Origin of the sequence: Ruegeria halocynthiae (assembly GCF_000743705.1) — a bacterium.
Lineage (GTDB): Bacteria > Pseudomonadota > Alphaproteobacteria > Rhodobacterales > Rhodobacteraceae > Ruegeria > Ruegeria halocynthiae_B.
Map to the genome: position 1 here is coordinate 341204 of NZ_JQEZ01000002.1, position 111973 is coordinate 453176.

Consider the following 111973-nt stretch of genomic DNA (forward strand, 5'->3'; position numbering starts at 1 on the left):
ACGGTTTCCTATCTGATTCAAGACCCCGACAGCCTCGCCTGCGCGATCGTCGACAGCGTTTTGGATTTCGACCATGCCTCGGGCCGGACAAGCACCGCCTCGGCAGATCGGATTGTGGATTACGTCCGCGCCAACGATCTGAAGGTCGCGTGGATATTGGAAAGCCACGTTCACGCCGACCATTTGTCGGCGGCCCCCTACCTGCAACAGCAACTGGGCGGCAGGATCGGAATTGGCGAACAGATCATCGCCATTCAGGAAACTTTCGGCAAGATTTTCAACGAAGGCACCGAATTTCAGCGCGACGGCAGTCAGTTTGATGCGCTGTTTCAGGAAAGAGACAGTTTTCACGTCGGGCAGATGCGCGGCGACGTTCTGCACACGCCGGGGCACACTCCGGCTTGTCTGACCTACGTGATCGGCGATGCCGCCTTTGTTGGTGACACGTTGTTCATGCCCGATTTCGGCACGGCGCGCTGCGATTTTCCCGGCGGCTCGTCCGAGATGCTGTTTAACTCGATCCAGAAAATCCTGTCTTTACCGGATCAGACCCGCATCTTTGTGGGGCATGATTACAAGGCACCTGGCCGCGACGAATACGCCTGGGAGACAACAGTGGGGGAACAAAAAGCCCTGAACGTTCATATTGGCCAGGGGCGACCCATCGAAGAGTTCGTCGAAATGCGCGATGCGCGGGATGCGACACTGGCGATGCCGCGCCTGATCCTGCCCTCGTTGCAGGTGAACATGCGCGCCGGGCAGATGCCGCCGGCAGACGAAAAAGGCGACGTGTTCCTGAAGATCCCGGTGAACAAGCTTTGACGCCCCGCAATCAGGTCAACAAAGGATAATCAATGCAGACTGAATGGGTGTGGGGCCTTGCCGGCGGCCTGCTGATCGGACTGGGTGCTGCGGTTTACCTGCTTGGAAACGGGCGCATCATGGGCGCCAGCGGCATTCTTGGCGGGATGGTCGACAAAAGCGAGCGCAGCTTTGAACGGTTAAGTTTTCTGGTGGGGCTGATTGCGATGCCGCTGTTGCTTCGCCCCCTGCTTTCGCCGACCCCGGAGACGAATCTGACGGGCAATTTCACCGTCGTGATTATTGCCGGGGTGCTGGTGGGCTTGGGCACGCGCATCGCTAACGGGTGCACATCGGGCCACGGGGTTTGCGGAATATCGCGGTTTTCCCTGCGCGGCATTATCGCCACCATCATCTACATCACCGCCGGAGGGGTCACGCTGGCCTTGATGCGCCATATCTGGGGGCTGATCTGATGCGTGCCCTACTGTCTTTGCTAGCGGGGGCCCTGTTTGGGGCCGGGCTGTTGATCTCGGGTATGACGGACACAACAAAAGTTCAGGGCTGGCTGGACGTATTCGGGGCGTGGGATCCAACGCTGGCATTTGTGATGGGTGGCGCAATCCTGCCGATGCTGGTCGCCTGGCGCTTAACCTCCGGTCGCACGCCTATTGCGGGCGGGCAGTTCCCGACAAAAGCCGCGCCGGAATTGGATCGCCGCCTGATACTCGGGTCCGTGTCGTTCGGAATGGGCTGGGGGTTGGCCGGGTTGTGCCCTGGACCTGCCATAGCCTCGGTCACATACGGCGGGTTTGGCGGCGTTGTGTTTCTGTTGGCGATGATCGCGGGAATGTGCGCGGCCCCTGCCCTAGGGGCGCAACTGGACAGAGCCGCAAAGGCAGCCTAAGCAATTGCCATGGAGATTCGACCAATAACCCCCCGCTACGCCGTCTCGCCCCAAATCACGGTCGAGGATGTTCCAGCTATCGCCAAAGCCGGTTTTGTGAAGGTCATCTGCAACCGCCCCAACACCGAAGTGACCGAAGACATGCAATCAGATGCGATCGGTCAGGCCGTGCGTGCCGCGGGGATGGAATACGAAGTTCTCGAACTGACACATCAGACCATGACGCCCGAGAATGTCGCCCTACAGCGGGGCTTGGCGGAAAGCTGCGGCGGGCCTGTTCTGGCGTATTGTGCGTCAGGCACACGCTGTTCGGTTGTCTGGGCGTTGGGCCAGTGCGATCAGATGAGCACGGACGACATATTGGACGCCACGACAAATGCGGGCTACGCGTTGGACAACCTACGCCCGACGCTGGATCAAATCCGAAAAACCACCAGCTAATTGACCAGGAACTACCCTATACTGCCCGGATCGCCATCTTCTTGCGTCAAACCAGCCAGTTGCGAGATTTCGGCAACCATCTGATCGGAATCCGCGAAATTCAGGGCTGTCTCGACGTCGATCGTCACGGCCGGGTCAAGTGCTCCACTCCCTTGCGGCAAATCCGCCATATTGGAAATCTCGGGCATTTCATTTCGCGAAAGTTCTGAGCCGGCTTCCAGAAAATCATACCTTCCGGCGGTGCCGGGTTCAACGAGCAAGGCATTTTCGTTCAGCCGAACCGCGCGCATCCCACCGCATTGCCCCAGACGCCCAACCGCAGCCCGGTTGCGGTCTATCGTCAGGATCTCGGCACGATCCAGTCTTGATCCTGTCAGGGGCAACACACTGCCGACCTCAAGCCCGGACAGTGCGGTCAGCGGCAGCGACATCCGGCAGATCACTGTATTCAGATCGGCCCGTAACACGCCCGAAGCATGTTCCAGATTTGGCCCGATCTCTTCCAGAGGTGGTTCGCTTTCGCCGACCTCCTCAGGCAGGTCCGGTAACAGGACTGATATCTGCCCCTGCCGCAGGCCACCGCCCAGTTCCACGGTCAATTCCATAACGCGATAGGTGTCTTTTGTCATCGCAAGAGACAGGGATCGCAGATCGGGCAAACGCGATGTGAACTCATACCCGGACAGGCTGACCTGATCACCCGGCGCCTCAACCAGCTTTGCCGCGCGCGTCAATGCGTCTTCGACCAAAGGCGCGACCATTGCGGCGTCGGTATCCGTGAACGCCCGAGGGGATGGCGCATCCGACGTCACCCCGCCGATGGTCTGCATTTGAACGATTGACGAGACCGACACCAGATCCAGGCAAATCGCCGATGACAGCCCATCGCTGTTGAAAAACTGTAACAACAGCCAGTCTTTGCCGACAGCGTCGCCCCAATCCTCTGGCAATCTGCCTGACTGTTTTGCGCCTATGACGGATAGGGGCAATTGCAATAGATCCCCCGCAGCACGTGCAAATGCCAACCGCAGCGCGCGCAAAACCGAACGCGGCTTGCCACCCGATTCTTCATGCCCCGCTGTAAGCTTGCGGGCCCAAACTGTGCTGACAGGTTGTGCCATGCCTTAAACCGCTATCCGTTCCTGTATCTGATATCCGGTCTAACCCGGCGCAGGTTACGAATGTCTTTATTTTCGCGTCACTGTGCGGCCTGCCGATACGCAAGCGGCAGCCGAACGCGGAACGCGGCGCCGCCCTGCCCCGGCAGATAGCTGATCTCGCCGCCCAGGCGCTGCATGATCTCACGGCAGATCGCCAGCCCCAGCCCTGCACCACCTGCCTTGTCACCGCTGACGCGGGCAAATTTCTCGAACACCATGGATTGGGCCTCGGGCGGGATGCCGCTGCCATTGTCGGCAAAATCAATCACAATCTGGCCACCTACATCATGGGCGGAAATCGTCAGCTCTGGCTCTGGCGCGTCACAATATTTCTGTGCATTCGAAATCAGGTTGATAAACACCTGCCCCAACCGATCCAGATCCGTATGCAAGGGAATACGTTCCGACACTTTTGACCGCCGGACAGTCAATGACTGGCTGGTGCCCGCCAACGCGCTTGAGACCGCCCGGTCCAGAACCGAACGCAGCGTGTCGCCTCCCATATTCAGGCTGACCTGACCGCTTTCCAGCACACTCAGGTCCAACAGGTCATCCAGCAACCGCGTCAGGCGCAGGGCCTCGTCATGGATGATGGCGGCATAACGTGTCTGCTCCTCACCACTCAGCCCTTCGGTGTCGCGCATAATCTCGGAAAACGCGCGGATCGAGGTCATAGGCGTGCGCAGTTCATGACTGACCTGGCTCAGGAAGCTGTCTTTTTGCGCAGAAATCTGGGTCAGCTTGGTGTTGGCCTCGCGAAGTTGCCGCGCGGTGCGGCTCAGCTCGGCTGATTTAACCTCTAACTGACTGGAATACTCCAGCATCTGCGCGGATTCATCCGCCACCGCCAGCAGATCTTCGACCGAAACGGATGATCCGCCGACAATCTGACCGATCATCGCATGGGCCGTGGCCGCACCGACCGAGCCGCTTAATTCCCGTTCAAGACGTTCCAGAAACGCAGGTGTCGGCTCTGGCAGGCTGGTCCGTCCGCCCTGTTGTTCGACCTCGGCCTGAAAGAACTCTTGCGCGGGGCCTGCGCCCAGAATGCGCTGCGTCATGATCATCAGGTCTTCGCTTTGCGCCACGGACCCGGACCAACCGCGCGGCGCGACGGAGTGGTCAAAGACATTGACGAATTGCGCGCCCTGCAATCGCTCCAGCGGGCTGGGAAAGCTCAGCAGCGAGGCGGTGCAAAATGCCAGCGTATTCAGGGATAGTGACCACATGACCGAATGTACCATCGGGTCCATCCCCTCGATCCCGAACAGGGCCTGCGGACGTACCCAGCCCAGACCGAACGGCCCGTTTTGCAGGATCGACTCGGGCATTATCGCCCCACCCATGCCCGGCAGCAGCAGGGTGTATATCCACAACAGGAATCCGACCGTCAGCCCAACCAAGGCCCCCGTTCGCGTGGCCCCGCGCCAGAACAGGCCGCCCACCAAGGCCGGCAGAATCTGTGAGATTCCGGCAAAGGCCACAAGCCCGATCGACGCCAATGCCGCCCCGCCACCGGACAGGCGATAATAAAAGAACCCGAACCCCATGATCACCGCGATAGACACCCGACGTGCGACCAGCACGACATGACGGACGTCACCGGACACCGAACCAGAGCCACCCTGCGTGCTTAACCAGATCGGCATCACCAAATGGTTCGACACCATTGTCGACAAGGCCATCGCCGTGACGATGACCATGGACGTGGCAGAGGAAAACCCGCCGATAAAGGACAGCATCGCCAACCAGTCGTTGCCCTGCGACAGCGGCACAGTCAGAACGAACAAATCCGGGTTCGACCCTTCGGGCAACAAGTCCAGACCGACAACTGCGATTGGAACCACAAACAGGCTCATCAGCAAAAGATACAGCGGGAACGCCCAGGCGGCCGTCCTCAGGTGCCCTTCGTCAGCGTTTTCAACCACCATGACCTGAAACATGCGCGGCAGGCAGATAAAGGCTGCGGCCGACAGAAAGATGAAAGTTGTCCAACGCCCCGCGTCCACATTCCACTGACCGATTTCAGAGGCGTCGATACGGTCCATCATCGGGCCAATGCCACCGGCGACCCCCCAGACGACGAAAACACCAACAGCAAGCAAAGCAAACAGCTTGACCACCGACTCCAGCGCGATGGCGGTCACGACGCCATGGTGGCGCTCGTTTGCATCAAGGTTTCGGGTGCCGAACAGGATCGCAAAAACCGCAAGGCCCGCCGCCACCCAGAACACGCTTGAACCCTCGCGGTAGAGGCCGGACGGGTCCGCCTCGGCAAAGATGGAAAACGACAGGGTGATGGATTGCAGTTGCAGCGCGATATAGGGGGTTCCGCCCAGCACAGCGAGAATTGTCACACAAATCGCCAGTGTATTGGATTTGCCATAGCGGGCTGAAATCAGGTCGGCGATGGATGTCACCCGCTGGCTGCGCCCCACCCGCACCAGTTTGCGCAGGCCCCACCACCAGCTGACCATCACCAGCGTTGGCCCCAGATAGATCGTCACGAATTCCAACCCCGACCGGGCGGCATTCCCCACGGCACCATAAAACGTCCAGGCTGTGCAGTAGATCGACAAAGAAAGCGTGTAGATCAACGGAGACCGCAACCACGCCCCCCGCCCCGCCGCAGCCATCCGATCAGCAGCAAAGGCAACGCCGAACAACAACACGACATACCCAAGACAAACCAGGATCAGGACGTTCAGCGTTGCCATTGATCCGTATCCGAATCCGTTTCGTCACTTGCAGCCATGCGTCTGGCGGCAAACCCGAAAATCAGGCTGGCGACAATCAAAGCGGCCCAACACGCAAAGATGTAAAAGATTGCCGATGACAGCGGAACGCCCTTTTCGCTGGACCCGCCCGGCCACAGCAGGGGAATTGCGATCAGCGCGGCACCCAGAATCGGCAACAGGCGGGCGGCGTCGGTCAACCTGCGGCGGCGGTAACTCTGTCGCTCCAGAAACAGCGAAGGCCGGGTGCCTGACGGCTGACGGTCTTCGCCCGTGGTCATGACCGTGTTGCCTGCGCGTGCAGATCACGCACCGCCGTAAGCACCTCGGCGTTTGAAAACGGCTTGGTCATAAAGCGGCTGACCCCGGCGTTTTCAGCCATTTCGCGGTCACGGGACTGGCCGCGGGCCGTCAGCATCAACACAGGCAAGCCCTGCATGTCCTCCAACTCGCGCAGATCACGCAGAATTTCCATGCCACTTTTGCCCGGCAGCATGACGTCCAAAATGACCAGATCAGGATTCGCGCCCTGAATCACCTGCAATGCGTCCGAACCTTCGGCATGGGTTTCGACCTGCCAGCCCTCGCGCGTCAGCAGGAACCGAATGGCCTCGGCTATGTTCGGCTCATCCTCGATTAACAGAACCTTACGGCTCATGATTTTATGTCCTCCCCGTGACGGGTTTTTCATCCGCCTACCCGTCAGCGCCAGCTTACGCGCACTGTCAGGAAACTGTCAAAAACCTTCGCTTAGAATCGACGGTTCGCGCCGCGACTCGCAATCGTTGTTGGGACAGACACGGCAACTCGGCCCGACCTTGGCAACCGCCTGTTTTTCCTGCATCGTTTCTTCTGCCGCCCGGACAAGCATGACCGAGCGGTAAGCCGGTCCGTCGTCATACCCAGAAACCGATTGAGGCCACGCGTAAGCAAAACAGTCAAACACCGCCGCCGTCCTTCCAAGCTGTATGATGCGCTTGCGAATGGGCACCAACGGCCGGTTCAATGCCTGGAACATCGGCCACAGCGGGCAAGCCTCGCCAAAGCGCGGCAGGGCGAAACCGGGAACCGATTTATTGAACAGGATACTGCCCGAGGCGTCGCACACCACCAACCCCGCTGGCCGCGTCAGATACCCCTCAGGCAAGGTCGCAAGCCGCCGGAGCACCGTCGCGATATCCACGGAAAATTCTGCCGCCAACCGCAGCGGGTCCGGCTCTACCCCCTCCAGTGCTGCCTTGACTGCGTCCAGCGGCATGGCTGCTGCATCCGCCGCGTAGATGTCCAGAAAGTCGCGGGTCAGCGTTCTTGCGGCGGCCGAATCCAGCGTGCTCAGATCAACATCCGCGCTGGGTCCACCGGCTTCGATCTCGGGGAAATGGTGGGCGTGCCGGTCAAAGAATGCCTCGACATCCTCAAGAGGCACACCGCGACGATCATCAGCGGTATCTGAATCATCCAGATACGCCACCAGCGATTTGGAACTGTCGGCCAACCGTTCGGCATCCTGATGCAGGTTGCGGTGAAAACGGTCCTGCCACTCGGGTTCAATCTCGTGCGTTTCCGCCAAAATCGCGGCGGTCGAACGAATCGCCGCTGCCGTCGACAGAACCTCGTGCATCGAGGCCGCCAGATGCGGGTCATGGGTCAACCTGTCCGACAGGGTCTCGATCGTGCGTTCCAGCGAAACAACCCGCCGGTGCATCTGGGCCAGAACGCCAGCCCACCCGGGAAACCGGCTTGCGAATTCCTCCAACCCATCGACTTCGGCCTGTTGGCCAACGGCATCCGCCGCAGCCTCACGCAGGGCCGAGATCAGCGTGGCTTCGATACCCTGCGTCAGAACCGAAGGTTCGACCGTCAGCGCAGCCGCGATGTTCACCAGCAACTTGCCCCCGATGCGGCGGCGATTATGTTCGATCAAATTCAGATAAGACGCCGAAATGCCGACACGGCGGGCCAGTTCAGCCTGCCGCAGCCCCGCGATCTGACGCCGTTCCCGAATGCGACTGCCTGTCAGCGTATCGCGCATCATGCCCTTCCTTCGATCGGGGCGCACCCCATTTTCAAAATTATTTTCTGAACTCTTTATATTTATTTACCGGTTGTGGGGCAATTTTCACATCACATTTACATTCTTGACACGCCCGACCTATGGTTTTCGCAGGTGTGCATTCCGGGTCGTATTTCGAATTTCATCCGCCCCCTTCTATTTTGCCCTAAATCCCGTCACGATGAAGGGATGAGCGATCCAGCTTTTGAATACGCCCCAATCGGACTTGTCGAATTGGAAAACCGGGTCATCCGGCGCTGCAACCTGCAGTTCGCGCGCACCTTTGGCGGGGAAGAGGCGGAGTATTGCAACATGCCGCTGCTGCACCTGTATCCTTCGGTCGCGGACTGGGAAAGGATTGGCGTGCGCAGCCTGCAAGTCATGCGCGATACTGGCTATTACACGGACGAGCGCGTCATGCGGCGGCGCGATGGCGATTTGTTCTGGTGCCGTGCGCGCGGGCGTTCGCTGACCCCGGACGACCCGTTTCGCCATGGCATCTGGAGCTTTTCCGACATCTCCGAAGAACGCCCCCTGGTCGAGCTGACGACGCGCGAACGCGAGGTGGCCATCATGTCCTGCCGCGGCCTTTCGGCCAAGGAAATAGGCGTGGAACTGGGCCTGAGTTATCGCACAATCGAAGCCTACCGCGCACGCCTATTAGAGAAATTCGGCGCCCGCAAACTCCCCGAATTGGTGGCGAAACTTTCAGGAATGCCCCTGTAGGCTCTTTTCCCCCTCGGGGACTTGGGTAAAACCCCCATCTGACAAGCCGAGACTGCGCTTTTCATGACCGGGCGCATGGCTTATAACGCTGCGTAATCAGACCAAAGCCCGCGTGACACAGACGGGCCAAAGGGGAACCGTCGAGGACACTCATGACAGACACCAAACACGAAGCGGATGTGGCATTCATCAAGGCATTGGCCGAGTTGCTGCGCGAAAACGACCTGACCGAATTGCAGGTCAAACGTGAATACGGCGAGGAAGACAGCCTGAACGTGCGCGTCAGCCGCAAGATTCCGGTCGCTCCCGCTGCGGTTCAGGTTGCCGCTCCTGTTGCGGCCCCGATTGCCGCCGCTGCCCCTGCTGCCGCCGAAGCGCCCGCAGCTGCCGAGGATCCGGCCAGCCATCCTGGTGCCGTAACCTCACCCATGGTTGGTACCGTTTACATGCAGCCCGAACCGGGCGCGCCCTCGTTCATTTCCGTCGGTGCATCGGTCTCAGAAGGCGACACGCTTTTGATCGTCGAGGCGATGAAGACCATGAACCACATCCATGCGCCCAAATCGGGCACGATCAAGCGTGTTCTGGTTGGCGACGGTGACGCCGTGGAATTCGGCACCCCTCTGGTCATTGTTGAGTAAGGCAGGCCCATGTTCGACAAGATCCTGATTGCCAACCGAGGCGAGATCGCCCTGCGCGTCATCCGCGCCGCGCGCGAGATGGGGATTGCCACGGTTGCCGTGCATTCCACCGCCGACAGCGACGCGATGCATGTGCGCATGGCAGACGAATCGGTGTGCATCGGCCCCCCGCCCAGCCCGCAGAGCTATCTGTCCGTGCCTGCGATCATCTCGGCCTGTGAAATCACCGGCGCGCAGGCGATCCACCCCGGATACGGCTTTTTGTCCGAAAATGCCGAGTTTGTGCAGATCGTCGAAGACCACGGCATCACCTTCATCGGCCCCACCGCCGAACATATCCGCGTTATGGGTGACAAGATCACCGCCAAGGACACGATGAGGGCGCTGGGTGTGCCTTGCGTGCCCGGTTCCGACGGCGGCGTGCCCGATCTGGCTGCAGCCAAGCGCATCGGCGAGGAATTCGGCTATCCCGTCATCATCAAGGCCACAGCCGGTGGCGGTGGTCGCGGCATGAAAGTCGCGATGAGTGCCGACGAGATGGAAAGCGCCTTCATGACCGCGCGCGCCGAGGGCAAAGCCGCCTTTGGCAATGATGAGGTCTATATCGAAAAATACCTGACCACGCCGCGCCATATCGAAATTCAGGTTTTTGGGGACGGTAAGGGCAAAGCGGTGCATCTGGGCGAACGCGATTGTTCCCTGCAACGCCGCCACCAGAAAGTGTTCGAAGAGGCCCCCGGCCCCTGCATCACCCCCGAAGAGCGCGCCAGAATCGGCAAGGTCTGCGCGGATGCAGTCGCCAAGATCAACTATATCGGCGCGGGCACCATCGAATTCCTGTATGAAAATGGCGAGTTCTATTTCATCGAGATGAACACCCGCCTGCAGGTGGAACACCCGGTGACCGAAGGCATCTTTGGTGTCGATCTGGTGCGCGAACAAATCCTTGTCGCCGCGGGCGAGCCGATGTCATTTGGTCAGGACGATCTGGTGATCAACGGCCACGCCATCGAGGTCCGCATCAACGCGGAAAAGCTGCCGAACTTCTCGCCCTGCCCGGGCAAGATCACGGCCTTTCACGCGCCGGGTGGTCTGGGTGTGCGGATGGATTCAGCGCTGTATGACGGGTATTCAATCCCGCCCTACTATGACTCGCTGATCGGCAAGCTGATCGTACAAGGCCGCGACCGGGACGAGGCGCTGGCCCGCCTGAACCGCGCCCTGGGTGAACTGATCGTGGACGGCATCGACACAACCGTGCCGCTGTTCCACGCCCTTCTGCAAGAACCCGACGTCCTGAGCGGTGATTACAATATCCACTGGCTGGAACGCTGGCTTGCGGAAAACATGGCTCAATGACGATATGAGACCGGGGGGCTGCAACAGCGCTCCGGTCTCAAGTTTCCCGGCATGAGCCTGTCCCCTGAACTTTTGCTGCACGGGTATTCCATCGGTATTTTTCCGATGGCGGAACACCGGGATGACCCAGAGTTGTTCTGGGTCGACCCCAAGTTTCGTGGGGTGTTTCCGCTGGATGGGTTTCACATCTCGCGCAGCCTTGGCCGCCGAATCCGAAGTTGCGGGTATTCCATCACCATCAACCAGACCTTCGACAAAGTGGTGGATGGCTGTGCCGACCGGTCCGACACCTGGATCAATGCCAAACTGCGGGATCTATACCAAGTATTGAACGTTTCCGGCCACGCCCACTCGGTAGAGGTGTGGGACGGGGACGAATTGGTCGGCGGGGTCTATGGCGTGACTTTGGGGGCTGCTTTCTTTGGTGAAAGCATGTTTTCCCGCCGCACGGACACGTCAAAGATCGCATTGGCCTATCTTGTGGATCGCCTGCGTCAGACCGGGTTCCGACTGTTTGATACGCAATTCCTGACGCCCCATCTTGCCTCGCTTGGCGCGATAGAAATTCCACGTGGGCAGTATCGGCAGGCGCTGGCAGAAGCGATCAACGCAAGTGCGGATTTCACCGCACCAATTTCTCAATCACCGGAAGGTGTAATACAGCGGATCACCCAGACGTCATAACGCGCATGATCCAGCGCATTCAAGGCCGGAGATGTGGCAATCATCCAGCCATCAAACAGTTGATCCTGCTTGCCTTTTTCCCAAATCGTCAAATAGGCAAACGCATCCCCTGTCGGGTTGTCTGCCGGATAGCGGCAATCCCCCAATGCAACGTCCAGCCCAAAGATCGCCGTTGTCTGACCGTTTTGCAATTCGACATCAACGGCCTGACCGCTAACCTTGTCCAATCCACGCAGCATCGCGCCCGGGCCTGACTGTACCTTTTGCTGCGCCACGGCACCCGTGGCAGTCAGCAACACCGCCAAAAGGGCAAGATACTTCATTCGCCACCGTCCCCGGCCACGAATTTGACCAGCAGAGAGATCAGGCTGACCGCGCCCTGTGTGTCTTCGACCTGATCGCCCGCTTCAAAGTAAAATGGCGACCCGCCCGGCATCACTTCGACAAAATTTCCACCCAGCAATCCCTCGGAGGAAATCACAATCGCGCTGTCGTCGGGTACCAAAATGCCATCTACGATCGTAAACGTGGTGTCCGCACGATAGGTATCAGAGTTGAGCGTAACCCCGGTGACCGTGCCGATCTTGACCCCGGCCAGACGCACATCTGTGCCCACACCCACTCCTTCAAGCGAGCGGAACGACGCCCCCAGCTCATACCCTGTGCCACTTTGCGACAGGCCGGTGGATTGGCTGGCGTAAACACCAAAAGCCACGGCGCAGGCTAGAACAGCACCGCCGACAAGGACTTCGGTTACGTTATAGGTCGACATCTCTCGCCTCGTTTATTCCGGGCTCCAGGCCTCGTAATCCGTGCGCTCAACCGGATCGGGGCGGCGCAAGGATCCCGCGGGTGTATAGGCCAAAGCCGTCCCCGTAAGGTTTTCCTGGTGCGGTTTTTCCCAGGATTTATGCGGCAATGGCTTATCTGTCGGCGGCTCGTCCCAGGTGCGGTGCAGCCAACCGTGCCAGTCAGGATCAATCCGGCTGGCTTCAGCCTCACCATTGAACATCACCCAGCGCTTGCTATCGTCGGCCGTGCGGTAGAACACGTTACCTTCGTTGTCTTCACCGACCTTGACGCCCTTGCGTGCAGTGAAAATCTGCGTGTTCAGGGTGCCCCCGTTCCACCAGGTTACCGCCCGCAAAAGAGTATTCAGGATTCCCATCGGCTGCCTCCGGTATTTCTGTTCCCGCAGATATGGACCAAAGGCAGGCCGAGGTCCAGTGTTACAAGGGCCGCACCCACTATTCCGGCAAAACTGCGGTGACTTCGATTTCAATGCGATCTTCGGGCGTGATCAGGTTGCATTCGATCACGGTTGCTGCGGGTGGATTGGCGCCGAAAGCTTCTGCCAACAAGGGCCAACAAAGTTCGAATTCCGACATGTCCGGCAGGTAGTAATTCACACGCACCACATCTGCGAAGCTCGCCCCAGCCTCAGCCAACGCTTTCCCGATTGCTTCCAAAGACGATTTGCACTGACCAACAATGTCTTCGGGAATGTCATCACCCTGAGCGCAGGTTCCAGCGACAAAGACGAATCCGTTTGCCACGACGGCGCGGCAATATCCGACCTTCTTTTCATACTCTCCGCCCGAGTGAATGCGTCTGATCATTTGAACCCTCCGGATAAAAAAAGGCGCGGTTTTTACCGCGCCGTTCTTTTAGTCAATTTCCTGCGATCTAACCCGCCGAGGCCGATTCCGGTTCAGCATCCGCATAGATGATAAGCGGCTGCGCGTCCGATACGACCGCCTCTTCGTTCACCACAACCTCGGTCACGTTTTTCAGACCCGGCAGCTCGAACATCGTATCCAGCAGGATATCTTCGAGGATTGATCGCAATCCACGCGCCCCGGTCTTGCGTTCGATGGCTTTCTTCGAGATTGCATTCAGCGCATCGTCGGTAAAGGCCAGTTCGGCATCTTCCAGCTCGAACAGACGCTGGTATTGCTTGACCAGAGCGTTCTTGGGCTTGGTCAGGATGGTCACCAGCGCGTCTTCGTCCAGATCTTCAAGCGTTGCCAGAACCGGCAGGCGTCCAACGAATTCCGGGATCAGACCGAATTTCAGCAGGTCTTCAGGCTCCAGGTCTTTGAAAATCTCACCCACGCCGCGTTCATCATTGTCGCGGACATCCGCGCCAAAGCCCATGGCCGAGCCCTTGCCGCGCTGTGCGATGATCCGATCCAGACCGGCAAATGCCCCACCACAGATGAACAGGATGTTCGTGGTGTCCACCTGCAGGAATTCCTGCTGGGGATGCTTGCGCCCGCCCTGTGGCGGCACACTGGCGACGGTGCCTTCCATCAGTTTCAGCAGGGCCTGCTGCACACCCTCACCCGAGACGTCGCGGGTGATCGAGGGGTTTTCCGATTTCCGCGTGATCTTGTCGACCTCGTCGATATAAACGATGCCGCGCTGCGCGCGCTCAACATTGTATTCGCTGGCCTGCAGCAGTTTGAGAATGATGTTCTCAACATCCTCGCCCACATAACCGGCCTCGGTCAGCGTGGTCGCATCGGCCATGGTGAACGGCACATCCAGAATCCGCGCCAGCGTCTGCGCCAGCAAAGTCTTGCCGCAGCCCGTGGGGCCGATCAGCAGGATGTTGGATTTGGCCAGCTCAATATCGCTGCCTGCTTTTTGCGCATGGTTCAGGCGTTTGTAGTGGTTGTGCACAGCCACGGACAAAACCCGTTTGGCCGTTGCCTGACCGATCACATAATCGTCCAGAACCTCGCAGATGTCTTTCGGCGTCGGCACCCCATCGCTGGACTTCAGCCCGCTGGCTTTGGTTTCCTCGCGGATGATGTCCATACACAGTTCGACGCACTCATCACAGATAAACACGGTCGGGCCGGCAATCAGCTTGCGCACCTCATGCTGGCTCTTGCCGCAGAAGCTACAGTAGAGCGTGTTCTTGCCGTCACCGCCTGAATTCGTCGCCATGTTCTACCTTTCGGGCTTCGTCCCTGCGGCCCGCCTCGGACCGCGCTTGCCGCATGTTGGTGCAGCTTAGGCCAGCACCGGAGCGGCTACAATCTCAAAATGTGCCCCGCGCCACCGGCGCGGGGGCTTAATCTCAGGCCTCTTCGCCGTCCATTTTGGCGCGATTTTCGACGATCTCGTCGATATGGCCCCAGTCTTTTGCTTCTTCCGGGCTCATGAAATTGTCACGATCCAACGCTTTTTCAACCGCCTTTTTGGTCTGGCCGGTATGACGCACGTAGATGTCATACAGTCGATCCTTCAATTTCTGCGTTTCTGCCGCATGAATCATGATGTCGCTGGCCTGACCCTGATAGCCGCCGCTGGGCTGATGGACCATGATCCGGCTGTTGGGCAGCGAGAAACGCATCCCCTTCTCGCCACCCGCCAGCAGAACCGACCCCATCGAGGCCGCCTGACCGATCACCAATGTTGAACATTTCGGCTTAATATACTGCATTGTGTCGTAAATCGACAGCCCGCTTGTCACCACACCACCCGGTGAATTGATGTACATCGAGATTTCTTTGCTTGGGTTTTCCGCCTCAAGATGCAGCAGCTGAGCCACGATCAGATGGCTCATACCGTCGTGGATTGGGCCGTTGATAAAGATGATCCGTTCCTTCAGCAGGCGCGAGAAAATATCGTAGGCCCGCTCGCCGCGGCTGGTCTGCTCGACGACCATGGGGACGAGGGTATTCATGTATGTGTCAACGGGATCGAACATTGGAAACCTGCCTGCTTTGCTATGGATCGGGACACTACCCGAAAAAACGTTACCCGAGTCTTAGTATCGCCATCGGGGGGCTGCAAGGGGTGCCTCATACTTCGCGGTGCGCATGGGCGAATTCAAGTTGGCCCGGATATCGGAAGCCCGACAAAAGAATACTTCTTTTCGCGATCCGCCTCTCCCATCACGGCATTTTGATTCATGCATATGGAAATAATTGCTCAATGTATGTACTTAATCAGCTCGCATCTGCGGACCCAAAACACCGACACTTTCGCCCGAACTCGGGCCAATAAGGAAAACGACGATGGCCCTTCCCCAGCTTTCGCAAGATATGTCACCCGAGCATTTTGACAGAATGCTCAGCAACGCCACGCGTGCGTCGAACTTCCTCAAGGCCATCAGCCACGAAGGTCGGCTGATGATCCTGTGCCACCTGGTTTCAGGTGAGAAATCCGTAACCGAGCTTGAAGAGCTGCTGTCCGCGCGCCAGGCTGCTGTGTCACAGCAATTGTCCCGTTTACGCCTAGAGGGGCTGGTAACGCCCCGCCGGGAAGGCAAGGCGATCTATTATCGTCTGGCGGATGACCGCCCGCGTCGTATGCTCGAAGTGGTCTACGAGCTGTTCTGCAACGACGACAAAGGCTGAATTCACAGCCTTTGAGCGCCCATTACGATCCGCTTGAACAACGTTGGTAGCTGCCCGCCAGAGCGCGCAGCATGTCGGAATACTGTGTCACGCCCGGGTCAAAGGCGACACCCATAGGGTCAATCTCATAGATCGTTGCGCCCGATCCTTCGATCGCAGTTTCGACAAGTCGCGTATCGTATTGCGGTTCAGCGAACGCGCAGGTGATTTCATCTTCAATCACCTTATCCCGCAAAGCGGCCAATCGGGCCGGACCCGGGGATGAAGCATCGCCCAGGCTGACCGATCCGGATGTTTCCAGCCCAAAGCGTTTCTCAAAATACTGATAGGCGTCGTGGAACGTGATGAACCGGTCCGTGTGCTTATCCGCCAGATCGGCGGCGATCTGTTCCTGCAATTCGGTCAACTCTGCATTCGCTGCCTGCGCATTGTCACGATAGGTCTGTGCATTTTCCGGATCTGCGGCGGCCAGGGTTTCCGCGATCTCGTTGACCCAAACACGCGCGTTTTCCGGGTCGAGCCAGGCATGGGGATCAACCCCGTCATGATCATGCGCATGGCCGTCATGATCGTCCGCATGGTCGTCATGGCCATCGGCATGATCATCGTGATCATCACCGTGGTCGTCATGATCGTCAGCGTGATCATCGTGGTCGTCATGATCGTCAGCGTGATCATCGTGGTCATCGTGGTCCGCGTGATCTTCATGGTCTTCGTGATGCGCGTCTTCCGCGACATCTCTGAACTCGTAAAGCACAGTGCCATCCACATCCAGCAAGACCACACTCCGGGCATTCTCGGACAATGCGCCAAGTGGCTTGGTCATCCACGGCGTCAGTTCTTCACCAACCCAGAACACCACATCTGCGGACTGCAACGCACGGGCTTCGGATGGCCGCATTGCATGGTTATGTGGCGACGCACCCGGCGGAATGATCAACGAGGGCTCACCCACCCCATCCATGACGCGCGCGACCAGAGAATGAACCGGCGCGATATCAGTCGCGACGTTTGGTGTTTCCGCAAAAGCTTGGCTGGCCAGACCGGCACACAGTATACACAACGCAGTTCGCGACATGATCTCTCCTAAATGATATGTTATTACATATTTCAACCGCTTGATATGCCTCACGTTATAACATATCAAGGCAAAAATTTTCGGAGCCCTACATGAGCACAGTCGGATTCAGGCAACACGATCATACCCACTGCGTTCATACCGCCATGGCCCTGGCCGAAGCCAAATGCAAAGCACAACGCCTGCAATTCACGCCCGTCCGGCGGCGCGTTCTTGAGATTCTGTTGGAAAAACACCGGGCAATGGGCGCCTATGATATCCTGAGCGTATTGTCGGCCGAAGGTATGGGCTCGCAACCCCCTGTGGTTTATCGCGCGCTGGACTTTCTGGTACAGAACGGTTTTGTGCATCGAATCGAACAATTGAACGCCTATGCCGCCTGCGCCCACCCAACGCACGACCACGTACCCGCCTTTCTGATTTGCCGGTCCTGCAAAGCCGTGGCAGAAACCGAAACAGAATTGACACAGGGCCGCCTGGGCGCTGCAGCGGATACATCGGGGTTTCAAATCGAACGGATCGTTGTCGAGGCCGAAGGTCTGTGCCCAGAATGCGCCGAGCTATGAACAGCCCCCTGATTTCATTGGACAACATATCTATCCGCGTGGATGGCAGAACGATCCTGAAAAACGTGAACGCCTCTGTCTCGGAAAATGAGATTGTCACGATTGTCGGACCCAACGGATCGGGCAAGTCGACCCTTTTGCGGGCGATGATCGGTGCGGTTTCCCCTGCCGAGGGAACAGTACACCGCGCGCCGGGCCTGCGGATTGGCTATGTACCGCAAAAGCTGGCTTTGGACGCGGCGCTTCCGCTGACGGTGCAACGGTTTCTGGGGTTGCCGAAACGCATCCCGGCCCGCGATGCGATCAACGCCCTTGATCTGGCCGGTGTACCGGACCTGCGAAACCGGCAGATGACCAAATTGTCTGGGGGGCAATTTCAACGCGTCCTGCTGGCCCGCGCCTTGCTTGAAAAGCCTCAGATATTGCTTCTGGACGAAGCAACGCAGGGCTTGGATCAACCTGGGGCTGCCGCATTTTACCAGCGAATCGAACAGGTTCGCCACGACATGGGGTGTGCGGTCGTCATGGTCAGCCACGACCTGCATGTGGTCATGGCAGCCTCGGACCGGGTGCTGTGCCTGAACGGGCATATCTGCTGCGAGGGTTCACCCCGTACGGTGGCGGATGCCCCCGAATACCGCGCCCTGTTTGGCAGCGGAACCAAGGGAACCATGGCCCTGTATCAGCACCAGCACAGCCATTCCCACGATCACGATCACCATCACGCACAGGACAAAACCCACTGATGTTGGATGATTTTATGGTTCGCGCGGCACTTGCCGGTATTGGCGTCGCAATTGCGGCCGCGCCATTGGGGTGCTTTGTGGTCTGGCGGCGCATGGCGTACCTGGGGGAGGCGACCGCGCATGCGTCGGTCCTGGGTGTTGCGCTGGCACTGGCCTTTTCGCTTCCGCTTTTGCCTGCAATCATCGCGTCAGCGCTGGCCATGGGTGTTGCCGTGACCCTGCTGCGCGGCAACGGGTTCGCCATGGATACGCTGCTGGGTGTCATCGCCCATACGGCATTGGCAGCGGGGTTGGTCACAGTCGCCCTGCTGGGCGATGTCCGGCTGGACCTGAACGCCTTTCTGTTCGGCGACATTCTGGCGGTTACCAAATCCGATCTTGCAACGATTTGGGTTGGCGGCGCATTTATTCTTGCGGTGATGATCTGGCGGTGGTCCGCCCTGTTGGTGGCGACCCTGAACCCGGATCTGGCTTACGCCTCGGGCATAGACCCAAAGCGCGAAGAAATGTGGCTGACGCTGGCCATGGCGCTGGCCGTTGCCGTTGCGATCAAGGTCGTAGGGGTCTTGCTGATCGCCGCATTGCTGGTGATCCCGGCCGCCGGGGCGCGCTCTTTGGTCAAAACACCGGAAAGCATGGCGTTTTTTGCAGCCGCCATCGGCTCTTTGGCGGCGTTGGGGGGATTGGGCGGGGCCTACCTTGCAGACACCCCTGCCGGGCCAAGCATCGTTTGCGCAGCGGCGTTGATCTTTGTCGTAACCGCCCTTTTGGCCCCACTTGTGCGCCGCGATTGACGTATCTGAAAATTCTGGCTCATATTGGGGATAACTGCTAAGCATCACTAAACTAACACTTATGGAGAATCCGATGATCCGCGTAATTCTGATTGGGCTGGCCATGTTTACCCTTGCTGCCTGCGAAACCACCAAAGGTGCCGGCAAAGACATTGAAAAGGCCGGTGACGCAATTCAGGGTGCGGCCACGGATGTGCAGCAAAGTTTCTGAACCACGTAAAAAGATAGAAAACCTAAGGCATCCTCTCTTTGGATCGCCGCTGATACCTTCGCCTGAAGTACAGGTTTTCTGAACGCGGCATTGTTTTTCTGATAGGCTTCCGGGGCTCTTGTGCAAACACAAGAGCCCCGTTCCCTTTTCAGCGAGGGGTAGTGTGGTAGCCTGTATGAACCCGGGGTCCGGCCAAAAGAATAAGGCGCCAGGTGCGCAGACGTTGTCTTTGCACATGCCCTTACGGACAGTCCTGACGCCTTGTCGGTTCGACACGCCCGAGGCGCGCACCAAACCAGTTCCCTTGGCCTTTCAATGACCAAAGCTGCCGCTTGGTACCCGCAAGCACCTTACAGCACACGCCGACCTTCAGAGGGTGGACCGCCTGCTACGGACAAGATGCCCGACACAGTCAATCACCCACCGGTAAGTCATTGCAGTTAAGGGTAAATCCGAAAACTCACCGTCACCGCCCTGACGTCCCCGGCCTTGGCGCTCCACTCAGGTTCCTGAGAACCCTTGTGGTGAACAGACTGTTACATTCAGATCTTTTTCCGACAAGAAAATAGCACTGCAGCATGAAAATTTGACGGGGATAAGATGTTGATATCTGACTGGAGAATGATGTGGACAACTCTAGAATGCGCGACATTGGGCTGGGTTGGTGCCGGAAAACTTGCTCAGCTACGCGGCAATCGAGTTTTCGCCATTTCTGCAGACGCAAAGGTCTGAATATGATCTTTTGAGTTAGTTTTGCAGGGGTTTCGCCGCGTTGGCCGCCTCAATCCTTCGAATCGTACACCCGAGGTCCTGAAGGGGCAGTTAAACAGCCGCCTGGCAAGAGGCGTGAAAAACTCCTGAAATGGAACCGGGACCGGACGGCACCTTTGTCACCGCGCGCGAGATCGCGCTGAAGGTTCGCGAGATCCAGATGACCCGCGCCGAGGAACGCCGCATTCCGGCGCAGGGCGGTCTGAACCTTGTCGCGAGCGATGAACTGGCCGCCCGGCCCGCCTCCTCCCTGTGGAGACGCTGGTTCCAATTTTGAGAAGCGCTCCGACCCGACCGGGATTACCTACTACGCGCTGTGAAAATCCACAGCCAGTACCCCCTACAGACCGATCGGGCCGAAGACGCTTCAGTTCACCTGACGTTCCAGAACGGTACTGTAGGTCGTTCCGCTACGCAGGCTACGGAAATCCGCATAGATCTTGCCGTCTTGATATCGGGCATCAATCAACGCATTTGCGCCAATCACAAGCGGCGAGGTTTCGATAATCCCGATGGCGCCCGAACCATCCAGGCTGATGGTTCCAGTGGCCTCATTCTCATTCCAGCCGGTATCGCCTTCGCGCCGCCATTTGCTGGGCCCCCAAAAGACGTTGCCCTCCTGGATCTGAACATCCAGCATCCATTCGGCCTGATTGAATCGCGGCTCATCACCCCGGTAGAAATGACTGGGCTGAACGGTCGTATACGTCCCCAGCCAAATCCCACGCAGATCGGGCGTGGTATCAGCCGAAACAGCGGCTCCAAGGGTGAGGCTCGTGGCCAGAGCGGCTGCTCCGACAGTCTTATATCTGGTCATGGGCTCTCTCCTTCTCATACGACCGTTGCTGGCCTGCTGAACAGATTGGGAGAGCTTTGCGACCTTACAAGTTACCTGAGGGAAAGTTCATAAAGGGTTTAGGTGAGCGTTAGATGCGGTTTGCGCTCAGGCCCAGGCCATCGCGGTTCCAAGGATGACCAGAGCGATGCCAAACGCCTCACGATATGGGAAGTTTTCGCCGAGCAGAAAGAACGAGGCGATGGCGATCAGAACGACCTCAGCCCCAAGAATGCCGGTATAGATGATGCCCAGCCGTTCCTCGCGCAGCGCGGCGAGTTCGAGCGTCGCCCCGGCCAGCAGGGTCGCGACGATCAGCAGGCCGAGACCCACACCGGGGATTTTCCACCAGAACTTCATCGCGATCATGGCCACGGAATAGAGACCCGCCGACCCGAGGGCGATAAGAGGGATCATGGATGTGGACATAGGGGCCTCCTGCAGAGGGTTCCGTGAGGTCAAGTGTAACAGGAGGGAGCGGTTGGGGCTGTGAGGTGGGTCACAGTTAGATGGTTGATGGTAAAAGTCTGTCCGTCAAGCGCTTGCACTTGCCGTTTGACCTCCATAACTCTTGCGGCGGAAATTTAACTCAGTCCTCAATAAAATGAGAGAAAAAACAAGAAATGAGTAAGACAGACAACCTGCCTCGCGTAAGGATCAAAAAAAAGAAGGGGCACTACCATTCTTTTTCCCTAAATTTTGGAAAATCTTATTCTACAGTGCAAAACGAGGAGCTGGAAAACTTATTGAAACTCTGTGACGATTGGACTGCATTTGCGATTTCGTTCTTAGACTTTATTCCATTGCTAACCGCAGTTGGTTATTTTCAGGTAGATCAGAATCTAGATAGTGAAGTTGTAGATTACCTGCGTTCAGTGGCAATTTCGCATGAAGAAAACCTAGGGGAAGCCGATGACGAATCGGAATTAAGCTTCATCATCCATGAAGACAGCTTAGAGTTTGTAACATCTAGATTGAAAACCACCCGGCATATGCTTCGTGCAGCGAAGACTTTGAGGAAATCAGTTCTCGGATCACTGATTTCTGAATTCGACTTCTTGTTGCTTCGTTTTCTTGAAATATGTGCGGTTTCTCATCCGGAAAAGTTTGTGGATTTCGGCGAACAGGTGACCTTGGGTGAAATCAAAGATTACCAAACAATCCAAGAACTAGTCGAAGAAAGAGCGCGCAAAAAGATTTCAATGAAACTTCGTGAGAGCCACACCGACGTAATTGATTGGGTGATGCGCACATTCTCAATAACATCAGACTTGACGGGGCATAAATCCGATCAGATATTCAGGGATTTTATTGAAGTATGTCAACGTCGCCATCTTATTGCCCACAACGGCGGAATAGTAAATGAGCTGTATTTGAACAATTGCCAACGCGCCGGCCTTAAAAGTGACGCGCTTCCCAACATTGGCGAAGAGGTTAAACTTGACGGATCTTATTTAAGAAAATCAGCCACAAGAGTTTACCTTACAGGATACTATATTCTGCAAATGTATATGCAAAAATATTTTAGGAATGATTTTGATGAAATTAGCGGCAATATGCTGGGTACATCCCACGATTTTCTGGTAAACGGTTACACGAAAATTTGTCAGCGGATATGCGAGTTCGCCGAGAAATCAAGCAAGAAGTTGGACAACGAAACAAAGCTGTCGATAGCAGTCAATAGAGCACTTTGCGAATTGCACGATCCCAAGAAAAACAGCGACGAACAACTGGCTGCAGCGAATGGCGTACTCAAAGACTATGATTGGTCCGTAACTACACCCGTTTTCGACCTCGCATTGGCATGCGTCCGCCGAGACTTCTCCAGAATCCTAGAGTTGGCGGTTTTGGCGGAGAAAGCAGGAGTGAAGTACGATGAGGCTAGAACATGGGCGGTATTTAAAGAAGCGCGTGAAATAGATGGGTTCTTAGACTGTTTCCCGGCATCACCCTTACAAATTCCAAAACTCGAAGAGACTATTGATACGTAGAATGACGGGAAGCCGAGTCGAACTCCAAATGGAACAAGCTGGCTGAAGTCCAGCTTGTCCCTTGGCTTTTTAGCTGTCCATCTTCAACGCTGAAATAAACGCCTCCTGCGGGATATCCACCTTCCCGAACTGGCGCATCTTCTTTTTACCCGCCTTCTGCTTGTCCAGCAGTTTGCGTTTCCGCGTGGCGTCGCCTCCGTAGCACTTCGCGGTCACGTCCTTGCGCAAGGCCGAGAGGGTCTCGCGGGCGATGACCTTGCCTCCGATGGCGGCCTGGATCGGGATTTTGAACATGTGACGCGGGATCAGGTCTTTGAGCTTTTCGCACATCGCCCGGCCCCGCATCTCGGCCCGGTCGCGGTGAACCATGGTCGACAGCGCATCCACCGGTTCGTCATTCACCAGCACCGACATCTTGACCAGCGCGTCCTCGGTATAGCCGGTCATCTGATAGTCGAATGACGCGTAACCTTTTGTTACCGATTTGAGCCGATCATAGAAATCGAACACCACTTCGTTGAGAGGCAGGTCATAGACAACCATGGCGCGGCTGCCCGCATAGGTCAGGTCCATCTGGATGCCGCGGCGGTCCTGACACAGCTTCAGCACGTCGCCCAGGAATTCGTCCGGAACCAGGATGGTCGCCTTAATGCGCGGCTCCTCGATATGATCGACCTTGGAGGGGTCGGGCATGTCGGCGGGGTTGTGCAGCTCGATCATCTCGCCGTCTTTCATGTAGACGTGATAGATCACCGAGGGCGCAGTGGTGATGAGGTCAATATCGTATTCGCGTTCGATGCGGTCGCGGATGACCTCAAGGTGCAAAAGCCCGAGGAAACCGCAGCGGAAGCCAAAGCCCAGCGCGGCAGAGGTTTCCATCTCAAAGCTAAAGCTGGCGTCATTGAGCGCCAGTTTGTCGATCGCATCACGCAGGTCTTCGAATTCGGAACTGTCGACAGGGAAGAGGCCACAGAATACGACGGGTTGTGCGGGTTTGAAGCCTGTCAGAGCCTCTTCGGCACCATTGCGGTCATTGGTGATGGTGTCACCAACGCGGGTGTCGCGGACCTGTTTGATCGAGGCCGTCAGAAAGCCGATCTCACCGGGGCCGAGGCTATCGACCATCTCCATCTCGGGGCGGAAGACGCCGACGCGGTCGACATGGTGCAGGGTATTGTTCGACATGAACTTGACCCGCATCCCCTTTTTCAGCGTGCCGTCCATGATGCGGACCAGAACGATGACGCCAAGATAGGCGTCGTACCACGAATCCACCAGCATCGCCTTGAGCGGCGCGTCCAGATTGCCTTTTGGGGCAGGCAGATGGGTGACGATGGATTCCAGCGTCTCATGAATGCCCTGCCCGGTCTTGGCGCTGACCTGAATGGCATCCGTTGCGTCAATGCCGATCACATCCTCGATCTGTTCGGCCACGCGGTCACAATCGGACGCGGGCAGGTCGATCTTGTTCAATACCGGCACAATCTCATGATCGGCGTCGATGGCCTGATAGACATTCGCCAGCGTCTGCGCCTCGACCCCTTGGGTGGAGTCGACAACCAGCAACGAGCCTTCGACCGCGCGCATGGACCGTGAGACCTCATAGGCAAAGTCCACGTGGCCGGGGGTGTCGATCAGGTTCAGCACGTATTTCTCGCCATTGTCGGCGGTATAGTCGATGCGGACCGTGTTGGCCTTGATGGTGATGCCGCGCTCGCGCTCGATATCCATGCTGTCGAGCAGCTGTTCCTTCATGTCGCGATCCTTGACCGTTCCGGTCTCTTGGATGAGCCGGTCAGCAAGGGTGGATTTGCCATGGTCGATATGCGCGACGATGGAGAAATTGCGGATATGGGCGAGGTCTGTCATAGCGACGGGATATGGTTCGAAAACGGGCGCTGGTCAAGGTGGGACGGTGCAGCACGAAACCCTTAGTTTTTCTGGTTAGCCCGATAGGCTGACAATCCGACTACTCATCCATCATAACATCAAAATCTGACCACCCATCAGGCCAGCCCGTTCTTGATCAGTTCAGCGTTCATCCAATGTGTCTCGCTTTGGACATGATCTTCGCGAACATATTTGGCGAGATGAGTTGGCATATCCCGTTCAGCGAAGGCAGCAGCGGTTCGCACCACAAACCCCTCTTGCGTCGTCAGGTTCAGGTTGGAAATCACATCTTCTGCAATGTCGTTTGAGAAAACACCCCGATAGAGCTGCGGGACGGGCACCACACCAAGTTCAGCGAAGCGGGTCAGCGTCGCATCCCACGATTGGACTTCGTCGCCTTTCACCCATGCAAAGCCCAGAAAATATGTCGGCAATGCCGCATAGGCGATGGAATGGCGGGCAAAAAGATACTCGCCAACGATCCGCTCATCCTTGGACAGCTGTGGGGAAACACCCGCCGCAAACGCCTTTATCCAATCACGCGAAGGATGGTATCGGGCATCCAGGCTACGCGGGTGGCAACCGCCTGCGTGAATCGTGGTATTTTCACCGTCCATTTTCTCGGTGCACACAACCTCTTTCGCAGCAATCAAAGCACTAACATCCGACATGATCTTATCGTCGTTTGTGGCGCCGGGAGATTGCGGCAAGTGAAAAGTGCGTCCGTATTTCTTGAGCATAATCAGTATCAAAATTGATCTATCAGGCAAGCATCGGGTTACTAAAGGCAACAATTGCGACTTACGCAATCACTTTTTCAAACCAAGTGATTGATCCGCATCGCAACTTGCACAATACTCACGCGCAAGCTGAGAGGGGCACAGATTCCTCCGGGCGGGCGAAAACGAGGCATGAGCATGAAACAGTTCCTACTAATTGCACTTTGTGCAACTTCCACTTTGGCGATGGCTCCTCAGGTGGCTGAGGCCGCGGCGATCAAGCGCGCGTGTTTGGCGTCGGACCGCACAGCGGCGACGCGGGCGCGGTGCAGCTGCATTCAGCAGGTGGCCAATCAGGCCCTGACGCGCAGCGATCAGAAAACCGTGGCCAAATGGTTTAAAGACCCCCATCAAGCGCAGGTGCTGAAGATGTCGCAGACAGAGCGTGATGACGCGCTGTGGGATCGCTATCGGAACTTTGGCCAACTGGCGCAGGCCGTTTGTAACTAAGCGGGCCTCGCTCCTTGACCTGACCGGCGCTGCGCCCCAGAAAAGGCGCAGTGAAAGGTGCATGTGATGGTTATGAAAGGGCTAAGCCTGCGTGGGCTCGAAGTGTTCGAGGCGCTGGCGCGGACGGGTTCGGTGGCGCAGGCGGCCGAGATCACAGGCCTGAGCCAACCATCGGTCAGCCAGCAATTGCGTAATCTTGAAAACGTTCTGGGAACCGAGCTAGTCGATCATGGGCGACGCCCGATGCGCCTGACGCAGGCAGGGCGCAGTTTTCTGACCCGGACCGAGACGATACTGGCCGAGCTGCAGATGGCCCAAAGCGAGCTGACCGTGATGGACCTGGGGCATCTGACCACCCTGTCCATCGGGTTGATCGACGATTTCGACAATGACCTGACGCCGCGACTGGCCACCTTGCTGGCCGACAGCCTGACCCGGTCGAAATTCAAGCTGATCACCCTGCCCAGCCTTGAGATTTTCGAAGAACTTGAATCTCAGCGTCTGCATCTGGCGGTCTCGGCCCACAGCGGCGAAGTACTGGAAGGGGTGGTAGAATATCCTCTGGTACAGGACCCGTTCATTCTGGTGGCCCCGAAGGGGGCGGTTGATGCAACACGGGACCTGCCCTTTCTGCGCTATGCCCGCGAGCAGCTGATCAGCCGCCAGATTGAGGCGCATCTGGCGCGACAACAGCTGGAGTTCGAGGAACGGTTCGAGATTGGCTCACATCTGGCTATGATGGCGATGGTGGCGCAGGGCCTGGGCTGGGCGATCACGACGCCGCTGGGCTATATGCGGGCGGCGCGGTTTCATGACGGAATGGATGTGCACCCTGCCCCGTTCGGAGAATCCTCGCGCATGATTTCCCTGTTCACCCGCACCGACTGGTCCGATCAGGTTCCGCAAGAGGTTGCGGGAATGATTCGCCGGCTGATGCGCAGTCAGATCGTTGACCCGGCGTTGGCGCATCTGCCTTGGCTCAGCGATCGGTTAAAGGTGATGGGCTAGGCGCTCAGATGCCTGTGCAGGCCTTCGACCGCTGTTTCGATCAGGTCCAGCACCCCGTCAAAATCACGCGTGTAATACGGGTCGGGCACATGATCCGCGCCGGTATGCGGTGCGAAATCGGTCAGCAGGTGAACGGGGGTGTCGCTGCCTTCTGGTCGCAGGTCTTCGATATCCGCAACGTTGCTTGTATCCATACCAATGATCGTGTCGAACCGGTGAAAATCCTCGGCGATGAACTGCCGCGCGCGCAGGTCATCCAGCGGAATGCCACGCGCCCGCGCCGCGGCCTGCATCGGCCCGTAAGGCGGATCGCCGATATGCCAGCCTGACGTCCCGGCGCTGTCGGTGGCGAAATGCGGTGCACGGGCGCGAAAAGCGCCTTCGGCAGCGGGGGAACGGCAGATATTGCCCAGGCAGACAAACAGGATACGGTGAGTCATGAACCAAGGTGTAGCGTGAAGGGCAAAGATGGGAAAGATCGTCATTCTGACCGGGGCCGGGATTTCTGCTGAAAGCGGGTTGGGGACGTTTCGCGACGCGGGCGGCCTGTGGGCCCAGCACCGGATCGAGGATGTCGCCACCCCCGAGGGCTTTGCCCGCAACCCGGCGCTGGTTCACGAGTTTTACAACGCCCGCCGAGTGCAGGCCGCCAAGGCCCTCCCCAATGCGGCGCATAAGGCGTTGGCACGGCTGCAAGGGGACTGGCCTGACGAAGTGGTGATCGTCACCCAGAACGTCGACAACCTGCATGAAACAGGCGGGGCCGAGCGTGTGGTTCATATGCACGGCACTTTGGGCGGGGCACTGTGCGCGGCCTGCGATCACCGCTGGGCCGCACCGCCCGAAATGGCGGTGGATGAACCCTGCCCCGTTTGCAAAGCCCCGACCGCCCGTCCAGACGTGGTCTGGTTCGGCGAGATGCCCTATGATATGGATACGATCTATGATCACCTGGCCTCGGCTTCGGTCTTTGCCGCCATTGGCACGTCCGGTCAGGTCTACCCCGCTGCCGCCTTTGTGCATGAGGCCCGCATGTCGGGCGCCGAAACCATCGAGTTAAACCTGAAACCATCGACCGGCGCATCCGGTTTTGACAAGGTTGTCCTTGGCCCGGCGACAGAAACGGTGCCGCATTGGGTCGATGGGCTGCTGGGCGCGCGTTAACGGCGAAACCGGCAGACACAGTCAGGGTTTAGTGTTTATGATGACGGCAAAACAAGCCCGGAGCCCCCTATGACAGACCCCCAGACCCCTCGCAGCGAAATCCTTGATGACGGCAGCCAGACGGGCCGGGATGCGCTTGGCGATCAACTGGCGAACCTGTGGTGGACTTTCCTTCTGCGCGGGTTGCTGGCCGGGGCGCTTGGGGTCGCAGCCCTGTTCTGGCCGACGAACAGCATCGCGATGCTGTTGCGACTGGTTGGCCTGCTGCTGATCCTTGACGGCGGCCTGACCCTGCTGGGCTTTGGACGGCGCGGCCTGATCGGCGGTGTCGGCATCGGTGCTTTGCTGATCGGGCTGGTGCTGCTGATCTGGCCCGAAGGAGTGGCGCGGCTGACCTTCTTCCTGCTGGGCGCATGGGCGCTGATCGTGGGGGTGGGATCGCTGCTGGCGTGGCGACAAATGCCTGACCGGAACCCGGACGCCCCGACGATACGCAACTCGGGGATTGTGGCGTTAGTGATCGGGCTGGTCCTGATCTTCTGGCCCGGCAGCGGCATGGTGGCCCTGGGATGGGCGATTGCTTTCTCGGCTCTGGCTTTTGCGGCCGTGATGTTCTTTCTGACCGTGCGGTTCAAACGCGCCCATGACCGCGTGGCGATGCGCGTGGTCAACCGCTGACCCCGATACCGCAACGGCAACAGGCCGGGCAAAGCCCGACCTGACGCATGGATGACGGCCGCTACGCGGCCCGAAGACAGGCGTGGCCTCAGTTCGAGCCGTGGCCGCCCTTGTCCTGACGTTCAAGGTCGACCGGAATCTCGATTTCAACTTCGCCTGCTTTTTCGAAAATCAGGGTTACGGGAACCGCTGCGCCCTGCTCAAACGGTGCCGTCAGACCCATGAACATGACGTGATCGCCCCCGCGTTGCAGCATGTGGGTTTCCCCGGCCGGGATCACGAAACCCTCTTCGACATGGGTCATCTTGGCAACGCCGTTTGCGTCGATCAGGTGGGTGTGCAGTTCGACCCGCGCGGCGGCATCCGATTCAACGCCGACCAGCCTGTCATCGGCCTCGCCCGCGTTTTGAATCATCATGAAGGCCGCGCCGGCCTTGGCCGTTTTGCCGGATGACCGGGCATAGGCATCGTCAACGGTGATTGTGTCTTGGGCAAAGGCGGCAGTGGCCAGGGTGGCGGCGGCCAGGGTGGCCAGCAGTTTGGATGTGAGGGACATTGTGCCTCTCCTTCATAAATATCTGATTGGGTTGAAGAGTGAATCAGATCAAAACAGGAGGCGCGCGCGCGGGCCTGCGCGGAACAGGCAAGGCGATCAGATTTCCGGCACAGCGTAGCGGCGCTGGTTGCGCGGTTCGCGGCGTATGTGGAACCGCAAGCGCCGCCACAATGACAGCCCCCAGCAGGTTCACAGCATATTCAGGACAGAAATGCGGGGCTTTGGTTGGCTGGCCTTCCGCGTCACTGTAGACAACCACCGGTCCGGACCCGGTACAGAGAACCATCTGCCCCACCGCCCGGTTCATTCCACGCGATGCGGCAACACCTTGCCCCGTCAGAATGACAAGCAGCGAAAGCCCCAAAGGCAGAATTCTGTTCAGAACGGGTTTCATCCTGCCCCGATATAGGCCGGGGGCAAAGCGGGCTTCAAGCGCATTCGGGTGCGTCAGAAGCCCGCCATCAGAAGTTTTCTGTCACCTGTCCGGCTCGGGACGTTTGACTGACCCTTTGGTCATGCTCGTGTGCAGTCGGTTCACCTGACGCTGCATTCGAACACATGCCCCAAGGGTCTTGCCAAAGAAGGTAGCCAACAGGGAAAAATAACCTGAAGATTTAAAAGACATGAGAGCTAACTCCGCCAGATGAATATGACTAAACATAAGTCGGACGGGGCCATGTGTATGTGAACAATATCACGTGCCTGATGAATTTATTTCCACATCGAGAACAAACAAAGCATCTGGGCAAAAGAAAGGCCCCGTACCACGCGGTACAGGGCCTGAATTTCCAGCAGTGAAACAGGGCTTAGGCCGCGGCTTGTGCCTTGGCGATTTCCTTTTTCACTTTCAGTGCGTTGTCGGACAGCTCATCGTCCTTGGCTTTGGCCAGGAACGCATCCAGACCACCGCGGTGATCAACCGAACGCAGGGCAGCCGCCGAGATGCGCAGCTTGACGCCACGACCCAGAGTTTCCGACTGCAGGGTAACGTCGTTCAGGTTGGGCAGAAAACGACGACGAGTTCTGTTTTTGGCGTGGCTGACATTGTTGCCAGTCATCGGGCCTTTTCCGGTCAGTTCGCAACGGCGCGACATGGTTTCTTCCTTTGTCTCTAGAGGCCGGGCAAGATGCCCTCGGCCAAATCACAAGGGGCGCAACCCGAAGTCGCGCCCGAAAACTGGTTGGATGCGTGTAGTGGGAATCGCCAGAAGGGTCAAGACAGGCAAAGCGGATTCTTTGGTTTTGCCCGCACAACATTCAGCTCAGGCCCGCCAGCATCTGCTCCGCTGCCAGCGCAGGGCTGAGACGCCCTTGCGAAACCTCGGTATTCAGACGTTCCATTTCCGCCTTGGCCTGCGCCGTGTCCAGACGCGCCAGCAGGGAATGACGGACCTCTTGGCCGAACCAATACCGTGCCTGCGCGGCCCTGTTGGCTTCCCAATGGCCGTTGTCGCGACGCCATTTGGTCAGCGCCTGCATTTCCTCCCACGCGTGCTCCAGCCCGTGTTCTTCAACCGCGGAAACGGTCATCGCCTTGGGAAAGGTTTCGGGGTCCTGCGGACGTTTGCGCAACAGACGCAGGGCACCAGCATAATCGGCGCAAGTGCGGGTGGCGGCAGCCTTCAGATCTCCGTCTGCTTTGTTGACCAATATCATGTCGGCCATTTCCATGATGCCGCGCTTGACGCCCTGCAATTCGTCCCCGCCTGCCGGGGCCAGAAGCAGCAGAAACAGATCAGACAATTCCGCGACCACGGTTTCGGATTGCCCGACGCCCACGGTCTCAATCAGGACCACATCGAAATCAGCCGCCTCGCACAGGGCAATCGCTTCGCGGGTGCGACGGGCGACGCCGCCCAGGTGGTTTTGGCTGGGCGATGGGCGGATAAAGGCGTTCTTGTCGCGGGACAGGCGTTCCATCCGGGTTTTGTCCCCCAGAATCGACCCACCCGACCGGGCCGAGCTGGGATCGACCGCCAGAACCGCAACCCGCAGCCCCTGCGCCGTCAGCATCATGCCAAAGCTTTCGATGAAGGTGGATTTTCCCACCCCCGGTGTGCCTGACAGCCCGATACGCAGCGATTGCCGCCCGGCCTGCGCCAGGTGCGTCAGCAATTCGACTGCCTGCGCCCGATGATCGGCGCGGCCGCTTTCGACCAACGTGATCGCACGCGCCAACGCGCGGCGCTCTCCGTTCAAAATCCTGTCGCCCAGGCTATCCATTTCCATTTCGACCCCGATCTTTTGCGGCACGACTACTTGCCGCCGCCGGGGGTGGTTTGTCCAGCCCAGAGCGGTCAGGAATCCTGTCAGATGCAGATTGTTCGATTGAATGTGTTGCTGGTGGTCCTCTGTCCCTTGCATCATCCTCCGGGCTGACCGGCCAACAGTGGAACTGGACCTCTGCCAGCAGTTGGCGGATAAAGCCTGAATGACAATACGCCTGCCCATCGACGATGCCATTCCTGATCTGCTCAAGGCCCTGACCACCGCAGGCCGCGCGGTTTTGCAGGCCCCACCGGGGGCAGGCAAGACAACGCGTGTGCCACTGGCGATGCTGGGCGCAGGTTTGTGTCGCGGGAAAATCGTGATGTTGGAACCCCGCCGTCTGGCGGCACGCGCCGCCGCCGAGCGCATGGCCGAAACGCTGGGCGAGCGCGCGGGCCAAACCGTCGGATACCGCGTGCGGGGCGACGCGAAAGTATCGAAACAGACGCGAATCGAAGTGGTGACCGAAGGCGTCCTGACCCGGATGCTGCAATCCGAGCCTGACCTGCCCGGTGTCGGCGCGGTGATTTTCGACGAATTCCACGAACGCTCGCTGAACGCCGATCTGGGGCTGGCCCTGTGCCTTGAGGTCACCGGCGCGCTGCGGGACGATCTGATCCTGCTGGCGATGTCGGCAACACTGGATGCCGAACCGGTGGGCCAATTGATGAGCGCGCCGTTGGTGACGTCCGAAGGGCGCAGCTATCCTGTAGAAACGCGCTGGCTGGATCGCCCATTGGGCGCGCAGGCGCGGCGGCTGGATGCGCTGGTCGATCTGGTGGCGCAGGCCGAGCGGGACACGCGCGACACAGGCGGCGGAATACTGGTGTTCCTGCCCGGCGAGGGTGAAATCCGGCGGGCCGAGGCCGCCCTGACCAGCCGTCTGCCCAAGGATTGCGAGATACGGCCCCTGTTTGGTGCCCTGCCCTTTGCCGCCCAGCGCGCGGCGATTGGACCGGTCGAGATCGGGCGCAAGGTGGTGCTGGCAACGTCGATTGCCGAAACCTCGCTGACCATTCCCGATATCCGCGTGGTGGTGGACATGGGACAGGCGCGGCGGGCGCGGTTCGATCCGGGATCAGGCATGTCGCGGCTGGTGACGGAACGGGTGACGCGGGCCGAGGCCACGCAGCGGGCAGGCCGCGCGGGCCGTGTGGCCGAAGGAGTATGTTACCGCCTGTGGTCACGGGGCGAAGAAGGGGCGCTTTCCGCCTATCCTCCTGCCGAGATCGGGGCCGCCGACCTGACCGGGCTGGCGTTGGAACTGGCCCTGTGGGGGGCCGAGCCGGACGATCTGGCTTTTCTGACACCCCCACCTGACGGCACCATGACCGAGGCGCGCAGCCTTCTCGCGATGCTGGGCGCATTGGATGGCAAAGGGCGGATCACCGATCACGGGCGGGCCTTGTCCGCACTGCCCTTGCATCCGCGATTGGGGCATATGCTGGTACGAGCCGGATCTGACGCCGCACCGCTGGCCGCGCTGATGGCCGAGCGTGACCCGCTCAGGGGCGCGCCGGTTGATATGCTGCTACGGCTCGAAGCGTTGCGCGACCTGCGTGTGTTTCAACGCAACCGGGTGTGGCAGGTGAATGCGGGCGCGGTGGAGCGGATCAAATCCGAGGCCAAACGGCTGGGTAGACAAGGCGGTTCGGGCGACTATAGCCCGGCCCAGATGGCCGCGCTGGCCTATCCTGACCGGGTCGGGCAGCGCCGCAAGGGCGACGTGCCGCGCTATGTTCTGTCGGGTGGCAAGGGCGTTGTTCTGGACAGCGGCGACACGCTGGCCGCCGCGCCTTATCTGGTGGTCACGGACACCGACGGCAACCCGCGTGAGGCGCGCGTTCGGATGGCTGTCCAGATATCCGAGAGCGAAATCCGCGCGTTGTTTGCAGATCAGATCGGCTGGGCCGAGACCTGCGAGTGGTCAAAACGTGATCGCCGGGTCGTGGCCCGGCAGCAGGAAAGGCTGGGCGCTATCACGTTAGGGGATCGCGTTTGGAAGGATGTGCCCGACGATAAGGTAGCGCTGGCCATGCTGGATGGGGTGCGCGATCTGGGTTTGCGACTGAACGGGGCCGCCGCCCGGCTGGCCGCGCGGGTGGAACTGGTGCGGGCCGAGGGCGCAGACCTACCGGATTTCTCGGTCGATGGGCTGATGATGTCGCTGGAGGACTGGTTGCTGCCGATGCTGTCGGGCGTGCGCACTGCCGAGGAATGGAAACGGTTCGACCTGCTGCCCGCGCTGCGCGCCCGGCTGGACTGGAACCAGACGCAGGAACTGAACCGCCGCGCACCAGGATCGTTTGAAACGCCGCTGGGGCGCAAGGTGCCGATTGACTATGGCGGCGCGATCCCCGAAATCTCGGTTCGTCTGCAAGAGCTGTTCGGCGTCACCCGGCACCCTGTCGTTGGCGGCGAGGCATTGAAGATCACCCTGCTATCGCCCGCGCAACGCCCGATCCAGATCACCCGCGATCTGCCCGGCTTCTGGGCCGGATCGTATGAGGATGTCCGCAAGGACATGCGCGCGCAATACCCCAAGCACCCCTGGCCCGAAGACCCGACACAGGCCGACCCGACCTTGCGGGCCAAACGGCGCAAGTGACCCCGATTTCCGACAGAAAGTAAGCGTATATTAAGGGACACGTTGATAGACCCAAGTTTCATTGTTATGTCTCTACGGCTCAAGACAGGATTTGCACGGGTTTTAGAATATATGTCGACATGGCTGCGAAAAATCTGGGAAGGCATCGCCCGCCCCATGGTGTTGCGCCCCAAACGGGTGCAATTCGCGGCCCTATGCGTACGAGAAACCGACGACGGTAAAGAGGTTTTGTTGATCACCAGCCGCGACTCGGGTCGCTGGATCATCCCCAAAGGCTGGCCGATTGACGGAAAAGAAGGGGCGGAAACCGCCCTGCAAGAGGCGTGGGAAGAGGCCGGTGTTCGGCCTGAACGGTATGAGCGTGAGGCGCTTGGTCAATTCACCTATGACAAGATCCTGAAAGATGGGACCGCGCAGCAGGTTCAGACAAATGTCTACTACGTCGCGGTAAAAGAATTGGCGGATCAATATCCTGAGGCCGGTGAGCGTCAGCGCAGTTGGGTATCGCCTGATATCGCGGCAGAACGCGTTCAGGAACCCGGGCTGAGTACCCTACTGCTGAGCCTGTAACCCGGTCGCGACATTTTTATGACAGTCCGGTTGCCAAACGGCCCGGAACCCGATAGCTGCGCCGGTCAAGTCAAACAGCCCTTAAAAAAATGCCCATGCCAAACCTGAACGCCAAATCCCGCTGGCAAGCGCTGGATACTGACCTGCACCGAATTTCACGGGTCGAAAATGCCAACGCTCATGTGGCGCGCCCTTTGCTGGCGCCCGGAATCGCGCTGGCCTTTATCGCATTGGCCGGGCTGGTTGCCGCAGTGCTGTTCGGTCAGGCGGATGGTGGCCTTATCGTTGCTGCGGCGGCGGCCTTCGGGGCCTATATGGCGATCAATATCGGCGCCAATGACGTAGCAAACAACATGGGTCCTGCGGTCGGTGCAAATGCGCTGACGATGGGCGGGGCGATCGTCATTGCCGCCATCGCCGAAAGTGCCGGTGCGCTGCTCGCAGGTGGTGATGTGGTGTCGACCATTTCCAAGGGGATCATTGATCCCAACTCGGTACAGAACAGCGATGTGTTCGTCTGGGCGATGATGGCGGCGCTGATCTCATCGGCGATGTGGGTCAATCTGGCCACTTGGGTCGGCGCACCCGTTTCGACCACACATTCGGTTGTTGGTGGTGTCATGGGGGCCGGAATTGCCGCCGCGGGCCTAAGCGCAGTCAGTTGGGGCACGATGAGCGCGATTGCAGCCAGCTGGGTTATCTCACCTGTTCTGGGCGGCGCAATCGCCGCCGGGTTTCTGGCCCTGATCAAAACCAAGGTCCAATATCAGGACGACAAAATCGCGGCCGCGCGCCGCTGGGTGCCGATCCTTGTGGCGGTGATGGCCGGGGCGTTTTCCACTTATCTGGCCGTAAAGGGCCTGAAACGCATCGTTAAGGTTGATATCGAGATCGCGCTGCTGATCGGCCTGACCACAGGCTTTCTGGTCTGGGCTGTCACTGTCCCCTGGGTGCGGCGCAAGTCCGAAGGCATGGAAAACCGAACGCGATCCCTGAAAGCGCTGTTCGGCCTGCCGCTGGTCATCTCGGCCACGTTTCTAAGCTTTGCGCACGGCGCAAACGACGTGGCCAACGCGGTCGGTCCACTGGCCGCCATTGTGCACACGGCCGAATTTGGCGATTTCGCCTCAAAAGTGGCCATTCCGAACTGGGTCATGGTCATCGGTGCCTTCGGCATTTCCTTCGGCCTGTTCCTGTTTGGGCCCAAGCTGATCCGAATGGTCGGCAGTCAGATCACCAAGTTGAACCCAATGCGTGCATTTTGCGTAGCGCTGTCGGCGGCGATCACGGTGATTGTAGCCAGCTGGCTGGGCCTGCCTGTCAGTTCGACCCATATTGCGGTTGGGGCCGTGTTCGGCGTTGGGTTTTACCGCGAATGGCACTCGGACCGGCGCTGGAAGAAATCGAACAGCCATCGCCCGCCCGAACGCCGATTGGCACGCGAGGAACATCAGCGACGCAAGCTGGTGCGGCGTTCGCATTTCATGACCATTGTGGCCGCCTGGGTTATAACCGTTCCGGCCGCCGCGTTGATGTCCGCTGCAATCTTCTGGGTGTTGACCGCCTTTACCTGAATCGTCTCAACCAAAGATCTGATCAGGCTTCAGGGCTGTGCCCGGTTGCTGTTCGATCAGGCGCAGGACTTTGGCACAAATCGGCGTCGGCGTACCGGTTTCGGCACCGATGCGAATGATCTCTCCCTGCAGGCTGTCGATCTCGGTCGGACGGCCCGCCGCCAGATCATACGCCATCGAGGTCCGCGCGCTTGGGTCGATGGTCAGCATACGGGCCGCGATCCGGGTGAACAGCGGTGTCGGCAGGCGCAGGATATGCGGTGTCATCCAGGCGGGTAGCGGTGTGGTCGAGGCAACGGGATGACCCGCAACCTTGAGAACACACAGGGCCTCGGCCATCTGATCGGCCATCAGGCGACGCCAGTTTCGGTTCAGCAATTGTTCTTTCAGCGTCAGCCCCGACAGCGCGTTCAGCGCATTGTTGAGGTTGATCACCAGCTTGCCCCATTGCACAGCCTCAATGTCATCGCGTTCGACAACAGGCAGTTCAGCGCTGCTGAGCGTTTGACCCATCCCGCCGGGGCCACTTTGGATGACGATCTCACCCGATGTGGCGCGGTGAAAACTGGCCGGGGCGGACGGCACGACGTTAAAGGGCACCATGCCTGCACACACGTCGTGATCGGGCAGAGCCGCGCGCAGGGTACGGGCGTTTTCCATGCCGTTTTGCCAGGACAGTATCGGGGTGGATTTCGGCGCGTATTGCGTGATCTGACCGGCCATTTCTGCTGTCGCGCCGGTTTTCACCGTGACAATGACCACCTCAGCGCCATTCAGGCAGACCGGGTCTTGCGTCAGGGTCAGATCACCCGCGACAACATGGCGGCGAAGGCCCGCGAAATCGGTTACCGTCAGCCCCTTCTCCTGGATCGGGTTCAGAATGCGCGGACGGCCCAACAGGGTCACGTCATGCCCTGCATCCGCCAGCAGTGCCCCGCAATAGCACCCTATGCTGCCTGCGCCAGCTATCACGATCTTCATTGGTGCCCCCCCGTTGTTGCGGAAAGGATCACCGGGACCGGATGTCCGGGCAAGCCGTGCCCGCGTTGACGTCGCGTTCAGCGCGCCAGCCGCGGCTTGGTTCGTTCCAAGTCATCCGAGATCGGAATGAACTCCTGATTATCACCGGGCGGCAAATGAAAGGCTCCGTTTGCCCAGTCGGCTGTTTTCCATTCCCGGGTGGCACTTTCGATTTTTTCTTTCGAGGACGAGACGAAGTTCCACCAGATATAGCGATCCTCGTTCAAGGTCGCGCCGCCCAGCAGCATCAGTCGCGCACCCATCGGCCCGGCCTTGACCGACAGATTGTCGCCGGGGCGGAACACCATCATGCGGCCTTGATCGAAAGTGTCCCCGGCAATGTCGACCGCGCCTTGCGTGACATAGACACCGCGATCTTCGTGATCGTCTGGCAAAGGAAAGGATGCGCCGGGGTCCAGTTGCACGTCCAGATAGAAGGTTTCCGACAGCATCGTGACCGGGCTGCTTTCCCCGTAGGCCGAACCAAGGATCAGCCGCGCGCTGACGCCGCTGTCCTGAATATGGGGCAACGCGCCCTGTTTGTGATGCTCAAAGTCGGGGGCCATGTCTTCGTACGCTTCGGGCAGTGCGATCCAGGTCTGGATGCCGAACAGGCTGTGTCGTTTGCCCCGTGTCTCGGCGCTGGTGCGTTCCGAATGGGTGACACCACGCCCGGCGACCATCCAGTTGACCTCGCCGGGGTAAATCATCTGATGAGTGCCCAGGCTGTCGCGATGTTCGAATTCACCCTGATACAGGTAGGTCACGGTGCCCAGCCCGATATGAGGGTGCGGGCGCACGTCGATACCGCCTTCGGTAATAAATTCGGCAGGACCCATCTGGTCGAAAAAGATGAACGGGCCGACAAGCTGACGCTGAACTGAGGGCAGCGCCCGGCGCACCTCGAACCCGCCCAGATCACGGGCGCGCGGGATGATCAACGCGTCCAGCGCCGGGTTATCGGTCGCGTCTTTGGGGGTGTGGGTCGGGTTCCAGCTCATGCCTGTTCTCGCTTGATCGAAAGGGTGTCCGGGGCATTCGGTGTTCACCTGTGCAAGATAAAGGTGTTACGCCATAGGGCAATATCGCATGAGCGCACATTACCGGTGCATGTTCTCATGATAATTGGGACAGCCGGGTCACACAGCGGTGACCCACGAAGCATCAACTTTGACGAGCCGAACTCGGAATTCCCGGCGACCGTGCTATACTTTAAAACCAAACGTGCCCGGCCCCGAAAGGCCCGGCAGATCGTAGCCCGCTCAGGGAGGAGAGCATTCCATGTCCGGTGTCCGTTTCACCCGCCGTTCCCTCATCACCACAGGTAGTGCGCTGTGCGTCACCGGAATTGTCGGGCTGGTCCTGCCCGCCCGCGCAGCGGGGGTCGCGCCGACCAAATCTATGCGCGGCGGATCGAACAATTACCGCCCCGGTGCGCCCATCGTAGACCGCATCGGCGGCGGTGGGTTCTGGATGACCGGCACCGTGCGCCGTGCGGGCGACGGCGCTGCGATGGCTGGTCAGCGCATCCAGATCTGGGCCCACACAACCGAAGGGCACGAGCGGGATCCACAAAGCCATGGCGCGACCCTGACTGACGCGAACGGGGAATTCCGGCTGGAGATGCCGCAGATCGTGCCCGCGTTCGGCCAGCCGCACGGGCATCTGGCCTATGACAGCGGTGAGTTCGAAACGGTGTTCCTGCGCCCGGTCATGTCCAGTTCAAGGGACAAAACCCTGAGCGCGCATTTCGTTTTGCAGCCCGCCTGACGTCCGCCGTTCCATGAACACCACCCGCATGATCCTGATCTGGGCGGTTTTGGCCTGCGCGATTGTGGTGCCGATTGCCGCCGCAGCCATGAGCCCTTTGCTGGAATGGCGTGATCCGACCTACATCATCGCCGGGTTCGCCGGGATCATCGGAATGGCAGTGCTGCTGGTACAACCACTGTTGGCAGGGCGCTATTTGCCCGGCCTGTCGCCGGTGAAAAGCCGCCACCTGCACCGATTTGCCGGGCTTACGCTGGTCGCCGCGATTTTGATCCATGTCGGCGGGTTGTGGGTCACCAGCCCGCCGGATGTGGTTGATGCGTTGCTGTTTGTATCTCCGACACCGTTTTCCGCCTGGGGCGTGATTGCGATGTGGGCCGCGTTTGCGGCGGCCCTGCTGGGCCTGTTCCGGCAACGTCTGGCGTTACGGTTTCGCGTTTGGCGGCTGGGTCATACCGGAGCGGCGACCGTGACGATTGTCGGCAGTGTCGTGCATGCGATGCTGATCGAAGGCACGATGGAGGTCATGACGAAGACCACCCTGTGCGGGCTGGTCTTGCTGGCGAGCGCCCGGACGCTCGCCAGATTGCGGGTCTGGGATGTGCGGCGGCGCGTGGGTTAAACCCCCAGACACCAACGCATGATGGCTTTTTGCGCGTGCAGGCGGTTTTCGGCCTCATCGAAGATGACCGAGTTCGGGCCGTCCATCACCTCGGATGTCGCCTCCTCCTCGCGGTGGGCGGGCAGGCAATGCATGAACAGCGCGTCGGGTTTGGCGTGGGCCATAAGTTCGGCATTCACCTGATAGGGGCGCAGCAGGTTGTGGCGGCGTTCCTTGGCAGATTGGGAATCGTGCATCGACACCCAAGTGTCGGCGACCACAAGATCCGCCCCTTCGACGGCTTTGAACGCGTCGCGTTCGATCACGATTCTCGAACCCTGCTTACGGGCGAGGCCGATGAACTCCTCCTCGGGGTCCAGCTGGGCGGGGCCGGTAAAGGTCAGGTCAAACCCGAACTGGCCTGCGGCGTGCAGGAACGAGGCGCAGACATTGTTGCCATCGCCGGTCCAGACCACCTTTTTGCCCTTGATCGGCCCGCGGTGTTCTTCGAACGTCAAAACATCGGCCATGATCTGGCAGGGATGGGTGCGGTCGGTCAGGCCGTTGATCACCGGCACGTCGGAGTATTGCGACATCTCGGTCAGGATGGTTTCATCGAATGTGCGGATCATGATCATGTCGACATAACGTGACAGCACGCGGGCGGTGTCAGCGATGGTTTCGCCATGGCCCAGTTGCATATCCTTGCCGGACAGAACCATCGTCTGCCCGCCCATCTGGCGCACGCCAACGTCAAAGGACACGCGCGTCCGGGTCGATGGTTTTTCGAAGATCAGCGCAACCATGCGATCCTTGAGCGGCTGCTCATCATCAAGTGCAGCTTTGGGGCGGCCCAGACGGGCCTGTTTCATCGCGCCGGCCTGATCAATCATGGTCCGCAGTTCAGTCGTATCGGTTTTGTGGATATCAAGGAAGTGGTTCATATCATGTCGCTTTTGGCTATCGGTTGTCGGGGGCTTTACCCCCGGACCCCCGGAGTAATTGGTACTAGTTAATGATCAGGCGGCGGTAAGGCTGGCCGCAACCTGTTTGGCGGCCTTGTCGAGGCGGATCACGGCCTGTGCGATGTCGTCCTCGGTCAGGGTCAGGGGTGGCAGCAGTCGGATGACGTTGTCAGCGGCCGGAACGGTGATGACCTGATTGTCATAACCTGCGTTAACCACGTCGAGATTGGTCGGCTTGCATTTGAGGCCCAGCATCAGGCCCGCGCCGCGCACCTCTTCGAACACTTCGGAGTGGTCGGCGATCAGGCCTTCGAGTTTCTGACGCAGCATCCCGGCTTTGCGGTTCACGCCATCAAGGAATGCAGGTGTCGCAACCTGATCCAACACGGCACAGCCCACGGCACAGCCCAGCGGATTGCCGCCATAGGTGGAACCATGGGTGCCTGCGGTCATGCCGCTGGCTGCGTCCTCGGTCGCCAGCACCGCGCCCAGCGGGAAGCCACCGCCGATGCCTTTGGCGACCATCATGATGTCCGGCGTGATACCCGCCCATTCGTGGGCGAACAGCTTGCCGGTACGGCCGACGCCGCATTGCACCTCATCCAGGATCAACAGCAGGCCATTGTCGTCGCAAATCTGGCGCAGGGCCTTGAGTTCGGCGTCCGGCACGGGACGGATACCGCCCTCGCCCTGAATGGGTTCGATCAGGATTGCCGCAGTCTGGTCAGTGATCGCGTTGGTCACGCCGTCGAGGTCTCCGAATGTCAGGTGGACAAAGCCGGGCAGCAGCGGGCCAAAGCCCTTGGTCATCTTCTCGGACCCGGCGGCGGCGATACCGGCCGAAGAACGCCCGTGGAACGAGCCGTCAAAGGTGATGATCTCAACCCGTTCGGCCTGATCCTTGTCATAGAAATACTTGCGGGCCATCTTCACGGCCAGTTCGCAGGATTCCGTGCCGGAGTTGGTGAAAAACACCGTATCGGCAAAGGTATGTTCAACCAGCTTGTCGGCCAGCGCCTGCTGCTGCGGGATGTTGTACAGATTCGAGACATGCCACAACGCATGCGCCTGTTCCGTCAGGGCCGCGACCAGCGCCGGATGCGCATGGCCCAGCGCGTTCACCGCGATCCCGGCACCCAGATCCAGAAAACGTCGGCCATCCGCCTCGGTCAGCCAGGCGCCTTCGCCCTTCACGAATGTCAGGGGCGCACGGTTATAGGTCGGCAGAACGGACGGCATCATCGGATCATCCTTTTCAGATAGCTTGAGCCCCGTGAGTGATACACCAGGCCCATGTTCGTCAACAGATTTGGTGGGGATTGCGCGGATTTGGACCGCGCATAGATCAATTGGGCGCTTACGCGGTAAAGCGTCGACGTCGGAGGCGCAGGATATGTGCGGTTTTGATCATGGGGGCCGTATAGCCGCGCGCGCAACGTCTGGGAACCCCGAATTTTGCAAGCCGGTGCAATTCCTTCCGCGCCGGGCATTTGCCGCTTGCCATTTGGGCCGCTCTGACGCACCGGTGGGCCATGTTTGTCGCCAAAGCCCATAACCCGCCCCTTGCGGCCCTGCTGATCTTTGTCGCCAGCGCCTTTATCGCGGGCACAACGCTGCTGGCCAAGGCGCTGGGGACAGATACGCTGGGTCCGCCGCTGCATCCGATGCAGATCAGCCATGGGCGGTTTCTGTTCGCGTTTCTGGTGATCGTCAGCGCGGTGGGCATCCTGCGCCCGCAACTGCGGCGCCCGGCCTGGGGGCTGCATATCGGGCGGACAAGCTTTGGCTGGGTGGGGATCACGCTGATGTTCGCATCGGTCGCGTTTATCCCGATTGCGGATGCCACGGCGATTTCCTTTCTGAACCCGGTCTTTGCGATGGTTCTGGCGATTCCTCTGTTGAAAGAGGGTGTCGGACCGTGGCGCTGGCTGGCCGCGGCGGTGGCACTGGCCGGGGCGTTGATCCTGTTGCGGCCCACGCCCGCCAGCTTTCAGCCCGCAGCCCTGCTGGCGCTGACAGCGGCGGCCGTGATCGGGATGGAGCTGATTTTCATCAAGAAGCTCTCGGGCCGGGAAATTCCCATCCAGATTCTGCTGATCAACAACGCGATGGGGCTGACCATCGCCAGCGTCGCAGTCAGCTTTGTGTTTCAGATGCCGACGCCCGCACAATGGGCGGCACTGGTGGCGATTGGCGTGCTGATGGCCTGCGCGCAGGCCTGTTTCGTCAACGGTATGGCGCGGGCCGATGCGTCCTTTGTGGCCCCGATCAGCTATGCAACGCTGATCTTTGCCGCCTTTTACGATTTCGCGGTGTTCCGCGTGATCCCGGATGGGATCAGCCTGATCGGCTCATCCATCATCCTGACCGGCGGTCTGATTCTGGTCTGGCGCGAGGCGCGGCATCGTCACGCCTTGAGCCGATAGCCCGTGCGCAGCATCTGCCAGGTCGCGGCCCCCACCACCAGCGTTGCCCCGCCACAGACAGCCATCCCCAACCAGGGCGAGCTGTCAGACACGCCGATCATGCCAAAGCGCAGCCCGTCGATCAGATAGAACACCGGGTTCACATGACTGATCACGTTCAGCACCGGCGGCAGCGCATCGACGGAATAGAAAGTGCCCGACAGGAAGGCCAGCGGCGTGACGATGAAGTTGGTGATCGCCGCCATCTGATCGAACTTGTTGGCAAAAATTCCGGCCAGCAGGCCCAGCCCGCCCATGAAAGCCCCGCCGAGGATCACAAAGATCAGCGCGATCAGCGGGTTCTGCGGCACCAACCCCAGCACCAATGCCAGCGCCGTGGCGACGACCAGCGCGATCAATACGCCCCGGGCGACGCCCCCTGCCAGATACCCCAGCAGGGTTTCCAGCGGCGATAGCGGCGGCATCAGCGTATCGACGATATTGCCCTGCACCTTGGCGATCACCATCGAGGACGAGGTGTTGGCAAATGCATTCTGGATCACCGTCATCATCATGATGCCGGGGGCCAGAAAAGTCAGAAACGGCACGCCCATCACATCGGATCGGCTGGGCCCGATGGCAATGTTGAAGATCAGCAGGAACAGCCCGGCGGTCACCAGCGGCGCCAGCAGGGTTTGGGTCCAGACCGCAAGAAAGCGCAGCGTTTCACGCTGTGCCAGGGTGTAAAGCCCCATCCAGTTGACCGCGCCAAAGCGGCGCGCATCGTGATCCACGAGATTCTGCATGATCTGCCCTTTACCTGATTCGAAGACCGCTTGTAACTCGGCCCGCAGTGTTTAGAATAGGGCGCTGAGACGAATTCCCAAGGCGGCCCGAATCCGGGGCCGCTTTCCGCTTTTGAAAGGCAAATGATGTCCTGGACTGACGAGCGTGTAGAACTGCTGAAGAAAATGTGGGGCGAGGGCCAGTCGGCCAGCCAGATCGCCAAGGAGCTGGGCGGCGTGACCCGCAATGCGGTGATCGGCAAGGTGCACCGTCTGGGTCTGTCGAACCGCGCCACCGGCGCGAGCCCGGCAAAATCCGAACCCAAGGAAAAACCGGCCCCCGCGCCCAAGGTCGAGGCCAAGCCGAAACCTGCGCCCAAGACCGAACCCGCACGCCCCACCCCGGCCCCCATGCCCGAGGCGAAACCAGCAGTGCCCGCGCGTCGCCAGATCATCCCGGCCGGTCAGCCGCTGCCGCCGCAGCCTTCGGCCAACGAAATCAGCCCCGAGGCATTGGCCAAGGTCAACGAGGTCGAGAAGAAGGCCAAGAAGCTGACGCTGATGGAGTTGACCGAGAAAACCTGCAAATGGCCCGTGGGCGACCCTGCGACCGAGGATTTCTGGTTCTGCGGCCTGCCCGTTGAGGCGGGTAAACCGTACTGCGAGGCGCATGTTGGCGTGGCGTTCCAGCCGATGAGCTCTCGCCGAGATCGTCGGCGGTAAAGACGCGTTTGGCACACACTGATGTTTGCGGTGTGTCACTGGCAAATTTGTTTTCTTGACTGACCACCCGTCGCACGACTGGTGGTCAGTGTTTTTTTTGGCCTGAGGGATTCAGTCATTCAGCCCCGATTAAAATACAAGGTCCTGTTCTGCGTCTACGCAGCATTGATTTTTCTGGCCTATATGATGCTGTTAAATCAGTCAGTGTTCACACCCAACCAATTCGGCAGGACGCCGTCATCACCGATACAGATTATGTATCTTTGCGTTTGGCTCGCACCCCTCATACCGCTGATTGTGGCAGGATTCGTTTTAAAGGGGATGCGGCGTATACCTGCTTGGCTCGCAAAGCTTTTTGCAGGGGTTTCACTGGCCGCTGGCCTCTTCTTGACCCTGGCGTCCGGAGTGTTTTCGCTGTTTTCTACCACTCAACTGTTGCATGGCGTGACGCTGACGGTTGCCGTCGCTTCAAGCTTTCTGATTTGGGCGGGCCACGATCATGATGCGGATCCTTCGTGGATCGCAAAATTGGGGATTGCCGGAACAACAATCGCGGCTCTCTGGTCATTACTGACTGCACCGATGATCCTGATCCAATCTCATGCAATCGCGGATGGGTCGCCATATTGCATTGCCCATCATTCGCCAGACGCCCCGGTCGAGGCGATACACGAGTTACGCGGGTTTTCATTTTACACCGAGGCGACCGGATACAAATCCACTTCCGAATGGTACTTTCACGGTCTGATGATCGTAGATCACCCAGAAGAACAGAGGGTTTACAATTGGTCCCCGAGACGATGGCGCTTCGATTTGGTCGAGCGCCCGGATGTATTGATCATACCCATCCGAGATGTCTGCGCCCCAAGCTAACGGCTATTGCGCCGGATGTGACGGCAGATCCGGCATCGGCACCCAGCCCGGCAGATCATCCGGTGACACCGAGACATGCAGGTGTTCCGATCTGTCCCGTCCGACTTTCCGGTGCTTGCGCAGGAGAAAAATCTTGCCCCAACCGCGCCACGTCCCAACAGAACGTGCGGTCGGGTCGATGGGAAACCGATCACGCCAGCCTTCGGGTAATGGCAAGCCGTGCTGCTCTGCCTTGTCCAACATCCAGATTAAAGAAATGTTGCTCAGCGGACGCGCCTCTTCATAGCCGTTTAGCTGGCCGCCGACATCGCCATGGGTGCCGCGAAACCAGACCTGCTCGACGTGGCCCTTGAACTCGGGGGTACATTTCCACAGAACCGGCTCATAGACCTCGCGCGTCTCATCCAGTGCCATGGCGTGATAGCCATGCCGCGTGGCGGGGCCAAGCTGGTGGTTGTGGAATGCGTGCTTCTCTTCGGCCCGGCGCCACAGCAGGGGCAGCCGCAGGCCCAGTGCCTTGACCGTATCCCAGACGCCGATCATTTCGATGGCGACATCCTCGTGGCAGAATTGACGGCGGAAATCGCGCGCGGCGGTTCCGCCGGGATTGCATTCATAGTGGCGGTAGGCTTGCTTGATGTTACGCTCAGTCGCGTGTTCAGCCTTGAGCAAGCCGATCATATCCAGAACCCCCGCAAGGCTGCGCACGCCGTAGGCCCCCCGCGAATAGCCGATGAAATAGATCCGGTCACCGGGTTTATAGCGTGAAGAGAGATAGCCGTACGCGCGGCGGATCTGGCGGTTGATGCCCCGCCCCATCATCACATCCAGCGAGGATTTCCAGCTTTCCCACTGCACGCCGGATTCGTAGAAGACCGAGACTTTGCTGCCCATTTCACAACACAGGCCCAGGGTCTGGCCCGCATGGGTTTCAAAGCCGGGTTCCAACGTGGACATCGTACCGTCCAGAATAATCACATGGCTGATGGGGTCGCGATGGCGCGTTTCGGCAGAATGCTTGGACCGCAGGGGCCGCCCAAGCCATCCCAAAACCTTTTTACTCAGCCGCGACAGAATCATGCGTCAGCAATTCCCATACTTTCTGAGGTGTGAACGGCATATCCGCCTGTCGCACCCCGTGATCCCAGAGCGCATCCTGAACCGCATTCGCCACAGCAGCCAGTGCGCCCACGGTGCCAGCCTCGCCACAGCCTTTCATCCCCATCGGGTTCGAGGTTGACGGAACCGGCGCCGAGGTAAACTTAATCATGGGTATCTCAGCGGCGCGGGGCAAGGCGTAATCCATCAACGAAGCCGTGAGCAGTTGCCCTTGCGCATCATGTACAACACGTTCGCTCAGCGCCTGACCGATGCCCTGAACCACCCCACCATGCACCTGCCCTTCGGCCAGCATCGGGTTGATAAGGTTACCGAAATCATCAACCACCGTATAGCGGTCGACCCATGTTTCCCCGGTGTAAGAATCGATCACGATTTCGGCAACATGTGCGCCGTTGGGATAACTGCGTGCATCCAGGTTGGCGCGGGCCTCATGCCGCAGCAGGTCGGTGCGCCCGTCGGCACGGGCCATCGCAGCCGCTTCGATCAGCGTCGGCGTCAGGTTCGAGCCCGGCGCGCGAAAGGTTTCATGGTCGAAGGTCACATCGCTTTCCTCGACCCCCAGCTTATCGGCCAGATACGGCGCGAATGCGGCGATCATCCTGTCAATTGTGGCCAGCGTTGCCGTGCTTTGCACCGTGACCGAGCGCGACCCGCCGGTGCCGCCGCCATGGGGCAGCTGATCGCTGTCGCCCTGCACGATATTGATCTTGTCCGGTGCAATCCCGGTCTGATCGGAAAGAAATTGCGTATAGGCCGTTTCATGTCCCTGCCCGTTCGATTGGGTACCGACATAAAGGTTCACCGTTCCATCCTCGCAGAATTCAATTTTTGCGTTCTCGGAAGGATCACCCAGAATACTTTCGATATAGTAACACAGGCCCTGCCCCCGGATCAGACCGCGTTCGGCGTCTGCGGCCTTACGCTTGGCAAAGCCTTCGGTCTGATCGCCTGCGCGGCGCAGGATCATGTCAAAATCGCCCACATCATAGATTTCGCCAGTGGCCGTTTTATAAGGAAATTCATCGGGACGGATGAAATTCCTGCGCCGCAGCTCCCACGGATCAACGCTCAGCTCGCGCGCGGCGCGGTCCATGGCGCGTTCCAGTACATAGATCGCCTCGGGGCGGCCCGCGCCGCGATAGGCATCGACCTGCGTGGTGTTGGTATAGAACCCTTCGACCCGCAGATAGGTCGTTTGAACGTCATAGACGCCCATCAGCACCTTGCTGAACAGGTTGGTCTGGATCGCCTGCCCGAAATGGCTGTTATAGGCCCCCAGGTTGATCTTGCTATGCACCCGGTAGGCGATGATCTTGTGGTTTTCATCAAACGCCAGCTCAGCCAGCGAGGTCAGATCCCGGCCATGATGGTCGGATAGCATCGCCTCGGACCTGTCCGACATCCAGTGGACTGGCTGGTCCAGTTTCATCGCGGCCACCGAGACGCAGAAATATTCGGGGTATGGCATCACCTTCATGCCAAACCCGCCGCCCACATCGGGGGTGGTGACGCGGATGGATTCGGCATCAAGCTTCAGCTTTTCCGCCAGTTGCGCCCGCATCGCCCAGACGCCCTGCCCGCCATAGGCAAAATGCAACCGCCCGCCAGACCAGCTGGCCTGACAGCCGCGCGGTTCAATCGAGGCGATGATCACCCGATTGTCGTGCACGTTCAACGCAACGGTATGGGCGGCGGCCTGAAATGCGGCTTCGGTCGCGGCCTCATCCCCCAGCCCCCAGTCAAAGGCGCGATTGTCCGGCGCTTCGGGGTGCAGGGCCTCTCCGCCAGCTGCGGCATCTATCTTTGCGGGAAGGTCTTGCGTGTCCATCCAGATCAGTTCGACCGCATCGCGGGCCTGCTCCAAAGTATCCGCAACGACCACGGCGACGGGTTCACCGACAAATCGCACCCGGTCATTGGCCAGCATGTGCCGATCCGGCGCGGCCGCTTTTGTGCCATCGCGGTTGGGCACCGTTGCCGCGTTCATCACCGTGTCGATCCCGGCCTCGTGCAGATCCTCCAGCGCCAGCACCAGACGCACACCGTCAGCGGCGCGCGCGGCTTCCAAATCCAGCGATGTGATCTGACCATGGGCAACGGGGCTGCGAAAAAAGGCGGCGAACAGCGCATTTGCGGGGACATCATCATCCATGTACCGCCCCTGCCCGGTCAGAAACCGTTGATCCTCGGTCCGTTTGACTGACTGGCTTTTGCCGAACTTTTCCATTGTGCCCTCCTGCAATCCCCTCAGGGGCGACACTAGGCTGCGGTGGTACATTGTCCAGAGCGTCCGCAAACCCTTCCCCTTCGGGCACGCATTCGCTATTGCAGGCGCTGACCCGAATTTGATGACGCAGGACGCACCCATGGCGATGGAAAAGACATTCAACGCGGCCGAGGCCGAGGCCCGCATTTATGAGGCCTGGGAACAGGCCGGAGCCTTCAAGGCAGGCGCGAACAGATCGCGCGACGAAAGCTTTACCATCATGATCCCGCCGCCCAACGTGACGGGCGCGCTGCACGTGGGCCACGCGTTCAACAATACGCTGCAGGACATCCTGATCCGCTGGCACCGGATGCGCGGGTTCGACACGCTGTGGCAGCCCGGTCAGGACCACGCCGGCATCGCCACACAGATGCAGGTGGAAAAGATGCTGGCCGCCACCCAGCAACCCGGTCGGCGTGAGCTGGGGCGTGAGGCGTTTCTGGACAAGGTCTGGGAATGGAAAGGCGAATACGGCGGCACGATCATCGAGCAGTTGAAACGTCTGGGGTCCAGCTGCGACTGGTCACGCAACGCATTCACCATGGCGGGCGCACCGCGCGACCCGCGCACGGGCCATGAAAATTCTGCGAATTTTCATGACGCGGTCATCAAGGTTTTCGTCGACATGTACGACAAGGGCCTGATCTATCGCGGTAAGCGTCTGGTCAACTGGGACCCGCATTTCGAAACCGCAATCTCGGACCTTGAGGTCGAGAATATCGAAGTTGCGGGCCACATGTGGCACTTCAAGTACCCGCTGGCGGGTGGCGAGACCTATACTTATGTTGAGAAGGACGAAGACGGGAACGTTATCCTTGAGGAAGAGCGCGATTATATCTCGATCGCCACGACGCGCCCCGAGACCATGCTGGGCGACGGCGCGGTGGCCGTTCACCCGTCGGATGAGCGGTATGCATCAATCGTTGGAAAACTCTGCGAAATCCCGGTTGGTCCGAAAGAGCATCGCCGCCAGATCCCGATCATCACCGATGAGTACCCCGATCCCGAATTCGGCTCGGGCGCGGTGAAGATCACCGGCGCGCATGACTTCAACGACAACATGGTGGCCAAGCGCGGCGGCATTCCGATGTACCGCCTGATGGATACCAAAGGCGCGATGCGGGCCGATGGCGCACCTTACGCCGAAGAGGCGGGCAAGGCGCAGCAATACGCCCGTGGGCGCGAATTCACCGAGAACGAGATCGACGCGATCAACCTGGTCCCCGATCACCTGCGCGGGCTCGACCGGTTCGAGGCGCGCGCGAAGGTCGTCGAAGAGATCACCGCCGACGGTCTGGCCGTGATGACCCGCGCCGACAATCCGGTTCTTGGCACCAAGCTGGGCGAAGATGACGACCCGTCCGCATTGGTCCCGCTGGTCGAGAGCAAGCCGATCATGCAGCCCTTCGGCGACCGCTCGAAAGTCGTCATCGAGCCGATGTTCACCGACCAGTGGTTCGTGGACGCCGAAAAGGTCGTCGGCCCCGCGCTGGACGCGGTCAGGGACGGCACGGTCAAGATCATCCCCGAGTCGGGCGAAAAGACCTATTACCACTGGCTGGAAAACATTGAGCCTTGGTGCATCTCGCGCCAGCTTTGGTGGGGGCATCAGATTCCGGTTTGGTATGGACCGAATAAAGAACAGATCGCTGCGTTCAAACAGCATGACGGCAAGTCATCATTTGTCGTCCAAGACTTGGTTCCCTTTTGTGCGCCATCTGAGGAAGAGATCACCAGACTCGCAGCCGACTACTATGGCGCGGATTGGAAGATTGAGTTCCTTAGCCATTCTCACGAACGGGCTTCTGACTACGCTCCGATTTCGCGTACATTGGATGGTGTCATAGAACTCTACCGCGATCCCGACGTCCTCGACACCTGGTTCTCCTCCGGTCTCTGGCCCATCGGCACGCTGGGCTGGCCCGAGCAGACCGAGGAGCTGGAGCGCTACTTCCCGACCGACGTTCTGATCACCGGCGCGGATATCCTGTTCTTCTGGGTCGCACGGATGATGATGATGCAGATGGCAGTGCTCGATGATCTGCCTGTTGAAAAGAAAATCCCGTTCCACACCGTCTATCTGCACACGCTCGTCCGTGACGAGAAGGGCAAGAAGATGTCCAAGACCACCGGCAACGTCATCGACCCGCTGGAGATCGTGGACGAATTCGGCGCCGACGCGTTGCGCTTTACCAATGCCTCTATGGCGGCGATTGGCGGCGTGCTGAAACTGTCCCGCGAACGCATCACCGGCTATCGCAACTTCGGCACCAAGCTGTGGAACGCTGTCCGCTTTGCCGAGATGAACGAAGTCTTTACCAACGCCGTGCCGCAACTGGATGTGGCCGACCTTAAACCCAAGGCCGCCGTAAACCGCTGGATCATCGGCGAAACCGCCCGCGTGCGGGCCGAGGTTGACGCGGCGCTGGAGAGCTATCGTTTCAACGACGCCGCGAACGGGCTCTACGCCTTTGTCTGGGGCAAGGTCTGTGACTGGTACGTGGAACTCTCCAAACCGTTGCTGCAAGGCGATGACGCCGAGGCACAGGCCGAAACCCGCGCCACCATGCGCTGGGTTCTGGATCAGTGCATGGTCCTGCTACATCCGATCATGCCCTTCGTGACCGAGGAACTGTGGGGCCTGACCGGCAACCGCGCAAAAATGGTCGTTCACGCCGACTGGCCCACCTACGGCACCGAACTGGTCGATGCCGAGGCGGATCGTGAGATGAACTGGGTGATCTCGGTGATCGAAAACACCCGCTCGGCCCGTTCGCAGATGCGGGTGCCCGCTGGTCTTTACGTGCCGATGCTGGTGACCGAGATCGACGCCAACGGACAAGCCGCATGGGACCGCAACGAGGCGCTGATCAAGCGTCTGGCGCGGATTGACAGCCTGGCATCGGCGGACGAACTGCCTAAAGGCACGATTTCCATCGCCGCGCCCGGTGCTTCGTTCGGCCTGCCGCTGGCGGATATCATCGATATCGGCGCGGAAAAGGAACGGCTGGAGAAAGCCAAAGGCAAGCTGGCCAAGGAACTGGGTGGACTGCGCGGACGTCTGAACAACCCGAAATTCGTGGCCTCGGCCCCCGAAGAGGTTGTGGCCGAGGCCAAAGCCAACCTTGCCGCCCGCGAAGAAGAAGAGGCCAAACTAAACGAAGCGCTGGCCCGTCTGGCTGAAATCGCCTGATCCTTTTCCGCGCGGAATGCTCAATTCCTGAACCCCGCCGCGCCCGCGCTGGCGGGGTTTTCTTTTATGTCCGAAAGGCTTGCCCCTAACAGACAACCCTTGTTAGCAAGTGCGGGTAACAACCTCCGAGGACACAATGGCACACAAGCTCCCCCCGATCCAAACCGTCTCAACCGGGCTGGTCGTGGCCATTGTCGGGTTCTTCAGCTCATTTCCGATTGTGTTGCAGGGGCTGGCGGCCATGGGGGCCTCGGCGCAGGAATCCGCCTCGGGGCTGATGATGGCGGCCATTGCCATGGGCCTGACGGCCATCGGGCTGAGCCTGTGGTACCGCCAACCCATCAGCGTCGCATGGTCGACGCCGGGTGCCGCGCTGCTGGCCGTAACCGCCACGCCATCGGCGGGGTTTTCGGGCGCGGTGGGGGCATTTGTCTGCGCCGGGGCGCTGACGGTGCTGGCCGGGCTGTGGCGTCCGCTGGGCCGGCTGGCGGCGGCGATCCCGACCACTTTGGCGCAGGCGATGCTGGGCGGGGTTCTGTTGCCGCTTTGTATATTACCGTTCAAAGCCGCCGTTGAATTGCCATGGCAAGCTGTGCCGGTGATCCTGACCTGGTTCATCGCCGGGCGGGTGAACCGCCTGTTCGCGGTCCCGGCGGCGGTGCTGGCGGCGGCCATTGTCGTTGTGCTGAACGCAGGCGGCACCTCGGTCGCGCCCAGCCATCTGGTGGCAGCACCGGTCTGGACCGCGCCCACGTTTTCCCTGGCATCGGTCATTGGCATCGGCATCCCCCTGTTCATCGTCACCATGGCCACGCAGAACATCCCAGGCATCGCCGTGATGCGCAGCTTTGGATATGCGCCCGTCCCCGGTCGTCTGTTTTCAATGGCGGGCGCGGCCAGCATCCTGTCAGCCTCGTTTGGGGCACCGGCGACTTGTCTGGCCGCCATCACAGCCGCCATGTGTTCGAATGAGGACAGCCACCCGGACCGCAACCAGCGGTATTGGTCGGCAGTCATGGGCGGCGTGTTCTATTGCCTGTTCGGCGTATTTGCAGTGGCCATCACCGGTTTCGCCGTGCATGCCGATCCGCTGTTGATGGGTACCCTGACCGGGATCGCGCTGATCGGGGTGTTGGCCAATGCCACTTTCGCGGCGCTTGAGATCCCGGCAGAGCGAGAGGCCGCCATCCTGACCTTCGCCATCACCGCCTCGGGTGTCTCGGTCTTGGGGCTGGGAGCCGCGGTCTGGGGATTGCTGGTCGGAGGGCTGGCCTATCTGGTGACGAACCGAGGCCAATAGCTGCTTTCCGCCGTCGCCTGATCCGCGTTTCATTGCGCCATGTTCGGATCCCTTGGAAAGCTGGTGGAACGCCAGATCAAAAAGGCGCAGACCGAGATCGAAGGCCCAAAGTGATCCCGCGATCGCGGCAGGGCATCGGATCATGGCGCAGGCCGGGGTTCTGCCCGAGGAATTTAACCTCAAGAAACAATTGGATGCCGCGCACGTGGCCTACGCGGACCTGACCGACCCCGGTGACAGAAAGGCTGCGATGGCCAAGATCGCAGACCTTGAGATGCGGTACAACATGGCCCGGGACGCGCGGCGCGCCTTCTTGCGTTAACCTCGTCAGGCGAATACGCGGCTGGATACGGAAACCGCATTCTTTGACGGATCCTTTGCGTTTGCAAATTGATACCCGTCCCCGTTGTGGATCGCTCCAAATTCCAATCCCCGCTTACGCGCCCGCTCACAAAAGGTGGGAACATCCGGCACGTCAAACACAAGCTTGACGGCAGTCTGACCCTCACGTGCGGCTTTGCCCGCTGGATGCAAAAGAAGATGCAAACCACCTGATTCCGGGACCAACTCTACGATCCTGTCCCCCTCTGCATGACGCGCAGAATAACCAAAGTGCGTTTCATAGAATTTTACCATCTCATCCATCCGTTTGGTGTACATGATCAGGCGAGTGATGGCACGGGAGGTCATTTGAATTCGGGCTTGCGACCCTGCATCTGCGCGGTGATGACCTCCATCTGATCGGGTTTGCCGATCAGTTCTACCTGTTCGGCGGATTCTTCAAGCAGAACGTCAGCGCGCGACTTGGCCTCGGCCACTTCGATCAGACGTTTCGCGGCGCGAATGGCGGATGGGCTTTTGCCCGCAATCTCTTCGGCCAGGGCCTGCGCCTCGGTCAGCGGGTCGTCGGACAGTCTGGTCACAAGGCCCCAATCGGCAGCCTGCTGCGCCCCGATGGGACGCGACGTGTAGGTCAAAAGGCGCAGCACATCCGACCGCACCAGTTGCGGCAACAGGGCCATGCCACCCATATCGGGGATGAGGCCCCATTTCATCTCTAACACCGCCAGTTTGCTTTCGGGATGGGCGATGCGGATATCTGCGCCCAGCGCGATTTGCAGCCCCCCGCCATAGGCCACCCCCTGAATGGCGCAGATGACCGGCACCGGAATGCGCCGCCAGGTCATGGCCAGTTCCTGCACCTCGTTGGCGTCTTGGTGGCTGCGGGCCATCAGCCATTCGGTTGGGTCTTTTTGAGCCATGGTAGCAAAGCTCGCCATGTCGAGCCCGGCGCAAAAGCTTTTGCCCTCACCCGACAGCACGACCGCGCGGGCGTCCGAGGCGGCGACCTCTTGCCCGGCAGACAGGATGGCCTTGATCATCGCGTCATCCAGCGCGTTCATCTTGTCGCCACGGGTCAATGTGACATGGGCAATGTGGTCTTTGTATTCGACTGATACGCGCGCCATTCGGGGGCCTCCGAAACCTGTTTTGCCAATCATGCCCCGAATGGTGGGCGCAATGCCACCACGACGTCAGGGCAAATTCGCTGTGGCGCAAGGCTTGCTCAAACCCTCGCCCTGCGCTTATCTGCGCGTATGACCGGACCTCGTTACACAGCCCTCGCCGACTCCCTTCCCGCAACCGTGCCCTTTGTCGGCCCCGAAACGCAGGAGCGTCAGCGCGGCGCACCATTTGTTGCCCGGCTTGGGGCGAATGAAAGCCTGTTTGGCCCCTCGCCGCGCGCCGTTGACGCAATGGCGCAAGCGGCGAGTGAGGTCTGGATGTATGGTGATCCGGAAAACCATGACCTGCGTCATGCTTTGGCCGATCACCACGGGGTATCGCCGGACCACATTGTCGTAGGTGAAGGGATCGACGGGTTGTTGGGGTATCTGGTGCGACTGATTGTCGGGCCAGGCGATGCGGTGGTGACGTCAGAGGGGGCTTATCCGACGTTCAACTACCACGTCGCAGGTTTTGGCGGGGCTCTGCACAAGGTGGCGTATCGGGGCGATCACGAAGACCCGGCGGCGTTGTTTGCCAAAGCTGCTGAGGTTGACGCGAAGCTGGTCTATCTGGCCAATCCGGACAATCCGATGGGCAGCTGGCATTCCGGGGCTGACATTGTTACAGCGCTGGATGATTTGCCCGCAGGCTGTCTGTTGGTGCTGGATGAGGCTTATGTCGAATGCGCGCCTGAAGGCACCGCAGCGCCAGTTGCGGCGGATGATCCGCGTGTGATCCGGATGCGGACCTTTTCCAAGGTTTACGGCATGGCGGGGGCAAGGGTCGGTTATGCGATGGCTGCGCCTGGGCTGATTTCGGCGTTCAACAAAGTGCGCAATCATTTCGGGGTGAACCGGGTGGCACAGGCTGGGGCGATTGCGGCTTTGACGGATGACGCCTGGCTGGCTGACGTGCAGCGGCGGATCGCTGAGGCGCGCGAGCGGATTGGTCAGATCGCGGGGGAGAATGGGTTGGTGCCCTTGCCCTCGGCCACCAATTTTGTGGCGATTGACTGCGGGCGGGACGGCGTGTTTGCAAAGGCCGCTCTGGACGCGCTGGTGGCGCAGGGTATTTTTGTGCGGATGCCGTTTGCAGCGCCGCAGAACCGGTGCATTCGGGTCAGCTGTGGAGAGGCAGTTGATCTGGATGCCTTTGCCGCAGCCTTGCCCAAGGCACTGGCGGCGGCGTTGGAGGTGACCTGAACCGGGCGAAGGGGGCTGTCTGCCCCCTCTTGGCCCATTGGGCCAATTCACCCCCGAGGATATTTTTAGCCATATGAAGCTGGGAGGCTTTGTGCTGATTTATTTGGCCAGAGCGGCGGCGGCGGCCTCTAACGCGCCTGTCCCGCGTGGGATGTTCAGGGCGGCCATGGCGGTTTCGACGCCGCCCAGCATTGCCATGATCATCTGACCGTTCACGTGGCCCATGTGGCCCAGGCGGAAACAGCCGTCCCAATCCTCCATCCCCAGCCCGATGCCCAGCGTCAGGCCCAGGTTGAATTCGGTGTATTCCCTGAGTGGCGTACCGCGCGCCTCGGTCAGGCGCAGGGCCGTGACGGCGCGGCTGCGGTGGGCGCGGTCGGTGACATTGAGGTGCAAGGCTTCGCCCTGCGCCCAGGCCTCGCAAGCGGCCCAGACCGCTTGGGCCAGACGTTCGTGACGGGCCCAGACATGTTCGATTCCTTCGGCGTGGATCATGTCCAGCGCGGCGCGCAGGCCATAGAGGTGATGGGTGGGCGCGGTGCCGTCGAAATGCTGATAGAAGATTTCCGGGTTGGCGCGCGGTTGCCAGTCCCAGTATTTTGACACGCGCGGCATCGTGACCCGTTTGGCCTGCGCCTTGTCGTTAAAAAAGACAAACCCCATGCCCGCTGGGGTCATCAGCCCTTTTTGACAGGCGCTGACGGTGACGTCGACGCCCCAAGCGTCCATCTCGAACCGGTCGCAGCCCAGCGAGGCGATGCAATCGGCCATCAGCAGCGCGGGGTGGTTCAGGTCGTCGAGCAGCGCCCGCAGTGCCGGGATGTCGTTGCGGATGGAGCTTGAAGTATCCACGTGCACCGCCAGAACCGCCTTGATCCGATGCGCCGTGTCTGCGCGCAGGGCGTCCGCGATGCGGTTGATATCCCAGGGAGCGGAGGGGCCGAAATCAATCACTTCGGCCTGCGCGCCGATGCCTTCGGCCATTTCCGCCCAACCGTGGGTGAACCGACCGGATGCGGGGGCCAGGATGACTTCGCCCGGGGCGATGACGTTGGACAGCGCGGCCTCCCACGTGCCGTGGCCGTTGGCGATATAGATGGCAACGTTGTGGCGCGTGCGAGCGACCCGGCGCAGGTCCTCCAGAAGCGCGGGCATCATCTCGATCAGCTCGCCGTCATAGATATTCGGCGACGGGCGGTGCATGGCCTGCAGCACTGCGTCGGGCATGACCGAGGGGCCGGGTATCGCCAGATATGCGCGCCCCTGCGCGAGAGAGATTTGGTTTGTCATGGGGTCAACCTGTCTGAATTGACGCTTACCCTAACGTGGGTTTGCGCGCCGTCAATCCATCAGCTTTGACGCCTCGCTCGCGAGGGTTTCGATCCCGGCCCAGTCGCCATTCGTGACCAACTGTTTGGGCGCGACCCAGCTGCCACCGGCGCAGATCACGTTGGGCAACGACAGGTAATCGCGCGCGTTTTCAGGTGACACGCCACCCGTTGGGCAAAAGCTGATCTGCGGCAGGGGCGCACCGATGGCCTTGAGGGCGGGTGCGCCACCCGAGGCCTCGGCCGGGAAGAATTTCAGCATGTCATAGCCCTGTTCCAACAGGCGCATCGCCTCGCTGGCGGTTGCCGCGCCGGGCAGCAGGGGCAGGCCCTCGGCCTCGCACGCGGCGATCAGGGTATCGGTCGCACCGGGTGAGACGCCGAATTGCGCGCCCGCCTGTTTTGCGGCGCGGACGTCATCGGGCGTGACCAGCGTGCCCGCGCCAACAACGCCGCCGGGCACCTGCGCCATGGCGCGGATGGCGTCCAGCGCGGCCGGGGTGCGCAGGGTGACTTCCAATGCGGGCAGGCCACCGGCGACAAGCGCCTCGGCCAGTGGGCGGGCCTGCGCGGCGTCTTCGATGACCAGAACCGGGACGATGGGCGCAAGGGCGCAGATCTCGCGGGTGCGTTGGGTTTTTGACATGGCTTACGCTCCGAATATGCTGGCGCCGGCATCCGCCGAACCGACCGCGTTGCGGAAAGGGGCAAACAGATCGCGCCCGACGCCATGTTGGTTGGCCGACAGATCCGCGATGACCGGGGCGCGGTCCAACACGCCGGGGGTGAGGATCTCTAACTCACCCTGCACCGCGTCGACACGCAGCAGGTCGCCGTCTTGCAGACAGGCGATGGGACCGGCGTCCAGCGCCTCGGGGGAAACATGGATGGCGGCGGGCACCTTGCCCGAGGCCCCGGACATGCGACCATCGGTGACCAGCGCCACTTTTTGGCCGCGACCCTGAAGGATCGACAGGATCGGCGTCAGCGAGTGCAACTCGGGCATGCCGTTGGCCTTGGGTCCCTGAAAACGGACCACGACGATGGTGTCACCGGTGAACTCCCCGGCTTTGAAGGCGGTCTTGACAGCGTCCTGGTCGTGGAACACGCGCACGGGCGCTTCGACCACCTGATGTTCGGGGGCGACGGCCGAGACCTTCATGACTGCGGTGCCCAGATTGCCTGTCAGACGTGACAGTCCGCCGGTGGGTTGGAACGGGTCCTTGGCGGGCCTTACAATCTTGTCATTCAGGCTATGGCCTGCGCCTTGTTGCCAGACCAGTTCATCGTCGATCAGCTTGGGTTCTTGCGTATAGTGATGCAGGCCCTGCCCCGCGACGGTCAGCGTATCAGGGTGCAGCAAGCCATTTTCTAACAGGGTTCCGATGCAGTACCCCAGACCACCGGCAGCGTGGAAATGGTTCACATCGGCCAGACCGTTGGGATAGACCCGCGCCACCAGAGGGACCACGGCAGAGATGTCGGAAAAATCATGCCAATCCAGCACGATGCCACCCGCCCGCGCCATGGCGATCAGGTGGATCAACAGGTTGGTTGAACCGCCCGTGGCCATCAGCCCGACGATGCCGTTCACAAAGGCGCGTTCGTCCAGCACCTGATACACGGGCGTATAGTCATTCCCCAGCGCGCTGAGAGACAGGGCACGGCGCGCGCCTTCTTCGGTCAGCGCATCACGCAACGGCGTGTTGGGATTGACAAAGCTGGAGCCCGGCAGGTGCAGGCCCATGAACTCCATCAGCATCTGGTTGGTGTTGGCGGTGCCATAAAATGTGCAGGTTCCGGGACCGTGATAAGCGGCCATCTCGGCGGCCATAAGCTCGTCCCGGCCTATTTCTCCGGCAGCGAATTTCTGGCGGATCTTGGCCTTTTCGTCGTTGGGCAGACCGCTGGTCATGGGACCGGCAGGCAGAAAGACCGCAGGCAGGTGGCCAAAAGCCTGTGCGCCAATCACAAGGCCCGGCACGATCTTGTCGCAGACGCCAAGGAACACCGCGGCGTCATAGGTGTTATGGCTGAGTGCCACGCCCGTCGCCAAAGCAATCACATCGCGGGAAAACAGCGACAGCTCCATCCCCGCCTCGCCCTGCGTAACGCCATCACACATGGCCGGTACACCACCGGCAACCTGCGCCGTCCCTCCTGCCGCGCGGATCGCGTCGCGGATCAGACCCGGATAACGTTCAAACGGCTGATGCGCCGAGAGCATGTCGTTGTAAGCGGTGACGATGCCCAGATTTCCGGCGGTGCCGGTGGCCATCGACTGCTGATCCTGCCCCGCCCCGGCATAGGCATGGGCCTGACCGCTGCACGACAGATGCGCCCGGGCCGGGCCTTTGGCGCGGGCCTGCTCCATCCGGTCCAGATGCGGGCCGCGCAGGTCGGCGCTGCGGTCGATGATCCGCTGGGTGACTTCGGTGATAACCTTGTGAACCACTTTAACCTCCGATCTGACGCCAGCGGCGTCCGTCGCGATGCATCAGCATCAATGCTTCTTCCGGGCCGGAACTGCCCTGATCATAGCGCGACGGGCGGTCGCCGCGATCTTCCCAGCCCTGGATGATGGGATCAACCCACGCCCAGGCGGCCTCGGCCTCGTCCCCGCGCATGAACAAGGTCTGGTCCCCGCGAATGACATCCATCACCAGCCGCTCATAGGCGTCGGGCGCGCTGGCCTCGGCACCCAGCGCATCGGCAAAGCTCATGTCCAGCGCAACATCGGACAGGCGGAAACCGCCCGGCCCGGGGTCTTTGATCGTGGTGCGCAGGGTGATGCCTTCGTCCGGTTGCAGGCGGATCACCAGCACGTTGCCATGCAGCGGGCCCACGTTTGGGAAAATCGTATGCGGCGGGTCGCGGAAAAACACCGCAATCTCGGACTCGCGGGCGCGCAGGCGCTTACCGGTGCGCAGATAGAACGGCACCCCGGCCCAGCGCCAATTGCCCAGATGCACCTTGAGCGCGATGAAACTTTCGGTGCGACTGGCAGGGTTGCCGACGTGATCGACATAGCCACCTTCGCCCTTTTCCGCCCGGTATTGGCCACGCGCAATATCTGCCTGAGCAACGGGCTCCAATGCCTCGATAACCTTGACCTTTTCGTCGCGTACAGCATTGGGCGCAAACTTTGACGGGGGTTCCATCGCGGTCAGACACAAAAGCTGCACCAGATGGTTCTGGATCATGTCACGCATCGCGCCGGATTGGTCGTAATAGGCCGCGCGCCCTTCGACGCCGACGGTTTCCGCCACGGTGATCTGGACGTGGTCGATATGGGTGGAATTCCACAGCGGCTCAAACAGCGAATTGGCAAAGCGCAGGGCCATCAGATTCTGCACGGTTTCCTTACCCAGATAATGGTCGATCCGGTAAATCTGATGTTCTTCGAAACAGGCGCGCAGCCCTTCGTTCAACGCCCTGGCCGAGGCCAAATCATGCCCAAAGGGTTTTTCCACCACGATACGGCTGTCGGGCGTGGCAAGGCCGTGGTCGTTCAACCGCTGCGCGATGCCCGAGAACAGGTTTGGTCCGACAGACAGGTAAAACGCCCGCACGACATCCGGACGCAGAGCTTTGACCAGACTGTCCCACCCGGTATCGCCCAGCGCATCGACCGGCACATATTCAACACGGGTCAGAAACTGATCCAGCACATCCTGTTTGAATTCTGGCGCGAATTTCTTCATCGCGGCGCGGATTTGATCGCGAAACGCGTTGCTGTCCATATCGGACCGGGCCGTCCCGATGATCCTTGCATCATCCGGCATCTGGCCCACTTCGTAGCGGTGATACAGGCCCGGTAAGATTTTACGCTGGGCCAGATCGCCGGTTGCGCCGAACAACACAAGGTCGAACGGGATTACCGGAATTACGCGTGAAACCATCGGCGGGCTCCTTCAGTTCTCACCTGAGCCACTTTAGCACCTCAATCCGCAAGTACCCGTGGCGTGGGGCATGTTATCGCTAACATGCATGCATTGAATAGGGACCATAACCGCAGAATGCAAGTCCGGATTTGGGATATCACCCCTGACTGCGCAGCCATTCCATCACAGCCGGGCGTACGGATTGTTCCCCCCGGTGGCGCGCATCGGCGATGATCTTGCGCAGCGCCTGCAGATCGGCGCGCAACAAGACGCTTTTGACCGGGCCGATCGAGGCCGGGCGCATCGACAGCGACCGGATGCCCATGGCTGCCAGACACAGTGCTTCGACCGGGCGGCCAGCATCTTCGCCACAAAAGCTGAGCGGCGTGTTCGAGGCATTACAACGCTCGACGATGCGTTCCATAAACGTCAGGAAACTGACGTTCAGAGTGTCGTAGCGGCGACGCACCAACTCGTTTTCACGGTCAGCGGCAAAAAAGAACTGCTTCAGGTCGTTGCCGCCGATTGAGATGAAATCCACCTCGTCAAAGAATTTCTGCGGTGCAAAGGCTAGTGACGGGGTTTCCAGCATCGCGCCAACCTCAAGAGATTCCGGCAGGACATGGCCCAGCCGCTTTTCCCGTTCGATGGTCTTGTTGACCTCCCACCGCGCTTCGCGGAATTCTTCGGCTTGTGCAACAAAGGGAAACATCAGCGTCAGCGGGCGGCCATTGGCAGCACGCATGAGGGCCTGTAGCTGCATCCGCATCACGCCACGCTTGTCCAGACCGACCCGGATCGCGCGCCAGCCCAGCGCCGGGTTGGGTTCGGCCACATGTTTCATATAGGGCAGAACCTTGTCCGAGCCGATATCCAGCGTCCGAAACACCACCCGCATATCCCCCGCCGCGTCCAGAACGCGCTGATATTGCGTCACAAGTTCGGACCGTTTAGGCATCTGGTTGCGGATCAGGAACTGCAACTCGGTGCGGAACAGGCCCACGCCCTCGGCACCCGAGTTATGCAGGGACGGCAGATCGGCCATCAGGCCCGCGTTCATCACCAGATTGATCCGCTCTCCATCCCGGGTCACAGTCGGGGTATCACGGATCGAGGCGTATCGCTCCTGGGCTTTGGCCTGCATGGCGATCTTGTCACGGAACGCGCTGACTACCGTATCCTCGGGGCGCAGGTGCACGACCCCATGATCCCCATCGACAAGGACATGATCGCCGTTCAACGCTTCGGTCGTGATACGCCCCACATGCACCACCAGTGGAATTGCCAGCGCACGGGCGACAATGGTGGCATGGCTGCCAACGGACCCTTCTTCCAGAACGATCCCTTTCAGCGACCTGCCATATTCCAGCAGATCACCGGGGCCGATATTGCGGGCAATCAGGATCGGGTCTGGCGGCAAATCCGCACTATTGGTATTTCCCTGCCCGGTCAGAATGCGCAGCAGACGGTTGCTGAGGTCATCCAGATCGGCCAGCCTTTCGCGCAAATACGGATCGGTGACCTGGCTCATCCGGGCGCGGGCTTGGGATTGTTCCTTTTCAACCGCTGCCTCGGCGCTGAGGCCCAGGGTAATGTCCTCTTCCATCCGGCGCATCCAGCCCTTGGAATTGGCGAACATGCGATAGGCTTCCAGAACCTGCAACTGCTCGGAATCGCCGCCCTTTGAGATTTCGAGCATCTTGTCGACGCCCACGCGCAATTCTTCAACCGCTTCGGCCAGGCGTTCCTGTTCCCGCTGCGGATCATCCGCAATAGGATTGGTCACCACGACCCGCGGCTCATGAAGCCAGACATGCCCTTCGGCAGACCCTTCCTGTGCCGGGCCGCCCCGCAGCAGAATTGATTGCTGATGCAATGGCGACAGGGCCGCGCCTTCACCGATGAAAGCGCCCAGTTCGGCCATCTCGGCCAGAACCATGGCAACCACCTCAAGCGCATAGACCTCATCGGCTGAGAACTCTCGCGCCTCGCGCGATTGTACCACCAGCACACCCAGCTTTTGACCCAGCCGTTGAACAGGCACGCCAAGGAACGACGAAAACCGCTCCTCTCCTGTTTCTGGCATGTACCGGAAGCCCTTGGCTGACGGCGCGTCGGCGGTGTTTACCACCTTGCCCGACTTGGCCACGCGGCCCACCAGCCCCTCGCCCATGCGCATACGGGTCTTATGGACCGCCTCGGGTGTCAGGCCCTCGGTCGCGCATAATTCCAGAGTGTCTTCGTCGCGGAACAGATAGACCGAGCAGACCTCGGCCCGGATGCTATCAGCAATCAGATGCGTGATCCGGTCAAGACGTTCCTGACCGGCCGCTTCGCTTGCCATCTCTTCGCGCAACCGCCCCAGCAGCTTGCGAGATTCTGTTTCGGTGCCGTCCGCCATGGCCCAACCAATTTAGTGTGTCAGGCGATATCCTTGGCTGAAACGCTCAGGCCGCCTTGTCCAGTTCAAAGGCATCATGCAGTGCCTGAACAGCAAGTTCCATGTATTTCCTGTCGACCAGTACGGAAATTTTTATCTCAGAGGTTGTAATGACCTTAATATTGATCCCCTCATCCGAGAGTATCTTGAACATTTTTGCTGCAACGCCGGATTGCGAACGCATACCGATCCCTACGACCGAAACCTTGCAGACGTCGGTATCTGCCACCAGTTCGGCGTAATTCAGCTCACCCTCTTCCTTGATCGCCAGCAGTGCCTGTTCGGCACGGGTTACCTGGTCAGTCGGGCAGGAAAAGGTCATGTCCGTCCGTCCCTCGTCCGAGATGTTCTGCACGATCATGTCCACATTCACGCCCGCATCACTGAGCGCGGTAAAGATGATCGAGGCGATGCCCGGACGGTCGGCCACTGAAACGGCTGTCATCTTGGCTTCGTCACGGGAATAGGCCACACCGGCCACAATATTGGATTCCATGATATCCTCCTCGTCGCAGACCAGCGTGCCTGCATTGTCGGATTGTTCTTCAAAACTTGAAAGAACGCGCAGTTTCACCTTGTAGCGCATCGCCAGCTCGACCGAGCGGGTCTGCAGCACCTTAGCCCCCAGCGAGGCCAGTTCGAGCATTTCCTCGAACGCGATCCTGTCCAGCTTGCGGGCCTTTTCGCAGATGCGCGGATCGGTGGTATAGACGCCATCCACATCGGTATAGATGTCACAGCGTTCGGCATCGAAGGCGGCGGCAAAGGCCACGGCGGTGGTGTCAGACCCACCCCGGCCCAGCGTTGTGATACGACCTTCGGGGCTGAGACCCTGGAACCCGGCAACAACGGCAACCTTCATGCCTTCGGCAAATTTCTGACCGATATTCTCGGTCGGGATTTCTTCGATCCGGGCCTGGCTGTGGGCGCTTGTGGTCAGCAGCGGAACCTGCCAGCCCTGCCAGCTGCGCGCGGGAACGTCCATTTCCTGCAGGGTCAGCGCCATCAGACCAGCGGTGATATTTTCACCCGAGGAAACCACGGCATCATACTCGCGCGCATCAAACAGCGGCGATGTTTCGTTGACCCAACCCACCAATTCGTTGGTCTTGCCCGACATGGCCGAAACAATGACGATCACATCATAGCCCTTGGCCACTTCAACGCCGATGCGTTTCGCCGCGCGGCGGATGCGGTCCAGATTGGCGACAGATGTGCCACCGAATTTCATCACGAGTACGGGCATGGGGGTGGTATCTCCGCGCCTTGGAATTCAAATCCCGTGCGTCTTATGCGAGGGGGGCCGCAAGGGCAAGGGTTCAATACCGTTCCCACCGCGACATTGGGCTGCTTTACAACTAGGGATGAGGCTGTCAGCCTACCGCCAACACTAAATCCAAGAGGTTTCCCATGTCCCGCCTAGCCATCGCTTTTGCCCTTGTTTCAACGCCCGCGCTGGCGCAGGTTTCCACGCTGGCGGGAACCGATGGCCCCAATTCGCTGGGCACTGTACCCTGCGCGACCACCGCAGGCGAGCCGCTGCGCAGCTGCCACGCCGAATTGCGGCGGCGTGACGACGGCAGCGCGACACTGGCCGTGGGCATTGGGAACGGCGATGTGCGCAACATCTACTTTACCGACGGGGTGCCCGATTCCACCGATTCAGCCGCCAGAATCAGCCATGAGCTGCGCGGCGATATCATGGTCATATTCGTCGACCCCGGTGAGGTTTACGAACTGCCTATGGCGGCCCTTAAAGCTCAATAAGCGTGGGGCTGGCCATCATAGGTTTCAAAACAGCCCGTCTTATCCAATGACAGGTCATCGAACCGCTCGATCAGGCCCTCAACCGCCTGATCGACGGTGATCTGAGCGGCATCACCCCCCATATCCGTCTGCACCCAACCGGGGTGATAAATGCCAACGGCGACCCCGTCACCACGCAAGTCGGTGGCCAGATTGCGCCCCAAATTCAGCGCCGCTGCTTTGGATGCGCGGTAGATATAGCTGCCCCCCGGCGCACGCGTATGCGAGGCCATTTGCGATGACAGAATCGCAACCTTGCCCCGCGCGGCACGCAAATTGGGCATAAGCGCCTGCACTGTCAGGAACACTCCGGTCACATTGGCGGCAAAGCTTTGCGCCCACATCTCGGGCGGATACCCGTCAATGGTCTGCGTCTTGTCCAAATACACCCCGGCATTGCAGACCAGCAAATCAACGGGGCGGCCATCAAGCTGCGTCGCCATTGCCGCCTGCTGCGCCGCGTCGGTCACATCCAGCGTGATCTGAGAACTGTCGTCCCGAGCTGTTCCGGTAACCTCACGACCCTGTGCCCGATAGCGATCTGCCAGAGCTTCTCCAATTCCACGGTTTGCTCCGGTGATCACAATGTGCATTATCTAATTCGTCTTTCTGCTGGGAATAAAAGGCAATGGGGCAACCGGCACCCCATCGTCGATCAGGGCTTTGGCCTCTTCGGGTTTGGCCTCGCCGTAAATGGCACGCTCGGGCGCATCGCCAAGGTGGATCTTGCGGGCCTCGCTGGCAAAGTCCTTGCCGACATAATCAGAGTTTTCTTCGACGGTGCGCCGAATTTCAGCCACGACTTTCTCCAAGTCGGGCGTAGGGGCGGCATCGTCGGTTGGGCCGACCTCGGGCACGGGCACGTCTGTGCTGGATTTTGCGTTTCTGGCCGGGCGCACGCGCGGCGTCATGATCGCCTTTTCAACCTGCGCACTATTGCAAACGGCGCATGTCACCATGCCCGCCTTTGCCAGTTTGTCGTAAGCTGCGGCCGATTGAAACCAACTGTCAAATGTATGGCCGTTGCTGCATTTCAATGCGTATTGAATCATGATCCGTCCAAATGTCGGTTGCCAAATAGATACCAACGAGGGTGGCAAGATCAAGCCCCTCCCGGGGCGCGTCAGTGCGTAATAGCCCCAATATTACGTAACAATAGGGCGAGTTCGGAAGAATTGACGCGGGCAGCCGCTTTTTCAGGGCAATACCACTTTCTTTTCCGCTGCCCATATTCGGGAAAGTTATCGGCTGTCGATTGAACCAAAAGCGGGAAAACGTCGACGATACACAGCACCGAACCTTTCTTGGAGCGATGTTTGTGATGGGAAAAACGGCCCACAACACGGGTGGCACATTTGCCTTTTACACCGGCCTCTTCCCATGCTTCCCGGCAGGCGGTCTGGGAAGGCGTCAACCCGTCCATCAACCACCCTTTGGGAAGGATCCAACGGCCTGACTTGCGCGTTGTGATCAACAAAACCTCAGGTCGGCCCTGTTTGACGCGGAAACACAAGGCAGCGGATTGCTGCACCACCCGAAGGTGCCCGGCCTTTTGCAACATTTCGGGCGAAAGCCCTGCGTCGATCACGCTGTGTCGCCTTTCAGATGGAATTATTCCTGTCAGCCGACCCAATCGTTTTTTCGTTATTTAGCGGTCAGCCAGGACCTGAATACCAGATGATGCAGGATTATCCAAGGTGTATGGCAGGGTCACATACGTGCGACCAGCTTGCGCACCAGATCATCATGGGGGATATCCGCATCAATCGCCAATCGTCGCAGACCAAAGTGAACCCGGGCGATCTGCTGATAATAGCGGGTGTAGACATAATTCGTTCCGCCCCCGGCAAGCGCCCCCAGCACTGGAATGGACTGTGCCGCCAATTTCTGCCCTAAAACAACGGACAAGCGCGGGGCCACGGCGGCTATCAACCGCTGCATGGCAGGACCCGTCAACGTCAGTCGCACCGAATAAAACCCCAAATCAGCCCCATCGTCAGAAGACATCGGTCCGGCCGCAGATAAAACCTGAATACAATCGAATTTCACGCCTTCTTCGGAGGGATCAAACCCTTCACGCGCTGCTGCGCCCTGAATGGCGCGCAACAGCATGGCGGTGGTTGCAGGCAATTCCATCAAGGCCGTTGAAACACCACCCAGTCCCCCGGCTGCACCCATGGCAGTGGTCAAAGTGGTATTGACCCACGGCCGTTGATCCGGCACAGCGCGCCGCGATCCTTCGGCGGCACGCATCGCGAACCACAACGCCTGCTCGGTGGCCCCTGTCAGGCCCTGCCTGATGGATGTGGGCAATTGATCCAGCAAAGATTCAGCCGATCCACCCAGGGAATTCAGCAGTTTGACGCCAGGTCCACCAGCCGACCTGTAATACTCGGCCAGCCGATCCAACTCGGCCTCTGCGTCCAGCTTTTCAACAAGAATCACATCCTGCATTGGTACCCTCCTGCCCGTAAGACATCGGGATTTACCTACCCGGTTTCAATAGCTCAGCGCGTCCAGCGGCGCACAGGGCCGGTTATGCCACCCCACTTCCCAGGTGTCAGTTCCAACCCCAGAATGCGGTCTGGGTTGGTCGGCGGGGGCATCTCGATACCGGACAATTGGGAAAAGCCGAACCGGGCGTAATATGGCGCATCGCCGACCAGCATCACTCGTTCCCAACCTTGCTCACGCCCGACTTCGATCCCTTCGTGTATCAAGAACCCACCCAGACCTTCGCCCTGATGGGTCGGGTGCACGGCCACAGGCCCCAGCAACAGCGCGTCATGTTTCCCCACATGTACCGGCCAAAACCGGATCGCGCCCGCCAGAATCCCCTGCCCGTCCCGCACCACCAGGGACAAACCCGAGACCGGGGGAACATCATCACGCAGACGATAAGAAGACAGCGCCTCGCGCCCGGGCGCAAAACACAGATCATAGAGAGCTTCGACCTCCCACCAATCGTCCGGCTCTTCCGGCCTGATCCCGAACTGCTGCACCCCTGCCCTCTTTTCCTTGCTGGAAATCGCCCTAGCACTTCGGTACGCCTTGGGCAAACGCTTGGAGATCAGATGTTCTATCGCCCCGAAGACGGCCACGGCCTGCCGCACAACCCGTTCAACGCCATTATCACGCCACGCCCAATCGGATGGATCTCTACCCGGGACGCTGAGGGCATAAACAATCTGGCACCCTATTCGTTCTTTAACGGCGTGGCCTATTCGCCACCTCAGGTCATGTTCGCCTCGACCGGAACGAAGCAAGATCAGGAAGGCGGCAAGGATAGCATCTCAAACATCGAGGCAACCGGCGTGTTCTGCGTCAATATCGTGGCCCATGCGCATCGGGATGCGATGAATGCCAGTTCGGCCAGCCTTGCCAAACACATCGACGAATTCGACCACGCGGGCTTGATACCGGTGGGCTGCGAAACCATTCCCTGCGCCCGAATCAAGGGCGCCCCGGCCGCGTTGGAATGCAAACTGACCAAGATCGTGACCTTGCCGGGTGAGGCCAACCAGGTGGCTTTTGGAGAAGTGACGGGCGTGCATCTTAACGATGATCACATTCGGGACGGCAAGTTTGATGTCACTACTTTTCACCCGCTCGCGCGGCTGGGATACCGGGACTACTCAGTTGTCACCGAGTTGTTCTCTCTCAACCGCCCGGATGACTGAATTGGTGAAACGGGGGCGCTGCCCCCGCCGCCCTGCGGGCGTCTCCCCCGGGATATTTTCAGCCAGATGAAGCAGGGGATCCTTTATTCATCTGGCCCCAAATATCCCGGAGCGCGAGGCAGAGCCTCGCAAAAAGATCAGTGACCGCCCAGAACACCGGTACGGACCGAATAATCCACGGCCAGTTCATAATCGGGGTCATCGTCGCTATCGACCATGAGGTGTCCCGCTTTGTTCAGCAACTTATGGCAGTCACGGCTGAGGTGGCGCAGCATGACACGTTTACCTGCAGCCTCGTATCTGGAGGCGATGTTTTCGATCGCTTGCAGCGCTGATTGATCAACAACGCGGCTTTCGGCGAAATCGACGATCACGGTTTCAGGGTCGTTCGGCACATCAAAAAGTTCAGTGAAACCTTCAGAAGATCCGAAAAACAGCGGCCCCTGAATTTCATAGACCTTGGCACCTTTTTCAGTCGAGGATTCACGTGTGACTGCATGGATGCGCTTGGCGTTGTTCCAAGCATAAGCCAGCGCCGAGACGATGACACCGACGACAACGGCAACCGCAAGGTCCTCCATCACGGTGACAACGGTGACTAGCACGATGACGAAGGCGTCCATCAGCGGCACCTTGCGCATGATCTTGAACGAGTTCCAGGCAAAGGTTCCTATCACCACCATGAACATCACGCCAACCAATGCGGCCAGCGGGATTTTTTCGATCAGAGGCGAAGCGAACAGGATGAAGACCAGCAGAAACAGCGCCGCGGCGATGCCGGCGACGCGGGTGCGACCGCCGGATTTCACATTGATCATCGACTGCCCGATCATGGCGCAGCCTCCCATGCCACCAAAGAATCCGGTGGCGACGTTGGAAACGCCCTGCGCGATACATTCCTGCGATGCACCACCCCGTTTGCCGGTGATTTCACCGACCAGGTTCAAGGTCAGCAGGGATTCGATCAGGCCAATGGCGGCCAGGATGACGGCATAGGGCAGGATAATCTCGAAGGTTTCCCAGTTCAGCGGCACCATCGGGATGTGGAACATGGGCAGACCGCCCTCGATCGAGGCCAGATCACCGACGCGCGGCACGTCCAGACCAAAGCCGATCACCAGCGCCGCCACAACAACGATCCCGGCCAAAGGCGCGGGAATGATGCGCGTGACACGTGGCATCACCCAGATCACTGCCATGGTCAGGGCCACAAGGCCCAGCATGGTGTAAAGTTGAAGGCCCGACAGCCACTCTCCACCGCTCATACCATGGCCGGTGTTTTCCATAGAGCCGGGAACCTTGAACTGGCCCATTTGCGCAAGAAAGATCACAATCGCCAGACCGTTCACAAAGCCCAGCATCACCGGATGCGGCACCAGGCGAATAAACCGCCCCCAGTGCATCGCCCCTGCGATCACTTGCAGGATGCCCATCAGGACCACCGTGGCAAACAGATACTCGACCCCGTGTTGCGCCACCAGGGCCACCATGACAACGGCCAGCGCCCCGGTTGCCCCCGAGATCATACCGGGCCGGCCACCGATCAGCGCCGTGATCAGACCCACCATGAACGCGGCATACAAGCCGACCAGCGGATGCACCCCGGCGACAAAGGCAAATGCCACCGCTTCGGGCACCAATGCCAGTGCAACGGTCAGACCGGACAGCAATTCGATCCGCAGGCGCGACACGGTCAGCCCCTCGTCCGGCATCCAGCGGAGATCGGGTTTGGCTATACGATTGGCAAAGCTTGCCAGCATGGCTCGGGGCATGGGGCGTCCTGTGGGTTTGTGTGTTCGCGCGAAAGGGGTCTTTTACCTGTCATCGAGGGTCTGAGCCACCGCAGCAGGCGGGACGCTGCCATGCACAACGCGCATACCTACCTTCTCGCAGCTTCGTGAGTTGAAGACCAGAACCGCAATTGGCACCTTTACGCCATGCGATGGTTCTTCTTTTTGCTGCTGGCCCCCATCTCTGCGTTTGCGCAGGACTTGCAGGGCAATGACACCGCCGGAAACTGGCGTGTGACCCACTACGAGCCCTTCGGCGTCTGGAATTCGATCTGCGACGAGCGCGAAGAAAATCAGACATTGCGGCAAAGGTGCTATATCAGGCGCGCCGAGGTCTTCTCGTACCGGCCGAAATTTGGTGCCCAGTTTATCTTTATCACGCCAGAGGCCGATGGTTATCAGATCGAATTCGGTATCGAACCCGGCACCCTGTATTGGCCGTCAGGGTTTCGCATAGATGACAGCGACGGTGTGGTGTGGCGCACACGCAGCCCCGGTTGCCTGACCGGGTTGAGTTGCACGTTCCAAGGGCGGTCTGCACAGGATATCCTGGATGCGATGCAAAAGGGTGACGCCTATCGTTTCGTCTTTCGGGACCGTCACGGTCAAGCACAGGATCTGACATGGCCATTGGCCGGGTTCGATGCTGCCTGGAACGATTTTCAGAAACAGGCCCGGGCCCGCGATCTGCTTTCGCAATAGGCATTGCCACTTGTCAAACTGGTCGGTCCAACGCAGAAATCCCTAAACAAAAAACCACATTCGGAGGAACTCAGTGACTCAGACCAGGATTGCCGTCATTGGCGGATCAGGCATTTACGACATCGACGGGCTGGAAAATGCGGGGTGGGTTACGGTTGAAACGCCTTGGGGCGAGCCATCCGATCAGATTTTAACCGGCTCGCTGAACGGTGTTGAGATGGCATTCCTGCCCCGCCACGGGCGCGGCCATGTGCATTCGCCGACCGAGGTGCCCTATCGCGCCAACATTGACGCGCTGAAACGGCTGGGTGTGACGGATGTGATCTCGGTTTCCGCCTGCGGGTCGTTCCGCGAACATATGGCGCCGGGCGACTTTGTGATCGTCGACCAGTTCATCGACCGGACCTTTGCGCGCGACAAAAGCTTTTTCGGCACCGGCTGCGTTGCCCATGTCAGCGTCGCCCACCCGACCTGTCCGCGCCTGTCGGACGCCTGCGAAACCGCAGGCAAGGCGGCCGGGATCAACATCCACCGTGGCGGCACCTATCTGGCGATGGAGGGGCCGCAGTTTTCAACCTTGGCTGAATCGAAGATGTATCGTGAACACTGGGGCTGCGATGTGATCGGCATGACCAACATGCCCGAGGCCAAACTCGCCCGCGAGGCCGAGCTTTGCTATGCCTCAATCGCGATGGTTACCGATTACGACAGTTGGCACCCCGACCACGGTGAGGTCGACGTGACCGCAATCATCGCCACCCTGACTGGCAATGCCGAAAAAGGCCGGGCGCTGGTCAAGGGCCTGCCTGCGTTGCTGGGGACTGAGCGCGCGCCCTGTCCGCATGGGTGCGACCGGGCGCTGGAATACGCGATCCTGACCGCCCCCGAAAAACGCGATCCGGCCTTGCTGGCCAAGCTGGATGCAGTCGCAGGCCGAATTCTGTAACGCGCGCCGCCCTGCCTCAGTATTGGGGCAGGGTTTTTTGCACTTCGCCCCACAGCCCATGTGACCACAAATCATTGTGTGTGCCGTCAGGAATAATGTGAATCTGCGCGGCATCGCCCGCCATTGCTGCCAACGCTTTGCCATGATGCAGCGGAACCGTTTCGTCCCTGGCCCCGTGGAAAATCAAGGTTGGAACAGTGATATGCGCCATGAAATCGCGGGTTGCGAACTGATCTTTCATCAGCGCTGAAACCGGCAACCACGGATACCGTTCCGCCGCGACGTCGACGGACGCTGTAAATGGGGCCTCCAGCACCAGCAACCGGGCGTTTGGGCGTTGTTCAGCCACGGCTGCCGCCACCGCTGTTCCAAGGCTTTGACCATGCAGCACAATATCCAACTTTTGGCCGTCCAGCCGATCAAACATCTGAATACCGTCCGCGATCAGCGCCAGTTCAGAGGGCTCGCCCTCACTGCCCGGATAACCCCGATAACTGGGTGCAAACAGACCAAGCCCGCTGTTGAGGATTTCGCGCATCCGGTCGGCCCGGTCGCCCAGATTTCCACCCTGGCCGTGAAAGAACAGAACGGTGGGCGCGCCCGGGGTGGCCGCAGGCGCGAACCAGGCCGTTACCATCACCCCGTCGGACATGGGCAGGGACATAACATCGACATCTGCCAGCCCGACTGTACCGGGATCAGGCAATTCGCCTGCGGGTTTGAACAACAACGATTGCTGGTTGAGGTACATGTAGCCAACGATACAGGCATAGATCGCACCACCGATCACCGCCACCAGAACCAGAAAACCCTTTAGTCGGGCAGCGTTTGACCGAACGGGTTCAGAGTGTTCATTGATGTGCGCGTGTGTCATCGTCCCCTCCGACCGTCTGGTTTCCATTGTGATTTCGGACACCGGGGGATGGGTTTCAAGGTAAAGGCGCGAAGCTTAATCCAATCTTAAATCTGTTGCCTGGATACCAGACAGGGTGTCTTTTTCCACGAACGTCTTGAAATGCTGACCGGATCATCCCGATTTATGCGCCCAAGACAAAAGCTTAGGCCACGCAACAGACGTGGCATCACTCACAGAGGCGGAAGAGAGCAATGAAACGGCTTGAGGCATTGGACGCAGCCCGGTTTTTGGCCTTTTGCGGCATGGTTCTGGTGAATTTCCGCATCGCGGCCGAGGTCGCGCCGGGCAATGACTGGGCCTCGGTTCTTGTGGATGCGCTCGAAGGTCGGGCGGCCGCTTTGTTCGTCGTTCTGGCCGGGGTCGGTGTTGGCCTGTCGCGTGTTTCGGCACCGGTTTTGTTGCGCCGCGCCGCGTTTCTGTTCGTGCTCGGGCTGATCAACATGACGGTTTTCGACGCCGACATTCTGCATTTCTATGCGCTTTACTTCGTAGTCGGCGCAGCCTTTTTGACGGCCTCGGAACGTGGACTTTGGCTGGGTGCGCTTGGCGTGGTTGCAGTGTCAGTGCTGGCCGTATTCGTGTTCGACTATGACCGGGGATGGGATTGGACCACCCTGACCTATGACGACCTGTGGACCCTGCCCGGCTTTGCGCGCAATGCGCTGTTGAACGGATGGCATCCAGTTCTGCCCTGGGCCGCGTTCCTGTTGATCGGGATGGCGATCGGACGTGCGAAACTGGATACGATCTGCATTCAGCACCGTTTGATCATGTGGGGTTTTGGCGCGGCTGTACTGGCGATGTTTCCGCAGATGGTGGTGTCTGACCCCGATCTGGCGGCTTATTTGGGCACCGAGTCCATCCCCCCGGGGCCGTTCTATATTCTGGCCGGGACCGGGTCAGCCTGTGTGGTGATCGGGCTGTTGTTGAAGCTGTGGCCCAAGATCGAAGCCCTGCGCATCGACCCGGCCCTGACCGCACCGGGGCGGCAAAGCCTGACACTGTACATGGCACATATCCTGATCGGGATGGGTATTCTGGACGAGCTTGGCCTGCTGAACGGCACGCTCAGCGCGCCCCAAATCGTGGGCTATGCGTTTGGGTTCTGCGCCTTGTCGTCGGTTTTCGCCCTGCTGTGGTTCCGCCGATTTGAACGTGGCCCCCTTGAGGCGCTGATGCGCCGCGTGACTGCGCCTCAAAAGGCTTGACCTTGCCGCTGCGACGGGGCTTGGTGAGGGCATTACAATAACAGGATTTCCCATGTCCCTAGACCTATGGCTGGCCTTTGTGGCCGCATCGACCGCCCTGCTGTTGATCCCCGGCCCGACCGTTCTGCTGGTGCTCAGCTATGCTTTGTCCAAAGGGCGCAGTGTTGCCATGGCTTCGGCCACCGGTGTTGCGGTGGGGGATCTGGTGGCGATGACGGCCTCATTGCTGGGGCTGGGGGCGCTGGTGCTGGCCTCGGCCACGTTGTTTTCGGTGTTGAAATGGATGGGCGCGGCCTATCTGGTGTGGCTGGGCCTCAAATTGCTGCGCTGCGCACCCTCGGGCGGGTTGAGTACGGTTGAAACCGGGCGCAACGTCACCGCCCGCAGCGTATTTGGCCATGCCGCCGCCGTTACCGCGCTGAACCCGAAATCCATCGCCTTCTTCATTGCGTTTGTGCCACAGTTCCTGCGCCCGGCGGACCCATTGGGTCCGCAATTCGCCATCCTGATCGCCACTTTCGTGGGCCTTGCCGGGCTGAACGCGCTGGCCTATGCCCTGCTGGCCGACAGGCTGCGCCAGATGGTCGGGCGCGCCGGTGTCATTACCGCAATGACCCGGTTCGGAGGGCTGACCCTGATCGGAATGGGTGTGGCGACTGCCGTTCTGCGGCGCCCGGCCTGAGGGATCAATCCTCGGCGTTTTCTTTCATGAAACCACGGATGAACCGCCGGATTTCCCGCGCGGCCGAAGTATCCAGTTCCTTGCACAACTCAACAAAAGCGTCACGCTCGTCCTTGTCCAGACGCAAGACTAACTGGCTGTTTTTCTTGGTAGAACCTTTACCGTCTTTTTTCGCCACGCGCATCAACCTCGCCAAACACTTGATTCCATAAGCGATGCAACGTATATACATCGCATAGAAGTTGTAGGTATCGAGCACCTAACAATAAAAAAGGATTATGGCAATGAACCTTCATGCTGCTCAGGCATTTCTTTTGCGAGACCAGCGCAACTGGCGCAAGCCACATCTGTCGTGGTTGCCCGTCGCGCTGTATCGTTATTATGGATTGCCCAAGGCCAATCCGGAACGCCGCAAGTAAGGCGGCGACAATCTTCCCTTGCAAGGCTGGCCCCAATGGGCCAAGTACGCCCGCGTGTTTTGACGCCAGAGGGGTTGGCCATGTCCAGAAACAAGTCGGTCAAGGATTACATCCGAACCATCGTTGATTTCCCGCACGAAGGGATCATGTTCCGCGATGTCACCACCCTGTTTGCAGATCCACGCGGGTTTCGCATGGCAATCGACCAGATGCTGCACCCTTATGCGGGTGAGCGGATCGACAAAGTCGTAGGGCTTGAGGCGCGCGGATTTATTCTGGGCGGAGCCATTGCCCACCAGCTAAGCGTCGGGTTTGTGCCGATCCGCAAAAAGGGCAAGCTGCCGGGCACCACCATCAGCCAAGACTATAAGCTGGAATACGGCGAGGCCATCGTCGAAATTCACGATGACGCCATTCAACCCGGTGAAAAAATCCTGGTTGTCGACGATCTGCTTGCGACCGGAGGCACTGCGGCAGCCGGGATCAAACTGATCGAACGGCTGGGCGGCGAGATCGTCTCGTGCTCTTTCATCATTGACCTGCCCGAGCTGGGTGGCCGCAAAGTGCTGGAAGACCTGGGGATGGACGTTCAAGTTCTGTGCGAATTCGAAGGGTTGTAACCTCATTAATCACAAAAACGTGATTGGAAACCTGCGTTAATGCGGGCTTAGCGCAGGTTCACAAAAGATCAACCCGATCCCATCAACACATTCAGTGATCTTGATTCAAAGATCACCCGTATCCCTATTGATGCCACCTAAGGCATTCCAACAAGGGATACATACCATGTTTCGCAAACTCGCATTTGCCGGTGTGGCAAGCCTTCTCGTCGGAACTTCCGCATTTGCAGAGGATCAGTCCAAAGATATTGTGGACACTGCCATCGGCGCGGGCAGCTTCAACACTCTGGTCGCCGCCGTACAGGCCGCCGAGCTGGTCGACACGCTAAAGGGCCAAGGCCCGTTCACCGTATTCGCCCCCACGGACGAGGCATTCGCGGCCCTGCCGGACGGTACGGTAGCGACGCTTTTGCAGCCTGAGAACAAAGATCAGCTGGTAGCGATCCTGACCTACCATGTGGTGCCGGGCAAAGTGATGTCGGGCGATCTGTCAGACGAAATGACCGCCGCCACGGTTCAGGGGGGTGATATCACCATCGATCTGGACGACGGCGTGAAAGTGAACGATGCCAACGTCGTTCAGGCCGACATCGAAACCTCGAATGGTGTCATCCACGTCATCGACAAGGTGATCCTGCCGGGGTCGTAACCGCCCCAATGCGATCCGGATGATCCCGGATCGCGCGCCCTATCTCAAAACCGCGCCCGGGTTCATGATCCCCTGCGGATCCAGCGCGGTTTTGATTGCCCGCATTGCCGCCAGCTTTGTCGCATCGCCATACCGCTCAAGATCACCGGTTTTCAGCCGCCCGATCCCATGTTCGGCACTGATCGACCCGTCAAATTCGGCCACAAGGTCATGCACGGCCTGTTTGACAACCTGTCTGCGCCCATCGAATTCGGACCGGTCATGGTCCTGCGGTGGAAACACATTGTAATGCAGGTTCCCGTCCCCAAGATGCCCAAAGCAATTGATGCGAAACGACCCCAATGCTGCAACCACCTCGGCGCCACGCTCAATGAACTCGGGAATCCGCGAAATCGGGACCGAGATGTCGTGGCTTGACACCGATCCGATCAGCCGGTTGGCTTCGGGAATGCTCTCACGTACGGCCCAAAGGTCCATGCGTTGCGCTTCGTTCTGCGCGATGATTGCATCGCCGACCAGATCAGCCTTATCCGCCGCAACATACAGCGTTTCCAGCGCCTCAGAAGGTGACTGCCCCGCAAACAGCCCCAATTCGATCAGCACGCACCATTCCGGCTGCGTGGCAAAGGGCTGGCGTACATCCGGCAGCACCTCGGACAGGAAATGCAACCCCTGACGGTGGATCAGCTCAAAAGTGCTGACCGCATCCCCCAGTTGATCCCGTGCCAGCGCCAGCAGTTCGATTGCGGCCTTGGGTGAGGCGACCTGCACCATCGCCGTCCCCGTGGCCTCGGGTCGCGGAAACAGCTTTAACGAGGCAGCAGTGATGACCCCCAACGTGCCCTCGGCCCCGATTAGCAGGTTTCGCAGGTCGTACCCGGTATTGTCCTTGCGCAAGCGGCTGAGCCCATGCCAGATCTCACCGTTGGGCAGAACCGCCTCAAGCCCCAGACACAGATCCCGCGCATTGCCATATCGCAACACGTTGACCCCACCCGCATTGGTGGCCAGGTTTCCGCCGACCCGGCAAGACCCCTGCGCCGCAAGCGCCAAAGGAAACAACCGACCGGCCTGGTCAGCCGCAGCCTGCACGTCGGCCAGAATGGCACCTGCCTCGGCGATCAAGGTGTTCTCGGTCGGATAGACCGCCCGGATCGCTGTCATCCGCTCAAGCGAGATCAACAGCGGCGCAGGACCATCGGACATAACCTGCCCCCCCACCAACCCGGTACCGCCGCCATAAGGCACCACCGGCACGCACGCGTCCGAGGCCAATCGCATCAGCACAGACACCTCATCCACCGTGCGCGGCAAGGCCAGCAGGCCCACATGTCCGGAAAAACGCCGGCGCGGTTCTTCCAGGTATCGCTGGGCGACCGGGTGCAGAACACCTTCGCCCAATGCGGTGCGGATTGATTTGGCAAGGTTTTCGTCGGCAGGGTTCAGTGTCATACCTTCTCCTTGCCCAAGCCACGCCGCCCCGACAAGCCCTATTCCAACTCGATAAGGTATTGCGGCTCAAGCACGACAACCGTGGGCCGATCCGGAAGCGTACGCAGCGACACGGTGATTTCCGATCCCCCATCCCGCTGAACCGGAAAATCGCCCCGGATATCAACCAGAAACCGATCCAGAGAGTAGCCGGAAAACCAGTGCATCGGAATGATGACCGAACTTTTCAACCGCTTGAGAACCGCAATCATCTCCGGCAATGGCATGGTCGTGCCGCCATCCACGGCGGCCATGACGACATCCAGCCGCCCCAGTGCCGCAAATTGTTCGTCTGACGGCACATGATGCAGATGCCCCAAGTGGCCGATACATAACCCCTCAACCTCAAACACAAAGATGGAATTGCCGCGCTCTTCAATCCCGCCATAGACCGAGCGGATGTCGGTCGACACATTGCGTATCAGCATTTCATCCAAATCAAGGTGATGTTCGATCCCCTGTCCGAACGCGCCCCAACCCGACAACACATGCGGGATGGCGGGATCGGGATGGGCGGTCCAATGGGTGCTATGGGCGTGGTTCATCGTCACCACATCCGGGATCAGGTCGGCGCTGCCGATAAATCCGGTGAAATCCGTCACCGCGTTCAGCCCGCCCTGCGTCTGGATCAAAAAGGACGCGTGGGCGACATAGCTAATCCGTACCGAGAATTCCGGCACCGGGTCATTCCAGGCCGCCTTGTGCAGATATTCGATTCCGGGGGCCGCATCTGCAATGGCGATGCAATGGCTCGGCCGCCGCTCCTGCGCCACAGCTCCACCCGAGATCACCATCAATGCCGCAACAATCCAGCGCATGGGATGAGTGTAGCGCAAGACACCGCCAAGTCATGCCCCTTGTTCATCTGGCCCTAAATATCTCGGGGGTATGGGGGCAGAGCCCCCAGGGCCCCGCAGGGGCCACCTACCCCGCGTCCGTCTTCCCGCGTCGGTCCGACCGCAGGCTGGCATACAGGACATGCGTCCGCCAGCGCCCGTTGATCTGCAAATAAGACTGCGCCACGCCTTCGTATTTGAACCCCGAGCTTTCCAGCAACCCACGCGACGGCTTGTTCTCCGGCAGGCAGGCGGCCTCGATCCTACTCAGGTCCAATCGGGTAAAGGCGTGATGCAACACGGCACCGATGGCTTCGCGCATGTATCCGTTGCGGGCAAAAGCCTGCCCTGTCCAATACCCCAGCGTCCCCGCCTGTGCCGGGCCGCGCCGGACGTTGTCCAGTGTAATCGCCCCAATAAGCACATCATCCGTGCGCCGGAACAGGAACAGCGGGATTGCCGTTCCGCTGCCCACCGATCGCTGCGCCCAATAGACCCGATTGGTAAAAGACTTGCGGGTCAGGTGATCCTTGGCCCAAATCGGCTCCCAGGGGGTCAGGTAATCCCTGGACGCCCGCCGCAACGCCACCCAGTCGTTGAAATCAGAATGCACAGGCGGGCGCAAGCTCAGGCGCTCGGTCTCGAGTTTCAGCTTGCGTCTGCCCAATAGCATCACGCTGCACGCCTCTCCTGCAGCTGTGCCAAAGTCGGAGCGCCCGAAACGGGACCGTACAGCGCCAGCGCCGCAGGCGCCTGCACCGCCATCGCTTCGGCGAAGACACGCACGTCTTCGGTGCTGACCGCGTCGATCTTGGCCACTGTATCTTCAAGCGAGGGTACACTGCCCCAAATCTGCACCAGCCGCGCCAGACGCTCGGCCCGGTTCGACGGGCTTTCCAGCCCCATCAACATCCCGGCCTTCATCTGTGCCCGGGCGCGGGCGACTTCCTCGGCGCTCATGTCCTCGGCCGCGCGCTTCATTTCATCAATGGTGATATTGGCCAGTTCCGCGACCTGATCAGCGGATGTGCCCGCGTAAATCGTGGTTGTGCCGGTATCAGCATAAGCACCGGTTTGCGCGAAAATGGTATAACATAACCCCCGCGTTTCCCGCACTTCCTGAAACAGCCGCGAGGACATGCCGCCACCCAGCGCAGTCGAATAGATCTGCGCCGTATAGATCGCATCATCGCGATAGCCGGGGCTTTCCAGCGCCAGTGCAAAATGCGCCTGTTCCAACTCTTTTTCTTGCCGGGCTTCACCACCGGTAAAGCGCCCCGCCTCGGGGATCAGTCCCTTGCGCGGTTGTAGGTGGCCAAACATCTCTTCGGCCATTTTCATCAGTGCATCGTGATCCACTGCACCGGCGGCAGACAAGATCATCTGGTCTGGGCCATAATGCTCGGCCACAAAACCTGACAGGTCCTCGCGCGAAAACGCGCTGACCCGTTCGGTTGGGCCAAGGATGGTGCGGCCCAGTGGCTGGTCGTGATAGCTCTGCTCTTGCAGCCAGTCAAAGATCACATCATCAGGCGTGTCATAAGCCTGACCGATTTCCTGCAGGATCACGCCGCGCTCGACCTCAATCTCGCGCGGGTCGAAAACCGGGTTCAGGACGATATCGCCGATCACATCCATCGCCAGCGCCACGTCGTCCTTCAGAACGCGCGCGTAATAGGCCGTCACCTCGCGCGAGGTATAGGCGTTGATATACCCGCCCACATCCTCAATCGCTTCGGCAATCTGCAAGGCAGAACGACGCTTGGTTCCCTTGAACGCCATATGCTCAAGAAAATGCGCGATGCCGTTTTGTTCGATCCGCTCATGCCGCCCACCGGCGGTCACCCAGATACCGATGGCGGCGGATTGCAGCCCCGGCATATGTTCACTGACGATACGAAATCCGTTCTTCAGTTGGTCTTGTCTGACAGTCACTCAGCGATATGCCTTTTGATATGATCCTCAAGGGCGCCCAGATCGTTGGCGATGCGGGTCACCCGTTCCGGACGTTCATACAGATCAGACATGCGGGATGGAAGAGGCGGATGTTCGCCGCTTGCCTCCTCGACCGCCGCCGGGAATTTCGCCGGATGCGCCGTGGCCAGCGTGATCATCGGCACGTCCGCCGCGCGGTGATCCTCAGCCACCTTTATGCCTACCGCTGTATGCGGGCAGACCAGTTCAGCACTATGAGCCAGAGTTTGCTTGATCGTCTCCAACGTCTGATCTTCGGACACGCGGTCCGAGTCGAAGTTTTCCCGCAGGGCCTGCATCGCGCCCTGACTGACGTTGAAGCCACCCTGCTTCAGCTCATCCATCAACTGCGCGATGGCACCACCATCCTCGCCATAGGCATAATACAGCGCCCGTTCAAAGTTCGAGCTGACCTGAATATCCATCGACGGGCTGATCGAAGGGATCGTATCGCCCTTGAAATACCCCTGCCCCGACAAGCAGCGATGCAGAATGTCGTTCTGGTTCGTGGCCACCACCAGTCGGTCGATGGGCAGGCCCATGCGTTTGGCCAGATAGCCCGCAAAAATGTCGCCGAAATTGCCGGTGGGAACTGTAAAGCTGACCTTGCGATGCGGCGCGCCGAGACTAACCGCGGCTGAGAAGTAATAGACGATCTGCGCCAGCACCCGCGCAAAATTGATCGAGTTCACGCCCGCCAGTTTGACCCCATCCCGGAAATCAAAATCGTTGAACATATCCTTCAACGCGGCCTGACAATCGTCAAAATCCCCATCCACGGCCAGCGCGTGCACATTGCTATCCGCAGGCGTCGTCATCTGACGGCGCTGCACCTCGGACACGCGGCCATGCGGAAACAGGATGAATACATCCACGGCGTCCAGCCCGCGGAATGCTTCAATCGCCGCTGACCCGGTGTCGCCACTGGTCGCACCCACGATGGTCACGCGATCATTGCGCCGTTTCAGGGCCACCTGAAACAGCTGACCGATCAGCTGCATGGCAAAGTCTTTGAAGGCCAGCGTCGGCCCGTGGAACAGCTCCAGCAGAAAGTGGTTCTCATTCAGCTGTTTCAGCGGGGCGCGCGCGTCATGGTCAAAACCTTCATAGGCGCGCGCGATGATCTCCTTGAACTCACCCTCGGCAAACGAGCCGCTGACATAGGGCCACATCACACGGAACGCGATGTCCTCAAAGGGCAGACCCGCCAGCGCTGCGATGTCTTCTTGTGCCATCACCGGGATTTCGGCGGGCAGATACAGGCCGCCGTCACGGGCCAGCCCGGTCAGCATCGCCTCTTCAAAGCTCAGTTCGGGCGCTTGCCCACGGGTCGAGATGTATTTCATTGCGCTTCACTCTCAGACGGGGCGCGGCTGCGCCACAGGAAATATCCGGTCATCGCGGCCCAAACCAGGGCCAGGCCAAACCATGTGATTGCGTATTGCAGGTGATCGTTGGGGATGCCCGTCGCACTGACGGGCAAAGGAGTAATGCCGGGATCGGTGCCCGAGCGCGCGATCAACATAACAGGATCCGCGCCCAAGGCGGCGGCCAACGTGGGCACGTCGCGGGCAAACCAGATGTTTGCATCAATGTCGGGTCCCGGCGTATAACCGTCGACTTCATCCGGCCAGTGCAGATTACCGGTGATCTTCATCACGCCGTTCTGACGGTCAACTTCCTTGGCGGTCACGGGAACAAAGCCCCGGTCCACCAAAATCGTCCGTTCATCGGTGTTGAAGGACTGGATAATGCGATACCCTGCCCCGACCTGCTTGACCGAAACCAGAACGTGGATCTCGCCCGGCACCATTTCACCGGTCACGGTAACCGGCAGGTATTTGTCCCGTTCAACTGAGGCCAAGTTTGGCAGGTCAACCGGGTCGGCACTGATACGCGATTCGATTTCGGACAGAACGTCTTGTTTCCATGCCAGCCGCTGCATCTGCCAAAGGCCCAGCCACAGCAGAATTACCAGCCCGGCGAAACCGAAAATCAGCAGGAACAAGATGCGGCGCATGTCGGGACCATGTTTCATAACAATAAGGCGGCGTAAGAACCGGCGCCTTGTTAAGGGCTGCGCAGGCGCAAATGCAACCACGCAATTGTATCGGGCGCAATCTTGCGCCCTGATCGAGAAAAAGCCGCCCCAAAGGGCGGCTTTTGCAATTGGATTACCTGTCCGGCGTTACACCAGCGGGGCCTGACCCCAGATGTAGACGGCGAAGAACAGGAACAGCCAGACAACGTCCACGAAATGCCAGTACCAGGCTGCGGCCTCAAACCCGACATGTTTTTCAGGCGTGAAATCACCGCGCAGTGCCCGGATCAGACAAACAGTCAGGAAAATGGTACCGATCACGACGTGAAAGCCGTGAAAACCAGTGGCCATGAAAAAGTTCGAGTAGAACTGATCGCCGCCGAACTTCCAGCCATCATGGGCCAGCAACTCATAGTACTCATAGCCCTGCAAGAAGGTGAACGCTGCACCCAATGCGATCCCGATGGCCAGACCCTGCACCAATGCCTTGCGGTCATTGCCATGCACCAGCGCGTGGTGCGCCCAGGTGATCGCACAGCCCGACAGCAGCAGAACCAGCGTGTTGATCAGCGGCAGATGGAACGGGTCAACCGCATGGATGTCCGGCTGGATGTATTCGGTGCCCGCATAATCGTACATCGGGTACATGCGATGTTTGAAGAACGACCAGAACCAGGCAAAGAAGAACATTACCTCGGACATCACGAATAGAATGAAGCCATAGCGCAGGCCAATACGTACAACCGGCGTGTGATCCCCTGCGCGGCTTTCGGCCACAACCTCAGACCACCAGGCGAACATGGTGTAAAGAACGGCCACCAGACCGGCCCAGAACACAAACGGCGTTTTGTCGTGCATCCAAAGGACAGCCCCGAATAGCATCACAAAGCCACCGATCGCGCCGATCAGCGGCCAGGCCGACGGGGCCAGAATATGGTAGTCATGGTTTTTAGCGTGTGCCATCAGAGTCCCTCACCTAAAGGCGTTAGTTCGTTGTTGTATCAGCCTGCGTCTCCAGGGCGGCATAGCCCTCGGGCAGGTCAATTTCGTAAAATGTATACGACAGAGTGATCGTATGAACATACTTGGCTTCAAGATCTTCGACCATTTCCGGGTCTACGAAAAAGGTAACCGGCATCTCAACCCGTTCTCCGGGCTCCAGCACCTGCTCCTCAAAGCAGAAACAGGCGATTTTCTGAAAATACCCGCCAGCCGAATAGGGTGCCACGTTATAGGACGCCTGCCCCGCAATGGGACGATCGGTTGGATTGTACGCCTCGTAGAACGCCAACCCGGTTTCACCAATGCGCAGGTCCATCTCGCGCACGACGGGCTTGAACTCCCAGGCCATATCCTTGGCCTTCGAGGCGTCAAAGCGGACCGTTACAGTGCGATCCAACACACCTTCGGGGGCTTGTGCCGCCACGCCCGTTGTCCCGCCAAAACCGGTGACACGGCAGAACCAGTCATAAAACGGAACCGACGCCCAAGCGAGGCTGCCCATCAGGACAACCACACCCACCGTCTGCGCAACCGTTTTCTGAGGCCCCGTCAACGCCATCAGTTCTGCACCTCTTGCGTCGCCAAACTGAAATCAGTGCCCGAGACCTTGACGATCGTCAGGCCAAAGATGATCACGATGAAGGCCGCCAGCGCCAGACCCACGCCCAGATTGCGGCTGAACCGGCGTTGATGCAACTCGTGGCTTTTACGCAGGCTCATGACCAGCCTCCCAGCCCATAGGGTTTCAGAAGCGCCTCGGCCAGAATCGCGCCGAAATGCAGGAACAGGTACAGCAGCGACAGCTTGAAGAAACTGCGTTCCACCTTGAAGTTGTCGGCCTCGGCATCATCCTCGTTCCGGCGCGAGATCGCCCATGCGCCGCGCAGGAATAGGGCGTTCATCACCACCGCAACCATCAGATAGATCGGGCCGCCAATGCCCGAGAACGCGGTGCCAACGGCCAGCGTGGCCAGCAGCGCGGTGTAGATCAGAATGTGCCAGCGGGTCGCGCGGCGACCGTGGGTCACGGTCAGCATCGGCACACCCGCATCGTCGTAGTCCGAACGCATGAACAGCGCCAGCGCCCAGAAATGCGGCGGCGTCCACATGAAGGTCAGGGCAAACATCAGCCAGGGTTCCAGTGACATCGACCCAGTGGCGGCAACCCAGCCGATCACCGGCGGGAAAGCCCCGGCCGCACCGCCGATCACGATGTTCTGCGGCGTCAAACGTTTCAGCCACATCGTGTAGACGACGACATAGAAAAAGATGGTGAAGCCCAGAAAAGCACCTGCGAACCAGTTGGTCGCCAGACCCAGCATGATCACCGACAGGCCGGATAGCGCCAAGCCCAGCGCCAGCGCCTCGCCCTCCTGCACTTTGCCCGACGGGATCGGACGGCTTTTGGTGCGCTTCATCACGCGGTCGATATCCGCATCCCACCACATGTTCAGCGCGCCAGACGCACCGCCGCCGATGGCAATGAACAGAATGGCGCAGAAGCCCACAAACGGGTGCACGGGAACCGGCGCGGCCAGCAAACCGACCAAAGCCGTGAACACGACCAGAGACATCACGCGCGGCTTCAGCAGAGCGAAGAAATCGCCAAAGCTGGCCTCATCCGTATGTGCCTTGGCGGTCACTGTGCTGGCGTTGATGCTTGCGTCGCTCATTTCCGGTCCTTTTGGGGCAAAAACTGCGCGAACCTCGCGCAGCCTGCATCATGTATTACACAGGCCGCGGCCTGCGCAGGGTATCAGTTCGTTGCAACCTGATAGGGTGCCGGCTGACCTGCGTATTCTTCCAGTGCGCCTTGAAGCCACTGCTCATAGGCTTCTTCGCTGACGACCTTAACAGTAATCGGCATATAGGCGTGGTCCTTGCCGCAAAGCTCGGAACATTGACCGAAATAGATACCTTCTTTGTCAGCCTGGAACCACAGCTCGGCCAGACGACCGGGGACACCATCCTGTTTCACACCAAAGGAGGGGATGGTCCACGAATGGATCACGTCCGACGCTGTCACCTGCATGACGATGACCTTGCCAATCGGCACGACCACGGCAGTATCGGTGGCCAGCAGCCATTCATCTTCACTGTAGCCCGCATCGGTCAGCTTGGCGCGCATCGCGTCGTTCAGAACAAACGGGGTCACGTCTGCATCCGCAGGGCGCGCGCCCTCGTCCAGCGTTGCCGGATGTCCCAGCAGATAGCTATCGAAAGCAAAGTCGTGGTCGACATATTCGTATGTCCAGTACCACTGGTTGCCGACAACCTTGATGACCACGTCCCCTTCGGGGATTTCCTGCTGCTTGAACAGAACCGGAAGAGAGAATGCACCGATAAAGACCAGAACAAGGATTGGCCCCAGGGTCCATGCGATTTCCACCGGAGTATAATGCGAAAAGCGCGCCGGGTTCGGGTTAACACGCGCATTATAGCGCACGATGCAATAGATCAGCAGGCCTGCAACCAGCAAACAGATGACGGTGATGATCACCAGAATCATGTTATCCAGATCGCGAATCCCGTGGGCAAGGTTTGTGGCTGCGGGTTGGAACCCAATACCGCCATCAACCGGCTTGCCAATAATCTCAAGCTCCTGAGCCATGGCGGGAAGGCTGGAGAGGGCTGTCATCAAGCCCGAAAGCATCAAAGCATTCTTCATATTCTGTCCTGATCGTTTGATCTTTGCGTCCCTGGCGTAAAGGTGTGAATCGGTCACACCTCACCCGTTGTCTTTGGCCGCGTTAAAAACCATATTCCTGCGGGTAGATAAAGCAAAATGCTTGCGTCAAACAGACGCTATTTTTGATCTGGATCAAACTCGAAAGGTCCCATCCGATGCCCAACGACCCGTTTCGCCCGTTTGAAAGCGCCCTTCCGCAGGACGAAGCGCTTGCAATTTTGCACTCTGCCACCGCCGGGGCCGAGGACGGAGAGCTGTTTGTCGAGCGGCGAAAATCCGAATCCCTGGTTTTTGACGACGGGCGTTTGAAGACAGCGTCCTATGACGCCTCCGAGGGATTCGGCCTGCGCGCGGTACAGGGTGAGGTGGCTGGATATGCGCATTCTACCGACGTCTCGATCCCGGCGCTAAAGCGGGCGGCGGAAACGGCGCGCTTGGCTGTGGGCGATGGCGGCGGTACGCTGGCCGGCGCGCCACGCGCCACCAATACGCGGCTATATACGGACGAAGATCCCATCGAATCCGCCAGTTTTCCGGTTAAAATCGAAACTTTGCGTGAAATTGACGCCTTTGCCCGAGATATGGATTCACGTGTGGTGCAGGTCAGCGCCGCAATCGCCGCTGCGGTGCAAGAGATCGAAATCCTGCGCCCCGATGGGGTTCTGGTGCGCGATGTGCGCCCGATGACCCGCCTTAATATCTCGGTGATCGTCGAACAGAACGGCCGCCGCGAAAGCGGCTCGGCCGGGGGCGGCGGGCGCGTGGGTCTGGACGGGCTGATTGACCCGTCAGACTGGCAGGACAAGGCACGCGAGGCGCTGCGGGTCGCGTTGGTCAATCTGGACGCGGTCCCTGCCCCTGCAGGTGTGATGGAGGTTGCCCTGGGCCCCGGCTGGCCCGGTATCCTGCTGCACGAGGCCATCGGACACGGGCTTGAGGGAGACTTTAACCGCAAGGGCAGCTCGGCCTTTGCCGGGTTGATGGGGCAGCAGATTGCCTCCAAAGGTGTCACTGTCGTCGATGACGGCACCATCGCGGATCGGCGCGGTTCGATCACGGTGGATGACGAGGGCACGCCCAGCGCGCGCACGGTCCTGATCGAGGATGGTAAACTTACCGGATACATGCAGGACCGTCAGAACGCGCGTCTGATGGGGGTTTCCCCCACCGGCAACGGGCGGCGGCAGAGTTATGCGCACAAACCGATGCCCCGGATGACCAATACGGTCATGCTGGGTGGGGATTCCGATCCGGCCTCGCTTGTCGCGGATATCAAGGATGGTATCTGGGCCGTGGGGTTTGGCGGCGGTCAGGTGGATATCACAAACGGCAAGTTCGTGTTTTCCTGCACCGAGGCGTACCGGGTCGAAAACGGCAAGATCGGCGCGCCGGTCAAAGGGGCGACCCTGATTGGCGACGGGCCTTCTGCGCTTAATCGCATCCGTGGATTGGGCAATGACATGGCGTTGGACCCGGGCATGGGTACTTGCGGCAAGGATGGTCAATGGGTGCCGGTGGGTGTTGGTCAACCTACGGTTCTGATGGATGGGCTGACTATCGGCGGATCGGCAACCTGATACAGAATCGGTTGCGCACAAGGTTAACCCTGCGCCTTGGCAATCCGCGTTTTATGGCGTTCGTTTGAAGTCCTCGTTCAAGCGAACGCATATTTTTTGCATTTAATATCTTATATTTACGCAACATCCCCTGACAAATCAGGAAAATTATCCGAATAATTTGAAAGGATTCACAAGCTGTTAACCCCGGCAATCGTAAACCAGTTCTGCAATCAGGCGGAGCACCGGATGACCGAAGAGCAGCTTTCTTCCAATCACCCCACACTCCCACCCACCACGGAAGAGGACCGGTTTTCCTGGCTTCGTCTGTTGCGCTCACGCAAGGTTGGCCCGACGACGTTTCGTCGGCTGCTGCGGGAACATGGTTCAGCGCAGAACGCGCTGGCCGCGCTGCCTGAAATGGCGCGCGCTGCCGGAATCAAAGGGTATGAAATTTGCCCGTCCGGCGTGATTGAGGCGGAACTCAAGGCGGCCAAGGCCGCAAACGCGCAGCTTTTGTGCCTTGGGTCCGCTGATTTCCCCGATGCCTTGAATGATCTGTCCGATGCCCCGCCAATGCTGTGGGCCATTGGCGATCCCTCGATCCTTCATAAACCGACCATGGCGATGGTCGGGGCGCGCAATTGCTCGTCCCTGGGTGCGCGGATGGCACGCGGACTGGCGACAGACCTTGGAAAACAGGGATATGTCGTGGTGTCCGGGCTGGCGCGTGGCATCGACACCTCGGCGCATCTGGCGGCATTGGACACCGGCACCGTGGCCGTAATGGCCGGTGGCGTAGACGTGATCTATCCGGCTGAAAATACCGATCTGGCACGCGATATCGCCCATTCAGGACTGCGCCTGTCGGAACAGCCCATGGGCGTGACACCGCAAGCCCGCCACTTTCCGCGCCGCAACCGGATCATCTCGGGGCTGGCGCAGGCCGTTGTGGTGGTAGAGGCAGCCGCCAAGTCCGGCAGCCTGATTACTGCACGCGACGCTTTGGATCAGGGGCGCGAGGTTCTGGCGGTTCCCGGACATCCGTTCGATGCCCGCGCCGCCGGGTGCAACCTGCTGATCCGCGACGGGGCCACCCTGGTGCGGTCTGCCGAAGATGTGATCGAGGCGTTACCCCAGCAACAGGCCGATTTGTTCAAGGCACCCGCCCTGCCCGACGTGGCACCGCAACCGGCCCCCTCCAGCGCCGAACTACATCGCGAGATACTGGCCCGGCTTGGCCCTTCACCTATCGCCGAAGATCAGCTGATCCGCGATATCGCAGCCACGGCGGGTGAGATCGGCCCGGTGCTGGTTGATCTGGAACTGGACGGTCACATTCAGCGTCAACCTGGCGGCCTGCTGTCACTGACGGCTTAGCCCAAGCGCGCGCCACGTTCCAAAAAATTTCGCGCCTACCGCGCTGGAATCGCCGCCAATTTTCAGTTTCAAAAGGAACGCATTGACAATTCGCTCTTGCTCTACCCATTTTGCACGATCATAGAAGGCGCCAAATTCGTCGAGCGAGGTTTTCCCCTAAATGCCTGTAGTTGTTGTAGAATCCCCGGCCAAGGCCAAAACGATCAACAAATATCTCGGCCCCGACTACACGGTTCTGGCCTCATACGGCCATGTGCGGGACCTGCCGCCCAAGGACGGGTCGGTCGATACCGAAGACGAATTTGCCATGAAATGGGAGGTCGGCAACGACAGCCGCAAGCACGTCAAGGCCATCGCCGACGCGCTGAAAGAAGACAACGCCCTGATCCTGGCGACTGACCCCGACCGCGAGGGCGAGGCGATCAGCTGGCACCTGCAAGAGGCACTGACCAAGCGCCGCTCGATCAAGAAGGACACGCCGGTCAGCCGCGTGACCTTCAACGCCATCACCAAGGACGCGGTGACCGAGGCGATGCAGAACCCGCGTCAGGTCGACATGCCGCTGGTCGAGGCTTATCTGGCCCGCCGCGCGCTGGACTATCTGGTGGGCTTCAACCTGTCTCCGGTATTGTGGCGCAAGCTGCCCGGCGCAAAATCCGCGGGCCGTGTGCAATCGGTCTGCCTGCGCCTGATCGTCGAGCGCGAGATGGAGATCGAGGCGTTCAAACCGGTTGAATACTGGTCGGTTCGCGCGCTGTTCGAAACCCCGCGCGGCCAGACCTTTGAGGCGCGGCTTGTCACGCTGGCCGGGAAGAAGCTGGACAAGCACGATCTGTCCAACGCAACGCAGGCGGAACTGGCGGTTCAGGCGATCACCAGCCGCGCGCTGAGCGTGACCTCGGTCGAGGCAAAGCCTGCCGCGCGCAATCCCAGCGCCCCGTTCATGACCTCGACCCTGCAGCAGGAAGCCAGCCGCAAGTTCGGCATGGGTGCCCGCCACGCGATGCAGGTGGCCCAGCGGCTGTATGAGGCCGGGTACATCACCTATATGCGGACCGACGGTATCGACATGGCACCCGAGGCCGTGACCGCCACGCGCGACACCATCGCCGACCGTTATGGCAAGGAATACGTGCCGGATTCCCCGCGCATCTATAAGAACAAAGCGAAGAACGCGCAGGAAGCGCACGAATGTATTCGCCCGACGGATATGGCGCGCGACGCCAAAGCGCTGAAGGTCACCGACGAGGATCAGCGCAAGCTGTATGACCTGATCTGGAAACGCACGATTGCCTGTCAGATGGCGGCGGCGCGGCTGGAACGCACGACGGTCGAGATCGGCAGCGAGGACGGTCAGGTCGGCCTGCGCGCCACCGGTCAGGTGGTGATGTTCGATGGATTCATGCGCGTTTACGAGGAAGGCCGCGATGATGTGGCCGACGAGGACGACAAGCGCCTGCCCCAGATCATGCAGGGCGATCCGGCGCGTTTTGCCAAGACCTCGCTGCGCGATCAGTTCACCAAAGCAACTAGCGATACCACTGAAAGGGCCGCGAAACAGGCGATTCTGTCGGACAACGAATCCGTTCTGGCGCTGCAGCATCACACCCAACCGCCGCCCCGCTATACCGAAGCCACTTTGGTCAAGCGGATGGAGGAATTGGGGATCGGACGCCCGTCCACCTATGCCTCGATCGTGACCACGATTCAGGACCGCGAATATGTGCGCAAGGACAAGAACCGGCTGATCCCCGAGGAAAAGGGCCGGATCGTCACGATCTTTTTGCTGAACTTCTTCCGGCAGTATGTGGGCTATGAGTTCACCGCCAATCTGGAAGGCGAGCTGGACGATGTCAGCGCCGGTGAGCGCGATTATAAGGACCTGCTGGGCAAATTCTGGCGCGATTTCTCGGCCGCAATTGGTGAGACGTCCGAGCTGCGGATTTCCGAAGTACTCGACAAGCTGGACGAGGCGCTTGCGCCGCAGCTGTACCCCCCGCGCGAAGATGGGACCGATCCCCGTGTCTGTCCGAAATGCGGTATGGGGCAGTTGCATCTGAAAACCTCGCGCACCGGCGGGTTTGTGGGTTGCGGCAACTATCCCGAATGCACCTATACTCGCCCCATCGCGGGCGAAGGGGCCGAAGGCGAAGAACGGCTGCTGGGCGAGGATGCCGGCGACGACATCTGGCTGAAATCCGGCCGCTTTGGTCCTTACGTTCAGCGTGGCGAACCAACGCCCGAGAACAAGAAACCGCCGCGCGCCTCATTGCCGCGCGGGTGGAGCAAGGATGACATGGATCTGGAAAAGGCGCTGACCCTGCTCAGCCTGCCGCGCCAGATCGGTGAACACCCCGAAGGGGGCATGATCACCTCGAACTTCGGTCGTTTTGGTCCTTATCTGATGCATCAGTTGGCGGATGAGGCCAAGCCGGTCTACGCCAACCTCAAAGACCCCAACGATGTGTTCGAGATCGGCATGAACCGTGCCGTCGAACTGCTGGCTGAAAAGCGCGCCAATCCGGGGCGCGGACGGCGGGCCGCGGCGAAAGCCCTTAAAGAGCTGGGCGAACATCCCGATGGCGGCGCGATGCAGGTGCTGGACGGGCGCTATGGGCCGTATGTGAAGTGGGAAAAGGTCAACGCGACCATCCCCAAGGACATCAAGCCCGAGGACGTGACACAGGAAATGGCCATCGAACTGGTCAATGAGCGCGCGGCCAAGAAGGGCACCAAAAAGAAGGCAGCCCCCAAGAAAGCGGCAGCCAAGAAAACCAAAAAGGCCGCCAGCAAAACCTGATCTTGTCTTTGGTAAATTTCTGTCGCGGAGCTGTGACCGAATAGGATCGGCGCTTCGGTTGTTTCCTTGCCAACGCCGCACAATGTTGCGTTGGCGAGGAAAGGAAACAAAGACATGTTCAGAATAGCCGCTCTTACCGTGGCCATGGGGTTTGCCAGTGTGACATCCGGACAGGCCGGGCATCATGCAAAATCCGCAAGCGCCGAAATCATCAACGCGCAGGGCGCTGTCATTGGTGAGGCCACCGTAAAACAGGGACCCAACGGCGTATTGCTGCATGTCCGTGTGACCGATCTGCCACCGGGCAAACATGGGTTGCACCTGCACAGCCATGGGGTCTGCGAACCCGGCGAAGGGTTCAAGACCGCCAAGGGCCATGTCGGCAAGGTCGAAGGCGCGCACGGGCTGATGAACCCCGAAGGCCCGGAACCCGGCGACATCCCGAACATCTATGTCGGTGCCGACGGTATCGGTGAGATGGAGGCCTTTACCACGCTGGTCACGCTGGAAGGTGGCGACAACGCGTTGCTGGATGCGGATGGGTCGACCTTCATCATTCACGAAAAGGCTGACGACCACATCAGCCAGCCCATCGGCGGTGCCGGTGGCCGCATCGCCTGCGGGATTCTGAAGGCGGGATAAACGCGTATCCGGCGGACCTACCGTAGAAATACGCGGGCTTGCCGGTTTCATTGACTTCCCCGTGACGTGGCGGCACAACCTGCCTATCACCATGTCATTGGGGGAGTTTTCCATGAAGAAAGTCTATGCCAATGCCGCCGAGGCGCTTGATGGGCTGTTGCATGACGACATGTTCATCGCCGCAGGCGGTTTCGGCCTGTGCGGCATCCCGGAACTGCTGCTTGAGGCGATCAAGGACGCCGGGACGAAAAACCTGACCTTTGCGTCCAACAATGCAGGCGTCGACGATTTCGGTATCGGCATCCTGCTGCAGACCAAGCAGGTCAAGAAAATGATCAGCTCATACGTCGGCGAAAACGCCGAATTCATGCGCCAATATCTGAGCGGCGAGCTTGAGCTGGAATTCAACCCGCAAGGCACGCTGGCCGAACGGATGCGCGCCGGTGGCGCAGGTATCCCCGGTTTCTATACCAAGACCGGTGTGGGCACCGTCATTGCCGAGGGCAAAGAGCACAAGGATTTCAACGGCGAAACCTACATCATGGAGGAAGGCATCTTTGCCGACCTCGCCATCGTCAAAGCCTGGAAGGCGGACGACACCGGCAATCTGGTGTTCCGCAAGACCGCCCGCAACTTCAACGTGCCCGCCGCAACCTGCGGCAAGATCTGCGTGGCCGAGGTCGAGGAAATCGTACCACGTGGTTCGCTGGACCCCGATACGATCCACCTGCCCGGCATCTACGTGAATCGCATTGTTCAAGGCAGCCATGAAAAGCGCATCGAACAGCGCACCACCCGCAAGAAGGAGGACGCATAATGCCCTGGGACCGCAATCAGATGGCCGCCCGCGCGGCGGATGAGCTGGAAGACGGCATGTATGTGAACCTCGGCATCGGGATTCCGACGCTGGTGGCGAACTATGTGGGCGATAAGGACATCACCCTGCAATCTGAAAACGGCATGCTGGGCATGGGCCCCTTCCCGTTCGAGGGCGAGGAAGACCCCGACCTGATCAATGCCGGAAAGCAGACGATCACCGAATTGTCCCGCACTGCCTATTTCGACAGCGCCACGTCCTTTGCCATGATCCGGGGCGGTAAGATTGCTGCAGCTATCCTGGGCGCGATGGAGGTCGACGAAGAGGGCGATCTGGCCAATTGGATGATTCCCGGCGTTCTGGTCAAGGGTATGGGCGGCGCCATGGACCTTGTGGCCGGTGTGGGCCGTGTCATCGTGGTGATGGATCACACCAACAAGCATGGGAAATCCAAGCTGTTGAAGAAATGCACCCTGCCCCTGACCGGCAAGAAGGTGGTCAGCCGCATCATCACCAATCTTGGCGTTCTCGACGTGGTCGAAGGCGGCCTGAAGATCATCGAAATCGCCGAAGGCGTGACCGAGGATGAGATTCGTGCCGCGACCGAAGCAAACATCGTCAACTAAGAGACACCAATGAAAAGGCCCGCCGGTGCAGGCGGGCCTTTTTCAGTTCGCGATCTGAAACACGCATCCGTCCGAGATCAGCTCGGGCGGCGTCGCGCATAAGGCCCGCGCGATCTGAAAGGCCGCAAGGACTTTGGGCACGTAATCTCGGGTTTCCGAGTATGGCGGCACACCGTCATGTTTACGCACTGACCCCTCACCCGCATTGTATCCTGCCAACACAAGGATGGGATCATTGTCAAACTCCCCCATCAACCAGTTCAGATACTTTACCCCGCCCGAGATATTCTGAGCCGGGTGCAGGCTGTTCTGAACGCCAAAGCGTTTCGCAGTCGCGGGCATCAATTGCATCAACCCCTGCGCACCAGCCGAACTGACCGCGTTCTCACGTCCGGCTGATTCCACGGATATCACCGCAAGAACCAGCGCGGGCGAGACATTAGTCCCCACGGTCGAGCGCAAAATTTCAATCCCTTGCTGCTCAGCTATGTTCTGAAGTGTCTGTAATCGCGGTGAAGCGACGTTGACTGCGGCAAGCGCGTTGATTGCATCGTCCAGCCGCCCTGGCCCGGCCTGCGCCAGTTCTGGCGATATCTTTTCCCAGAACGCCTTGTACGGTCCGACCGGTTTCTTGGCTGCGCCGGTGCCCGGCACGTTGGGCGGGACAACTTTTGTACGCGCAATGATTTCCGGCACCACGATCTTGGTGCCGGTGCTCGGTGCAAACGGTGCCGAGGCGTGTTCCTCAGGAGATATCTGAACGTTCACACGACGCCGCGCGCCAGGCTTGGGCGCCTTTACCCTTTTGTACACGCCTCTTGGCTCGATCTCGTTTGCTACGGCAGGCAAAGGACCCGACGTCACCAACGCCAATACGGCGGCGCAAGTCATTGCGTCCCGAAGTTTCATTTTGCCTGCCTCATGCATTTATTGCTTTTGGGGGATTTGAACCAAGAATCCTGCCTAAGGCCAGAAAAACAGAGCGAAATGGGGCAATTTCGCCGCATTTGCCGCAATTTTGCATCGGCTGCGCGAGACAGAAACACAGTTAACTACTTTTTTATCGTTATTTTTCAATCATTTACCTAACTTCCTACCAAAAAGTTAAGTCGCAAAAGAAAAAATCGGAGTTTGGCCCAATTCCTGCCACGCCTGACAGGCAATTATAGACCCATACCAGGACAGTCAGGAGCGGACTGAGAGACGAAGCTCTGGAAGACGCCTAGGTTTAATTGACTTATTTGATCCTTTAGGAGGGACGTAACATGATCAAGTTCATCAAGAACTTCTGCAAAGACGAAGACGGCGCCGTAACTGTAGACTGGGTCGTTCTGACCGCAGCCATCGTCGGCCTGGCCGCTGTTGCATACACTCAGGTTGGTGAAGGTACCAACCAGTTGGCAAACGACGTTGAAACCGCCCTGACTGGCGCAACCGTTGCTACTCCGACAACTGCTATCACGGCAGCTCAGTAACACTTAGTTGCAGAGACTTAGTGAGAGAGCCACGCTCATTGAGAGGTGGCTCTTTCTTTTTACCAACTTGAAAAGTTGTGTTCTCGTAATGAAAATACTGGCGAATTTCGTAATACTTGAAGACGGCGCCATTACGGTCGACTGGGTCGCATTGACAGCAGGATTGGTTGGATTTGGAGCCATTGTTTTCCTGAATTTCTCGGGACCGATTCAGCATCTTGATGAAGAATCCGGCGACGCTCTATCAGCTATGGAAGTTCAATCAATGGCCCTCGACTTCCAAGCAAAGTGATATGGGTGGCTGGTCAGCTGTCTTGAAAAGCACAGGCAGCTAAAAATTTTCAAATCGCCCTCCCTTTTCGACACAATTTAATAATAGTACAGGGAGCAACTCAGATCGTATTAAATACTACGAGAAAACCGAACTACAGCTATACGAGGGGACACGAATGCGTGCATTATTTGGACTTGTCCTGATTATTGGTGTCGCTCTGGCCGGTGGCGCCGTCTATTTGGCGCAGGACTATATCAAGCAAACTCAGGCACAACTCGCGCTGGAAAAGCAGGCCGCACAAGACGCGCTCGCAAACATGAAGACGATTCCGACTGTGGAAGTACTGGTCATAAACCGGGGTCTGAAATACGGAGAGCGCCTGACTACTGAAGATGTCCGAATCGTGAACTGGCCCGAAGATGCGATCCCAGAAGGCACATTTCACGACATGGCCGTATTGTTCCCTGAAGGGGCCAAGGGTGATCGCTATGCGCTGAGGGCGATGGAAAAGGACGAAGCGCTCCTGGCCGTAAAAGTCACCGAGCCCGGTAAGTCTGCTGGATTGACCTCGCGGATCGAAAAAGGCAAACGCGCATTCGCCATCAGTGTCGACGTTGCCTCGGGTGTTTCGGGTTTTCTGCGTCCTAATGACAAGGTCGACGTCTACTGGACAGGCGCACATGGAGCAGGGCTGGATGGAGGTAGACGCGAAATCACCCGCCTGATTCAAACCAATATTGAACTGATTGCAGTGGACCAAACCGCAGGATCGGATTTGACCGGCACAACGATCGCTCGCACCGTAACAGTTGCTGCGACCCCAGAACAAATCGCGGCTCTGGCCCAGGCCCAGAACACCGGGCGCCTGTCACTGGCGCTGGTTGGGGTACAAGACGACACCGTCGCCAGTGCCATCGAAGTGGATCAGAGAAAGCTACTGGGAATCGAAGAGGCCGCCCCTGCTCCCGTTAAGGCCCAAGAAGAGGTTTGCACAGTAAACACGCGGCGTGGCGCAGAGATCGTCAAAACCGTCATTCCCTGCACAAACTGACGTCAAATCAGAGATTTACGGACACAAGCCGCGCCAATAGCGCGGCTTGTGTCGTTATGTATGTTGCGCATTGTCCACATAAGGAAGTTTCCAGAAACCATTGATTATTGCAATAAATTCCCAATTCGCGCAGTGTCATTTGACATAAGGCATTAGACCTAAAACGAGGCGTGATCGGAGAGGCAGGTCACATGACAGTACGTTCTTGGATCAGCGCAACCCTTTTGGGGTTAGCGCTTGTAATTAGTCCGGTTGGCGATGCCGCCTGGGCTGAAACTTTACGCGTGATACAGAATGGCACGGCGGAAACGCTTGATGTCCCGATGAACCGCGCAATTGTGGTAGAAAGTGAAGAGCCGTTTGCAGAGCTCAGCATTGCTAATGCTGGTATCGCTGACATTTCGTCGCTTTCAGACCGCACAATCTATGTGTTGGGTAAGGCACCGGGCCTGACAACGCTGACCCTGTTTGACGGAGCGGGCAACCTGCTTGCAAACGTTCGGGTTCGCGTTTCCCCGGACGTTTCTGAATTTAAGGAGCGGCTAAGGCAGATTCTGCCGACCGAAGCCATCGAAGTGCGCACTGCCAATGACGGTATCGTTCTTTCGGGCACGGTTTCCAGCGCGGCAAAACTGGCGCGTGCTTTAGAGCTCGCCGAGCGTTATGCGCCCGAGCGTGTCTCGAATCTGATGTCGGTTGGCGGCGTACAGCAAGTGATGCTGAAAGTCCGTTTTGCGGAAATGAATCGTACGGTCGCCAAGAGTCTGACTGCATCGCTGGGCTTTGGTGGCAGTGATGTAACCGGCGGTTTTAACACTCTGAACAACGCTGGTGCTTTGGCGAATGCGCTGAACAACAATATCCCCGCGGTTCAGACCAACACAGGCGCAATCCTGTTTGGCTTTGGCGCGGGCTCCACGCAGGTACGCTTGCTGCTGGAAGCACTTGAAAGCAAAGGACTTGCCCGCAGTCTGGCGGAACCCAATCTGTCTGCCCTATCGGGTCAGGAAGCAGAATTCCTGGCAGGTGGCCAGGTTCCGATTCCGGTTCCTGCGGACGACGGCAACATTGCAATTGAATATCGGAACTTTGGTGTACAGGTTTTCTTTACCCCCCGTGTGGTGGATGGTGATTTGATTAACCTCGAGTTGGGAACATCGGTCTCAACCATTGACCCGAACTCCAACTTCTCAATTGCTGGCAACAATGTGCCGACGTTCATCACGCGTCAGACGAAGACAACGATTGAATTGCGGGACGGAGAGAGCTTTGCGATTGCAGGCTTGATTCAGGACAACTTCACGGACCTGAATAACCAAATCCCATGGATCGGCGACGTTCCCGTGCTGGGTGCTTTGTTCCGCAGCGCCGAATATCAGCGCCAGCAAACTGAACTGGTCGTCATCATCACCGCACATCTGGTTTCGCCCACGCGTGGTGAAGCTCTGGCCCTGCCGACGGATCGAGTTAAACCGCCCAGCGAATTTGACTTGTTTGTGAACGGCAAGACAGTTCGTACTGAACGTTTGGGTGCCGGTGGCGCGTCCGAAGTCGCCAAACAAGACTTTGGCAGCTCGTACGGCTACATCCTGGAATGAATGGGAGGATAGGACCAATGCAGAAGTGGATCATCACACTGGGTCTTTCGGTCGCTGTCGCCGCATGTACGCGTGAGGCCGGGTACGAAGCTGACACAGGCACCTTCGGGAACGCAACCCTGAACAACATCCAGGTCATGAATGGTGAATTGACCTATGCCCAGATACTGGGGCAGCGGTTCGCGGCAGAAGTGCCGACGCAGATCAACTTTGCCTTCGACAGCGCAAAGCTGGACGCTACGGCACAGAACATTCTGTTGCGTCAGGCGGTCTGGATCAAACAGTTCCCCGAAGCGCGATTCCGCGTTTTCGGCCATACGGATGCTGTCGGTTCTCAAAGCTATAACCAAGCACTTGGCCAACGGCGCGCCAATGCCGCCGTTGCGTTTTTGACCCAGCAGGGGATCTCGCGGTCGCGGTTGGAAGCGGTTGTTTCCTTCGGCAAAACGCGGCCGTTGATCGACACCGCGACCCGAGATCGACGCAATCGCCGCACCGTGACCGAAGTGTCCGGCTTTGTGGATCGCAATCCGCTGGTGCTGGATGGCAAATACGCCCAGATCATCTACCGTGAATACGTCGAGAGCGCTACGAGAGAAAGCTACATTCAGCGTGAAGATAGTCCCTCTGGTGAAGAATAATCCCTAAGAAATGGGCGGCATCGTCGCCCATTTCCCTACAATTGGTTCTTTTGCGTCAAAATCTTGCCTAAGTTCCAAGCCACATTTTCAACAATTGGGTGACCCGCGGGTAATATTAGCCGCAACAGGGCAACAACAAGCCAGATCGAACTTTCGGGTTCGGTGGGTTTGGGGCCCTCACGACAAGGATTGTGTGAATGACTAGCGCTACGCCACAAGACAATAATACTGATATCCTGGCCTGCACGATCAGTCGCGATGTTCAGAATTTCGATCTGTTGATCGAAGATATGGAAGCCGCACTGGGGGAACGTTGGGGCGACCTGGGATTCGCCGAAGCGCTTGCTTTCTTTAACCAACCCGAGGCCAACTCTCTGAACTTCGTAGCGCTGGCGATCGATGGCGAAGACGAAGATAACCTGACCCTGATGGGTGAAATCATCGCACAGGCCAAGGACAAGAATATTAAGGTTGTGTTGATCGCCGAAGATGTCACACCGGCCTCTCTTCATCAACTGCTTCGCAAGGGCGCGGACGAATTTGTTCCCTACCCTCTTCCAGAAGGGGAATTGCAGGAAGCGATCGAACGCATGAACAAGCCCGATCCGGTGGTTGTTGCGCAGGCTGCCGCGCCACTGGCGCAGGGCGAATCGAAGGAAGGGGCGCTGTTCGTCACGCACGGTCTGGCCGGAGGCGTAGGTTCAACCACTCTGGCGGTTAATCTGGCCTGGGAGCTTGCCACCGTTTCCGCCAAAGAGACCCCATCCGTCTGTCTTATCGATCTGGATCTGCAGTTCGGTACAGTTTCAACATATCTGGATCTTCCCCGCCGCGAGACAGTGTTTGAGATGTTGTCAGATACAGATTCCATGGACGACGATGTATTCGCGCAGGCGCTTCAAACCTTCGAGGAAAAGCTGCATGTGCTGACCGCGCCTTCTGATATGGTGCCGCTGGACCTGATCACCCCACAAGACATCGAGCGTGTGATTAACACGGCACGCCGTCAATTCGACTATGTGATCGTGGATATGCCCACCACATTGGTTCTCTGGTCCGAGACTATTCTGCAAGCCGCGCATGTGTATTTTGCACTGCTAGAGCTGGATATGCGATCTGCCCAGAACGCCCTGCGTTTGAAACGCGCACTCCAGGCGGAAGAATTGCCATTTAACAAACTGCGTTTCGCGCTTAATCGTGCGCCGAAGTTTACGGATCTGAATGGTAAAAGCAGGGTCAAGCGCATGGGCGAAAGCCTAGGCATTTCAATTGACCTGCATTTGCCCGATGGCGGCAAGCCAGTCATGCAAAGTGGAGATCACGGTCTGCCACTGGCCACTTCGGCAGCCAAGAACCCGCTGCGCAGGGAAATCGCGAAACTTGCGAAGTCGTTGCACAGTCTTGGCAGCAGCGACGCAGAAGCCGCGTAAAACAATCCCAGAGGGAGAGCCGCCGTGTTTTCAAGATACAAAAAGCAACCTGATGCGCAGCAAGTTCAGGCCACAGCCTCGGCCCCGGACACTGCACCGGTTGTTGAGAAACCGGCACCTTCAAACGCGGTCGCCCGCCGACCTGCTCAGAAGAAGGCCGCTGAACCGACCGGCACGGACCGCGAGCGCAAACGCAAAGAGCGTTTGGGCGAAATCAAGATCGAACTGCACCGCGAGCTTTTAGAGAACCTGAACCTTGCCGCGCTGGAAAACGCAGGCGAGTCCGATTTGCGTGCAGAAATCAGCGCGATTTCCAGCGAGATTCTGGAGACCCGCAATATTGTGCTGAACCGCGAGGATCGCACACAGCTAAACAAGGAATTGTACGACGAAGTCACCGGGCTGGGCCCACTGGAAGCGCTGCTACGAGACGATTCGGTCAACGACATTCTAGTCAACGGCCCACAGCAGATCTTTGTGGAACGGGACGGCAAGCTGGAAGTCAGCGACATCACCTTCAAGGACGAAAAGCACCTGATGCGGATCATCGACAAGATCGTGTCCGCTGTGGGTCGCCGGGTTGATGAATCCAACCCCTATGTTGACGCCCGCCTGGCCGATGGGTCGCGTTTCAACGCGATGGTGCCGCCGATTGCGGTCGATGGTTCGCTGGTCTCCATTCGTAAATTCAAAAAAGACAAACTGGCTATTGATGATCTGGTGAATTTCGGGGCGTTCACCGAAGAAATGGCCGCCTATCTTCAGGCCGCCGTGTCAACCCGGCTGAATATCATCGTGTCGGGCGGTACGGGTTCCGGTAAAACGACCACCCTGAACGCGCTGTCCAGCTTCATTGATGACGCCGAACGCATCCTGACGATCGAGGATACTGCGGAACTTCAGCTGCAACAGACTCATGTGGGCCGGATGGAAAGCCGCCCACCCAACGTGGAAGGCAAAGGTGAGGTCAGCCCGCGCGACTGTCTGAAAAACGCCCTGCGTATGCGTCCTGACCGCATCATCGTCGGCGAGACCCGTGGCGCCGAGGTTATCGACATGCTGCAGGCCATGAACACCGGCCACGACGGATCAATGACCACAATCCACGCCAACTCGGCCCGTGATGGGATTTCGCGTCTGGAAAACATGATCGCGATGGCCGGAATCGAGATGCCGATCAAAGCGGTCCGCAGCCAGGTTTCAAGCGCTGTGAACCTGATCGTTCAGGCCAGCCGCCTACAGGACGGTTCGCGCCGGATGACTTCGATCACCGAGATCACCGGCATGGAAGGTGATGTGATTTCAATGCAGGAAATCTTTCGCTTTCAACGTGTTGGCTTGACACCAGACAATAAGATCATCGGCCACTTCACAGCAACGGGTGTGCGCAGCCACTACTCGGAACGGTTCCGCCTGTGGGGCTTTGATCTGCCGACCGCCATTTATGAACCAACGACGATGTAGGAGATCCTGAGATGCAACTGCCTGTTGAGGCGCTTATTTATGTCGTGATCTTCGTTGGGGTGCTTCTCTTGGTTGAGGGCATCTATCTGGTTGCCTTCGGGAAATCCATCAGCCTCAACAGTCGGGTCAATCGCCGCCTCGAAATGCTCGACAAAGGTGTTGGGCGCGAGCAGGTATTGGAGCAGCTGCGCAAGGAAATGCAGCAGCACATGAAGACGCAAAGCATCCCGCTTTACTCTTTGCTGGCCGACAAGGCGCAGAAGGCCGCAATTGCCTTCAGCCCCCGACAGTTGATCATGATCATGGCGCTGGTGTCCGGCTTTGCCTTTGTGGGCCTGAGCATTGGCACCGCAACGGATACTCTTCTGAGAGTTGCCCTATCGGTCGGGATTGGCATTGGCGGCGTCTACGCCTGGGTAAACCACAAGGCCCAAAAGCGGATGGGCATGTTGGAAGAACAATTGCCTGACGCCGTGGAGCTGATGGTGCGCTCCCTGCGCGTCGGAAACCCTTTTATCTCGACGATCCAGGTTGTTGCGAACGAAGTGCAAGATCCGCTTGCGACCGAATTCGGTGTCATCGCCGACGAATGCGCCTATGGCCGCGACATAAGCGAAGCATTGAAAGACCTGGCAGAGCGGTTGGACATGCAAGACCTTCGGTTCCTGTCCGTCGCGGTTGGTATCCAGCAACAGTCCGGCGGTAACCTCGCCGAGATCCTGGCCGGTCTGGCCAAGGTGATCCGCGCGCGCTTTCGCCTGTTTCGCAGGGTTAAGGCCATCACCGCAGAGGCGAAGTGGTCAGGCAAGTTCCTGTCTGGTTTCCCATTGGCCTGCCTTCTGTTCATCATGATAAAAGATCCCGGGTATTATGATGAAGTTATTGATCATCCTTGGTTCATTCCGGCGTGTTTCTTTGTCGGTATCATGCTGACGCTGAACCTGATCGTCATGCGTATTCTTACCAACATCAAGGTCTGAGGGCATCGCTATGGAATTCCTGACCCAAATCAATAACCTGCTCAAAGAGCATCTAGGCGAACTCGGGCCGATTATCGTTGTTGGCGTGCTGGGGCTTTTACTGATCCTTGTCACTGTCGTGCTGATGGTGAATCAGCCAGAGGACCCTCTGAAGAAACTGCAGCGTTCAACCGCCAAACCCACGTCGGACAAGAAGTCTAAGAAAGATAAGCTTCGCAACGCTAGTCGAAATGAACAGCTTGAGAAATTTTCCACCTTCCTTGAGCCTCAGAACGAAGAAGAATTGTCGGCCATTCAGCTTAAGCTGCGTCAAGCCGGGTACCATTCCAAGGATGCCGTCAGGTTCTTCCACTTTGCACAGTTTGCCTTGGGAATCATTGGTATCCTGATCGGCGTTATGTTGGTGACAGTGCTTTCGGGAGAACAGGAATTCACAGGCTCGCAAATCGCAATCCGCGTCCTTGTTCCTGCCACTGCGGGTTACTTCTTGCCGCGCTACTGGATCACCAGACGCGTCGATGAAAGAAAAGAAGCTATCGTTTCGGGCTTTCCTGACACATTGGACTTGATGTTGGTCTGCGTCGAGGCGGGTCAATCGCTGGATCAGGCCATCGTCCGGGTTTCGGGCGAAATGAAAGCCTCTTACCCGGATATTGCGTATGAGTTCGAAGTCGTGGCCCAGGAAATGAAGGCAGGTAAGGACAAAGATACGGTCCTGCGCGACTTTGGTACACGTTGCGGCGTGCAGGATGTCAATTCCTTCGTGACCGTGATGATCCAATCCGCATCATTCGGGACATCTATTGCCGAGGCCCTTCGGGTTTACGCCGAAGAAATGCGTGACAAACGCGTGATGCGTGCAGAAGAGGCTGCGAATAAGTTGCCAACAAAAATGACACTTGCCACAATGATGCTGACGGTGCCGCCGTTGCTGGTCATTCTGGTCGGACCTTCGGCTAAGGGCATCGCGGATTTTGCAGGCTAAAAGCTAGATGTTGACAAATTTCAGGTGCATCCATCCCGGGGTACGCCACGTGCTTAAGGCCACTATGGTAATCGCCATAGTGGCCTCATGCACGGAAACCGGCGGGTCTGATGATTTGACCCCTCCTGGAATAGACCTCCAGGCAGAAGCTGAAAATGCGATAACGGTCGGAAACCGTCTGATGGTCGCCGGTGAATACGAGCTGGCACTTAAGTCCTTCTCTCGTGCAGCTTTGGAACAGGGGATGACGACAGAGGTTCTGACCTCGATGGGAACTGCCAATCTGGGGCTAAGACGCCTTGGGCAAGCTGAAGCCCTGTTGCGCCGTGCAGTGCAAGATGAACCGGATTGGTCCGTTCCGTGGAATAATCTGGGCGTTCTTCTGGTGGAACAGGGCGAATACCCTGAGGCTGCGCAGGTCTTTCGTCGCGCCTATGCGTTGGATAATGGCGAAAGTGACGCGATTCGTGACAATCTTCGGTTAGCACTCGCAAAAATGGAAAATCCTGATAATACTAATCCGGAAAAACAAGAATACACGTTGGAGCAGCTAGGCGACGGGCAATTCAAGCTGCGCAAGCTCCCGTAACAGAGGCAAGAGCAGTAAAGGACGCAAAATGCGCCATCCAATCTTGATTCCGTCACTCGTGATGTGCGGGCTGATCCTGTCGGCCTGTGAGAAAGAAACCGAAGAGGAAAAGGTCGAGCGCACATTTCAGGAGGTAAACGTCATTGACGAAACCAACCTGACCGAAGTTTTGCTGACTGCCGCTGACCCAAATGAAGCGGTGACCTATTTTAAGGGCGCGGCCGCAAAGAACCCCGGCCGGATTGATCTGCAACGGGGGCTTGCGATTTCCCTGGCACGGGCAAAACGAACGACCGAAGCAGCCGCCGCATGGAAAAAAGTGACAACCATGAAGGGCGCTCACAACGTCGACAAGGTTGAATATGCCGACGCTTTGGTGCGGTCCGGCAACTGGACCCAGGCCAAATCCGTTTTGGATTCCGTCCCCCCCACCTATGAGACATTCAAACGCTATCGCTTAGAAGCGGTGGTCGCCGATTCCAGAAAGGACTGGAAGCGCGCGGATCATTTTTATGAGACCGCGGTTGGCCTAACAACGCGCCCGGGCGGTGTCATGAACAATTGGGGTTACTCCAAGCTGACACGCGGTCAATACGACGAGGCCGAGCGCCTGTTCACCGAGGCGATCCGTCAGGACAAATCGCTGTTCACCGCCAAGAACAATCTGGTTTTGGCGCGGGCGGCACAGGGGAATTACAACATGCCCGTTGTCCCGATGTCACAGATCGAGCGGGCGATGCTGCTGAATACGATGGGGATTTCCGCAGTTAAGCAAGGCAATGTGACAACAGCCAAAAATCTGTTCCGCGAAGCCATTGCAACGCATCCTCAGCACTATGACGAAGCTGTTCGTTCGCTCCGCGCGCTCGAGGAAGCCTGAGGCATGTACATTCCTGCGGTAGCTGCGGCCTGGTTTTTACCGTTTGTTCTGCCCATCTGCTTTTACGTGGCGTTTACAGACCTGCGGGAAATGCTGATTAAAAACCACGCCGTGGTGGCGCTGGCTGTTGTGTTTGCCGTCATTGGGCTGTTTGTTTTGCCGCCATGGTCCATGCAATGGACCGGCGGCGGGATCGGTCCGATTACTGTTTCCCTTCCCCCTTATGTCTGGCAGTTGCTGCATATCGCAATCGTTCTTGTTCTGGGATTCCTGTTCAACGCAGCCGGGATCATGGGCGCTGGCGATGCCAAGTTTCTGGCGGCCGCGTCAGCGTTTGTTTGGGCCGGGGATTTCATGCTGGTCATAATGATTTTGATGTCGACCACCCTTGCTGGCTTTTTGACGCACAGATTGGCCAAACATACCGCGCTGAGCAGTATCGCGCCAAATTGGGAAAGCTGGAACCGCGACAAGCAGTTTCCCATGGGTTTCTCTTTGGGTGCCAGCTTGGCTATCTATCTGGCTCTGGGCACTGTTTACGGTTCGTAAACTATCATTTCTCCGCCGCTTCCCTGCCTTGGTGCTGACACAAAGCCCGGCCAGATTTTCCCCATGCAGCCCGGTTCAGGGCTTTTGGCGTGAATACTGGATAGACGGGCAACGCTCATGAACATGCAGACGACCTCGGTTATGGCCCCCCCTACCCCCAAAGGGCTGGGCGAAATGAAACTGCCCATCGTGATGATGCGGGACATTTTGCTGAAAACCATGTTTCGCAAGAATGTGGACACAGTCTCAGAGGTTGCAGACGCCATCTGTCTGCCCGGTGCCGTCACACAAGAGCTGATCGACATCTCACGCGAGCAAAAGCTGCTGGAGGCGACCGGTACGCTGAATGCGAACAGCGGAAATGAGATGGGGTATCAGCTGACCGATGCGGGCAAGGCACGTGCGTTGGACGCGCTAAGCCAATCGGAATACTTCGGTGCGATGCCGGTTCCGCTGGACGTCTATCGTGAACAGGTAAAACGGCAATCCATCCGCAACATTCAGGTGACACGCGACCAGCTGACCGGCGCAATGGGACATCTGGTTCTGCCCGACAGCCTTCTGGATCACCTCGGCCCTGCGGTCAGCGCTGGCCGGTCGATCCTGATGTATGGCCCTCCGGGGAACGGGAAATCCTCAATTTCAAACGGTATTCGGGATGCGCTTGGCGACAATGTCTATGTCCCGCGCGCCATCGAATATGCCGGCCAGGTGATCACGGTCTATGACCCTATTGTTCACACCGCCATAGAGCAGGAAGCCGACGATCCCAACAGCCTGCGCCGCCGCAAACGGTTCGACTCGCGCTATGTTCAGTGCGAACGCCCGACCGTCGTGACGGGTGGTGAACTGACGCTTGGTATGCTGGATCTGGTCTATAACCCGACCGCGCGGACCTATCAGGCACCCTTGCAGCTGAAGTCAACCGGCGGCATCTTCATCGTGGATGACCTAGGCCGTCAACAAGAGCCGCCGCAGGCGCTGATCAACCGCTGGATTGTTCCGCTGGAAGAAAACAAGGATATTCTGGGCCTGCAATCGGGCGAGAAGTTCGAAGTGCCATTTGACACGCTTGTCATCTTCTCGACCAACTTCCATCCGAACGAGATTTTTGACCAAGCGGCCCTGCGCCGGATCTTCTTTAAGATCAAGATTGGTGGCCCGAACCAGGAAGACTTCCTGAAGATCTTTGCAATGGTTGCCCGTAAACGCGGTATGCCGTTGGATGAGTCTGCGCTGGTGCATCTGTTGAAGGTCAAATACCCGACCATCAACAATGTCTACGCGAACTATCAGCCGATCTTCCTGATCGACCAGATGATCTCGATCTGTGAATTTGAAGGCATCCCCTATCAGATGAGTCCCGACCTGATCGACCGGGCCTGGGCCAACATGTTCGTCAAGGACGAGACGATCGTCAAATAACGCCGTGCCAATTCCCGACCGGGCCGGGTAATCTGCGCGCATGACGCCGATTCCCGCCCGGATCACTGACTGGTTTACCGCCAAGGGCTGGTCCATCCACCCACATCAACAGGATATGTTTGACCGGGCACAGGACCCGGCCACATTGCTGATTGCCCCGACCGGTGGTGGCAAGACCATGGCCGGATTTCTGCCCACGCTGGCTGAACTGGCGGATCGGCCACGCGACGGTCTTCATACGATCTATGTCTCGCCTCTAAAGGCGCTGGCGGCCGATATTCGCCGCAACCTGCGCGGCCCAGCCGATGAAATCGGCCTGCCCATCCGGATCGAAGACCGCACCGGAGACACATCAGCCACGCAAAAGAAACGCCAGCGCGTGGACCCGCCCCATATTCTGCTGACCACGCCCGAAAGTCTGGCCTTGTTGACCTCGTACGAGGACGCGCCGCGGATGTTTACCGGGGTACAGCGGATCATCGTCGATGAAATTCACGCTTTGGCCGAAAGCAAACGTGGAGATCAACTGATGCTGGCTTTGGCGCGGCTGCAAAGCCTGTGCCCCGACCTGCGCCGGGTCGGGCTGTCCGCTACGGTTGAAGATCCCGCAGCGATTGCGCGTTTTCTGGCCCGGCATCCTGACCCCTGTCAGATCATTCAGGCCGACCCCGGCCCTGACCCGGACATCCGGATGCTGGAAACGCAGGAAATGCCCCCCTGGTCAGGGGGCGGCGCGGCCTATTCGATACCGACAGTTCTGAAGCAGATCAAACAGCACAAGACCACGCTGATCTTTCACAACACCCGTGCGCAGGCCGAGATTTTCTTTCATAACCTCTGGCTGGCCAATGATGATGCTCTGCCCATCGGCATCCATCACGGCAGCCTGGACCGGCAACAACGGGAACGGGTCGAGGCCGCCATGGTACGCGGTGACCTAAGGGCGATTGTCTGCACCGGAAGTCTGGATCTGGGTATCGACTGGGGGGATGTGGATCTGGTGATCCAGATCGGTGCGCCCAAGAACGTCAAACGGCTGGTGCAACGGATCGGCCGTGCGAACCACCGCTATAACGCCCCGTCCAAGGCCCTGTTGGTGCCTGCCAACCGCTTTGAGGTTGTCGAATGCGTCGCCGCGCTTGAGGCTGCCAAAGCACATGATCTGGACGGCGAGCCGCGCGGCCCCGGCCCCCGGGACGTGTTGTGCCAGCATATCCTGATCGCAGCAGCGGCAGGTCCGTTTCAGGCGGATGCACTGTTTGCGGAAATGACAGCCGCTGGCCCCTATGCGCGTCTCACCCGTGCTGAATTTGACGCCTGTCTGACGTTCTGCGCGACCGGCGGTTATGCGCTGCGGGCCTATGACCGCTGGCAACGGCTGCAACAGCGGCCGGACGGACAGTGGCAATTGCGCGATCCGCGCGCGGCACAGCGTATTCGGATGAACCTGGGCACAATTCAGGACACCGACACGCTGAAGGTCCGCCTGAAACGCAATCGCGGTGGCAAACCCCTGGGTGAGGTCGAAGAGGCCTTTGCAGCCTCGCTGACACCCGGCGATACGTTTCTGATCGGTGGGCAGATCGTGCGCTATGAGGGCCTGCGCGAGATGGTGGTCGAAGTCAGCCGCCGTGCAGATCGCAAACCCAAGATCGCCACGTTTTCGGGCACCAAATTTGCAACCTCAACACAGCTGAGCGATCGTATTCTGCGGATGTTTGCGCAGCCCGATTGGCCGCAGCTGCCGTCCCATACCGCCGAATGGTTGGCCCTGCAGCGGGATATGTCACGCCTTCCGCATCGCGACCGCCTGTTGATCGAAAGCTTTCCCAATGACGGGCGCGAACATCTGTGTGTCTATGGGTTCGCGGGACGCAACGCGCAACAGACCCTGGGCCTGTTGCTGACAAAACGGATGGAAGAGACGGGCCTGGCACCGCTTGGGTTCGTGGCGACCGACTATGCCACCCTGATCTGGGGTCTGGACGCCGTGACCGACCCCCGCCCCCTGTTTCAGCCGGATGCCCTGCGCGACGGGCTAGAGATCTGGCTGGCCGGCAACGCGGTGATGAAACGGACCTTTCGCGCCTCGGCCACCATTGCCGGTCTGATCGAACGGAACACCGGCGGGCAGCGCAAAAGCGGGCGGCAGGCCACGTTTTCATCGGATATCCTGTATGACACGCTTCTGAAATACGATCCCGAGCACCTGCTGATGCAGATCACACGCGAAGAAGCGATGCGTGGGCTGGTAGATTTCGGCCGGATCGAAGACATGCTGGCCCGCATCGGCGATCGGATCGACCTGATACGGTTAGACCGGGTTTCTCCCCTGGCCGCGCCGCTGTTTCTTGAAGTTGGAAAAATCCCGGTCAAAGGCGCCGCCGAAGAACGGTTGCTGGCCGAGGAAAGCGAACGTCTTCTTAGGGCTGCGGGATTGGCCGCCAGCTAATTCATCTTGTGTTGCAATGGCAATAGGATAAAGAACGTAGCATGAACAAGGTGACGTTTTCCTTTGCTGATCAAACGCTGTTCGCATTGGCATCCGGTGCGCTGTGGTGGCCGGACAAATGCCTGTTATGCGTGTCCGATCTGCATCTTGGGAAATCGGAGCGGCTGGCGCGACGGGGCGGCCCGACGCTGCCGCCTTATGACAGCCAAGACACGCTGACCCGGCTGGCCGCAGATATCGCCAGGACCGGGGCAGAAACGGTCATTTGCCTTGGCGACAGTTTCGATGATCTGGACGCTTCGGTTGCAATTGGCGCTGCGGAAAAGCAGAACATCATAACGCTGCAAGCGGGCCGCCGCTGGATCTGGATCGAAGGCAATCACGACCCCGGCCCGATTGATCTGGGTGGGGCGCATCTGTCCGAATACATGCTCGGCCCCCTGACCTTTCGGCATATAGCGCAGCATGGCGCGCGGGCCGAGGTTTCCGGCCATTTCCACCCCAAAGCCCGGCTAAGGGCAGGAAACCGATCCATCACCCGCCCCGCCTTTTTGGTGGATGACACGCGCCTGATTCTGCCCGCCTACGGCACCTATACCGGCGGCTTGCACAGCTCAGCCCCGGCACTGAACGGGCTGATGGGCGAACGGGCATTGGCCATCCTGACAGGTCCCCAGCCGCAGATCATACCGATGCCACGATAGCCCGGCTCAGATCACGCCGTCCTGCTCCAACATGGGTTTATATTTGCGGCTGACTGGGACCAGCTCATCGTTTCTAAGCCGCACAAACGTTTTACCGTCCTTCTTCTCGACTCCGGTGATTGCATCATCACTCACCCAATGTGATCTGTGGGTGCAATGCCCCTTCATCGGCTCCATCTCGGTAATGGCATCGGTAAACCGTGATCGGATGGAAAATGTCCCTTCCGAGGTCACAACATCAACGGAATGGTCCCGAACTGTCAGCCGATAAATCTGCCCGTTGAACGTTTCCGGCAGCCGTTTCATCAAGCGCGGTGATTGTGGGGCCTCGGCCACCGGCGGTTTTGCAGGCTCGCGGCCTTGTACCAGAACCAGACCAGTCGCAAAAAGCGCACCGTATG

The 111973-nt window shown here is 59.1% G+C and carries 118 protein-coding genes (2 of these 118 cut by a window edge); 61 read left to right on the top strand and 57 right to left on the bottom strand.

The window, feature by feature from the left end:
- The 4 genes in view from JT51_RS08010 to JT51_RS08025 are tightly spaced (at most 32 nt apart) and all read left to right on the top strand, a layout consistent with a single transcriptional unit that may run on beyond the window.
- Nucleotides 1-822 carry the 3' portion of an MBL fold metallo-hydrolase gene (locus JT51_RS08010; protein ID WP_037310491.1) on the top strand. 42 nt of this gene lie to the left of the window's left edge, so only the last 822 of its 864 coding nucleotides appear in the window; its start codon lies beyond the left edge, outside the window; its stop codon occupies nucleotides 820-822.
- Nucleotides 823-854: 32 nt separating this feature from the next.
- Nucleotides 855-1277, top strand: a complete 423-nt coding sequence (locus tag JT51_RS08015; protein ID WP_037310494.1) for a YeeE/YedE family protein — start codon at nucleotides 855-857, stop codon at nucleotides 1275-1277.
- Nucleotides 1277-1708 carry a DUF6691 family protein gene (locus JT51_RS08020; protein ID WP_037310496.1) on the top strand — a complete coding sequence of 144 codons (432 nt, stop codon included), beginning with the start codon at nucleotides 1277-1279 and terminating at the stop codon, nucleotides 1706-1708. Before JT51_RS08015 ends, JT51_RS08020 begins: the two co-directional genes overlap by 1 nt.
- Before the next feature lie 9 nt (nucleotides 1709-1717).
- A complete protein-coding gene (locus JT51_RS08025; protein ID WP_037310498.1) occupies nucleotides 1718-2149 on the top strand; it encodes a TIGR01244 family sulfur transferase in 432 nt (143 codons plus the stop codon).
- A gap of 11 nt (nucleotides 2150-2160) precedes the next feature.
- On the opposite strand, the gene JT51_RS08030 is transcribed toward JT51_RS08025, so the two are convergent.
- The 5 genes from JT51_RS08030 to JT51_RS08050 form a co-directional block, all read right to left on the bottom strand.
- Entirely contained in the window at nucleotides 2161-3270 is a 1110-nt protein-coding gene (locus JT51_RS08030) for a FliM/FliN family flagellar motor C-terminal domain-containing protein (RefSeq protein WP_037310500.1), read from the bottom strand.
- 77 nt (nucleotides 3271-3347) lie between these two features.
- Entirely contained in the window at nucleotides 3348-6026 is a 2679-nt protein-coding gene (locus JT51_RS08035) for a sensor histidine kinase (protein WP_037310502.1), read from the bottom strand.
- Nucleotides 6014-6325 (bottom strand): hypothetical protein, encoded by a 312-nt coding sequence (locus JT51_RS08040; RefSeq protein WP_037310505.1) that lies wholly within the window; start codon nucleotides 6323-6325, stop codon nucleotides 6014-6016. Before JT51_RS08040 ends, JT51_RS08035 begins: the two co-directional genes overlap by 13 nt.
- Nucleotides 6322-6702 (bottom strand): response regulator transcription factor, encoded by a 381-nt coding sequence (locus JT51_RS08045; protein WP_037310508.1) that lies wholly within the window; start codon nucleotides 6700-6702, stop codon nucleotides 6322-6324. The genes JT51_RS08040 and JT51_RS08045 overlap by 4 nt, the downstream gene beginning before the upstream one ends.
- 78 nt (nucleotides 6703-6780) lie before the next feature.
- The gene (locus JT51_RS08050; protein ID WP_037310512.1) at nucleotides 6781-8079 is read right to left on the bottom strand and encodes a helix-turn-helix transcriptional regulator; all 1299 of its coding nucleotides are present in this window, start codon (nucleotides 8077-8079) and stop codon (nucleotides 6781-6783) included.
- Between the two features lie 207 nt (nucleotides 8080-8286).
- Here JT51_RS08050 and JT51_RS08055 point away from each other — a divergent pair, with 207 nt between their 5' ends.
- The 4 genes from JT51_RS08055 (at nucleotide 8287) to aat (ending at nucleotide 11507) form a co-directional block, all read left to right on the top strand.
- Complete coding sequence (locus JT51_RS08055) at nucleotides 8287-8823, top strand: helix-turn-helix domain-containing protein (protein ID WP_037310514.1); 537 nt, start codon at nucleotides 8287-8289, stop codon at nucleotides 8821-8823.
- Between the two features lie 152 nt (nucleotides 8824-8975).
- The gene (accB, locus tag JT51_RS08060) at nucleotides 8976-9464 is read left to right on the top strand and encodes an acetyl-CoA carboxylase biotin carboxyl carrier protein (RefSeq protein WP_037310517.1); all 489 of its coding nucleotides are present in this window, start codon (nucleotides 8976-8978) and stop codon (nucleotides 9462-9464) included.
- Nucleotides 9465-9473: 9 nt separating this feature from the next.
- On the top strand, nucleotides 9474-10823 hold the full coding sequence (gene accC, locus JT51_RS08065; RefSeq protein ID WP_037310520.1) for an acetyl-CoA carboxylase biotin carboxylase subunit: 1350 nt from the start codon (nucleotides 9474-9476) through the stop codon (nucleotides 10821-10823).
- Nucleotides 10824-10874: 51 nt separating this feature from the next.
- Entirely contained in the window at nucleotides 10875-11507 is a 633-nt protein-coding gene (gene aat / locus JT51_RS08070; RefSeq protein ID WP_037310523.1) for a leucyl/phenylalanyl-tRNA--protein transferase, read from the top strand.
- Here aat and JT51_RS08075 read toward each other — a convergent pair.
- From JT51_RS08075 to JT51_RS08100, 6 genes are all read right to left on the bottom strand, one after another.
- Nucleotides 11462-11830, bottom strand: coding sequence for a DUF2155 domain-containing protein (locus JT51_RS08075; protein ID WP_037310526.1), 369 nt, complete (start codon nucleotides 11828-11830; stop codon nucleotides 11462-11464). The genes aat and JT51_RS08075 overlap by 46 nt on opposite strands.
- Complete coding sequence (gene mlaD, locus JT51_RS08080; protein ID WP_037310529.1) at nucleotides 11827-12279, bottom strand: outer membrane lipid asymmetry maintenance protein MlaD; 453 nt, start codon at nucleotides 12277-12279, stop codon at nucleotides 11827-11829. Before mlaD ends, JT51_RS08075 begins: the two co-directional genes overlap by 4 nt.
- Before the next feature lie 12 nt (nucleotides 12280-12291).
- Nucleotides 12292-12675: an NADH:ubiquinone oxidoreductase subunit NDUFA12 gene (locus tag JT51_RS08085; RefSeq protein WP_037310532.1), complete on the bottom strand. Its 384-nt coding sequence runs from the start codon at nucleotides 12673-12675 to the stop codon at nucleotides 12292-12294.
- Nucleotides 12676-12754: 79 nt separating this feature from the next.
- The gene (locus tag JT51_RS08090) at nucleotides 12755-13126 is read right to left on the bottom strand and encodes a RidA family protein (RefSeq protein ID WP_037310534.1); all 372 of its coding nucleotides are present in this window, start codon (nucleotides 13124-13126) and stop codon (nucleotides 12755-12757) included.
- A 67-nt stretch (nucleotides 13127-13193) separates the two neighbouring features.
- Nucleotides 13194-14462 carry an ATP-dependent Clp protease ATP-binding subunit ClpX gene (clpX, locus tag JT51_RS08095; protein WP_037310536.1) on the bottom strand — a complete coding sequence of 423 codons (1269 nt, stop codon included), beginning with the start codon at nucleotides 14460-14462 and terminating at the stop codon, nucleotides 13194-13196.
- A 133-nt stretch (nucleotides 14463-14595) separates the two neighbouring features.
- Complete coding sequence (locus JT51_RS08100) at nucleotides 14596-15228, bottom strand: ATP-dependent Clp protease proteolytic subunit (RefSeq protein WP_037310539.1); 633 nt, start codon at nucleotides 15226-15228, stop codon at nucleotides 14596-14598.
- Between the two features lie 310 nt (nucleotides 15229-15538).
- Between JT51_RS08100 and JT51_RS08105 the strand changes: the two genes are divergently transcribed.
- Nucleotides 15539-15880, top strand: a complete 342-nt coding sequence (locus JT51_RS08105; RefSeq protein ID WP_037310542.1) for an ArsR/SmtB family transcription factor — start codon at nucleotides 15539-15541, stop codon at nucleotides 15878-15880.
- 22 nt (nucleotides 15881-15902) lie between these two features.
- Here JT51_RS08105 and JT51_RS08110 read toward each other — a convergent pair whose 3' ends face one another.
- Nucleotides 15903-16958 (bottom strand): zinc ABC transporter substrate-binding protein, encoded by a 1056-nt coding sequence (locus JT51_RS08110; protein ID WP_037310546.1) that lies wholly within the window; start codon nucleotides 16956-16958, stop codon nucleotides 15903-15905.
- A 92-nt stretch (nucleotides 16959-17050) separates the two neighbouring features.
- Between JT51_RS08110 and JT51_RS08115 the strand changes: the two genes are divergently transcribed.
- The 5 genes from JT51_RS08115 (at nucleotide 17051) to JT51_RS08130 (ending at nucleotide 20323) form a co-directional block, all read left to right on the top strand.
- Nucleotides 17051-17524, top strand: a complete 474-nt coding sequence (locus tag JT51_RS08115) for a Fur family transcriptional regulator (protein WP_037310548.1) — start codon at nucleotides 17051-17053, stop codon at nucleotides 17522-17524.
- Nucleotides 17521-18270, top strand: a complete 750-nt coding sequence (locus JT51_RS08120; protein WP_037310551.1) for a metal ABC transporter ATP-binding protein — start codon at nucleotides 17521-17523, stop codon at nucleotides 18268-18270. The genes JT51_RS08115 and JT51_RS08120 overlap by 4 nt, the downstream gene beginning before the upstream one ends.
- Nucleotides 18270-19064 (top strand): iron chelate uptake ABC transporter family permease subunit, encoded by a 795-nt coding sequence (locus tag JT51_RS08125; RefSeq protein ID WP_037310554.1) that lies wholly within the window; start codon nucleotides 18270-18272, stop codon nucleotides 19062-19064. The genes JT51_RS08120 and JT51_RS08125 overlap by 1 nt, the downstream gene beginning before the upstream one ends.
- Before the next feature lie 73 nt (nucleotides 19065-19137).
- A complete protein-coding gene (locus tag JT51_RS21470) occupies nucleotides 19138-19275 on the top strand; it encodes an entericidin A/B family lipoprotein (RefSeq protein WP_081894658.1) in 138 nt (45 codons plus the stop codon).
- Nucleotides 19276-20137: 862 nt separating this feature from the next.
- Nucleotides 20138-20323, top strand: coding sequence for a hypothetical protein (locus JT51_RS08130; RefSeq protein ID WP_037310558.1), 186 nt, complete (start codon nucleotides 20138-20140; stop codon nucleotides 20321-20323).
- A gap of 90 nt (nucleotides 20324-20413) precedes the next feature.
- On the opposite strand, the gene JT51_RS08135 is transcribed toward JT51_RS08130, so the two are convergent.
- Both JT51_RS08135 and JT51_RS08140 read right to left on the bottom strand, forming a co-directional pair.
- A complete protein-coding gene (locus tag JT51_RS08135) occupies nucleotides 20414-20863 on the bottom strand; it encodes a hypothetical protein (protein WP_037310561.1) in 450 nt (149 codons plus the stop codon).
- A 126-nt stretch (nucleotides 20864-20989) separates the two neighbouring features.
- Nucleotides 20990-21310 (bottom strand): hypothetical protein, encoded by a 321-nt coding sequence (locus tag JT51_RS08140; RefSeq protein ID WP_037310563.1) that lies wholly within the window; start codon nucleotides 21308-21310, stop codon nucleotides 20990-20992.
- Between the two features lie 194 nt (nucleotides 21311-21504).
- Between JT51_RS08140 and JT51_RS08145 the strand changes: the two genes are divergently transcribed.
- Nucleotides 21505-22872 carry a hypothetical protein gene (locus JT51_RS08145; protein WP_037310566.1) on the top strand — a complete coding sequence of 456 codons (1368 nt, stop codon included), beginning with the start codon at nucleotides 21505-21507 and terminating at the stop codon, nucleotides 22870-22872.
- Nucleotides 22873-22941: 69 nt separating this feature from the next.
- On the opposite strand, the gene lepA is transcribed toward JT51_RS08145, so the two are convergent.
- On the bottom strand, nucleotides 22942-24741 hold the full coding sequence (lepA, locus tag JT51_RS08150; RefSeq protein ID WP_037310569.1) for a translation elongation factor 4: 1800 nt from the start codon (nucleotides 24739-24741) through the stop codon (nucleotides 22942-22944).
- 137 nt (nucleotides 24742-24878) lie between these two features.
- Entirely contained in the window at nucleotides 24879-25433 is a 555-nt protein-coding gene (locus tag JT51_RS08155) for an RNA ligase family protein (RefSeq protein ID WP_419177302.1), read from the bottom strand.
- A gap of 246 nt (nucleotides 25434-25679) precedes the next feature.
- On the opposite strand from JT51_RS08155, the gene JT51_RS08160 reads away from it, so the two are divergent.
- A complete protein-coding gene (locus JT51_RS08160; RefSeq protein WP_037311931.1) occupies nucleotides 25680-25991 on the top strand; it encodes a hypothetical protein in 312 nt (103 codons plus the stop codon).
- A 66-nt stretch (nucleotides 25992-26057) separates the two neighbouring features.
- Nucleotides 26058-26999 carry a LysR family transcriptional regulator gene (locus tag JT51_RS08165; RefSeq protein ID WP_037310574.1) on the top strand — a complete coding sequence of 314 codons (942 nt, stop codon included), beginning with the start codon at nucleotides 26058-26060 and terminating at the stop codon, nucleotides 26997-26999.
- Here JT51_RS08165 and JT51_RS08170 read toward each other — a convergent pair.
- Nucleotides 26996-27439 carry a low molecular weight protein-tyrosine-phosphatase gene (locus tag JT51_RS08170; RefSeq protein ID WP_037310577.1) on the bottom strand — a complete coding sequence of 148 codons (444 nt, stop codon included), beginning with the start codon at nucleotides 27437-27439 and terminating at the stop codon, nucleotides 26996-26998. The two genes, JT51_RS08165 and JT51_RS08170, sit on opposite strands and share 4 nt — an antisense overlap.
- Nucleotides 27440-27467: 28 nt before the next feature.
- Between JT51_RS08170 and JT51_RS08175 the strand changes: the two genes are divergently transcribed.
- A complete protein-coding gene (locus tag JT51_RS08175) occupies nucleotides 27468-28163 on the top strand; it encodes an NAD-dependent deacylase (RefSeq protein WP_037310580.1) in 696 nt (231 codons plus the stop codon).
- 69 nt (nucleotides 28164-28232) lie between these two features.
- The gene (locus JT51_RS08180; RefSeq protein ID WP_037310583.1) at nucleotides 28233-28841 is read left to right on the top strand and encodes an HdeD family acid-resistance protein; all 609 of its coding nucleotides are present in this window, start codon (nucleotides 28233-28235) and stop codon (nucleotides 28839-28841) included.
- A gap of 88 nt (nucleotides 28842-28929) precedes the next feature.
- Here JT51_RS08180 and JT51_RS08185 read toward each other — a convergent pair whose 3' ends face one another.
- From JT51_RS08185 to meaB, 4 genes are all read right to left on the bottom strand, one after another.
- Nucleotides 28930-29397: a copper chaperone PCu(A)C gene (locus JT51_RS08185; RefSeq protein WP_037310585.1), complete on the bottom strand. Its 468-nt coding sequence runs from the start codon at nucleotides 29395-29397 to the stop codon at nucleotides 28930-28932.
- A 43-nt stretch (nucleotides 29398-29440) separates the two neighbouring features.
- On the bottom strand, nucleotides 29441-29791 hold the full coding sequence (locus JT51_RS08190) for a hypothetical protein (RefSeq protein ID WP_037310588.1): 351 nt from the start codon (nucleotides 29789-29791) through the stop codon (nucleotides 29441-29443).
- Between the two features lie 412 nt (nucleotides 29792-30203).
- A complete protein-coding gene (gene rpmB / locus JT51_RS08195) occupies nucleotides 30204-30491 on the bottom strand; it encodes a 50S ribosomal protein L28 (RefSeq protein ID WP_037310591.1) in 288 nt (95 codons plus the stop codon).
- Between the two features lie 163 nt (nucleotides 30492-30654).
- Entirely contained in the window at nucleotides 30655-31626 is a 972-nt protein-coding gene (gene meaB, locus JT51_RS08200; protein WP_051927497.1) for a methylmalonyl Co-A mutase-associated GTPase MeaB, read from the bottom strand.
- Between the two features lie 202 nt (nucleotides 31627-31828).
- On the opposite strand from meaB, the gene hrpB reads away from it, so the two are divergent.
- The 3 genes from hrpB to JT51_RS08215 all read left to right on the top strand — a co-directional run bounded on the left by hrpB (nucleotide 31829) and on the right by JT51_RS08215 (nucleotide 36417).
- A complete protein-coding gene (hrpB, locus tag JT51_RS08205) occupies nucleotides 31829-34273 on the top strand; it encodes an ATP-dependent helicase HrpB (protein WP_037310593.1) in 2445 nt (814 codons plus the stop codon).
- 111 nt (nucleotides 34274-34384) lie between these two features.
- Nucleotides 34385-34843, top strand: a complete 459-nt coding sequence (locus JT51_RS08210) for an NUDIX hydrolase (protein WP_037310595.1) — start codon at nucleotides 34385-34387, stop codon at nucleotides 34841-34843.
- 95 nt (nucleotides 34844-34938) lie between these two features.
- Entirely contained in the window at nucleotides 34939-36417 is a 1479-nt protein-coding gene (locus JT51_RS08215) for an inorganic phosphate transporter (protein ID WP_037310598.1), read from the top strand.
- Nucleotides 36418-36423: 6 nt separating this feature from the next.
- Here the strand turns inward: JT51_RS08215 and JT51_RS08220 are convergent, their stop codons facing one another.
- Entirely contained in the window at nucleotides 36424-37398 is a 975-nt protein-coding gene (locus JT51_RS08220) for a 2-dehydropantoate 2-reductase (RefSeq protein WP_037310601.1), read from the bottom strand.
- Between the two features lie 77 nt (nucleotides 37399-37475).
- Nucleotides 37476-38438, bottom strand: coding sequence for a pirin family protein (locus JT51_RS08225; RefSeq protein ID WP_037310603.1), 963 nt, complete (start codon nucleotides 38436-38438; stop codon nucleotides 37476-37478).
- Nucleotides 38439-38718: 280 nt separating this feature from the next.
- On the opposite strand from JT51_RS08225, the gene JT51_RS08230 reads away from it, so the two are divergent.
- Both JT51_RS08230 and JT51_RS08235 read left to right on the top strand, forming a co-directional pair.
- A complete protein-coding gene (locus JT51_RS08230) occupies nucleotides 38719-39207 on the top strand; it encodes a hypothetical protein (RefSeq protein ID WP_037310606.1) in 489 nt (162 codons plus the stop codon).
- Nucleotides 39208-39220: 13 nt separating this feature from the next.
- Entirely contained in the window at nucleotides 39221-39829 is a 609-nt protein-coding gene (locus tag JT51_RS08235; protein ID WP_037310609.1) for a ferric reductase-like transmembrane domain-containing protein, read from the top strand.
- On the opposite strand, the gene argF is transcribed toward JT51_RS08235, so the two are convergent.
- The gene (gene argF, locus JT51_RS08240) at nucleotides 39826-40752 is read right to left on the bottom strand and encodes an ornithine carbamoyltransferase (protein ID WP_037310611.1); all 927 of its coding nucleotides are present in this window, start codon (nucleotides 40750-40752) and stop codon (nucleotides 39826-39828) included. The genes JT51_RS08235 and argF overlap by 4 nt on opposite strands.
- Nucleotides 40753-40827: 75 nt before the next feature.
- The gene (locus JT51_RS08245; RefSeq protein ID WP_037310614.1) at nucleotides 40828-42015 is read right to left on the bottom strand and encodes an aspartate aminotransferase family protein; all 1188 of its coding nucleotides are present in this window, start codon (nucleotides 42013-42015) and stop codon (nucleotides 40828-40830) included.
- Between the two features lie 290 nt (nucleotides 42016-42305).
- Between JT51_RS08245 and JT51_RS08255 the strand changes: the two genes are divergently transcribed.
- Entirely contained in the window at nucleotides 42306-43199 is an 894-nt protein-coding gene (locus JT51_RS08255) for a DMT family transporter (RefSeq protein WP_037311935.1), read from the top strand.
- Here the strand turns inward: JT51_RS08255 and JT51_RS08260 are convergent.
- Nucleotides 43181-43984: an ABC transporter permease gene (locus tag JT51_RS08260; protein WP_037310620.1), complete on the bottom strand. Its 804-nt coding sequence runs from the start codon at nucleotides 43982-43984 to the stop codon at nucleotides 43181-43183. The genes JT51_RS08255 and JT51_RS08260 overlap by 19 nt on opposite strands.
- A gap of 126 nt (nucleotides 43985-44110) precedes the next feature.
- Between JT51_RS08260 and JT51_RS08265 the strand changes: the two genes are divergently transcribed.
- Nucleotides 44111-44686, top strand: a complete 576-nt coding sequence (locus JT51_RS08265; protein WP_037311937.1) for a GcrA family cell cycle regulator — start codon at nucleotides 44111-44113, stop codon at nucleotides 44684-44686.
- 81 nt (nucleotides 44687-44767) lie between these two features.
- Entirely contained in the window at nucleotides 44768-45559 is a 792-nt protein-coding gene (locus tag JT51_RS08270) for a hypothetical protein (protein ID WP_037310623.1), read from the top strand.
- Between the two features lie 3 nt (nucleotides 45560-45562).
- On the opposite strand, the gene JT51_RS08275 is transcribed toward JT51_RS08270, so the two are convergent.
- Nucleotides 45563-46639: a DUF2235 domain-containing protein gene (locus JT51_RS08275; protein WP_037310625.1), complete on the bottom strand. Its 1077-nt coding sequence runs from the start codon at nucleotides 46637-46639 to the stop codon at nucleotides 45563-45565.
- Nucleotides 46617-48908 carry a xanthine dehydrogenase family protein molybdopterin-binding subunit gene (locus tag JT51_RS08280; protein ID WP_037310627.1) on the bottom strand — a complete coding sequence of 764 codons (2292 nt, stop codon included), beginning with the start codon at nucleotides 48906-48908 and terminating at the stop codon, nucleotides 46617-46619. Before JT51_RS08280 ends, JT51_RS08275 begins: the two co-directional genes overlap by 23 nt.
- 139 nt (nucleotides 48909-49047) lie before the next feature.
- Between JT51_RS08280 and JT51_RS08285 the strand changes: the two genes are divergently transcribed.
- From JT51_RS08285 to JT51_RS22385, 3 genes are all read left to right on the top strand, one after another.
- The gene (locus JT51_RS08285; RefSeq protein ID WP_037311940.1) at nucleotides 49048-52140 is read left to right on the top strand and encodes a valine--tRNA ligase; all 3093 of its coding nucleotides are present in this window, start codon (nucleotides 49048-49050) and stop codon (nucleotides 52138-52140) included.
- Between the two features lie 136 nt (nucleotides 52141-52276).
- On the top strand, nucleotides 52277-53440 hold the full coding sequence (locus JT51_RS08290) for a benzoate/H(+) symporter BenE family transporter (RefSeq protein WP_037310629.1): 1164 nt from the start codon (nucleotides 52277-52279) through the stop codon (nucleotides 53438-53440).
- A 142-nt stretch (nucleotides 53441-53582) separates the two neighbouring features.
- Nucleotides 53583-53762, top strand: a complete 180-nt coding sequence (locus JT51_RS22385; protein WP_327284725.1) for a hypothetical protein — start codon at nucleotides 53583-53585, stop codon at nucleotides 53760-53762.
- Between the two features lie 5 nt (nucleotides 53763-53767).
- Here the strand turns inward: JT51_RS22385 and JT51_RS08300 are convergent, their stop codons facing one another.
- Both JT51_RS08300 and JT51_RS08305 read right to left on the bottom strand, forming a co-directional pair.
- Nucleotides 53768-54130: a VOC family protein gene (locus JT51_RS08300; protein ID WP_037310630.1), complete on the bottom strand. Its 363-nt coding sequence runs from the start codon at nucleotides 54128-54130 to the stop codon at nucleotides 53768-53770.
- Nucleotides 54127-54909, bottom strand: a complete 783-nt coding sequence (locus JT51_RS08305; RefSeq protein ID WP_037311946.1) for a crotonase/enoyl-CoA hydratase family protein — start codon at nucleotides 54907-54909, stop codon at nucleotides 54127-54129. Before JT51_RS08305 ends, JT51_RS08300 begins: the two co-directional genes overlap by 4 nt.
- Before the next feature lie 129 nt (nucleotides 54910-55038).
- Between JT51_RS08305 and JT51_RS08310 the strand changes: the two genes are divergently transcribed.
- Nucleotides 55039-56151: a pyridoxal phosphate-dependent aminotransferase gene (locus tag JT51_RS08310; protein ID WP_037310632.1), complete on the top strand. Its 1113-nt coding sequence runs from the start codon at nucleotides 55039-55041 to the stop codon at nucleotides 56149-56151.
- Nucleotides 56152-56250: 99 nt separating this feature from the next.
- Here the strand turns inward: JT51_RS08310 and JT51_RS08315 are convergent, their stop codons facing one another.
- From JT51_RS08315 to JT51_RS08340, 6 genes are all read right to left on the bottom strand, one after another.
- A complete protein-coding gene (locus tag JT51_RS08315) occupies nucleotides 56251-57441 on the bottom strand; it encodes a pyridoxal-phosphate-dependent aminotransferase family protein (RefSeq protein ID WP_037310634.1) in 1191 nt (396 codons plus the stop codon).
- 51 nt (nucleotides 57442-57492) lie between these two features.
- Nucleotides 57493-58125 (bottom strand): bifunctional 4-hydroxy-2-oxoglutarate aldolase/2-dehydro-3-deoxy-phosphogluconate aldolase, encoded by a 633-nt coding sequence (locus JT51_RS08320; RefSeq protein WP_037310635.1) that lies wholly within the window; start codon nucleotides 58123-58125, stop codon nucleotides 57493-57495.
- A gap of 3 nt (nucleotides 58126-58128) precedes the next feature.
- Nucleotides 58129-59934 carry a phosphogluconate dehydratase gene (gene edd / locus JT51_RS08325; RefSeq protein WP_037310637.1) on the bottom strand — a complete coding sequence of 602 codons (1806 nt, stop codon included), beginning with the start codon at nucleotides 59932-59934 and terminating at the stop codon, nucleotides 58129-58131.
- A 1-nt stretch (nucleotide 59935) separates the two neighbouring features.
- The gene (zwf, locus tag JT51_RS08330) at nucleotides 59936-61381 is read right to left on the bottom strand and encodes a glucose-6-phosphate dehydrogenase (RefSeq protein ID WP_037310638.1); all 1446 of its coding nucleotides are present in this window, start codon (nucleotides 61379-61381) and stop codon (nucleotides 59936-59938) included.
- Between the two features lie 139 nt (nucleotides 61382-61520).
- Complete coding sequence (gene ptsP, locus JT51_RS08335) at nucleotides 61521-63764, bottom strand: phosphoenolpyruvate--protein phosphotransferase (RefSeq protein WP_037310640.1); 2244 nt, start codon at nucleotides 63762-63764, stop codon at nucleotides 61521-61523.
- A 46-nt stretch (nucleotides 63765-63810) separates the two neighbouring features.
- The gene (locus JT51_RS08340; RefSeq protein ID WP_037310643.1) at nucleotides 63811-65049 is read right to left on the bottom strand and encodes an aspartate kinase; all 1239 of its coding nucleotides are present in this window, start codon (nucleotides 65047-65049) and stop codon (nucleotides 63811-63813) included.
- A gap of 164 nt (nucleotides 65050-65213) precedes the next feature.
- Between JT51_RS08340 and JT51_RS08345 the strand changes: the two genes are divergently transcribed.
- The gene (locus tag JT51_RS08345) at nucleotides 65214-65570 is read left to right on the top strand and encodes a hypothetical protein (protein WP_037310645.1); all 357 of its coding nucleotides are present in this window, start codon (nucleotides 65214-65216) and stop codon (nucleotides 65568-65570) included.
- On the opposite strand, the gene JT51_RS08350 is transcribed toward JT51_RS08345, so the two are convergent.
- The 5 genes from JT51_RS08350 to JT51_RS08370 all read right to left on the bottom strand — a co-directional run bounded on the left by JT51_RS08350 (nucleotide 65564) and on the right by JT51_RS08370 (nucleotide 68611).
- The gene (locus tag JT51_RS08350; RefSeq protein WP_037310647.1) at nucleotides 65564-66202 is read right to left on the bottom strand and encodes an SDR family NAD(P)-dependent oxidoreductase; all 639 of its coding nucleotides are present in this window, start codon (nucleotides 66200-66202) and stop codon (nucleotides 65564-65566) included. The two genes, JT51_RS08345 and JT51_RS08350, sit on opposite strands and share 7 nt — an antisense overlap.
- Before the next feature lie 3 nt (nucleotides 66203-66205).
- Nucleotides 66206-66661, bottom strand: coding sequence for a DUF1178 family protein (locus JT51_RS08355; RefSeq protein WP_037310649.1), 456 nt, complete (start codon nucleotides 66659-66661; stop codon nucleotides 66206-66208).
- 71 nt (nucleotides 66662-66732) lie between these two features.
- Nucleotides 66733-67197, bottom strand: a complete 465-nt coding sequence (locus JT51_RS08360; protein WP_235216137.1) for an NUDIX hydrolase — start codon at nucleotides 67195-67197, stop codon at nucleotides 66733-66735.
- A gap of 122 nt (nucleotides 67198-67319) precedes the next feature.
- A complete protein-coding gene (locus JT51_RS08365; RefSeq protein ID WP_037310651.1) occupies nucleotides 67320-68063 on the bottom strand; it encodes an EcsC family protein in 744 nt (247 codons plus the stop codon).
- 53 nt (nucleotides 68064-68116) lie between these two features.
- Nucleotides 68117-68611 (bottom strand): GNAT family N-acetyltransferase, encoded by a 495-nt coding sequence (locus tag JT51_RS08370; RefSeq protein ID WP_037310653.1) that lies wholly within the window; start codon nucleotides 68609-68611, stop codon nucleotides 68117-68119.
- Nucleotides 68612-68683: 72 nt separating this feature from the next.
- On the opposite strand from JT51_RS08370, the gene JT51_RS08375 reads away from it, so the two are divergent.
- The gene (locus JT51_RS08375; protein ID WP_037310655.1) at nucleotides 68684-69289 is read left to right on the top strand and encodes a flavin reductase family protein; all 606 of its coding nucleotides are present in this window, start codon (nucleotides 68684-68686) and stop codon (nucleotides 69287-69289) included.
- Nucleotides 69290-69426: 137 nt separating this feature from the next.
- On the opposite strand, the gene JT51_RS08380 is transcribed toward JT51_RS08375, so the two are convergent.
- A complete protein-coding gene (locus JT51_RS08380; RefSeq protein WP_037310657.1) occupies nucleotides 69427-71061 on the bottom strand; it encodes a SulP family inorganic anion transporter in 1635 nt (544 codons plus the stop codon).
- A 165-nt stretch (nucleotides 71062-71226) separates the two neighbouring features.
- On the opposite strand from JT51_RS08380, the gene JT51_RS08385 reads away from it, so the two are divergent.
- Complete coding sequence (locus tag JT51_RS08385; protein WP_037310659.1) at nucleotides 71227-71781, top strand: invasion associated locus B family protein; 555 nt, start codon at nucleotides 71227-71229, stop codon at nucleotides 71779-71781.
- Nucleotides 71782-71854: 73 nt separating this feature from the next.
- Nucleotides 71855-72727, top strand: a complete 873-nt coding sequence (locus JT51_RS08390) for an S-methyl-5'-thioadenosine phosphorylase (RefSeq protein ID WP_037310661.1) — start codon at nucleotides 71855-71857, stop codon at nucleotides 72725-72727.
- A gap of 16 nt (nucleotides 72728-72743) precedes the next feature.
- Here JT51_RS08390 and JT51_RS08395 read toward each other — a convergent pair whose 3' ends face one another.
- Nucleotides 72744-73601, bottom strand: a complete 858-nt coding sequence (locus JT51_RS08395; RefSeq protein ID WP_037311952.1) for an alpha/beta hydrolase — start codon at nucleotides 73599-73601, stop codon at nucleotides 72744-72746.
- Between the two features lie 233 nt (nucleotides 73602-73834).
- On the opposite strand from JT51_RS08395, the gene JT51_RS08400 reads away from it, so the two are divergent.
- Both JT51_RS08400 and JT51_RS08405 read left to right on the top strand, forming a co-directional pair.
- Nucleotides 73835-74851 carry a DUF418 domain-containing protein gene (locus JT51_RS08400; protein WP_037310663.1) on the top strand — a complete coding sequence of 339 codons (1017 nt, stop codon included), beginning with the start codon at nucleotides 73835-73837 and terminating at the stop codon, nucleotides 74849-74851.
- 52 nt (nucleotides 74852-74903) lie between these two features.
- A complete protein-coding gene (locus tag JT51_RS08405; protein WP_037310665.1) occupies nucleotides 74904-75533 on the top strand; it encodes a LysE family translocator in 630 nt (209 codons plus the stop codon).
- A 4-nt stretch (nucleotides 75534-75537) separates the two neighbouring features.
- On the opposite strand, the gene JT51_RS22090 is transcribed toward JT51_RS08405, so the two are convergent.
- Nucleotides 75538-75717, bottom strand: a complete 180-nt coding sequence (locus JT51_RS22090) for a hypothetical protein (RefSeq protein ID WP_037310667.1) — start codon at nucleotides 75715-75717, stop codon at nucleotides 75538-75540.
- 100 nt (nucleotides 75718-75817) lie between these two features.
- Here JT51_RS22090 and JT51_RS22340 point away from each other — a divergent pair, with 100 nt between their 5' ends.
- From JT51_RS22340 to JT51_RS08420, 3 genes are all read left to right on the top strand, one after another.
- Nucleotides 75818-75952 (top strand): hypothetical protein, encoded by a 135-nt coding sequence (locus JT51_RS22340; RefSeq protein WP_268745981.1) that lies wholly within the window; start codon nucleotides 75818-75820, stop codon nucleotides 75950-75952.
- Between the two features lie 80 nt (nucleotides 75953-76032).
- A complete protein-coding gene (locus tag JT51_RS08415) occupies nucleotides 76033-76572 on the top strand; it encodes an adenine phosphoribosyltransferase (protein ID WP_037311955.1) in 540 nt (179 codons plus the stop codon).
- A 166-nt stretch (nucleotides 76573-76738) separates the two neighbouring features.
- The gene (locus JT51_RS08420) at nucleotides 76739-77221 is read left to right on the top strand and encodes a fasciclin domain-containing protein (RefSeq protein ID WP_037310669.1); all 483 of its coding nucleotides are present in this window, start codon (nucleotides 76739-76741) and stop codon (nucleotides 77219-77221) included.
- 39 nt (nucleotides 77222-77260) lie between these two features.
- Here JT51_RS08420 and JT51_RS08425 read toward each other — a convergent pair whose 3' ends face one another.
- From JT51_RS08425 to coxB, 11 genes are all read right to left on the bottom strand, one after another.
- A complete protein-coding gene (locus JT51_RS08425) occupies nucleotides 77261-78673 on the bottom strand; it encodes an FAD-binding oxidoreductase (RefSeq protein WP_037310671.1) in 1413 nt (470 codons plus the stop codon).
- A gap of 38 nt (nucleotides 78674-78711) precedes the next feature.
- Nucleotides 78712-79530, bottom strand: coding sequence for an MBL fold metallo-hydrolase (locus tag JT51_RS08430; RefSeq protein WP_037310672.1), 819 nt, complete (start codon nucleotides 79528-79530; stop codon nucleotides 78712-78714).
- 106 nt (nucleotides 79531-79636) lie between these two features.
- Nucleotides 79637-80221 carry a GNAT family N-acetyltransferase gene (locus tag JT51_RS08435; RefSeq protein WP_037310673.1) on the bottom strand — a complete coding sequence of 195 codons (585 nt, stop codon included), beginning with the start codon at nucleotides 80219-80221 and terminating at the stop codon, nucleotides 79637-79639.
- Entirely contained in the window at nucleotides 80221-81483 is a 1263-nt protein-coding gene (locus JT51_RS08440) for a M16 family metallopeptidase (protein WP_037310675.1), read from the bottom strand. The genes JT51_RS08435 and JT51_RS08440 overlap by 1 nt, the downstream gene beginning before the upstream one ends.
- Nucleotides 81480-82868 carry a threonine synthase gene (thrC, locus tag JT51_RS08445; protein ID WP_037310677.1) on the bottom strand — a complete coding sequence of 463 codons (1389 nt, stop codon included), beginning with the start codon at nucleotides 82866-82868 and terminating at the stop codon, nucleotides 81480-81482. The genes JT51_RS08440 and thrC overlap by 4 nt, the downstream gene beginning before the upstream one ends.
- Nucleotides 82865-83542 carry an SURF1 family protein gene (locus JT51_RS08450; protein ID WP_037311958.1) on the bottom strand — a complete coding sequence of 226 codons (678 nt, stop codon included), beginning with the start codon at nucleotides 83540-83542 and terminating at the stop codon, nucleotides 82865-82867. The genes thrC and JT51_RS08450 overlap by 4 nt, the downstream gene beginning before the upstream one ends.
- A gap of 168 nt (nucleotides 83543-83710) precedes the next feature.
- Nucleotides 83711-84526 (bottom strand): cytochrome c oxidase subunit 3, encoded by an 816-nt coding sequence (locus tag JT51_RS08455; RefSeq protein WP_037310678.1) that lies wholly within the window; start codon nucleotides 84524-84526, stop codon nucleotides 83711-83713.
- 22 nt (nucleotides 84527-84548) lie between these two features.
- Complete coding sequence (locus JT51_RS08460; RefSeq protein ID WP_037310680.1) at nucleotides 84549-85124, bottom strand: cytochrome c oxidase assembly protein; 576 nt, start codon at nucleotides 85122-85124, stop codon at nucleotides 84549-84551.
- Entirely contained in the window at nucleotides 85124-85285 is a 162-nt protein-coding gene (locus JT51_RS22095; RefSeq protein ID WP_200876076.1) for a hypothetical protein, read from the bottom strand. Before JT51_RS22095 ends, JT51_RS08460 begins: the two co-directional genes overlap by 1 nt.
- The gene (gene cyoE / locus JT51_RS08465; RefSeq protein WP_037310682.1) at nucleotides 85282-86238 is read right to left on the bottom strand and encodes a heme o synthase; all 957 of its coding nucleotides are present in this window, start codon (nucleotides 86236-86238) and stop codon (nucleotides 85282-85284) included. The genes JT51_RS22095 and cyoE overlap by 4 nt, the downstream gene beginning before the upstream one ends.
- A gap of 83 nt (nucleotides 86239-86321) precedes the next feature.
- The gene (coxB, locus tag JT51_RS08470; RefSeq protein ID WP_037310684.1) at nucleotides 86322-87233 is read right to left on the bottom strand and encodes a cytochrome c oxidase subunit II; all 912 of its coding nucleotides are present in this window, start codon (nucleotides 87231-87233) and stop codon (nucleotides 86322-86324) included.
- A 176-nt stretch (nucleotides 87234-87409) separates the two neighbouring features.
- Here coxB and tldD point away from each other — a divergent pair, with 176 nt between their 5' ends.
- From tldD to JT51_RS08500, 6 genes are all read left to right on the top strand, one after another.
- A complete protein-coding gene (gene tldD, locus JT51_RS08475; RefSeq protein ID WP_037310686.1) occupies nucleotides 87410-88831 on the top strand; it encodes a metalloprotease TldD in 1422 nt (473 codons plus the stop codon).
- 228 nt (nucleotides 88832-89059) lie between these two features.
- The gene (gene dprA / locus JT51_RS08480; RefSeq protein ID WP_037310688.1) at nucleotides 89060-90190 is read left to right on the top strand and encodes a DNA-processing protein DprA; all 1131 of its coding nucleotides are present in this window, start codon (nucleotides 89060-89062) and stop codon (nucleotides 90188-90190) included.
- Nucleotides 90191-90350: 160 nt separating this feature from the next.
- Nucleotides 90351-92990: a type I DNA topoisomerase gene (gene topA, locus JT51_RS08485; RefSeq protein ID WP_037310690.1), complete on the top strand. Its 2640-nt coding sequence runs from the start codon at nucleotides 90351-90353 to the stop codon at nucleotides 92988-92990.
- Nucleotides 92991-93104: 114 nt separating this feature from the next.
- Nucleotides 93105-93632: a superoxide dismutase family protein gene (locus tag JT51_RS08490; protein ID WP_037310692.1), complete on the top strand. Its 528-nt coding sequence runs from the start codon at nucleotides 93105-93107 to the stop codon at nucleotides 93630-93632.
- A gap of 112 nt (nucleotides 93633-93744) precedes the next feature.
- A complete protein-coding gene (locus tag JT51_RS08495; RefSeq protein WP_037311961.1) occupies nucleotides 93745-94449 on the top strand; it encodes a CoA transferase subunit A in 705 nt (234 codons plus the stop codon).
- A complete protein-coding gene (locus JT51_RS08500; RefSeq protein WP_037310694.1) occupies nucleotides 94449-95075 on the top strand; it encodes a 3-oxoacid CoA-transferase subunit B in 627 nt (208 codons plus the stop codon). Before JT51_RS08495 ends, JT51_RS08500 begins: the two co-directional genes overlap by 1 nt.
- A 42-nt stretch (nucleotides 95076-95117) precedes the next feature.
- Here the strand turns inward: JT51_RS08500 and JT51_RS08505 are convergent, their stop codons facing one another.
- Complete coding sequence (locus tag JT51_RS08505; RefSeq protein WP_200876077.1) at nucleotides 95118-95984, bottom strand: lytic transglycosylase domain-containing protein; 867 nt, start codon at nucleotides 95982-95984, stop codon at nucleotides 95118-95120.
- Between the two features lie 356 nt (nucleotides 95985-96340).
- Between JT51_RS08505 and JT51_RS08510 the strand changes: the two genes are divergently transcribed.
- The 15 genes from JT51_RS08510 (at nucleotide 96341) to pdeM (ending at nucleotide 111572) form a co-directional block, all read left to right on the top strand.
- Nucleotides 96341-96550: a Flp family type IVb pilin gene (locus JT51_RS08510; RefSeq protein WP_037310695.1), complete on the top strand. Its 210-nt coding sequence runs from the start codon at nucleotides 96341-96343 to the stop codon at nucleotides 96548-96550.
- A gap of 88 nt (nucleotides 96551-96638) precedes the next feature.
- Nucleotides 96639-96842 carry a hypothetical protein gene (locus JT51_RS08515; protein WP_037310696.1) on the top strand — a complete coding sequence of 68 codons (204 nt, stop codon included), beginning with the start codon at nucleotides 96639-96641 and terminating at the stop codon, nucleotides 96840-96842.
- A gap of 157 nt (nucleotides 96843-96999) precedes the next feature.
- On the top strand, nucleotides 97000-97875 hold the full coding sequence (gene cpaB, locus JT51_RS08520; RefSeq protein ID WP_037310697.1) for a Flp pilus assembly protein CpaB: 876 nt from the start codon (nucleotides 97000-97002) through the stop codon (nucleotides 97873-97875).
- A 191-nt stretch (nucleotides 97876-98066) separates the two neighbouring features.
- Nucleotides 98067-99473 (top strand): type II and III secretion system protein family protein, encoded by a 1407-nt coding sequence (locus tag JT51_RS08525; protein WP_037310698.1) that lies wholly within the window; start codon nucleotides 98067-98069, stop codon nucleotides 99471-99473.
- Nucleotides 99474-99490: 17 nt separating this feature from the next.
- Complete coding sequence (locus JT51_RS08530; RefSeq protein WP_037310699.1) at nucleotides 99491-100114, top strand: OmpA family protein; 624 nt, start codon at nucleotides 99491-99493, stop codon at nucleotides 100112-100114.
- A gap of 197 nt (nucleotides 100115-100311) precedes the next feature.
- Nucleotides 100312-101544 carry an AAA family ATPase gene (locus tag JT51_RS08535; RefSeq protein WP_037310700.1) on the top strand — a complete coding sequence of 411 codons (1233 nt, stop codon included), beginning with the start codon at nucleotides 100312-100314 and terminating at the stop codon, nucleotides 101542-101544.
- Between the two features lie 24 nt (nucleotides 101545-101568).
- Entirely contained in the window at nucleotides 101569-103008 is a 1440-nt protein-coding gene (locus JT51_RS08540; protein WP_037310701.1) for a CpaF family protein, read from the top strand.
- A gap of 11 nt (nucleotides 103009-103019) precedes the next feature.
- Complete coding sequence (locus tag JT51_RS08545) at nucleotides 103020-103988, top strand: type II secretion system F family protein (protein ID WP_037310702.1); 969 nt, start codon at nucleotides 103020-103022, stop codon at nucleotides 103986-103988.
- Nucleotides 103989-103998: 10 nt separating this feature from the next.
- Nucleotides 103999-104973, top strand: a complete 975-nt coding sequence (locus JT51_RS08550) for a type II secretion system F family protein (protein WP_037310704.1) — start codon at nucleotides 103999-104001, stop codon at nucleotides 104971-104973.
- A gap of 64 nt (nucleotides 104974-105037) precedes the next feature.
- The gene (locus JT51_RS08555) at nucleotides 105038-105562 is read left to right on the top strand and encodes a tetratricopeptide repeat protein (RefSeq protein WP_081894659.1); all 525 of its coding nucleotides are present in this window, start codon (nucleotides 105038-105040) and stop codon (nucleotides 105560-105562) included.
- 28 nt (nucleotides 105563-105590) lie between these two features.
- A complete protein-coding gene (locus JT51_RS08560) occupies nucleotides 105591-106442 on the top strand; it encodes a tetratricopeptide repeat protein (RefSeq protein ID WP_037310711.1) in 852 nt (283 codons plus the stop codon).
- A 3-nt stretch (nucleotides 106443-106445) separates the two neighbouring features.
- Complete coding sequence (locus JT51_RS08565) at nucleotides 106446-106991, top strand: prepilin peptidase (protein ID WP_037310715.1); 546 nt, start codon at nucleotides 106446-106448, stop codon at nucleotides 106989-106991.
- A 117-nt stretch (nucleotides 106992-107108) separates the two neighbouring features.
- Complete coding sequence (locus JT51_RS08570) at nucleotides 107109-108416, top strand: ATP-binding protein (RefSeq protein WP_037310718.1); 1308 nt, start codon at nucleotides 107109-107111, stop codon at nucleotides 108414-108416.
- Nucleotides 108417-108456: 40 nt separating this feature from the next.
- Entirely contained in the window at nucleotides 108457-110868 is a 2412-nt protein-coding gene (locus JT51_RS08575) for a ligase-associated DNA damage response DEXH box helicase (RefSeq protein WP_037310721.1), read from the top strand.
- Nucleotides 110869-110909: 41 nt separating this feature from the next.
- Nucleotides 110910-111572 carry a ligase-associated DNA damage response endonuclease PdeM gene (gene pdeM / locus JT51_RS08580; protein WP_037310724.1) on the top strand — a complete coding sequence of 221 codons (663 nt, stop codon included), beginning with the start codon at nucleotides 110910-110912 and terminating at the stop codon, nucleotides 111570-111572.
- A 6-nt stretch (nucleotides 111573-111578) separates the two neighbouring features.
- Here the strand turns inward: pdeM and JT51_RS08585 are convergent, their stop codons facing one another.
- Nucleotides 111579-111973, bottom strand: the 3' portion of a protein-coding gene (locus tag JT51_RS08585) for a LytTR family DNA-binding domain-containing protein (protein ID WP_037310727.1). The gene runs 349 nt beyond the window's last position; only the last 395 of its 744 coding nucleotides appear in the window; the start codon falls outside the window, past its right edge; it ends in the stop codon at nucleotides 111579-111581.

Bases quoted from the DNA above. Each gene is read 5' to 3' on its own strand.
- JT51_RS08565 (WP_037310715.1), top strand. From the start codon at position 106,446: ATGTACATTCCTGCGGTAGCTGCGGCCTGGTTTTTACCGTTTGTTCTG.
- JT51_RS08300 (WP_037310630.1), bottom strand. From the start codon at position 54,130: ATGACCTCCCGTGCCATCACTCGCCTGATCATGTACACCAAACGGATG.
- JT51_RS08275 (WP_037310625.1), bottom strand. From the start codon at position 46,639: ATGATTCTGTCGCGGCTGAGTAAAAAGGTTTTGGGATGGCTTGGGCGG.
- accC (WP_037310520.1), top strand. From the start codon at position 9,474: ATGTTCGACAAGATCCTGATTGCCAACCGAGGCGAGATCGCCCTGCGC.
- JT51_RS08505 (WP_200876077.1), bottom strand. From the start codon at position 95,984: ATGAAACTTCGGGACGCAATGACTTGCGCCGCCGTATTGGCGTTGGTG.
- JT51_RS08435 (WP_037310673.1), bottom strand. From the start codon at position 80,221: ATGCTATTGGGCAGACGCAAGCTGAAACTCGAGACCGAGCGCCTGAGC.
- JT51_RS08170 (WP_037310577.1), bottom strand. From the start codon at position 27,439: ATGACTCACCGTATCCTGTTTGTCTGCCTGGGCAATATCTGCCGTTCC.
- JT51_RS08530 (WP_037310699.1), top strand. From the start codon at position 99,491: ATGCAGAAGTGGATCATCACACTGGGTCTTTCGGTCGCTGTCGCCGCA.
- JT51_RS08355 (WP_037310649.1), bottom strand. From the start codon at position 66,661: ATGATTCAATACGCATTGAAATGCAGCAACGGCCATACATTTGACAGT.
- JT51_RS08340 (WP_037310643.1), bottom strand. From the start codon at position 65,049: ATGCCCGTACTCGTGATGAAATTCGGTGGCACATCTGTCGCCAATCTG.
- JT51_RS08185 (WP_037310585.1), bottom strand. From the start codon at position 29,397: ATGTCCCTCACATCCAAACTGCTGGCCACCCTGGCCGCCGCCACCCTG.
- JT51_RS08175 (WP_037310580.1), top strand. From the start codon at position 27,468: ATGGGAAAGATCGTCATTCTGACCGGGGCCGGGATTTCTGCTGAAAGC.
- JT51_RS08210 (WP_037310595.1), top strand. From the start codon at position 34,385: ATGTCGACATGGCTGCGAAAAATCTGGGAAGGCATCGCCCGCCCCATG.
- JT51_RS08400 (WP_037310663.1), top strand. From the start codon at position 73,835: ATGAAACGGCTTGAGGCATTGGACGCAGCCCGGTTTTTGGCCTTTTGC.
- JT51_RS08265 (WP_037311937.1), top strand. From the start codon at position 44,111: ATGTCCTGGACTGACGAGCGTGTAGAACTGCTGAAGAAAATGTGGGGC.
- JT51_RS08015 (WP_037310494.1), top strand. From the start codon at position 855: ATGCAGACTGAATGGGTGTGGGGCCTTGCCGGCGGCCTGCTGATCGGA.
- JT51_RS08460 (WP_037310680.1), bottom strand. From the start codon at position 85,124: ATGGCGTTGACGGGGCCTCAGAAAACGGTTGCGCAGACGGTGGGTGTG.
- thrC (WP_037310677.1), bottom strand. From the start codon at position 82,868: ATGAAATACATCTCGACCCGTGGGCAAGCGCCCGAACTGAGCTTTGAA.
- JT51_RS22385 (WP_327284725.1), top strand. From the start codon at position 53,583: ATGGCGCAGGCCGGGGTTCTGCCCGAGGAATTTAACCTCAAGAAACAA.
- cpaB (WP_037310697.1), top strand. From the start codon at position 97,000: ATGCGTGCATTATTTGGACTTGTCCTGATTATTGGTGTCGCTCTGGCC.
- JT51_RS08230 (WP_037310606.1), top strand. From the start codon at position 38,719: ATGTCCGGTGTCCGTTTCACCCGCCGTTCCCTCATCACCACAGGTAGT.
- JT51_RS08100 (WP_037310539.1), bottom strand. From the start codon at position 15,228: ATGTTCGATCCCGTTGACACATACATGAATACCCTCGTCCCCATGGTC.
- JT51_RS08160 (WP_037311931.1), top strand. From the start codon at position 25,680: ATGAAACAGTTCCTACTAATTGCACTTTGTGCAACTTCCACTTTGGCG.
- JT51_RS08525 (WP_037310698.1), top strand. From the start codon at position 98,067: ATGACAGTACGTTCTTGGATCAGCGCAACCCTTTTGGGGTTAGCGCTT.
- JT51_RS08495 (WP_037311961.1), top strand. From the start codon at position 93,745: ATGAAGAAAGTCTATGCCAATGCCGCCGAGGCGCTTGATGGGCTGTTG.
- JT51_RS08045 (WP_037310508.1), bottom strand. From the start codon at position 6,702: ATGAGCCGTAAGGTTCTGTTAATCGAGGATGAGCCGAACATAGCCGAG.
- JT51_RS22340 (WP_268745981.1), top strand. From the start codon at position 75,818: ATGAACCTTCATGCTGCTCAGGCATTTCTTTTGCGAGACCAGCGCAAC.
- JT51_RS08510 (WP_037310695.1), top strand. From the start codon at position 96,341: ATGATCAAGTTCATCAAGAACTTCTGCAAAGACGAAGACGGCGCCGTA.
- JT51_RS21470 (WP_081894658.1), top strand. From the start codon at position 19,138: ATGATCCGCGTAATTCTGATTGGGCTGGCCATGTTTACCCTTGCTGCC.
- JT51_RS08455 (WP_037310678.1), bottom strand. From the start codon at position 84,526: ATGGCACACGCTAAAAACCATGACTACCATATTCTGGCCCCGTCGGCC.
- JT51_RS08165 (WP_037310574.1), top strand. From the start codon at position 26,058: ATGGTTATGAAAGGGCTAAGCCTGCGTGGGCTCGAAGTGTTCGAGGCG.
- JT51_RS08140 (WP_037310563.1), bottom strand. From the start codon at position 21,310: ATGTCCACATCCATGATCCCTCTTATCGCCCTCGGGTCGGCGGGTCTC.
- pdeM (WP_037310724.1), top strand. From the start codon at position 110,910: ATGAACAAGGTGACGTTTTCCTTTGCTGATCAAACGCTGTTCGCATTG.
- JT51_RS22095 (WP_200876076.1), bottom strand. From the start codon at position 85,285: ATGAGCCTGCGTAAAAGCCACGAGTTGCATCAACGCCGGTTCAGCCGC.
- JT51_RS08570 (WP_037310718.1), top strand. From the start codon at position 107,109: ATGAACATGCAGACGACCTCGGTTATGGCCCCCCCTACCCCCAAAGGG.
- JT51_RS08130 (WP_037310558.1), top strand. From the start codon at position 20,138: ATGGAACCGGGACCGGACGGCACCTTTGTCACCGCGCGCGAGATCGCG.
- coxB (WP_037310684.1), bottom strand. From the start codon at position 87,233: ATGAAGAATGCTTTGATGCTTTCGGGCTTGATGACAGCCCTCTCCAGC.
- JT51_RS08030 (WP_037310500.1), bottom strand. From the start codon at position 3,270: ATGGCACAACCTGTCAGCACAGTTTGGGCCCGCAAGCTTACAGCGGGG.
- JT51_RS08125 (WP_037310554.1), top strand. From the start codon at position 18,270: ATGTTGGATGATTTTATGGTTCGCGCGGCACTTGCCGGTATTGGCGTC.
- rpmB (WP_037310591.1), bottom strand. From the start codon at position 30,491: ATGTCGCGCCGTTGCGAACTGACCGGAAAAGGCCCGATGACTGGCAAC.
- lepA (WP_037310569.1), bottom strand. From the start codon at position 24,741: ATGACAGACCTCGCCCATATCCGCAATTTCTCCATCGTCGCGCATATC.
- JT51_RS08055 (WP_037310514.1), top strand. From the start codon at position 8,287: ATGAGCGATCCAGCTTTTGAATACGCCCCAATCGGACTTGTCGAATTG.
- JT51_RS08260 (WP_037310620.1), bottom strand. From the start codon at position 43,984: ATGCAGAATCTCGTGGATCACGATGCGCGCCGCTTTGGCGCGGTCAAC.
- JT51_RS08545 (WP_037310702.1), top strand. From the start codon at position 103,020: ATGCAACTGCCTGTTGAGGCGCTTATTTATGTCGTGATCTTCGTTGGG.
- JT51_RS08575 (WP_037310721.1), top strand. From the start codon at position 108,457: ATGACGCCGATTCCCGCCCGGATCACTGACTGGTTTACCGCCAAGGGC.
- JT51_RS08025 (WP_037310498.1), top strand. From the start codon at position 1,718: ATGGAGATTCGACCAATAACCCCCCGCTACGCCGTCTCGCCCCAAATC.
- JT51_RS08135 (WP_037310561.1), bottom strand. From the start codon at position 20,863: ATGACCAGATATAAGACTGTCGGAGCAGCCGCTCTGGCCACGAGCCTC.
- JT51_RS22090 (WP_037310667.1), bottom strand. From the start codon at position 75,717: ATGCGCGTGGCGAAAAAAGACGGTAAAGGTTCTACCAAGAAAAACAGC.
- topA (WP_037310690.1), top strand. From the start codon at position 90,351: ATGCCTGTAGTTGTTGTAGAATCCCCGGCCAAGGCCAAAACGATCAAC.
- JT51_RS08555 (WP_081894659.1), top strand. From the start codon at position 105,038: ATGGTAATCGCCATAGTGGCCTCATGCACGGAAACCGGCGGGTCTGAT.
- JT51_RS08040 (WP_037310505.1), bottom strand. From the start codon at position 6,325: ATGACCACGGGCGAAGACCGTCAGCCGTCAGGCACCCGGCCTTCGCTG.
- clpX (WP_037310536.1), bottom strand. From the start codon at position 14,462: ATGGCGACGAATTCAGGCGGTGACGGCAAGAACACGCTCTACTGTAGC.
- JT51_RS08500 (WP_037310694.1), top strand. From the start codon at position 94,449: ATGCCCTGGGACCGCAATCAGATGGCCGCCCGCGCGGCGGATGAGCTG.
- JT51_RS08430 (WP_037310672.1), bottom strand. From the start codon at position 79,530: ATGCGCTGGATTGTTGCGGCATTGATGGTGATCTCGGGTGGAGCTGTG.
- JT51_RS08090 (WP_037310534.1), bottom strand. From the start codon at position 13,126: ATGATCAGACGCATTCACTCGGGCGGAGAGTATGAAAAGAAGGTCGGA.
- JT51_RS08405 (WP_037310665.1), top strand. From the start codon at position 74,904: ATGTCCCTAGACCTATGGCTGGCCTTTGTGGCCGCATCGACCGCCCTG.
- JT51_RS08180 (WP_037310583.1), top strand. From the start codon at position 28,233: ATGACAGACCCCCAGACCCCTCGCAGCGAAATCCTTGATGACGGCAGC.
- JT51_RS08255 (WP_037311935.1), top strand. From the start codon at position 42,306: ATGTTTGTCGCCAAAGCCCATAACCCGCCCCTTGCGGCCCTGCTGATC.
- JT51_RS08380 (WP_037310657.1), bottom strand. From the start codon at position 71,061: ATGCCCCGAGCCATGCTGGCAAGCTTTGCCAATCGTATAGCCAAACCC.
- JT51_RS08245 (WP_037310614.1), bottom strand. From the start codon at position 42,015: ATGATGCCGTCCGTTCTGCCGACCTATAACCGTGCGCCCCTGACATTC.
- JT51_RS08225 (WP_037310603.1), bottom strand. From the start codon at position 38,438: ATGAGCTGGAACCCGACCCACACCCCCAAAGACGCGACCGATAACCCG.
- cyoE (WP_037310682.1), bottom strand. From the start codon at position 86,238: ATGAGCGACGCAAGCATCAACGCCAGCACAGTGACCGCCAAGGCACAT.
- JT51_RS08345 (WP_037310645.1), top strand. From the start codon at position 65,214: ATGTCCCGCCTAGCCATCGCTTTTGCCCTTGTTTCAACGCCCGCGCTG.
- aat (WP_037310523.1), top strand. From the start codon at position 10,875: ATGAGCCTGTCCCCTGAACTTTTGCTGCACGGGTATTCCATCGGTATT.
- JT51_RS08285 (WP_037311940.1), top strand. From the start codon at position 49,048: ATGGCGATGGAAAAGACATTCAACGCGGCCGAGGCCGAGGCCCGCATT.
- argF (WP_037310611.1), bottom strand. From the start codon at position 40,752: ATGAACCACTTCCTTGATATCCACAAAACCGATACGACTGAACTGCGG.
- JT51_RS08290 (WP_037310629.1), top strand. From the start codon at position 52,277: ATGGCACACAAGCTCCCCCCGATCCAAACCGTCTCAACCGGGCTGGTC.
- JT51_RS08310 (WP_037310632.1), top strand. From the start codon at position 55,039: ATGACCGGACCTCGTTACACAGCCCTCGCCGACTCCCTTCCCGCAACC.
- JT51_RS08550 (WP_037310704.1), top strand. From the start codon at position 103,999: ATGGAATTCCTGACCCAAATCAATAACCTGCTCAAAGAGCATCTAGGC.
- JT51_RS08110 (WP_037310546.1), bottom strand. From the start codon at position 16,958: ATGTCGCGAACTGCGTTGTGTATACTGTGTGCCGGTCTGGCCAGCCAA.
- tldD (WP_037310686.1), top strand. From the start codon at position 87,410: ATGCCCAACGACCCGTTTCGCCCGTTTGAAAGCGCCCTTCCGCAGGAC.
- JT51_RS08535 (WP_037310700.1), top strand. From the start codon at position 100,312: ATGACTAGCGCTACGCCACAAGACAATAATACTGATATCCTGGCCTGC.
- JT51_RS08115 (WP_037310548.1), top strand. From the start codon at position 17,051: ATGAGCACAGTCGGATTCAGGCAACACGATCATACCCACTGCGTTCAT.
- accB (WP_037310517.1), top strand. From the start codon at position 8,976: ATGACAGACACCAAACACGAAGCGGATGTGGCATTCATCAAGGCATTG.
- JT51_RS08350 (WP_037310647.1), bottom strand. From the start codon at position 66,202: ATGCACATTGTGATCACCGGAGCAAACCGTGGAATTGGAGAAGCTCTG.
- JT51_RS08560 (WP_037310711.1), top strand. From the start codon at position 105,591: ATGCGCCATCCAATCTTGATTCCGTCACTCGTGATGTGCGGGCTGATC.
- meaB (WP_051927497.1), bottom strand. From the start codon at position 31,626: ATGGAAATGGATAGCCTGGGCGACAGGATTTTGAACGGAGAGCGCCGC.
- JT51_RS08155 (WP_419177302.1), bottom strand. From the start codon at position 25,433: ATGTCGGATGTTAGTGCTTTGATTGCTGCGAAAGAGGTTGTGTGCACC.
- JT51_RS08215 (WP_037310598.1), top strand. From the start codon at position 34,939: ATGCCAAACCTGAACGCCAAATCCCGCTGGCAAGCGCTGGATACTGAC.
- JT51_RS08120 (WP_037310551.1), top strand. From the start codon at position 17,521: ATGAACAGCCCCCTGATTTCATTGGACAACATATCTATCCGCGTGGAT.
- dprA (WP_037310688.1), top strand. From the start codon at position 89,060: ATGACCGAAGAGCAGCTTTCTTCCAATCACCCCACACTCCCACCCACC.
- JT51_RS08305 (WP_037311946.1), bottom strand. From the start codon at position 54,909: ATGGCGCGCGTATCAGTCGAATACAAAGACCACATTGCCCATGTCACA.
- ptsP (WP_037310640.1), bottom strand. From the start codon at position 63,764: ATGGCGGACGGCACCGAAACAGAATCTCGCAAGCTGCTGGGGCGGTTG.
- JT51_RS08425 (WP_037310671.1), bottom strand. From the start codon at position 78,673: ATGACACTGAACCCTGCCGACGAAAACCTTGCCAAATCAATCCGCACC.
- mlaD (WP_037310529.1), bottom strand. From the start codon at position 12,279: ATGTCGACCTATAACGTAACCGAAGTCCTTGTCGGCGGTGCTGTTCTA.
- JT51_RS08515 (WP_037310696.1), top strand. From the start codon at position 96,639: ATGAAAATACTGGCGAATTTCGTAATACTTGAAGACGGCGCCATTACG.
- JT51_RS08075 (WP_037310526.1), bottom strand. From the start codon at position 11,830: ATGAAGTATCTTGCCCTTTTGGCGGTGTTGCTGACTGCCACGGGTGCC.
- JT51_RS08105 (WP_037310542.1), top strand. From the start codon at position 15,539: ATGGCCCTTCCCCAGCTTTCGCAAGATATGTCACCCGAGCATTTTGAC.
- JT51_RS08050 (WP_037310512.1), bottom strand. From the start codon at position 8,079: ATGATGCGCGATACGCTGACAGGCAGTCGCATTCGGGAACGGCGTCAG.
- JT51_RS08035 (WP_037310502.1), bottom strand. From the start codon at position 6,026: ATGGCAACGCTGAACGTCCTGATCCTGGTTTGTCTTGGGTATGTCGTG.
- JT51_RS08235 (WP_037310609.1), top strand. From the start codon at position 39,221: ATGAACACCACCCGCATGATCCTGATCTGGGCGGTTTTGGCCTGCGCG.
- zwf (WP_037310638.1), bottom strand. From the start codon at position 61,381: ATGGTTTCACGCGTAATTCCGGTAATCCCGTTCGACCTTGTGTTGTTC.
- JT51_RS08320 (WP_037310635.1), bottom strand. From the start codon at position 58,125: ATGTCAAAAACCCAACGCACCCGCGAGATCTGCGCCCTTGCGCCCATC.
- hrpB (WP_037310593.1), top strand. From the start codon at position 31,829: ATGACAATACGCCTGCCCATCGACGATGCCATTCCTGATCTGCTCAAG.
- JT51_RS08450 (WP_037311958.1), bottom strand. From the start codon at position 83,542: ATGCGCCGCATCTTGTTCCTGCTGATTTTCGGTTTCGCCGGGCTGGTA.
- JT51_RS08190 (WP_037310588.1), bottom strand. From the start codon at position 29,791: ATGAAACCCGTTCTGAACAGAATTCTGCCTTTGGGGCTTTCGCTGCTT.
- JT51_RS08145 (WP_037310566.1), top strand. From the start codon at position 21,505: ATGAGTAAGACAGACAACCTGCCTCGCGTAAGGATCAAAAAAAAGAAG.
- JT51_RS08280 (WP_037310627.1), bottom strand. From the start codon at position 48,908: ATGGAAAAGTTCGGCAAAAGCCAGTCAGTCAAACGGACCGAGGATCAA.
- JT51_RS08365 (WP_037310651.1), bottom strand. From the start codon at position 68,063: ATGCAGGATGTGATTCTTGTTGAAAAGCTGGACGCAGAGGCCGAGTTG.
- JT51_RS08315 (WP_037310634.1), bottom strand. From the start codon at position 57,441: ATGACAAACCAAATCTCTCTCGCGCAGGGGCGCGCATATCTGGCGATA.
- JT51_RS08375 (WP_037310655.1), top strand. From the start codon at position 68,684: ATGTTCTATCGCCCCGAAGACGGCCACGGCCTGCCGCACAACCCGTTC.
- JT51_RS08395 (WP_037311952.1), bottom strand. From the start codon at position 73,601: ATGACACACGCGCACATCAATGAACACTCTGAACCCGTTCGGTCAAAC.
- JT51_RS08490 (WP_037310692.1), top strand. From the start codon at position 93,105: ATGTTCAGAATAGCCGCTCTTACCGTGGCCATGGGGTTTGCCAGTGTG.
- JT51_RS08385 (WP_037310659.1), top strand. From the start codon at position 71,227: ATGCGATGGTTCTTCTTTTTGCTGCTGGCCCCCATCTCTGCGTTTGCG.
- JT51_RS08085 (WP_037310532.1), bottom strand. From the start codon at position 12,675: ATGGGAATCCTGAATACTCTTTTGCGGGCGGTAACCTGGTGGAACGGG.
- JT51_RS08415 (WP_037311955.1), top strand. From the start codon at position 76,033: ATGTCCAGAAACAAGTCGGTCAAGGATTACATCCGAACCATCGTTGAT.
- JT51_RS08420 (WP_037310669.1), top strand. From the start codon at position 76,739: ATGTTTCGCAAACTCGCATTTGCCGGTGTGGCAAGCCTTCTCGTCGGA.
- JT51_RS08020 (WP_037310496.1), top strand. From the start codon at position 1,277: ATGCGTGCCCTACTGTCTTTGCTAGCGGGGGCCCTGTTTGGGGCCGGG.
- JT51_RS08220 (WP_037310601.1), bottom strand. From the start codon at position 37,398: ATGAAGATCGTGATAGCTGGCGCAGGCAGCATAGGGTGCTATTGCGGG.